Raw genomic sequence first — 115,343 nt, 5'->3', positions numbered from 1 at the left:
TGAAAGACACCACGGAATTATCTTCTGCGCTATTCAAACGCAAAAAGATTTCATCAATCTTTTGCAAACGCATTTTATGAATGGTTTCAAACCCTAATATAGGCGCTTTCACATCAAAAATCATAGGCGATTGCATTCCCTTTAAAAAAGCACAAAATCTTCTCCTTAAAGAATAAAGACCGCCTTAAAACCAGCGCTCAATGATTTCTAAATTAAAACTCTGTATTATATCAAACAATTTTGGTAAAATCAATTTTTGCTAGTTTTGGGTATAATCCCAATCATTTAACCATGATGGAAGCTTAACTGAATAATTATAAAATACAATAAGGAGTTAAGAAATGATCAAAATAAAACCACAAATCAAGAAAAACAACCCTAATAAATCTCATTACAGCACTGGGTGGAACATTTTTGGTGCGGTGTGCTTGATTGGAGAAATAGTTTTTACATTATTCGGTAGGAATAAGAAAGATAAGAAAAAATAACTCAATGAGTTATTCAAAAATTTAATTTTATAAGACAGGTGGCATGCGTTTAAAACATTTTAAAACTTTCCTTTTTATCACAATGGCAATTATTGTTATAGGCACCGGTTGCGCGAACAAAAAGAAAAAAAAAGATGAATACAACAAACCGGCAATCTTTTGGTATCAAGGGATTTTGAGAGAAATCCTTTTTGCCAATTTAGAAACAGCGGACAATTACTATTCTTCTTTACAGAGCGAACACATCAATTCCCCCCTTGTCCCGGAAGCGATGCTGGCTTTAGGGCAAGCGCACATGAAAAAGAAAGAGTATGTTTTGGCGTCTTTTTACTTTGATGAATACATCAAGCGCTTTGGGACGAAAGACAATGTGGATTATTTGACTTTTTTGAAACTGCAATCGCATTATTACGCTTTTAAAAACCATTCTAAAGACCAGGAATTTATCTCTAATTCTATTGTGAGTTTGGGCGAATTTATAGAAAAATACCCTAACAGCCGTTACCGCCCCTATGTAGAATACATGCAAATCAAATTCATTTTAGGGCAAAACGAGCTCAATCGCGCGATCGCCAATGTCTATAAAAAACGCCACAAGCCTGAGGGCGTGAAACGCTATTTAGAAAGGATAGATGAGACTTTAGAAAAAGAGACTAAACCCAAACCATCGCACATGCCTTGGTATGTGTTAATTTTTGATTGGTAGGATATTTCAAAACCATACACATTATAACAGAGAGATGAAAAATGACTGAAGATTTTCCTAAAATTCTGCCTTTATTGGTGGAAGAAGACACCTTTTTATACCCCTTTATGATAGCCCCTATTTTTTTGCAAAATAATGCGAGCATCAAGGCGTTAGCTTACGCTAAAAGCAATAAATCGTTAGTTTTCATTGCATGCCAAAAAGACAAATTGAATGACAATGAAGCCCCTTATTATGATGTGGGGGTGATTGGATCGGTTATGCGTGAAGCCAACATGCCTAATGGGCGCGTGAAATTGCTCTTTAATGGCATCGCTAAGGGGCGTATTTTAGAGCCTGCCAAAGAAAACGAGCAAGGTTTTTTAGAAGCTCAAATAATCCCTATTGAATATTTAGAATACGATAAAGAAAACATTCAAGCTATCATAGAAGTGCTAAAAGAAAAAGTGATCACTCTAGCCAATGTCAGCTCGCTCTTTCCTCCGGATTTGATCAAGGCTTTAGAAGACAATGACGATCCTAACCGCATCGCTGATTTAATCGCAGCGGCCTTGCATTTGAAAAAAGATCAGGCGTATTCTCTTTTTGCCAACAACAACACCGAACAGCGCTTGTTGGATTTGATTGATATTGTGATAGAAGAAACTAAAACCCAAAAACTCCAAAAAGAAATCAAGTCCAAAGTCCATCAAAAAATGGAGCAAACCAATAAGGAATATTTCTTAAAAGAGCAGCTCAAACAGATCCAAAAAGAGCTTGGCACAGACAAACAGCGAGATGAAGATTTAAACCAATACTACCAAAAACTAGAAAGCGTCAAGCCTTTTTTAAAAGAAGAAGCGTTTAAGGAGATTAAAAAGCAAATTGACCGGCTGAGCCGAACCCATGCGGACAGCTCTGATAGCGCAACTTTACAAAATTATATTGAAACCATGCTAGATGTGCCTTTTGGGCAATACGGGAAAAAAGCGCTTGACATCAAACATGTGAAAGAGCAACTAGACAAGGATCATTATTCCTTAAAAAGACCTAAAGAGCGTATTGTAGAATACTTTGCCACCATGCAGCTTTTAGAAATGCGCCACAAGAAAAAACAAGAAAAAAAAGACAAAGCTAAAGGCACGATTTTATGCTTTTATGGGCCTCCTGGCGTGGGTAAAACGAGTTTGGCTAATTCCATTGCTAAAGCGATAGAGCGCCCTTTGGTTCGGATCGCTTTAGGGGGATTAGAAGATGTGAATGAATTAAGAGGGCACAGACGCACTTATATAGGCTCAATGCCCGGACGCATTGTCCAAGGGCTTATTGAAGCCAAAAAGATGAATCCGGTCATGGTTTTAGATGAAATTGATAAGGTGGATAGGAGCGTTAGGGGTGATCCAGCGAGCGCTTTATTAGAGATCTTAGACCCTGAGCAAAATATCGCTTTTAGGGATCATTATGCGAATTTTAGCATTGATTTGTCGCAAGTGATTTTTATCGCTACCGCTAATAATATTGACAGGATCCCAGCCCCTTTAAGGGACAGAATGGAATTTATCAGCGTGTCTAGCTACACGCCTAATGAAAAAGAAGAAATCGCTAAAAACTACCTCATCCCCCAAGAATTAGAAAAGCATGCCTTAAAGCCTAGCGAAGTTGAAATTAGCCATGAGTGTTTGAAACTCATTATTGAAAAATACACCAGAGAAGCGGGCGTTAGGGATTTACGAAGACAGATCGCAACGATTATGCGTAAAGTGGCTTTAAAATACCTAGAAGATGGCCCGCATAAAAAAGGGCGAACCAAAAAAGGCGAAGATAAGGAAGATAAAAAAAGCGAAAATGAAGAAAACGAAAAAAAAGGCGAAAACAAAGATTTCTGCATCTCTATCACGCCTAGCAACCTTAAAGAGTATTTAGAACGCATGGTGTTTGAAATTGACCCCATAGATAAAGAAAATAAAATCGGTATTGTCAATGGTTTGGCATGGACTCCAGTAGGCGGTGATGTGCTTAAAATTGAAGCGCTTAAGATTAGAGGCAAGGGGGAATTGAAGCTCACAGGGAGCTTAGGCGATGTGATGAAAGAATCCGCCATTATCGCTTTTTCTGTTGTCAAAGCCTTATTGGATAACGAAACCTTAAAAGCGCCTAAAATCCCTAGCGAAACCCCTAAAGACGCAGAGGGTAAGAAAAAGAAAAAAGAACTGAAAGTTTATAACGCTTATGATTTGCATTTGCATGTCCCTGAAGGGGCTACGCCTAAAGACGGCCCGAGTGCTGGGATCGCTATGGCGAGCGTGATAGCGAGCATTTTATGCGATAGGGCTACAAGAAGCGAAGTGGCAATGACGGGCGAATTGACTTTGAGCGGGGAAGTTTTACCCATAGGAGGGTTGAAAGAAAAATTGATCGCTGCTTTTAAAGCCGGCATTAAAACCGCTCTCATTCCTGTCAAAAATTACGAAAGGGATTTAGATGAAATCCCTACTGAAGTGCGAGAGAATTTAAACATCATTGCGGTGAAAAACATCGCTGAAGTGTTAGAAAAAACTTTGCTTTAAAATTTGACACGAAAGCAGACATTAATGAAAGCAGGCATTATTGGTTTAGGGCTTATGGGGGGCAGTTTAGGGTTGGCTTTGCAAGAATGGGGGCGTTTTAAAAGCGTCATAGGCTATGATCATAACGCTTTGCATGCTAAATTGGCCTTGACTTTGGGGCTTGTAGATGAATGCGTGGAATTTGAAAAGATTTTAGAATGCGATGTGATTTTTTTGGCTATTCCGGTTGAGGGCATCATTGCATGTTTGAAAAAAATGACTCCCGTTAAAAAAAGCGCAACGATTATTGATTTAGGCGGCACTAAAGTGCAAATCATCCACAATATCCCTAAAAGCATTCGTAAGAATTTCATCGCCGCGCACCCCATGTGTGGGACAGAGTTTTATGGCCCTAAAGCGAGCGTTAAGGGGCTGTATGAAAACGCTCTTGTGATATTGTGCGATTTGGAAGATTCAGGGACTGAGCAAGTAGAAATCGCTAAAGAAATCTTTTTAGGCATTAAAGCGCGCTTGATCAAAATGAAATCCAATGAGCATGACACCCATGTGGCTTATATCAGCCATTTACCCCATGTTTTGAGCTACGCTCTAGCCAATAGCGTTTTAAAGCAAAATGACCCAGAGATGATTCTATCTTTAGCGGGTGGGGGTTTTAGGGATATGAGCCGTTTGTCTAAAAGCTCGCCTTTAATGTGGAAAGATATTTTCAAACAAAACCGAGACAATGTCTTAGAAGCGATTAAAAAATGCGAAAAAGAAATCGCGCAAGCTAAGGCTTGGATAGAAAATAACGATTATGAAAGCCTTGCAGAATGGATGGCACAAGCGAACAAACTCCAAGAGTTCATGTAGAATAATTTAAAATTTGTGTATCGTTGTTTTTAGGGTTGCGAGAAACAAAATGGGGTATTTTTGGATTGTCTTTATAGGCTGTTTCCATACAGATAGCATGTGGATAGCATGGATTGATCCAATAAACCAGCAAACAACAATTAACAATTATAAGAGATTATCTTAAGCCCGGATCTTATGAAACGCTTCCAACAAAAACAAATTTTAGCCGTTAGGGATTTGATTTCTTAAACCTTTTTATCAAAAATACCGGTGTTTTTATAGGCATTTTAAGGGCGGTTTTAATACTTCTTAGCGTTGTTAAGATACTTAGGCAATTCATTCAACTCAGCGTTTTTATTGTTCTTAAAAACCACTTGCTTTTCAAGTCGCTCATATTCATTACAATCTCTTCTCATTTTTTGTAAGGGATATTTTTGGTTGTCATTAGGGATGTAAAAACATTCGCTTTTAGCGTTTTCATAGCTATCGGTTAGGCTTATATCATAGTGGTACCAAAATCCGCTAGGGATAGCAATATTTTTAGAGCTAAAAGTCCTATAACCCTGTTTGATGATGGTGAGTTCTTCTACTAAAACTTGATGGTATTTCCTAGCCAAATTACGGCCCTCTTTTTCTACTGATAAAACAGAGTGCCTGTTGGTGTTTTTGGCTTCAGGGGTGATATTAGTCATTCTGTAAGTCCTATTCAAACAACCTCATTTCTTTTAAAATGACCCTTATCGGTTTAATATTTGTTTAGAAACGCTACAAAAACCTTTTTTTTTTTTTGAAAGGGCAAAAACGCCTAATTAATATCAAAATCGCATTAATTTATACTATATTAACGAAAGCTTGCGGTATAGAATTACTTAAATATACATTTCCGCAAGATTTACTGACAAAATCAATCTTATTTCAAGAAGTAAAGGAAAAAACATGAAGAAAAAATTTCTGTCATTAACCTTAGGTTCGCTTTTAGTTTCCGCTTTAAGCGCTGAAGACAACGGCTTTTTTGTAAGTGCGGGCTATCAAATCGGTGAATCCGCTCAAATGGTGAAAAACACTAAAGGGATTCAAGATCTTTCAGATAGCTATGAGAGATTGAACAATCTTTTAACGAATTATAGCGTCCTAAACACTCTCATCAGGCAGTCCTCCGACCCGAACGCTATCAACAACGCAAGGACTAATTTGAATGCGAGCGCGAAGAATTTAATCAATGATAAAAAGAACTCCCCGGCGTATCAGGCGGTGCTTTTAGCGCTCAATGCGGCAGCGGGTTTGTGGCAAGTCATGAGCTATGCGATCAGTCCTTGTGGCCCTGGCAAAGACAGCAGCAAAAATGGGGGCGTTCAAACCTTTGAAAACACACCAACAAATCAATGGGGAGGGACTACCATTACTTGTGGCACTACTAATTATGAACCAGGACCATATAGCATTATATCCACTGAAAATTATGCGAAAATCAATAGAGCTTATCAAATCATCCAAAAGGCTTTTGGAGCAAGTGGGAAAGATATTCCTGCCTTAAGCGACACCAACACCGAACTTAAATTTACAATCAACCAAAATGGGAGCAATAACAATAACAATAATAAAGAAGAAATTGTTACAAAAAATAACGCTCAAGAGCTTTTAAAACAGGCTAGCACTATTTTAACCACTCTTAATGAAGCATGCCCATGGATCAATAATGGTGGTGCAGGTCCTGCAAGCAGTGGTAGTTTATGGGAAGGAATATATTTGAAAGGCGATGGGAGCGCGTGCGGGATTTTTAAAAATGAAATCAGTGCAATTCAAGACATGATCAAAAACGCTGAGATAGCCGTAGAGCAATCCAAAATCGTTACCGCAAACGCGCAAAACCAGCACAACCTGGACACTGGAAAGACATTCAACCCCTATAAAGACGCTAGCTTTTCTCAAAGCATGTTCGCTAACGCTAGAGCGCAAGCAGAGATTTTAAACCGCGCTCAAGCAGTGGTGAAGGACTTTGAAAGAATCCCTGCAGCGTTCGTGAAAGACTCTTTAGGGGTGTGCCATGAAAAGGATGGCAACGGCAACCTCCGTGGCACGCCATCTGGCACGGTTACTTCTAACACTTGGGGAGCCGGCTGTGCGTATGTGGGAGAGACCGTAACGAATCTAAAAAACAGCATCGCTCATTTTGGCGACCAGGCGGAGCGAATCCATAACGCGCAAAACCTCGCCTACACTTTAGCGAATTTCAGCAGTCAGTATAAAAAGCTAGGCGAACATTATGACAGCATCACAGCAGCCATTTCAAGCTTGCCTGAGGCTCAATCTTTACAAAATGTGGTGAGCAAAAAGACTAACCCTAACAGCCCGCAAGGCATACAGGATAACTACTACATTGACTCCAATATCCATTCTCAAGTGCAATCTAGGACTCAAGAATTAGGCAGTAACCCTTTCAGACGCGCCGGGCTAATCGCCGCTTCTACCACCAATAACGGCGCGATGAATGGGATCGGCTTTCAAGTGGGCTATAAGCAATTCTTTGGGAAAAACAAACGATGGGGCGCGAGATACTACGGCTTTGTGGATTACAACCACACCTATAACAAATCCCAATTTTTCAACGCCTCTTCTGATGTTTGGACTTATGGCGTGGGGAGCGATTTGTTAGTGAATTTCATCAACGATAAAGCCACTAAAAACAATAAAATTTCTTTTGGTGCGTTTGGCGGTATCGCAATAGCTGGGACTTCATGGCTTAATTCCCAATTCGTGAATTTGGCGAATGTGAATAATTACTATAAGGCTAAAATCAACACCTCCAACTTCCAATTCTTATTCAATCTGGGCTTAAGGACCAATCTCGCTAGGAATAAGAGAAGAGGCGCTGATCATTCCGCGCAACATGGCATGGAATTAGGCGTGAAGATCCCCACGATCAACACGAATTACTATTCTTTGCTAGGCACTACCTTGCAATACAGAAGGCTTTATAGCGTGTATCTCAACTATGTGTTTGCTTACTAAAAGCTCGCATTAAACCCCTTTTTAAACCCTCTTTTTAGGGGGCTTAATCTTTTTTACTGATCTTTTCATTGGCTTCTCACTCGCTTTTTCATTTTTTCATAAATTAGCGTTTCATCAAAAACACTACCTTAAACCAAGAAAAAGAAATTTCAAGTGGTTTAAAAGAGCGTTTGCCGCTTTTACACTTCCCACTTTTACACTTCCCACTTTTACACTTCATGACATGCCTCTCATTTACCCCATATCCTAACTATGGAGCGTGATACAATTTTGCAACAAACACGCTTTAAAGCTCTTGCAAGCCACCCTAAAAAGTCTTAAAATAAACCATAAAATCCCCATACCTACGATATAATCCTAAGATTGATTGATTTTAAGGGGCGTGTTTGACATCATTATTCCATCTGAAGTTTTTAAAGCCCTTAAGTTGTCTGCAAGCCGGTTTGCTTTATAGCCTTATTTTTGGCGTTTTATACCATTTCCCTTTGTTCGCTTATGTTTATAAAGAAAGCAACCAGGTTAGTTTTATAGCCATGATGGTTGTGGTGCTTTTTTGCGTTAATGGCGCTCTTTTTTTGGCATTAGGCTTGATCTCTGTTTATTTGATGCGCCTGAGCGCGATTGTTTTTAGCTTGCTCAATTCCATCGCTTTTTATTTCATTAGCGCTTATGGGGTGTTTTTAAATAAGAGCATGATGGGTAATGTCTTAAACACCAATACACATGAGCTTTTAGGCTTTTTGAGCGTTAAATTATTCATTGTTATCGTTGTTTTTGGGGTGTTGCCTGGCTATGTCATCTATAAAATCCCCCTTAAAAATTCTTCTAAAAAAGCGCCCTTTTTAGCGATCTTGGCGTTAGTGTTTATCTTTATCTCTGGCGCTTTAATGAACGCTAAAAATTGGCTGTGGTTTGACAAGCATGCGAAATTCATAGGGGGCTTAATTTTGCCTTTCGCTTATAGCGTGAACGCTTTTAGAGTGAGCGCTCTTAAATTTTTCGCCCCCACTATCAAGCCGCTCCCTCTTTTTTCGCCCAATCGTTCTCATTCGTTTGTGGTGCTAGTCATTGGCGAAAGCGCCAGGAAACACAATTACGCCCTTTATGGCTATAAAAAACCCACCACCCCAAAATTAAGCAAGCGTTTAGCCGATAACGAACTCACTCTTTTTAACGCTACTTCTTGCGCCACTTACACGACAGCGAGTTTGGAATGCATTTTAGATTCTTCTTTTAAAAACAGCTTGAACGCTTATGAAAATTTACCGACTTACTTGACTAAAGCCGGTATCAAAGTCTTTTGGTATAGCGCCAATGATGGCGAAAAGAATGTTAAGGTTACAAGCTATCTTAAAAACTATGAATTGATTCAAAAATGCCCCAATTGTGAAGCGATCGCTCCTTATGATGAATCCTTACTCTATAATTTGCCTGACCTTTTAAAAGAACACTCTAATGAAAATGTCTTACTCATCTTACACCTTGCAGGCTCGCATGGCCCCAACTATGACAACAAAGTGCCTTTAAATTTTAGGGTGTTTAAGCCCTATTGCTCAAGCGCTGATTTGTCTTCTTGCTCCAAAGAAAGCCTGATTAACGCCTATAACAACACCATTTTTTACAACGACTATCTGCTAGATAAAATCATTAGCATGCTCAAAAAAGCCAAGCAGCCCGCCTTAATGATCTATTTGAGCGATCATGGCGAAAGTTTGGGCGAAGAAGCGTTCTATTTGCATGGCATTCCTAAAAGCATCGCCCCCAAAGAACAATACGAGATCCCCTTTATTGTTTATGCTAATGAGCCTTTCAAAGAGAAGCATTCCATCATTCAAACCCAAACCCCCATCCATCAAAATGTTATTTTCCATAGCATTTTAGGGGTGTTTTTGGATTTTAAAAACCCTAACGCTGTTTATCGCCCTTCTTTAGACCTGCTTAAACACAAAAAGAAGTAAAATAACACGCATGAAAAGATTCTTATTTAAACAAAAATTTTGTGAAAGCCTGCCTAAAAGCTTTTCTAAAACTTTATTAGCGCTCAGTCTGGGCTTGATTTTATCAGGCATTTTTGCACCCTTCCCTAAAGTCCCTAAACAGCATAGCGTGCCTTTGGTGTTTCATTTCACCGAGCATTACGCGCGCTTTATCCCTACGATTTTATCTGTGGCTATCCCTTTGATTCAAAGAGATGCGATAGGGCTTTTTCAAGTCGCTAACGCTTCTATCGCTACAACTATCCTCACGCACACCACCAAAAGAGCCTTAAACCATGTAACGATCAATGATCAGCGTTTGGGCGAGCGCCCTTATGGGGGTAATTTCAACATGCCAAGCGGGCATTCGTCTATGGTGGGTTTGGCGGTGGTGTTTTTAATGCGCCGTTATTCTTTCAAAAAATACTGGTGGCTCTTGCCCCTAGTTCCTTTAACCATGCTCGCTCGCATTTATTTAGACATGCACACCATCGGTGCGGTGTTGGCCGGGCTTGGTATTGGAATGTTGTGCGTGAGCCTTTTTACAAGCCCCAAAAAGCCTTAATCAAAAGCTTTAATTCCTGTTTTTATAATCTTCATAAGAAAAGTTTTTAAGGATTTTAAACCCTTGTTGATCCAATCTAGCCAAGCTTGGGAGTGGCACGCCATTAAACGAGTTGTTTTTGACAATCGTATAGTGGAGCATGTCTTGAAACACGATTTTATCGCCCCTTTTTAAAGGCGTATCAAAGCTAAAACTCCCCATAAAATCCCCCGCCAAACAAGTAGGGCCGCCTAAAAAGTAAGAAAACGCCCCTTGATTTTCGCCCTTTTCAACCTCAATAAGCTCTTCATCATTTTCTATGGAAACTTTAAGGATGCTAGGGCGATAAGGCATTTCCAAGCAATCAGGCATGTGAGCGCTAAAAGAAGCATCCAAAATCGCAATTTCTTGATCGTTTTTAACGATGTCTATCACGCTTGCGATCAAAAACCCGCATTGCCACCCTATGGCTTCCCCAGGCTCTAAAATCACTTCTATATTATGATAACGCTCTTTAAAATCCTTAATCGTTTGGATGAGCAAATTCACATCATAATCGCTCCTAGTGATGTGATGCCCCCCACCAAAATTCACCCACGCCATATTTTCTAAATAAGGCTTGAAATGCTTTTCCACATGCTCTAAAGTCCGGCACAAAGCGTCAGCGTTTTGCTCGCAATGCGTATGGAAATGCAACCCACTCACCCCCTCTAACCCATGCTCTTTAACCCCCTTTTCAAATCCGCTAGGCGTAATCCCTAACCGGCTCACTTTAGAGCATGGGTTATAAATGGCTGGGGTTACTTCGCTGTAGAGAGGGTTGATTCTCAAACCCATTTTAATGGGGCTTAAGCCCAAGTTTTCTAATTGCTTGTTTTTATCTAAAATCCTGTCTTTATAGGTAGCGTATTGGTAAAAAGAGTTAAAAATAATGCTTGTGGCTAGGGGTAAAATCGCGCTCATTTCAGCCTCTTTGAAAGCCGGGCTATAAACGCAAATTTCCTTCTGGCTCTCTCGCCCCCCAAATTCTTCAAAAGCGAGCTTAGCCTCATAAAGACCGCTCGCGCAACACCCGTTCAATTTTTGCCTTAAAATCCCAAACTCACGCCAAAACGCATACCCCTTTAAAGCGAGCAAGACCTTTGCCCCGCTTTGTTGGCGCACGATCTCTAAAATCTTGGCGTTTTTTTCTAAGCGTTCGCTCTCTAGCACATAGCAAGGGGTGGGGATAGCGCTGTATTTTTTCATGCTGATTCCAAAAATTGCTTAACTACTCGCTGGATGTCTTTGGGGTTAGACTTGGAAATGAAATCATCGGCTTTCAAACTCCTGGCCATGTCTTCATTAGAGCTCCCGCTCATAGAAGAATTGACCACGATAGGGATTTTTGAAGTCAAAGGATTGTTTTTAACCTGCTTGATCACTTCAAAACCGCTCGCCTCTGGCATTTCTAAATCGGTAATGATAAGGCCAATACTGCTCACATCGGTTGTGGGGTTGAATAAATGCTCCAATAAGGTTTTACCATTGATAAAATCTATATGCTTGACGCCTAGCTTGTCTAAAATCGTTTGCATGGTTTTTAAAACGCTTGGGGAGTCATCAGCAAGCAAAACGCATTGGTTAGAACGGATTTTAGAGAGCGTCTCTAAATCGCTGTGTTTTTCATCTTCAATCCAAGGGAACACATCTATAAGCATTTTTTCAATATCCACCACTTGCACCAAGCGCCCGTCAAAATAGCGCGTGCGGCTCACGAGTTTGTTATTCCCAGCAGATCCCCCTAGCCCAGCGCTTTGCTCCATTTCAGTCCATTTCTTGCTCAAAATCCTATCCGCTTCATAGATCCTAACCCCTATGGTCCAGCGAGAAAACTCACAAATCATAACAATATCGTCTTCGCCTTTTTCTTTTTCTATCCTATAAGGGCGTAAATCCTTGTTTTTGTTTTGGCTGTCATAATAAAACCATTTTTTCATATCAATCAAGGGAATGGTGAGCTCTCTTATAATGATTAAACCCTCAACGAGCGAATTGCTTTCGTGGCTGATGATAGTGAGATTGCCATGGTATTTCACCACTTCACGGATCTTAAAGACATTGACCGCATACAAATCCTTGTTTTTACCCAGCCTGAAACACAACAATTGCAACTCGTTATTTTTATGCAAACTCGTAACTTGATCAATGCCCGCTAAACTATCAGCCATGATTTCCCCTTAATTTAGGTTTTGGTATCGTTTTATAATTATATCGTGTTTGTGTTTAATGCTAACGACACTTAAAAACTATCTTTGGGGGTTTTTTAAATCATTTTAAACGATTCAAAACAAACCCGTTTTTAAAACTGCGCACATATAAAATATTATGGCGGTTAGAGCAAAAGATTTGTGGGGCTGTTACAAACCCCGAAATCAATTCCCTAGCGTCAATGACTTTGGGGTTTTCAAGCGATCTTTTACAAGGCTTTAATGAAAACGAAAAAGCGTCAGTAGAATCAGCTTGAACTTCATAATTTTCAAAGGCTTTATTTTTGATACGCATAAGATAGATTTTATGGGCAAAAATGCTCGTGTTTCTGGTATCTGCAAAGGTGCTAACGCCTGAATACAACGAAGTTACTAGCCCTCCAACAAACCCCAAATAATAATTCGCCACCGCTTGCATGCCCACCTTAAAAGTAGCCGATAAAATGGCTCTGGTGATAATGTAGGGCAATTGCTTCCTAAACTCGCTAGAAACCACCGCATCTATTGAGGCTAAAGTGTCAAAGGGTGTTACTTTTTCGCCATCTTTTAAAGTGAAATTTTGATAAAACGCTTCCCCTTTTTCCAGCTTGGGCAAGGCCACACTCACATTATAAACCGAATCGATCATAAAAATAGGCACATCAATTTTAAATTCGCTTTTTTGTGGCTCTTTGCCATCTTCAATGATGATCCAAGTGAAATGGCTTCTATTAGGGTTTTTGAAAAAAACCAAGTCTTTAGCCACGAAAGGGCTTTGACTGATCCCATAGGCTTCATTAAGATAGCCTAACCCCTTATTTTTATCCCCATTTAAAGCGTAAAACAGCCCTGAAAGATACGAAACCGCCGGGTTAAGCAAGCCTTGATAAGCTTCGTATTTGTCTAAATTAGAATAGGTGTTGTTTAAAATCTCGCTCACTTCTACCCTAGAGCGTTCCATATTAATATTGTGCTTTTTGCTAGAATCGATCTCTTTAATGGCTTTTTGAACTTCCTCATAATAAAATTCTTTAGCCCTACGCTGGCGTTCATTCGCGCGGTTGAATTGCACCCTAGCATTCGCACTATCGTTTAAAAGCATGTAGTCTATCGCTTTGTAATAATTGATTAAAACGCTCTCATAAATATTCCCCCCATAAGCGCGCACATTATCATTAATCATGGTAGCGCCCACATAACCAGCCCCTCTTGTAAAAGCGCTTTGCGTTTTATCAAAGCGTTGCTCAGCTTGATCTAATACCCCTAAAGAAGTCTCGTAATCTCTTGCGTATAAAGCGCTCAAGCCGTTTTGCAAATCCCATAAAAGAGCGTTCTTTTTTTTCTTAGTGAATTGTTTGGAATATTCATAAGCTTTTTTAGGACTTTCTTCATAATAGAGCGTGTTAAAATGTTCTAAGTCCATACGATAGCCTATGCAACCTGTTAATGATACTCCTAAAATTACCGACATCAACAGAATGAATATTTTCAATCTAACCCTTTTAATTGGCATTTTTTTGCTTGACTATTTGAGCGTATCATAACATTTTTAATGAAAACATAAGCTTTTTATGGTTAAAATGATCCTTAAGCTCTTATTTAGACCTATGCAATAGGATTTTAGGGTAACGCTTCAGGGTAGGAATACAGCAGAGTCCCCTGATTTCTTGTGTGCCTTAGCCATCTGAATAGGAGTGTTTCAAAATAATATTAACTTTTTAAAACTAGCTCTTCAAAAGTTTCTCACGCCACTCTGTGGGGTAGTCTTTTTGTAACGCTTTCACTTTATTCACATGGCTAGAGTCTGAATTAAAGATTTTCAAATAACGCCCTAAACTTTCCAAGCTCACATCAATCATGTTAGAACTCCCGTTACCCAGATTTTTGACTAAAACCTGCCTGGCATACAAAGGGGTGTTTTCTAAAAAAGAAATTTCAGTTTCGCTCAAAGGCACATTGAAATGGTGTTTCAACTCCCTAGCGTTTTTTTGCGGGTACAAAATAAGAGTCCCCATGTTGCTTAAAAAACTATGGGCGTTTTTAACCCCGCTTAATTGGTAAATATCTTGCAAAGCCAACACCACCACGCCATTAGCTTTTCGTGCTTGCGTGATTAAAGCGTTAATTTTAGTATTCAATAAATCGTTTTCCACATAGGATTTAAACTCGTCTAAAAAAACCAAAAAACCGCTGTCGTTTTTCCTGGATTCTTCTAAGATTTTATAAAACAAATAATAGGCTAAAAGCCCTAAGTCTTTAGGGTTTTGGGTGATGGCATCTAGGTTTATCACATTCAAAAAAGCGTTGGAGTTGAACGCGTCATTCAAAGCGTTAAAAAGGGGGTTATTCAAATACGGCTCTAAACTCAAGCCCAATTGGTTAGATGAGGTTCTTTTAAGCGTTTCTTTAAAATCCAGCAAACTAAAAGCTTTAGGGTATAAGGTTTCATAAAGACTCTTAATTGCGCCCAAAATCGCATTCATGTCTTCTAAGGCTTCTTTATCCCTTGAAGGGGCAAGATCAAACATGCTAAAAAAGAAGGATTGCAAAAATTCTAAATTCTGCAAATTAGGCTCTAAACAAAAGGGGTTGATGCTAAAAGATTTGCCGTCATGGTAATGCCCTTTAAAAAATTTTGTGAAAGAATACAGCCCTTGCATCCTATCAAATGCTAAAAGGCGCATGTTTTGGTATTTCAAAGCGCTCATCATTAAAAAGCTAATCAGCGTGCTTTTACCGCTCCCGGTAGCTCCTATGATTAGAGTATGCCCATTCACTCTGGCGATTTCTTTAGCGTTATTGTGGCTCACTTCTTGGTTATGGAAATTGAATAAAAAGGGGGAATAATCCAAATTTTTAAACACGCTCAAAGGGCTATTCCCCCATGAATTAGCCTTAAAACCTAAATTTTGCCTTTCAAACACCATTAAACACGCTAAGGCTTTAGAGGTTAAAAAACGCAAGCGGTGGTTTAAATGGATGCGTTCAGGGAAAAAGGAAAAATACCCCCCCTTCAAGCCAAAAGTTTCTATAACGCCCACTAAGTTTTCTTTAAATAAAAGCCCTAAGACTAAGCTTGTTTGAGTGTCTAAATCCTCTAAACTAGGGGCTTTGATAAGAATGTTTAGGGCGAATTTTTGCATGGATAGGCGTTTGGTTTTGACCAGTTCTTGGTATTCTAGCAGCTCGTTTTTAACGAGATTGGACATGCTAAATTTGGCCCTTTCTTTTAAAAAACTCAGCGTTTTATTGACGCTCATAGGCTCTATAGAAAAGATAATGTCTAAAGGCGTTTCTTGGTATAAAAGCGCTCCGATCGCTATAGAAGTGATGCGCTCGCTCTCATAAGCTTTAATGCCAATCAAGCGGTTATAGGTTTTTTGATTAAAGCTCTCTTGAATGAAATAATCTTTTTCAAAAGTGATAGAACTAGCGATATAGCTGTCGCTCAAATACCCCCCTACTAGGGGCTTTAAAGGGAGATCAAATCCGTTAATGTATTCCGCATAAAAATTCAAAACCTCTTTGGAGCTTAAGAGTTTGGGGGCGTAGTTTTTGAGCTGGATTTCTAAGCTTTTTAAAGTTTCTTGCAAAAAATGCGCTTTATAAGAGAGGATGTCCTTAAAATTTTCCCTATTGGCATGCATTAAGGATTTTTTCTTATGCTCTAAAACGCCTTGTAAAGAATGCGCGCTTTCTAAAACTAAAAAATACTGATTTTCATACACTTCTTTATTTTCAAATTGATTCAAAATCGCTTGCAAGTATTTAGAATCAGATTGAATGTTTTGTTGGTGATCAATTTTACGCCTTTTAACCACAAGGCGCGCCACGACTTTTTCTAAAGAATCCAACGCCATCTGGCGCTCGGTGAAAAGATCTTGCAATTGCTCTGTGCTTAAATGGGTGTAACTCACCCCCTCTAAACGGAGAATTCCCACTAAGTTTTCGTTTTTAGTGAGCAAGAAATGCTCATCATACAAGCCTAAAATGTTGTTTTCTTCGCTCATAGAATAGCTTTTAGGCAAAACCCCTAAAAAATAGTTTGAAACTTTTTGTTTGACAGCGCTCAAAAGCTTTTCTAACATTCTACGCTCTATAACATTTGGTTTTAGTCTTTATTTTGCTTTTAGCAATAATAATATCTGCAATATCTTCATCAAAAAATTCCAGCACGCTAAAGAGCACTAAAAACCCTAAATACAATAAAAAAGCGCTCAACAAATCAATCCAAGGGAGCAAAATAAAAGGCACAAAAACAGAAATCAAATAAGACTTAGCGTTCAGCCATAAAAATTTTTCTTTAACCGAAATTTCACGCAAATTCTTCACGCTCGCTGACAGGATAATCATTAAAAAATTCCCATGAACCAATTCGCTAAACTCGGGGCTTTAAAGAATAAAAAAATCCCAAACACCACGCCAAGGATCGTGAATAAAATCTCTTTCCACCGGTCTAAATTCCTCCACACATAAATAGCGATCCCTATGAAAATCACCATTAAAATCCCCTTAGCGATGGGGCTTTTGAGCTGGGCTTCTAGGGCGTTAAAAAACCCCTCTAAACCTTCAGCGAACAAACTTGAAACGCACATGCCTACTAAAAAAATGATTTTTAAAAAATGAGCGGACATCAAAACCCTTTTGTTTAATTTTAATTAACCTTATAAGACTTTATTATCTCAAAAAAACCATAAAAACTCCCTAAAAGGGGTCAAAAAGGGTGTGTTTTATCTTTAAAAGGGTAAAAAAGCAAAGCTAAAGAGGTAAAAGCCTTACTATTCTACGATTTGATAGACATAAGAAAGATTAGCGTGTTCTTTGGTTTGTAGGGCGTCTTCTTCTAAGAGGTTTTGAATCTTTTCAAAACTATATTGCAAATGGTTGTAAGCAATAATCACCACCTCATCGCCTTTTTGCAAGAAATGCTCTTGTGCAAAGGGCATATAAGGGGTAGCCCCTATCGCAAAAATCATTTTAGTGGGGAAATTATGGCGCTCTAAAAACGGCCTTAGAGCCTCTAAAGAGTCGCCATCTTGTTGGTAATTGAGCCTATCTTTGATCCAGTCTAAAAGCTTTTGATAAAAAAACTCGTATTTGAGCAGTTTGCTGTTTTCCCCATAAATGTGCCAAACATTATTGTATTTCAAAAAAGACGCAATAGAGAAATTGTTACACACCCCTCCATAAGCAAACCTGTCAATGGGCAACTTCTGCCCTATACCTTTAGAAGCCGGTGAAAAATTCTTTTTTTGGGAGAGTTTTGTGGCTTCTAAATTGCGCACAGAAGCGTCATTAAACGCCATGAAAAAATTAGGCACAAGCTTAGTAACGAAATGTTTTTCATCGTATTTGACATCGCATTCTAAAGCGATTTCTGGCTCTGCTTGCACCCTTAAATCTGGATCGTTAGGCAAAATAATCTTATGGTTATCAATGCAACAACGCCCCAAATAGCAATTTTCATACGGGATATAAAAAGGGAATAACCCCTTAGGAGCGTCCTTTTCTTCGCTTTTCATGTTAATAAAACTATGACTCTCTCCCGCTTGCTCCAAATGCCCTGCAAAATTCCCCACCACACCAAAACCTAAAAACTCTTGCATGCAAACCTCCTAAAAAACAGCCTAACGCTGATTAGAACTTTTCATTATAACATAAAAGAAAATCCCTAAAACTCTCAAAAACTCCCTTTCAAGCGAACAAATACTCTCTAGCACTCTCTTTATCCAAAGGGTAAAGCTCGCGCTTTTCATCCCCTATTTGAATGAGATAAGCCTGCTCTTTTGAAGTCTTAGCATAGCCTAAAGCGATACGGCCGGCCAATTCTTTATCTTCTTTGCTGGCGTTTTTATCCACTAAACTCAAAGGGCCTTTACAGCCTAGTAATTCAATCTTATCCATTAAGGGGTGCTGAATATCTAATTTATGGTTTTCTTCTTCATTCCTTGCCACCACCAAACGAGCGTTATGGGGTAAGACAAAATAACGCCCGTTTTTGACAATCACGCTGTCTTCAAACACCATTTCTCTGTATTCTTTCAAGTTCTTAATCTTATTACTCACTTGAATATCCGTAAGCAAGCACCCCCCACCTGGCTTTTCATAATATTTCAAGCCGTAATCTTTAATCATTTGCAATTGCCTGCTTCGCCCCCTGCCGCTCACATCTAAAAGTTTTTCTCTATCAACCCAGCCCTTTTTTTCCATGAAAGTAGGCTCTAAGAGTTTCGCGCTCATGGGCCTTAAAAGCAATTCGTCTAAAAATTGCGGTTTCTCACCGCTTGCTTGCGTTCTGTCTAAAATGGGATCAAAACGCGCCTCTTCGCCCACTTCTCTGACTAATTTCCTCACCTGATTTAGCGCTTCTTTCCTTTGGGATTTAGGGCGTTGCCCCAACACTTCCCCACTCAAAACAAAATCCGCGTTCAATTCAAGCATTTTATAAAAAGCGTTCCTAAACATATTGGCATGGCAATCAATGCAAGGGTTGAAATATTTCCCATAGCCGTATTTGGGCTTGAACAACACATCGTTAAAAAATTGCTCTCTAATATCGCACACCAAGAGCTTAGCCCCGATTTGTGCGGTGGCGTTTTCAAAATACTCTCTTTTATCTTTATTCCCCCCAAACCCTATATTGAAGTGCAAGGCGCTCACTTCAATGCCTTGATCAATAAGCAATTTCATAGACAACAAACTATCCAACCCCCCACTAAATAAGGCTAAAGCTTTTATTTTTTTCATATGGCGACTAATTCTCCTTGTTTTAATTTCATAATGGCCTGGCGAGCCTTTTTTAAAAAGATCATTTTTTCGCTAAAAGGGAGCGAGCTTTTAGGGATTTCTTTGAGTTGCCGCTCAAAATAGCGCAAAATCAACAAACGCAATTCCTTTTCAAAACCCCCTTTTTTTAAGGGTAAATTCGCATCTAATAATAACGCAACTAATTTAGGGTCGTCCAATTTTTCTTGACACAAAGCGTCAAATTCTTGTTTTTTATGCAAGAATACCCCACTATGGATATAACCCACCGCCAAATCCAACAAGCTTCTGTCTTCTAAAAGATAGCGGATCACTAATTTTTCTAAAAATTCCAAACTGAGCGTGCTAGAAGCATTAACCCACTTTTGAGCGTGATTAGGTTTTTCTGTTTTGGGGTAAAAAGGCTGAAAAGAGGCTGGCTCTCTAATCCCTAAAACATGCAAAGGCGCTTGCAAAAGCGTGGCGATTAGGGGCTTGTATTCGCTTTGTAAAAGCAAGGAAAAGTTTTTTAAAAACCCTAACATTTCTTTAAGGGCCTTATCTTTTTCTAAAGGATCGTCTAAAAGATAGGAATTTGCCATGTGCCTTAAAACAAATTCAATAAAAGCCATGGGGTGCGATAGCCAATTTTTTAAGGTTTCAATCTGGCCATTAGCGATCATATCCGCTGGATCCAGGTTGTTTTCAAATAAAATCACCCCTCCTCTCCTTTGCTCTTTAGCCAGCATCAAGCTCGCTTTATAAGCTGCGTTTCGCCCTGCTTTATCCCCATCATAGCTTAAGAGAATTTCTGGATCGCCTTTTTTAAGCAAGGGCAAATGCGATGGCGTTAAAGCTGTCCCAAGCGTGGCTATGGCGTTTTTAAAACCCGCCTGGTGCAATAAAATCACATCCAAATACCCCTCTGTTACAATGACTTGCTTTTGTTTGTAGATGTGTTCTTTAGCCAAATGATAGCCATAGAGCAAACTGGATTTATCAAAAAGCTTATTTTGGGGCGAATTGATATACTTGGCCGCTTTTTCTTTTAAGGTGCGCCCTCCAAAGCCTACCACTTGAGCGCTAGGGCTATAAATAGGGAACATGATACGATCCAAAAAGCGCAAATAGGTTTTATCCTTTTTATCGCTCTTGCCTAACACGCCTAATTCAATCAGTTTGTCTTTATTCAGGCTTTTATTTTCAATGCCATAATCAATTCTATTTGTGCATAAGCCTAATTTAAACGCTCTTATACTCTCTAGGCTAAGCCCTCTTTTTTGCAAATAATTCAAAAAAAACGGGGCGTTAAAAAGCTCTTCTTGATACAACGAGCTCACCATTTCTAAAAGGTGGTAGTCTTCTTTATGATCGTAATAAACGCCTTTGTCATACTCTAAAGCCACATTGAATCGGTGGGCTAATTTTTCAAGCGCTTCCACAAACGAAAGCTTTTCAAACTCCATCACAAATTTAATGCTATCCCCGCTCGCTCCACACCCAAAGCAATGGTAAAACCCTTTAATTTGATTGACGCTAAAACTCGCGCTCCTTTCTTCATGAAAAGGGCAACAAGCCATGTAACTAGAACCTGATTTCCTCAAATCCACATAAGAGCTAATGACTTCTACAATATCTATCGTTTGCAAAAGGCGATCAATGGAACTTTTAAGAATCATTTTTCATGCTTTCTTCATCTTGCTTTCTTTTTTTAACTCGCTTGAATGAATTATACTCAATTAAAAAATCTTTATTGATAACGCCCCCTTTTCTAATCCTTATATTTTTAAACTAATGAAAATTTATACAAATAGACTTAATAATTCTTATAGTTATATTATTAGCTTTGTTTTTATGGCTTGACTTATCCCTAAAAATGCGCTATAGTTATGTCGCTTAAGAATACTAAGCGCTAATTTTCTATTTTATTTATCAAAACTTAGGAGAACTGAAATGAAATTTCAACCATTAGGAGAAAGGGTCTTAGTAGAAAGACTTGAAGAAGAGAACAAAACCAGTTCAGGCATCATCATCCCTGATAACGCTAAAGAAAAGCCTTTAATGGGCGTAGTCAAAGCGGTTAGCCATAAAATCAGTGAGGGTTGCAAATGCGTTAAAGAAGGCGATGTGATCGCTTTTGGCAAATACAAAGGCGCAGAAATCGTTTTAGATGGCGTTGAATACATGGTGCTAGAACTAGAAGACATTCTAGGTATTGTGGGCTCAGGCTCTTGTTGTCATACAAATAGTCATGACCATAAACATGCTAAAGAGCATGAAGCTTGCTGTCATGATCACAAAAAACACTAAAAACATTATTATTAAGGATACAAAATGGCAAAAGAAATCAAATTTTCAGATAGTGCAAGAAACCTTTTATTTGAAGGCGTGAGACAACTCCATGACGCTGTCAAAGTAACCATGGGGCCAAGAGGCAGGAATGTGTTGATCCAAAAGAGCTATGGCGCTCCAAGCATCACCAAAGACGGCGTGAGCGTGGCTAAAGAGATTGAATTAAGTTGCCCGGTAGCTAACATGGGCGCTCAACTCGTTAAAGAAGTAGCGAGTAAAACCGCTGATGCTGCCGGCGATGGCACGACCACAGCGACCGTGCTTGCTTATAGCATCTTTAAAGAAGGCTTGAGGAATATCACGGCTGGGGCTAACCCTATTGAAGTGAAACGAGGCATGGATAAAGCCGCTGAAGCCATTATTAATGAGCTTAAAAAAGCGAGCAAAAAAGTAGGCGGTAAAGAAGAAATCACCCAAGTAGCGACCATTTCTGCAAACTCCGATCACAATATCGGGAAACTCATCGCTGACGCTATGGAAAAAGTGGGTAAAGACGGCGTGATCACCGTTGAAGAAGCTAAGGGCATTGAAGATGAATTGGATGTCGTAGAGGGCATGCAATTTGATAGAGGCTACCTCTCCCCTTACTTTGTAACCAACGCTGAGAAAATGACCGCTCAATTGGATAACGCTTACATCCTTTTAACGGATAAAAAAATCTCTAGCATGAAAGACATTCTCCCGCTGCTAGAAAAAACCATGAAAGAGGGCAAACCGCTTTTAATCATCGCTGAAGACATTGAGGGCGAAGCTTTAACGACTCTAGTGGTGAATAAATTAAGAGGCGTGTTGAATATCGCAGCGGTTAAAGCTCCAGGCTTTGGGGACAGAAGAAAAGAAATGCTCAAAGACATCGCTGTTTTAACCGGCGGTCAAGTCATTAGCGAAGAATTAGGCTTGAGTCTAGAAAACGCTGAAGTGGAGTTTTTAGGCAAAGCCGGAAGGATTGTGATTGACAAAGACAACACCACGATCGTAGATGGCAAAGGCCATAGCCATGATGTCAAAGACAGAGTCGCGCAAATCAAAACCCAAATTGCAAGCACGACAAGCGATTATGACAAAGAAAAATTGCAAGAAAGATTGGCTAAACTCTCTGGCGGTGTGGCTGTGATTAAAGTGGGCGCTGCGAGTGAAGTGGAAATGAAAGAGAAAAAAGACCGGGTTGATGACGCGTTGAGCGCGACTAAAGCGGCTGTTGAAGAAGGCATTGTGATTGGTGGCGGTGCGGCCCTCATTCGCGCAGCCCAAAAAGTGCATTTGAATTTACACGATGATGAAAAAGTAGGCTATGAAATCATCATGCGCGCCATTAAAGCCCCATTAGCTCAAATCGCTATCAATGCCGGTTATGATGGCGGTGTGGTCGTGAATGAAGTGCAAAAACACGAAGGGCATTTTGGTTTTAACGCTAGCAATGGCAAGTATGTGGATATGTTTAAAGAGGGCATTATTGACCCCTTAAAAGTAGAAAGGATCGCTCTACAAAATGCGGTTTCGGTTTCAAGCCTGCTTTTAACCACAGAAGCCACCGTGCATGAAATCAAAGAAGAAAAAGCAACCCCAGCAATGCCTGATATGGGTGGCATGGGTGGTATGGGAGGCATGGGCGGCATGATGTAAGCCCCCTTGCTTTTGTTCTTTCCTTGATAGAAGCCCTCTTTTTGGGGGCTTTTATTGGACAAAACCGCTCGCTTTTAAAAATGCGCAACAAAAAATCTCTGTTAAGCTTTTATCATTAGCACTCCATTAAAAACAAAATCTAAAAACTCTTTACCATCCAAACAAAAGCACAAAAAACGCAAAAATTCTAAAATTTTCTCCAAATGACAAAAAAAAAAAAACGATTTTATGCTACAATGCTTTTAATACATTCTTACTTAATGTATAAAATCTCAATCACTCAATTTAATTCCAAGGAGAATATTTATGAAAAAAACCCTTTTACTCTCTCTCTCTCTCTCTCTCGCTTCATCGCTTTTAAACGCTGAAGACAACGGCTTTTTTATAAGTGCCGGCTATCAAATCGGTGAAGCCGCTCAAATGGTGAAAAACACCGGCGAATTGAAAAGGCTTTCAGACACTTATGAAAATTTGAGCAATCTTTTAAACAATTTTAACAATCTCAATCAGGCGGTAACGAACGCAAGCAGCCCTTCACAAATCAATGCTGCGATCGATAATTTAAAAGCAAACACGCAGGGTTTGATTGGCGAAAAAGACAATTCCCCGGCGTATCAAGCGGTTTCTTTGGCATTAAACGCCACAGTGGGGCTGTGGAATGTCATCGGCTATGCGATCATGTGCGGGAACGGCAATGGCACAGGGCGTGGGCCTGGCAGCGTGGTTTTTAATGACCAACCAGGGTCGTATTCCACGAACATTACTTGCAACCGGTATGAAGCGACTGGTCCTGGTAAATCCATGTCTATTGATGAATTCAAGAAACTCAATGAAGCCTATCAAATCATCCAACAAGCTTTAAAGACTCAAGAAGGTTTTCCTGTCTTAGACAAAGACGGCACACAAGTGACCGTAAAATACACATATGAATGCAAACAAACAGAAACCATCAACGGCGGTGTGAATAAATTCTGTGGAGCTAACGGCTCTAGTAGCGGTAGTAATGGTAGTAATAGTAATAGCACAACCACAACCACGCAAGACGGCGTAACGATCACCACTACTTATAATAATAACAAGGCCACCGTCAAATTTGACACCACCAATAACGCTCAAAATCTTTTAGCTCAAGCAGCAAATATCATGAATGTCCTTAACACGCAATGCCCTTTAGTGCGATCTAAGCATAATGAAAACGCTCCGGGTAATGGTAGTCCATGGGGTATCAGTACAGGTGGGAATGCGTGCCAAATCTTTAGCGCTGAGTTTAGCGCCGTTACTAGCATGATCAAAAACGCCCAAGAAATCGTAGCGCAAGCTCAAACCCTTAACGCTAAAGAGCAAACCAATCAAAACGCGCCACAAGATTTCAATCCTTACACCTCTGCTGATAGGGCTTTCGCTCAAAACATGCTCAATCACGCGCAAGCGCAAGCCAAGATGCTTGAACTAGTCGATCAAATGAAAAAAGACCTTGGCACTATCCCAAGCCAATTTGTATCAAACTACTTGGCAGCTTGCAGAAATGGGGGTGGAACATTACCTAATCAAGGGGTTACTTCTAACACTTGGGGGGCAGGTTGCGCCTATGTAGAAGAGACGATAACGGCTTTAGATAACAGCCTTGCACATTTTGGCACTCAAGCAGAGCAAATCAAGCAATCTGAGTTGCTTGCACGCACGATACTTGATTTTAGAGGCAGCCTTAGCAATTTAAACAGCACTTATAACAGCATCACCACGACCGCTTCAAACACGCCTAATTCCCCATTCCTTAAAAATTTGATAAGCCAATCCACTAACCCTAATAACCCCGAGGGTTTAAAGACCGTTTACCAACTCAACCAAAGCGCTTATTCGCAATTATTAAGCACCACGCAAGAATTAGGGCATAACCCTTTCAGACGCATTGGATTAATCAGCTCTCAAACCAACAACGGCGCGATGAATGGGATCGGTGTGCAAATAGGGTATAAACAATTTTTTGGTGAAAAGAAACGATGGGGGGCTAGATATTACGGCTTTTTTGATTACAACCATGCTTATATCAAATCCAGCTTTTTCAACTCCGCCTCTGATGTGTTCACTTATGGGGTAGGAACAGATGTCCTCTATAACTTTATCAATGATAAAGCCACCAAAAACAGCAAGATTTCTTTTGGGGTGTTTGGGGGTATCGCAATAGCGGGCACTTCGTGGCTTAATTCTCAATATGTGAATTTAGCGACATTCAATAATTTCTATAGCGCTAAAATGAATGTGGCGAATTTCCAATTCTTATTCAACTTGGGCTTGAGAATGAATCTCGCTAGGAATAAGAAAAAAGCAAGCGATCATGCGGCTCAGCATGGCATGGAATTAGGTGTGAAGATCCCCACGATCAACACCAATTACTATTCTTTGCTAGGCACTCAACTCCAATACCGCAGGCTTTATAGCGTGTATTTGAATTATGTGTTTGCTTACTAAAAGCTCGCATTAAAACTCCTTTTTTTAAACTCTCTTTTTGGGGGGTTTGATCTTTTTCTTTTTGCTGATCCCCACTACTTTCGCTTTTTAATCTTTAAGTTTTTATTTTTGTGTGGGTTTTGATGCAAAATCCTTTTTAGCATTTTTTATATTAGTTAGTGAGAAGTTTGACACTAAGTTAAGCGATAATCTTTTAAAAAAAGCACTTTTTTGGGGTGATTTTAGTTGTGAGTGTAGGGGAGAGAATGGTTTCAAAGCAATTCCTATCCCTTTAAGAAAATACAATAAAACTTAAGAAAATGCGTTTTTACAACAAAATAAGATCTAAAACAATAAAACAAAATACCATTTTTTAAAAATGAAATTTTTTAAACAAAAAAGCATTAAATCCCAATCATATTTGTTAGATCTTGATAGAAACAGAGCTTTTTTAAAACCCCAAAAACAATACTAACCAATGACCAAAACGCATGGCGTCTGTTGTGATCCTTATAGCATTAAATGCAACCAAGTTTTTTTAAACAAAAAGCTGTTATGCCGTTTTAAGAGCGTGTCGTTTCTATGAAAACCGCAATATTTTTCAATTATTCTTGACAAGCGTTAAAAAAAATTGTATCATTATCTTTTTGTGAGACCCGTTAGCTCAGCTGGTAGAGCAATTCCCTTTTAAGGAATGGGCCGTTGGTTCAAATCCAACACGGGTCACCATGAGCATCGTGGCTCCTTCATCTAGTGGTTAGGATACCACCCTTTCACGGTGGTTACAGGGGTTCAAATCCCCTAGGAGTCACCACTCTTTTATACGGGTTTAGTTGAATTTTATCTCAATATTTTGGTCGCTTAGCTCAGTTGGTAGAGCGCTACCCTTACAAGGTAGATGTCATAAGTTCGAGTCTTATAGCGACCACCATGACTAAAGCATGCATTTTTAGGCTATGGAGTTTGGATAGGGAGCGGTAGTTCAGCTGGTTAGAATATCTGCCTGTCACGCAGGGGGTCGCGGGTTCGAGTCCCGTCCGCTCCGCCACCAAGCGCTTTTTAAATCATTTCCTACGCTTTATTTCCAATATAATAGTCAATCGTTAAAAATGACCCTTTCATCTAGTGGCCAAGGATACCACCCTTTCACGGTGGAAACGGAAGTTCAAATCTTCCAAGGGTCGCCACAAAAATCAAACTACACCCATAAATTGTCTAAAAGCCTGGTTTTACCCACACGAGCCGCCACTAAAACCAGCGTGTTAGCTGGCTCTATGGTTTTTAAAGACTCTAGCTTGTGGTTGCAAAACTCCAAATAATCCACTTCCAAGGTTTCTAAAATTTCAAGCCCCAGTTTTTTAAGCTTTTCGCACGCTTTTTCGCCCTTATCTATGGCTTGCTTGATACTTTCTAAAGCTTTTGGAATGGCTAGGGCTTGTTTTCTTTGTGTTGCATTCAAATACACATTCCTAGAGCTTAAAGCCAAATTATCGTCATCGCGCACGATCTCGCATGGCGTTATTTCAATGTCTAAAAGCAGATCTTTGACTAAATGCTCAATGATTAAAAGCTGTTGGGCGTCCTTTTTGCCAAAATACGCCCTAGTGGGATTAACAAGATGAAACATTTTTAACACGACCTGAACAACCCCATCAAAATGCCCCTCACGCATTGCTCCCTCTAAAGATTGGGATAAAAATGTAGGGGCGTAGAGTTTTAAGCGTTGCTCTATTTCATAGGGATACATTTCGCTCGTTTTAGGCACAAACACCGCATTAACGCCCAATCCTTCACACAAAGCCAAATCCTTTTCTAAAGGGCGCGGGTAAGCGTTAAAATCTTCGTTAGGCCCAAATTGCGTGGGATTGACAAAAACACTCACTATCGTGTGGGAATTTTCTTTCAAACTCCTTTCTATCAAGCTTTGATGCCCTTTGTGTAAAGCCCCCATAGTCGGCACAAACCCCACGCTTTCTTTCAAACTTTTACGATATTCTCTTAAAGTAGCAATCGTTTCTAACACTCGCATTTAACAATCCTTTAAAAGCTCTAAAACCACTTCTCTAGGCTCTTTAGCCTGATAAATGGGGCGGCCCACCACGATAAAATCGCTTAAATTTTGTTTAGCCTCTTTAGCGTTTGCTACCCTTTCTTGATCTTCTTTATCATTTTTATTCAGCCTTATGCCAGGGGTTAAAGTCAAAAAGTCCTTACCCAAAGCCTCTTTAATCGCCAAACTTTCAAACACCGAACACACCACCCCATCAATCCCGCTCTCTTTACCCATAGCGCTTAATTTAATCGCTTGAGTTTTTAAAGGAGCGTTATACACGCTCAAAAATTCCTCTTCGCTAAAGCTGGTTAAAGCGCTCACGCCCATGATTAAGGGGCGTTTTTTAAGAGCGTTTAGGCGTTGCATTAAAATGGTTAGCGCGCTTTTAGCGCTGCTTAAATGCACGGTGAGCATATCAACTTCCAATTTCGCGCATTCTAGCGCGGCGTTTGCCATAGTATAAGGAATATCATAGAGCTTCAAATCCAAAAAAATCTTAAAATTCCCATCAATCTTTCTGATTTCATCTAAAAAAACAGCCCTGTCTCTTATAAAAGATCTAAGCCCCACCTTAGCCCATAAATCTAAACCCTTTAATTCTTGCAATAAAGAAAGATTGTCCTCTTTTTTTTCTAAATCCAATGCGACACATAATTGCATGAAAGCCCTTTAAAGTGTAAAATAACGCCATTATAACAAAAAGAAATGGAAGAATTTTAGCTATGATAAGCGTTTTAAAAATAAAACAAATTTTAATCAAATGAAATTTTAAGGGTTAAAGAGTGGAAGCGTTTTTAGGAGCGTTAGAGTTTCAAGAGAATGAATATGAAGAGCTTAAAGAGCTTTATGAGAGCTTAAAAACCAAGCAAAAGCCCCACACTTTGTTCATTTCTTGCGTGGATTCACGAGTCGTGCCTAATCTAATCACAGGCACCAAACCGGGCGAATTGTATGTGATTCGCAACATGGGCAATATAATCCCCCCTAAAACAAGCCATAAAGAGTCCCTTTCTACTATGGCGAGCATTGAATACGCTATTGTGCATGTGGGCGTTCAAAATTTAATTATTTGCGGGCATAGCGATTGTGGGGCTTGCGGGAGCATTCATTTAATTAATGATGGAACCACCAAAGCTAAAACCCCTTACATTGCAAATTGGATACAATTTTTAGAGCCTATTAAAGAAGAATTAAAAAACCACCCGCAATTCAGCAACCATTTTGCCAAGCGTTCATGGCTTACGGAGCGTTTGAATGTGCGCTTGCAACTCAACAACCTCTTAAGCTATGATTTCATTCAAGAAAGAGTAATGAATAACGAACTAAAGATTTTTGGTTGGCACCATATCATAGAAACAGGCAGGATTTATAATTATAATTTTGAAAGCCATTTTTTGAGCCGATTGAAGAAACCATTAAACAAAGGAAAAGTCATGAAAACTTCTAAAACAAAAACCCCTAAATCCGTTTTAATCGCTGGCCCATGCGTCATTGAGAGCTTAGAAAATCTAAGGAGTATCGCTACTAAATTACAACCCCTAGCCAACAACGAGCGGTTGGATTTTTATTTTAAAGCAAGCTTTGATAAGGCGAACCGCACGAGTTTAGAGAGTTACAGAGGGCCTGGTTTAGAAAAAGGCTTAGAAATGTTACAAACCATCAAAGATGAATTTGGCTATAAAATTTTAACCGATGTGCATGAGAGCTATCAAGCAAGCGCAGCGGCCAAAGTGGCGGATATTTTACAAATCCCGGCGTTTTTGTGCCGCCAAACGGATCTGATTGTAGGAGTGAGTCAAACTAACGCCATTATCAATATCAAAAAAGGGCAATTCATGAACCCAAAAGACATGCAATATTCTGTCTTAAAAGCCCTTAAAACGAGAGATAAAAGCATTCAAAGCCCCACTTATGAAACAGCGTTAAAAAATGGTGTGTGGCTGTGTGAAAGAGGGAGCAGCTTTGGGTATGGGAATTTAGTGGTGGATATGCGCTCTTTAAAAATCATGCGAGAGTTTGCCCCTGTGATTTTTGACGCTACTCATAGCGTGCAAATGCCAGGGGGAGCGAACGGGAAAAGTTCAGGAGATAGCTCTTTTGCCCCTATTTTAGCCAGAGCGGCGGCGGCGGTGGGGATTGATGGGTTGTTCGCTGAAACGCATGTTGATCCTAAAAACGCTCTAAGCGATGGGGCGAACATGCTAAAACCTAACGAGCTAGAACATTTAGTGGCTGACATGTTAAAAATCCAAAATTTATTTTAAAGGAATTTCATGCAAATCATAGAAGGGAAATTGCAACTACAAGGGAATGAAAAAGTCGCTATTTTAACATCGCGCTTCAATCATATCATCACAGACAGATTGCAAGAAGGGGCGATTGACTGCTTTAAAAGGCATGGGGGCGATGAGGATCTTTTAGACATCGTGCTGGTGCCTGGGGCTTATGAATTGCCTTTCATTTTAGAGAGGTTGTTAGGGAGTGAAAAATACGATGGCGTGTGCGTTTTAGGAGCGATTATTAGAGGGGGGACTCCGCATTTTGACTATGTGAGCGCGGAAGCGACTAAGGGCATTGCCAACGCGATGCTAAAATACAGCATGCCTGTAAGCTTTGGCGTGCTGACCACAGACAATATTGAGCAAGCGATTGAAAGAGCGGGCAGTAAAGCCGGCAATAAGGGCTTTGAAGCGATGAGCACCCTCATTGAATTATTGAGCTTGTGCCAAACTCTCAAGGGTTAAAATGGCGACACGAACTCAAGCCAGGGGGGCTGTGGTTGAATTGTTGTATGCGTTTGAAAGCGGTAATGAAGAAATTAAAAAAATCGCTTCCAGCATGTTAGAAGAAAAAAAGATTAAAAATAACCAGCTTGCTTTCGCTTTAAGCCTTTTTAATGGCGTGTTGGAAAAAATCAATGAAATTGACGCTCTCATTGAACCGCATTTAAAAGACTGGGATTTCAAACGATTGGGGAGCATGGAAAAGGCGATTTTACGCTTAGGAGCGTATGAAATTGGCTTCACGCCCACGCAAAACCCCATCATCATCAATGAATGCATAGAGCTTGGCAAACTCTATGCTGAGCCTAACACCCCTAAATTTTTAAACGCTATCTTGGATTCTTTGAGCAAAAAGCTCGCTCAAAAACCCTTGAATTGAGGGTGTTTTATATTTAATGATTGTGAAAAATTAAAAAGAGAACATGATTCAAGCAATAACCAAAGAATTGAAGCTTTAAAGCATGAAACCTATAGAGCTTAAGAGCGTTGGGGGTTTGAGTTTAAGCCTTTTTAGAATATTAAGTATAGTTTTAGACAAATGATATTAAAATCAGTAATCACTTTAGAAAAACAGCGATGAAGCGCGAAAAGTCGTTTGCTTTCAATAAGTGATAGAACAATATAAAGGAATAATATGGCATACAAATATGATAGAGACTTGGAATTTTTAAAGCAATTGGAATCTAGTGATTTATTGGATTTGTTTGAGGTGCTTGTTTTTGGTAAAGACGGCGAAAAAAGACACAATGAAAAACTGACAAGCTCAATAGAATACAAAAGGCATGGCGATGATTACGCTAAATACGCAGAAAGAATCGCTGAAGAGTTGCAATACTATGGGAGCAATAGTTTTGCGAGCTTCATTAAAGGCGAAGGAGTCTTATACAAAGAGATCCTATGCGATGTGTGCGATAAATTAAAGGTCAATTACAACAAGAAAACCGAAACGACTTTAATTGAACAAAACATGCTTTCTAAAATCTTAGAAAGAAGTTTGGAAGAAATGGACGATGAAGAAGTGAAAGAAATGTGCGATGAATTGTCCATAAAAAACACGGACAATTTAAACAGACAAGCCTTAAGCGCGGCGACTCTAACGCTGTTTAAAATGGGGGGCTTTAAATCTTATCAATTGGCTGTCATTGTTGCGAATGCGGTCGCAAAAACCATTCTAGGGCGTGGTTTATCGCTTGCGGGCAATCAAGTGCTTACAAGGACTCTGAGCTTTTTAACAGGCCCTGTTGGCTGGATCATTACAGGCGTATGGACAGCGATTGATATTGCAGGGCCGGCTTATAGGGTAACCATACCGGCATGCATTGTGGTTGCCACTTTACGCCTAAAAACACAGCAAGCCAATGAAGATAAGAAGTCGTTGCAAATAGAATCCATTTAAGCTTTTTTTAGGGAAAAAGGTATAGAATGGAGACCTAGATGCGAAAATGCATCTAGTTTTTATTTTAATTTAAGGGAGACAAAATGAGTAACAGTTGCAGCAATCAACACCACAATCAAAAAGGTGATGCCAAAAATCAAAACAACGAAAGTTGTCAAAAAAATAGCCAAAACCAAGCTAATCAATGCAACGCTAACCACGAGCATAAAAACGATAAAAAGTAAGGGTTAGAAGGTTAAAGGAGGGGGTTTTTGTGCCAAAAATCAAAGTAGCGTTTCATTAAATTAACCCTAAAGAAAAATCAATAGTTTCCTACTTTCAAATCAGATTTATCCTATCCAAAATGATAGGCGTATGAAAATATTTTAATCATTATCATCGTTCTCTAAACATATCAATAAAGGCGAAAAATCGTTGTAAATAGATTCCTTTTAAACTTTTCTTTAGGAAAAAGATATACAATGGATAAGCAAAAGTGCATCTGATTTTTATTTTATTTTAAAGGGAGAAAAAATGGGTAAAAGCTATAGTCAAAGAAGCAACGATCAAAAAAGCAACACTAAAAACCCTAACAATCCGGCTTACAAAAAGGCTATGGACAATCGTGCCAACCAGCTTTAATCCTAACAACTCTAGATACAAGGGTAAGTAAAAAGTAAAGAAAAAAGGGGGGGTAAGACCCTTTTATCGTTTGAGAGAATTGACCGTTTGGAGCATGGCATCAGCGGTTTGAATGCTTTTAGAATTGGCTTCATAAGCCCTTTGAGCAGTGATTAGATCCGTCATTTCTTCTACCAATCTCACATTGCTCAATTCCAAAAAGCCTTGCCTTAACTTGCCCAATCCTTGAGAATCCGGGTTGCCCACAATCGCCTCACCGCTAGCGTTGGTGATTGAAAACAAATTATCCCCCATAGAATGAAGCCCTGCCGGATTGACAAAATTAGCCAAAGTGATCTGCCCGATCACATTAGAAGTCGTTTGCAAGCCTTGAGTCACGCTCACCGTGCCATCCACACCGATATTCACTTGCGTGGTGTCTTCAGGTAAAGTGATTTGAGGGATCAAAAGATAGCCTTCGCTCGTTACAAGATTGCCCTGTTCGTCTAGCTTAAAATTCCCGCTTCTTGTATAAGCGGTGGTGCCATCAGGCAACTGGACTTGAAAAAAGCCTTTACCCGTAATGGCGACATCTAAATTATTTTCCGTTTCTTTAGGGCTGCCTTGCGAAAACATTTTAGTGATCGCGCTAGGGCGCACGCCTAAGCCCACTTCCATGCCATCAGGCGATAAAGTTGTGTTGCTTGTGTTGGTGCCAGCGTATTGCATCGCTTGGTAAAACAAGTCGTTAAAATCCGCACGAGATTTTTTAAACCCGGTGGTATTGACATTGGCGATATTATTTGAAGTGGTGTCAATATGCGTTTGTTGGGCGAGCATCCCTGAAGTGGCGCTATAGAGAGAGCGGAGCATGATTTTCCCTTTAAACTAAAACTTAATAGCCTAGAATTATAACCAAGATAAGATTAAATTTGACTAAAATTGAAGCGTTGTTTTAACGCCTTATTTTTTAAGCTCTTGCCTCAAATTATACAGGCAAACCTATTTTATTCAAGGGTAAATCTTTAATACCTCCAATGTAATACTGACAATTCACGCTCTGAATATAATCTAGAGCGTCTTTATATTTGAGTTCTTCAAACCGCTCACTTAAGATGTAAATAAACTCTACCTTACATTCTAAAGACTTAAAAAGCTTTTTGTATTGCTTTAATTTAAAATCACAGGTTTGGAGTTTTTCATCTACTGAACCACCCGTTCCTTGATATTTGATTTCTAAAATAAAAAATGTGTTATTACTAGGCACAAAAATAGCATTATTAGGCAAAAGTTGGCTAGATAGGATTTTTTCCAATCTATACCTTTTTTTTCTAAATACCTAATACAATTCATGTTTTTTAAAAGAATATGCTATAGATTCATCTTTGAAATAAATTTCATAACCCCCTAAAGATCTTTCTTCACACCTATAATCTTTCGTATCTTTTAAACGACTCACTAGATCATTTTCTTCTTCAAATTTAATCCCTGTTTGGGTGTTAGCACCACCCAATCCACCTTTACGCATATCAACTCCTTTGACTAAAATCTCATCAATCTTGGAATGCCCATTGCTCTTGATATTCACACAATAACCATCTTTTTATGATCTCTATTTTAATCCCTACATAAATTTACAGTAAACGGTGCAGAAGAATTACTCAAAAAACTTAAACTTCTTTCGCACCCATTCACTCAACCCCCATTTTTAACAGCGTTCTTGGTGAGATGTTGGCCTTTTCTAAAGGGACAAAGCGTTTTTTTTGATAAGCTTCTAGGCTGGATCGCCCTATCATGGCGGCATTGTCGCTGCAAAATTCTAAAGGGGCTAAAACAAGCTTGCAATCAAACTCATCGCACAAATTCTCAAACGCCTTCCTTAAAGCCAGATTTTGGCTCGCTCCCCCCACAATGCCAAAAATTTTAGGGCGTTTGATTTTAAAATAGCGTTTAGTCTGCTGGATCAAATGCTCAATAGCCGCGCTTTGAAAATGATAGCCAATCTTTTGTTTGATCGCTTCATTCAAGTTGGGGGCGTTTTTTTCAACCTCCAAACGCACCGCATTTTTTAAACCTGAAAAACTAAAAGCCAGATTCGGGCTGTTTTTTAAAGGGACAGGAAACATTAAAGGCTCGTTTTGATGCGCATAATCAAGGGCTAATTTTTCCACTATGGGGCCTCCTGGATAGCCTAAATCAAGCATTTTAGAAACCTTATCAAAACTCTCCCCAAAGCTATCGTCTAAACTCGTGGCAACGATTTTAATGTCTTCATAATCTCTAGCCTCTAAAATCAAAGAATGCCCCCCAGAAACTAAGAGCACGCTTAAAGGCATGCAGGTTTGTTTTTCATTGATAAAGAGCGAATACACATGCCCTCTCAAATGATCTTCTAAAATTAAGGGTAAATTCAAAGACAAGCTCAAGGCTTTTGCCATCATCAAACCTTCTATTAAGGTAACGCTCAAACCTGGCTGATTGGTGATAGCGATGGCTTTAATTTTGGAAAAATCCTTATTCAAACTGATTTTGATGCGTTCTAATAAGAGCGGCAAATTCTCAGCATGCAAGCGCGATGCGAGCTCAGGCACAACGCCCCCATAAGAGCTGTGGTGCTTTTCTTGAGAGATTTTAAAATGAGCGATGAGCTTAGCGTTCTTTATTCTTGTAAGGGCTAAAGAGCTGTCATCGCAAGAACTTTCAATGCTTAAAATCATGTTTTATCTTTGGGTGGTGTTTTTGCTTGAATTGTACTTTGTTGGCTTGGATTTTAAAATCTTTAAGCCAAGTATTTGATCGCATTCACATAGCTTTTGTTGTTCGCTTTGTTTTGATAAGCAATATCAAACGCTGTGCCGTGGTCAGTAGAGGCGCGTAAAATGGGGGCGTTCAAACTCACATTAATGCTTTCATCAAAATAGAGTGCTTTTAAAGGGGCTAGCCCCACATCATGGCTCATGCTCACATAAAAAGGGGTTATTTTGCGCTTATTGGGGGCAAAAGCGCTATCAGCGGGCAAAGGCCCTAAAAAGCATTCAAAGCCCAGTATTTGGTTGCTCTTTTGAATGGCTTTTAAAATCTTTTCATCTTCTTTCCCGAACAAGCCCTCTTCGCCCGCATGAGGGTTAAAACCACACACTTGAACGATTTTAGCTTGAGTGCTTTTTTGAAACGCTAACAAAAACCGAACTAACGCTCCCACTTGAATGAGTTGAGAAACCGCCTCTAAAGGCACATGGTCGCTAAATAGCCCCACAAAGAGTTTAAAACACCCAAGCATCATGATGATTTGATGATCTTTATAGCGTTGTTTTAAAAAATCGGTATGCCCCACAAAAGGGATTTGAGCCTGTTGCCATGCAAGTTTGTTGATAGGCAAAGTGCAAATGCCATCCACTTCTCTATCATCCGCTAACTCGCAAGCCTTTTTAAAACTCTCAAAACTATACGCCCCGCTTTGAGCACTAACTTTGCCTATCGTGCCAGAATTTAATAAGGGTAAGGGGGCATTGATAGCGAGCGTGTTAAGCGTTTTAGTTTCATAAGCGTTATTGAGCAATTGATTGGCCCGCTCTAAAAGTTCGCCATCAATGAGATACAACGGCTCACATAGCACGCTCACTTTCTTATGGCTTTTTAAAATCAATTCTAACCCTACGCCTTGAATGTCCCCACAACTGATCGCAATTTTCTTTTTAGCCATTTTATCGCTTAATGAGTTGCGCCATTTCTAAAATCGCTTTTTCTAATCCCACAAAAACCGCTTTTGAAATCACGCTATGACCGATATTAAGCTCTCTTAAAGAGGGGATTTTTAACAATTCTTTCACATTAGAATAATTCAACCCATGCCCCGCGCACGCCGTGATACCCATAAAAAACGCTTCTTTACTCATTTTTCTTAATTGCAAAAAGGCGTTGTGCAATTCTTCTTTCAATTCTTTAGGGCTTTTGTCTTTGAGCACGCTAATGGCATGGATTTGGTTGTTAGCGTTAGAATATAGAACATTGTGCAAATTCGCATACACCCCGGTGTGGAACTCCACTTGCTTGACTTGATGCTCCTTTGCAAAATGCAGAGCGTCTTTTAAAGGATCAACAAACAAAGACACTTCAACGCCTTTATTGCGATACGCTCTAATCACCTCTCCTAAACCCTTTAATGAGCAATCCAATCCCCCCTCTGTCGTAACCTCATTTCTGTTTTCAGGCACAATTGTAACCTTACTCGGCTTATTTTTCAAAGAGCATAAAAAATCAGTGATTCCAGCATTAATAGAGCATTCAATATTGATAGGCAAAGGGCTTATTTCAAGTAGCCTCAAAACATCTTCATTTTGAATGTGTCGTTTGTCTTCTCTCAAATGAATGGTGATTAAATCCACTTTATGGGTGTTTTTAGCGATGAATAGGGCTTCTAAAATCTCAGGCTCATAAGTTTTTCTTATCTCTCTTAAAGTAACAATGTGATCAATATTCAATCCAAAACGCATGACTATCCTTTATTTTATAATAATGATTTTTGAAATTGTAACATAAAACCCGCCTCTTATACCTATAAGATTTTATCATCAAGCTATCTTTTGCTATAATACCCAAAACAAAATGCCAATTAAATCCAATAAAAAGTGTTATGGGTGCTATTTTTCTAACCAGTCTCTTCATTTGCTCTTTGATTGTTTTGTGGTCTAAAAAATCCACGCTCTTTGTGGATAACGCTAATAAAATACAAGGCTTTCATCATGCAAGAACCCCACGAGCCGGGGGGCTTGGGATCTTTCTTTCTTTTGTGTTAGCTTATCTTTTTGAGTCTTTTGAAACGCCTTTTAAGGGATTTTTTGTTTTTTTGGGGCTATCGCTAGTGTTTTTGAGCGGTTTTTTAGAAGACATTAATCTTTCACTCAGCCCCAAAATACGCCTTATTTTGCAAGCCATAGGGGTCGTTTGCATCATCTCATCAACGCCTTTAGTGGTGAGCGATTTTTCGCCCCTTTTTAGCTTGCCTTATTTTATCGCTTTTTTATTCGCTGTTTTTATGCTAGTGGGTATCAGTAACGCTATCAATATTATTGACGGGTTTAACGGGCTTGCGTCAGGGATTTGCACGATTACGCTTTTAGTCATTCATTATATAGACCCTAGCAATTTGTCTTGCTTACTGGCTTACATGGTGCTTGGGTTTATGGTGTTAAATTTTCCTTTAGGAAAGATTTTTTTAGGCGATGGGGGGGCGTATTTTTTGGGTTTGGTGTGCGGGATTTCCCTTTTGAATTTGAGTTTAGAGCAAAAAATCAGCGTGTTTTTTGGGCTCAATTTAATGCTTTATCCGGTCATAGAGGTGCTTTTTAGTATCCTTAGGCGCAAAATAAAACGCCAGAAAGCCACCATGCCAGATAATTTGCATTTGCACACCCTTTTATTCCAATTCTTGCAACAACGCTCTTTAAATTACCCCAACCCTTTATGCGCGTTTATCCTTATTCTGTGCAACCTGCCTTTTATTTTAACAAGCGTCTTTTTTCGCTTAAACGCTTATGCGCTCATTATCATTAGCCTAGTCTTTATCGCATGCTATTTAATAGGCTATGCTTATTTGAACAGGCGGGTTTGTGCTTTAGAAAAGCGAGCGTTTTAATGAAAAAACTCAAAAGTCTTTTTTTGAGCCTGCTCTTATGGGTATATCCTTTAAGGAGTGAGCCGATCAATGAGGGGGCATACATTTTAGAAGAGATCGGCGATGTGCTTAGGTTTTTGCCTATTTTTGTAGGCACGGTCAGTTTGGCGATGCGCGATTATAGAGGTTTAGGGGAATTAGCGGTTGGCACATTGGTTACTCAAGGAGTGATTTATGGCCTTAAAGGGGCTTTTAGCACCGCTCATAAAGATGGGGCTAGAGTGGAATTTGCTAAACGCCCATGCTGTAATTCTTGGAGAGGCATGCCAAGCGGGCACGCTGGAGGGGTGTTTAGCGCAGCTGGGTTTGTGTATTACCGCTATGGGTGGAAACCGGCTCTTCCTGTGATCGCTCTTGCAATCCTCACTGATGCCAGCAGAGTGGTGGCAGAACAACACACGATCTTGCAAGTTACGATCGGTAGCCTTATCGCATGGGGGTTTGCTTATTTATTCACTTCACGCTACAAACCTAAACAATGGATGCTCTATCCTGAAATCTCTAGCGATTTTAAGGGCAGTAGCCGCTATGGGGTGAGCTTTTCTTATCAATGGTAAAGGGATAAAGTGCTAAAAAAGTTATTACTCATTTTGCTTTTTTTAGGGTTTTTAAGAGCGCAAGGCGAACATTATGAAATCATCGTTGAGCTTTCAAAGGCTTTTTTGAAAGCCAAAGACGCTTTTGTTATGATTGATAAAACCTATAAAACATGTGTTAAAACCGGGCATGATCGCACCCAAATACGCCTTCAAAGCGCTTTTTTAGAGAACTTATCTCAAACAGAACAGCAATTTGATGGTTATTTTGAGAAGGATTTTAAAAGCGTAGAAGTTTTAAAAACCTTGCTTAAAGACATCCGATCGTTAGAAAAAACTTCCAACAAGCTTGCATGCATTACCCCAAAAAACGCTAAAAATTTTGAAATTTTAGAAGGAGCGATAACGCAAATCATAGAATTAGAAAAACAGATGGATAAATTCATCAACGGTGCAAAATAAAGCCAATTTTTGCATGAGGATTTAATTGAATATCCATCGTAAAAAGCTCTCATTCAGTTTGAGCGATAACCTTTTAAAAGCGTTCTTAGAGAATTGAGTTTTGCCATAAACAAAGCTTAAAAACCCCATTAACCAAAGCGTATTAAAGTTGGCTTTGGATATTCGTATTTGATGAGAACCAAATCCCTAATATTTATGCTTTCTTAGGCGTTTCACCACATAATCCCCCACGCTTTGAATGATTTGCACTAAAACAATAATCACGACCACCGCATAAAAAAGCACATCGCCCCTATAACTTTGATAGCCAATCCTAATGGCTAAATCCCCCAAACCCCCAGCTCCTAACGCTCCTGCCATAGCCGAATAGCCTATTAAAGAAATTAAGGTGATGGTGATATTATTCACTAAAGAGGGCAGGCTCTCTAAAAGCATCATTTTAATGACTTCCAAATTAGACGCTCCCAAGCTTAAAGTGGTTTCAATCTTGCCATGCTCTACTTCCATTAAAGAATTTTCAAAAAGCTTTGCGACAAAAGGAATGGCTGAAATGGCTAGCGGGATAATGCTCGCGCTAGAGCCAATGCTTGTGCCAATCAAAAAGCGCGATAAAGGCAAGAGCAAAATAATCAAAATGATAAAAGGGAAAGAGCGAGTCATGTTGATAGAAGTGTCTAAAATTTTATGCAAAAGGGGTTTGTTTAACAAATGCCCTTTTTTACTCACTAACAATAAAACCCCCAAAGGCAAGCCAAAAACAACCGCCAAAAAGCTCGCTACAAACACCATATAAAGCGTTTCTAGCGTGGCTTGAATGAGCATTTGAGAAATCATGTTAATCCTTTAATTTTTCCACTTGTAAGCCTAAAGCGTTTAAATACTCTAAAGCCCTTTGAATCTCTGCAACATTGCCTAAAAACCGCACCACTAAATACCCTATATCTTTAGTCGTAAGCTCTTCAATATTGCCTGAAATGATGCTCACGTCTATTTTAAAACGCCTGATCAAATTAGAAATGATCGGTTCGTCTAAATGCTCCCCTAAAAACACGATGCGATAAATGTCTTGGCTTTTTTGATCCCCATGCTCGTTTTTGATACCAAGCAATTCTTTAGTAACGGCATGTTTAGGGTTAGCAAAAATTTCTTCTACCGAGCCTCTTTCCACAATTTCGCCGCTGCTGATCACACACATTTGATTGCACAATTCTTTAACCACTTCAATCTGGTGCGTGATGAAAACGATACTCAAATTAAGCTTTTTTTGAATGCCGCTTAAAAGCGTTAAAATAGAATGCGTGGTTTTAGAATCCAGCGCGGATGTGGCTTCATCGCAAAGCAACAAATCAGGGCAATTCGCTAAACTCCTAGCGATCGCCACTCGTTGTTTTTGCCCACCGCTGAGCTGTTTAGGGTAAAAATGCATTTTATCTTCTAGCCCCACCAATTCCAACAATTCATGCACCCTGGATTTGATCTTAGTTTTTTCCCATTGGGCGATTTCTAGAGCGAAAGCGACATTTTCAAACACGTTTTTAGCGCTCAATAAATTGAAATGCTGGAAAATCATGCCTATTTTTTGGCGCGCTTTTTGCAATTCTTTAGGCTTTAATTTTAACAGATTGACCCCATTGACTAAAACTTCGCCAGAGCTGGGGCGCTCTAAGCAATTGATTAGGCGAATGAGCGTGGATTTCCCCGCCCCTGAATAGCCTATCACGCCCAAAATATCGCCTTTTTTCAATTCCAAATTCACGCCTTTTAGAGCATGGAATCCGTTTTCATAAATCTTTTCAATGTTTTTTAATTCTACTACCATCGTTTTAACTTTATACCCCAATCACTTGGACATTTGCGCGTTATTTTCCACGCTATTGAGCCATAAAAACACTTGCACCACGCTTTCATACAATTCTTCAGGTATCGCGCAGTCTAATTCCACCTTTAAAAGCGAATCCACCAGCATGGGGTTAGAAAAGAGCGCTATATCGTATTCCTTAGCTTTTTGAATGATCCTTTTAGCCACTTCGCCCACCCCGCTTGCGATCACTTTTGGGGCATGATCTTGCCCCATGTTATAGGCTAGAGCGGCGGCTTTTATGGTTTTATTCATCTAATACCCTAAAGTCAAAGAATCCGCGTCATTCCAAGAGAAATTTTTTTCAAACCCTTTTGTTTTTTTCAAAATAGACGCAACGCTGCGAACCAGCATGTCCGTTTCAATATTCACGCGCCGTTTGAGTTTGTAAGTCTTAAAAAGGGTGTTTTCTAAAGTATAAGGGATAATCGTTAGCCAAAACCCCTTTTCTTCTACCTTGCTTAAAGTCAAACTCACCCCATCAATGGCGATAGAGCCTTGCTCAACGCACAATAGAAGCGTTTCTTTAGAAGCGCTGATGAAAAAATCCACTTGATTGGAATGATGAATGATTTTTTCAATGACCCCAATAGCGTCAATATGCCCTTGCACAAAATGCCCATCCAAACTCGCATCGGCTTTTAGGGCTGGCTCAATATGGACTAAATCCTTGTAATTTTCTAACGCTACGCTGTTTTGGGTTTTTTGGCTCAATTCCACGCTAAAATGCGTTTTTGAACTTTCTATGGCGGTCAAACACGCCCCATTGATCGCAATGCTATCGCCAAGCTTGGGGTTGAGATCGCTCTCTACGCTTAAAATATTGTTTTGGAAACTTTTTACTCTAGCTATTTGATGGATTATGCCGCTGAACATCGTTAATGATTATTTTCCTTATGTTAGAATGCTTAAACATTGTAACATATTAAATAAAACCACAGGATAAAAGCATGTTTATTGATACGCATTGCCATTTGGATCACAAGGATTATGAAAACGATTTAGAAGAAGTGTTAAAAGCAAGCCTAGAAAAAGGCGTTACTCAGTGCGTGATTCCGGGTGCAGACATGAAAGATTTGAAGAGAGCGATAGAAATTAGCGAAAAATTTGAAGGCGTGTTTTTTGCCATCGGCGCTCACCCTTATGATGTGGAAAGCTTTGATGAAAGCCTGTTTGAAAAGTTTGTTGAGCATCAAAAATGCGTGGCGATAGGCGAATGCGGACTGGATTACTACCGCTTGCCTGAATTACATGAAAGAGAAAATTATAAAAACAAACAAAAAGAAATTTTTACCAAACAGATTGAATTTTCTATCCAACACAACAAGCCCTTGATTATCCACATCAGAGAGGCGAGTTTTGATAGTTTGAATATTTTAAAAAGCTATCCTAAGGCTTTTGGGGTGTTGCATTGCTTTAACGCTGATGGCATGCTTTTGGAACTGAGCGATCGTTTTTACTATGGGATAGGAGGGGTTAGCACTTTTAAAAACGCTAAAAGACTGGTAGAGATCCTCCCTAAAATCCCTAAAAACAGGCTTCTTTTAGAAACAGATTCGCCCTATTTGACCCCACACCCTTTTAGAGGCACCAGAAATAGCCCTATGTATATCCCTTTAATCGCTCAAAAAATTGCCGAAATCATCAACATAGAGATTGAAGAGCTCGCTTCTTTAAGCACGCATAACGCCCAAACGCTCTTTAGTTTCCCCTAAAAATGGGGCTGTGTTAGAAAGTATTATTCAAGTTTAGTTATAATCAAGGCTATTTTAAAAGCTGAATAGCTGTAGTTATTAGGATGTGATGCCAAAAAGAATGAAGTGTTTTAGTCAAAAATGGTTGGTTTTTTTTGTTACCCATTGGCTTTTATTGGCTTCTTTAGGCCATGCGAAAATGGCTTTTGAGTCCAATATTGACACCAAAGCACTAGAGGCTTTTGGGGTTAATGCGGGCTTTTTATCCCAAATGCCAAACGCTTTAAAAAAAATGAATAAAGAAGAAGAGTGGAAAAAGTTAGTCAAAAGATTTGATGTGAATTACCAATTCATCCCCATCATTAAAAACATGCTAATAGAAGCGAGCGTGCCGCAAGAATTCTTGTTTTTAGCGATGGCAGAGTCTAAATTTTCATCAAGGGCTTATAGCAGGAAAAAAGCGGTAGGGATTTGGCAATTCATGCCAAGCACGGCTAAAGAATTAAGGCTTAAAGTCAATCATTACATTGATGAAAGAAGAGATCCCATTAAAAGCACTCAAGCGGCTATTACTTACTTGAAACGGCTCTACAAGCAAACCGGGGAGTGGTATTTGGTCGCTATGGCGTATAATTACGGCTTACGCAAGGTTCAAAACGCCATTAAAGCCGCCGGCACTTCGGACATTAAGATTTTGTTAGATGAAGATAAAAAATACCTCCCCAAAGAAACACGAGAGTATATCCGCTCCATTCTAAGCCTGGCGTTAAAATTCAACAGCCTAGACAACCTCAAAGATAAAGAATATCTGCTCAATCGTGGGGCGAGGGTGAGTTTAGTGGGCGTTCCGTTTAAAAGGCACACTTCTTTAATCCAAGTGGCCAAAAATTTAAACTTGAGTTTAGAAACCTTAAAATCTTACAACCACCAATTCCGCTATAACATTCTGCCTTCTAAAGACCCCACCTACACCATTTATATCCCTTATGAAAAACTCGCTCTTTTCAAACAACGCCAGCTCAAACAAAATAAAAACATTCAAGCTAGTCCAAAAAGCCCTTTTATCACCCATGTGGTCTTGCCTAAAGAAACCTTATCTTCTATCGCTAAACGCTATCAAGTCAGCATTTCCAGTATCCAATTAGCCAATAACCTCAAAGATTCTAACATTTTTATCCACCAGCGCTTAATCATCCCCACCAACAAAAAATTACTCGCTACAAGGGAATTTTAATGGGTTTGGCGTTGGAAAGAGTTTGTTTTTTAGGCGTTGTTTTTTTGATTAGCGCTTGTGCGGTTAAAAAAGAGGGGGTAAAGAATTTGTCTTACAAGCATGAAGGCTTGCGCGCTTATGAAAACGCTAAAGACTATGACCCGACAACCAAAAAAGCCACCTATAAACGCAATTTTTTTGAACGCCATTTCAAACGCTACTCCAATTCGCAAGATGGCAACACAAAAGATCAGCCACTAGATAACGGCATGCGCGATTCTAGCGCGATCCAAAGAGCCACCATGCGCCCTTATCAAGTGGGGAACAAGTGGTATTACCCCACTAAAGTGGATTTAGGCGAAAAATTTGATGGCATTGCGAGCTGGTATGGCCCCAATTTCCATGCCAAAAAAACCAGTAATGGGGAAATTTATAACATGTATGCCCACACCGCCGCGCACAAGACTTTACCCATGAACACCGTGGTGAAAGTCATCAATGTTGAAAACAATTTAAGCACCATTGTGCGCATCAACGATAGAGGGCCTTTTGTGAGCGATCGCATCATTGATTTGTCTAATGCGGCCGCTAGGGATATTGACATGGTTAAAAAAGGCACAGCCAGCGTGCGTCTTATTGTTTTGGGTTTTGGTGGGGTTATCTCTAATCAATACGAGCAATCCTTTAACGCTAACTCTTCAAAGATCTTACACAAGGAATTTAAAGTCGGCGAGAGCGAAAAAAGCGTGAGCGGAGGGAAATTTTCTTTGCAAATGGGGGCTTTTAGAAACCAAATAGGCGCTCAAACTTTAGCGGATAAATTGCAAGCAGAAAATCCAAATTACAGCGTTAAGGTCGCTTTTAAAGACGATTTGTATAAAGTTTTAGTTCAAGGGTTTCAAGGCGAAGAAGAGGCTAGGGATTTTATGAAAAAATATAACCAGAATGCGGTTTTAACCAGAGAATGATTAAGTTATTGCTTTTAGATGTGGATGGCACGCTCACAGATGGGTCGTTGTATTTTGATGAAAATTTTCACGAGATGAAGGCTTTTAATGTCAAAGACGGGCTTGGCATGGCGCTATGGCAAAAATTAGGCAAAAAAATCGCTATCATTACAGGAAGAACTTCAATAATGGTCAAAAAACGCATGGAGAGTTTGGGCGTTCAGTTTGTTTTTATGGGTGTTGAAAATAAAGGCGTGGTTGTGGAGCGGCTCAAAAAAGACTTGCAATTAAGTGCACAAGAAACCGCATGCGTAGGCGATGATTATAACGATTTAGGCATGTTTAAGGCATGCGCTTTGAGTTTCGCTCCTTTTGATGCGCACCCCTTGCTTAAAAGCAAAGCCTATAAAGTGTTGCAAAACTCAGGGGGTAAGGGGGCTGTTAGGGAAGCGATTGATTATCTTTTAACATTAGAAGGCTTGCAAGATGAAGCGCTCAAGCTTTACCTCTAATAGCGTTTTAAACTTTTTTGTGGTTTTGTCTTTCATCATGATAGGGTTAGTTTTTTTCTTTTTGCGTTCCCAACCCACTAGCGTGGTCTCTAAAGAAAATATCCCTAAAATTGAATTAGAAAATTTTAAAGCGTTTCAAATCAACGATAAAATCCTTGATCTGTCCATAGAAGGCAAAAAAGCTTTGCAATATGATGATCATGAGATCTTTTTTGATTCTAAGATCAAGCGCTATGATGAAGACACGATAGAAAGCGTTGAATCCCCTAAAGCCAAACGGCAGCAGGATTTGTATTTCTTCCCTAATGGGGTAACTTATAAAAGAAGCGATGATTCTAGTTTTTGGAGTGAAACAGGGATTTATAACCATAAAGAACAAAATTTTAAAGGCAAGGGCCGTTTCATCCTCACTTCAAAGGATAGCAAGGTTGAAGGGCTTGACATTTCTTATTCACATGCTTTAGCCATTATTGAAGCTCAAAGCATTCAAGCTAATTTATTTTTAGATGAAATCAAACAAAGCCAGAAAGAAAAGAAAAAATTCCCCACTTTTAAAGGAGGGTTTTAATGCGTTGGTGGTGTGTTCTTGTGTGTTGTTTGAGCGTTTTAAGTGTGATGAGCGCTCAAAAAACAGATAATAAAGGTTTGAAAAAAGAAAGAGAACTTTTAGAAATTACTGGCAACAAATTTGTAGCGAATGACAAAACCAAAACCGCCGTTATTCAAGGCAATGTGCAGATCAAAAAAGGTAAAGACCGGTTGTTTGCGGATAAGGTGAGCGTGTTTTTAAACGATAAACGAAAGCCAGAGCGCTATGAAGCCACAGGGAACACGCATTTTAACATCTTTACAGAGGATAATCGTGAAATCAGCGGGAGCGCTGACAAGCTCATTTATAACGCGCTGAATGGGGAATACAAATTATTGCAAAATGCGGTGGTTAGAGAAGTGGGGAAATCTAATGTCATCACCGGCGATGAAATCATTTTAAACAAAACTAAGGGTTATGCTGATGTGTTAGGGAGCGCGAAACGGCCCGCTAAGTTTGTGTTTGACATGGAAGATATTAATGAAGAAAATCGTAAGGCTAAATTGAAGAAGAAAGGTGCTAAGGAAAAACCATGATCGCTATTAAAGACGCTCATTTTCTCACTTCTTCTAGCCAACTTTCGCAATGCCCTGCAAGCTTGACTTCTGAAATGGTTATTTTAGGGCGCAGCAATGTCGGTAAAAGCTCGTTTATTAATACCTTGTTAGGAAAAAATCTCGCCAAAAGTTCAGCAACGCCTGGAAAAACCCGTTTAGCGAATTTTTTTTCCACCACTTGGGAAGATAAAGAAAACGCCTTAAGAGCCACTTTTAATGTGATTGATCTGCCCGGGTTTGGCTACGCTAAAGTTTCTAAAAGCTTGAAAAAAGAATGGGAGGGGTTTTTATGGGAATTGTTGAGCGTTAGGGTTTCTATCAAACTTTTTATCCATTTAGTGGATGCGCGCCATTTGAATTTAGAAATTGACAAAAACGCTAAAGAAAATATTCAAGCCCTTTTAAGGCCCGATCAGGCCTACCTTTCTCTTTTTACGAAATTTGACAAGTTGAATAAAAACGAGCAACACCGCCTTTTTTTAAACGCTCCTAAACCTTTTTTAATCAATACCGCCCATTTTAACGCTCTTTCTTCAAAATACCCAACCCTTGAAGTAGTGCGCCAAACCCTTTTGAAATATTTGCTCACTAACCCTTTATAAGCCGCAAAAACCATGCTCTCTTTAAAACAAGATTCCTTTTTTTTCTTATGTTTAGGGATCCTTGGTTTTTATTTTTATAGCCTTTTGAGGGATTTAATGCCTTTTTTACCCCCTATGATTGGGTTTTTATTCTTGTTTTATGCGAAAAAATACGATCATTTTTTACCCAGTTTGAGCATGTTTGGCTGTTTGTTTTGGTTTGAAAGCATGCATTTAAAGACTTTAGGCGTTTTAGCTTTGCTGTTTTTAATCTACCATCAAATCGCCTATAAAAACTCTTTAAAGCTTTTTAATGACGGCTTTTTATTCAAAACTTTGCATGTTTTTTTGGTTTATTACCTTTATTTATCGCGCTTTTTTTCTGTGTCTTTGAGCTTGAAAATACTCGGCTTTCTCGCTCTTTTTGCTTTAATAGAGAGCGCTTTGTGGGGTTTGTATGAAAAATCTTCGCTATAAGCTTTTGCTCTTTGTTTTTATAGGGTTTTGGGGGTTATTGGTTTTAAATTTATTTATTTTAAGCGTTAAAAATCAAGAATACTATGAAAAACTGGCTGAACGAAACATGACTAAAAAGGAATTTCTAGTCCCTACAAGGGGCAATATTACAGACAGAAACCATGAGGTTTTAGCCACTAATGAATTGGTGTTTGGCGTGTTTTTGCCCAGCGGATTGAAACAAAAAGAGCTTTTAGAAAAAATTGAAATCATCCAAAAGTTTTTCCCTAACTTTTCCAAAGAAACGCTTTTAAACAATTACCAAAAGGAAAATTCGCTTTATAACCATAACCTCATTAAAGTGGTTGGCTTCATTCCTTATGCTGCCATGCAACCTCTTTATACCAAACTCATCCAAACTCAAGGCATTTTTGCGCTCCCCTTAGACAAGCGCTACTACCCTAATAACGCTTTAGCTTCGCATGTTTTAGGCTATGTGGGGGTGGCAAGCTTGCAAGATCTAAAAGACGATGAAGAGAATCAATACAGCCAGATTGTGGGTAAAACCGGCGTTGAAAAAGAATACAACAAGCTCTTACAAGGCAAGGTGGGCTATAAAATCATGCGCGTCAATGCGCTCAATCAAGAATTAGCCACCTTAGAAGTAGTGCCACCAAGCACCAACAACCACTTGCAATTGAGTTTAGACAAACGCTTGCAAAAAGAAGCGGACAAGCTCTTTGAAAATAAAAGGGGGGCTATTTTAGTGATGGATGCAGAAAATGGGGAATTGCTCGTTGCAGGAAGTTACCCTGAATACAATTTGAACGATTTTGTGGGCGGGATCAGTCAAGACAAATGGCAAAAACTTCAAGATGATATTTACAACCCCCTACTAAACCGCTTCGCTAACGCCTTGTATCCGCCGGGATCTGTGGTTAAAATGGGAGTGGGGTTAAGCTTTTTGGAAAACCTTCATATCACAGAAAACACCACCATACCCACCCCGCCTTTTATTGAAGTGGGCAAGCGCAAATTCAGAGACTGGAAAAAAACAGGGCATGGCAATTCTAATTTGTATAAAGCCATTAGGGAGTCCGTGGATGTGTATTTTTACAAGTTTGGGCTTGAAATCTCTATAGAAAAACTCTCTAAAACCTTAAGGGAAGTGGGCTTTGGGGAAAAAACGGGCGTTGATTTGCCGAATGAATTTGTGGGGATTGTGCCGGATAACTTGTGGAAACTCAAACGCTTCAATCAAGATTGGCGCGTTGGGGACACGCTCATTACCGCTATTGGGCAAGGCTCTTTTTTGGCTACGCCCTTGCAGGTTCTCGCCTACACGGGACTCATTGCTACGGGCAAACTGGCAACGCCTCATTTCGCTATCAACAGCAAACAACCGCTCAAAGATCCCCTAAATAGCTTTCAAAAAAAGAAGCTCCAAGCCTTGAGAGTGGGCATGTATGAAGTGTGTAACCATAAAGACGGCACCGCTTATCATTCCACAAGGGGTTCTAAGGTTACTTTAGCGTGTAAAACCGGCACCGCGCAAGTCGTGGAAATCGCTCAAAACATCGTCAATCGCATGAAAGAAAAGGATATGGAATATTTCCATCGATCCCATGCGTGGATTACCGCATTTTTACCTTATGAAAAACCCAAATACGCTATCACTATTTTAGTAGAACATGGGGAAGGGGGGTCAAAACTGGGGGGCTTGTTAGTGAAAATGAGTAATAAACTCTATGAGCTTGGCTATCTTAACTAACTGGCTCACACAAGATTTTTATGGGAATAAAACGCCCTTTATCTTAAGATAAAGATGCGTTTTGGCGTTTAAAAAGCCGGGATAATCGCTCCCTTATAGGTATCCAAAATAAATTTCCTAGTCTTTTCACTCTGTAAGGCTTCAATCAGCGCTTTTATGGCTTCATCTTGCGCGTTATCCTCACGAGCGGCTATTAGATTGGCATAAGGCGAGTCCTTGTCTTCTGAAAATAAGGCTCCGGTGAGTTTTGCTTGCAAGGCATAATTCCCTGTTACAATAGCCCCATCCACATCCCCTAAAACTTTAGGCAATAATGCGGCTTCTAAAGGCTTGATTTTGATATTGTAAGGATTTTTGACAATATCAAACTCCGTAGCGTATAGATTGCTTGGGTCTTTGAGAGCGATAATCCCTTGTTTATGCAATAAAATCAATGCTCTGCCTTGATTGGCCGGATCGTTTGGCACGGCAATCACTGATCCTTTTTTAAGGTTTTTAATGTCCGTGATTTTTTGAGAATAAAATCTCAAAGGCTCCACATGGATATTGGCCAAACCGACGAGATGCATTTTTCTGTCCAAATTAAACCGATCCAAATAAGGGCGGTGCTGGAAGTAATTCGCATCTAAAGAGCCGTCATTGAGCGCTAAATTAGGCAACACATAATCCGTAAAAGACACGATCACTAATTTGATCCCTTTCTCTTTCAAATCATCCACGACTGATTGTAAGATTTGCGCATGTGGCACAGGGTTAGCGCCCACTTTAAGCTCACGAGTGATTTTGTGGTTTTCTTTTTTTTCTTTGTGGTGTTTGGCGTCTAAAAGGTTAAACAAACCTAAAGCAATTACCCCTACACTAATAATACGCTTGAATGCATTCATAAAAACCCCTTTATTAACAAAATTAATTCAAAAATGATAAAAAGATAAAACGATACGGAAACTTTAAAACTAAGCGAAGAATCAAAAAGAAAGGATTTGACCAAGAAAAACGGAGTTTCTCTTGGTCAAACGGCGAATTAAACCATTAAAGCTTAATGGAATTTTCTTTAAGATACTCTGCAACGCCTTGGTGAGTCGCTTTCATGCCTTTATCGCCTTTTCTCCAGCCTGCTGGGCACACTTCACCATGTTCTTCAAAGTGTAAGAGAGCGTCTACCATGCGAAGCATCTCGTCTGCATTCCTACCTAATGGCAAGTCATTGATCACTGCATGTCTTACTTTCATGTTTTTGTCAATCAAAAAAGCGCCTCTCAAAGCGATCGCTTCTTCAAACAGCACATCGTAATCTCTAGAAATGCTCTTAGTAATATCAGCCACCATAGGGAAAGACACTTGACCGATACCGCCTTTTTCCACAGGGGTGTTCTTCCATGCGAAATGCACTTGCTCGCTGTCAATAGACACGCCAATCACATTAAAGCCTTTTTCGTGGAAGTCTTTCACTCTTTTGTCAAACGCAATGATTTCTGTAGGGCATACAAAAGTAAAATCTTTTGGCCAAAAGAAAAGAATCGCACCATTTTTGCCTAAATTTTTAGAAAGCTCAAAGTGTTCATCAACTTCATTATTTCCTAAAACGGCAGGTGCTTTAAAATCGGGGGCAAGTTTTGTAACTAACATATACAACTCCTTAAGTATTTTAAAATTTTGTTGGATCAAAATTAAACCTGAATAGATTTAATTTAACTATGCTTTCCACTCAATCAGCGGAAACATGGTGGAGTATATTCTTAAAAAGTTAATGAAAGGATATTTCCTTTTAAATTTTAAGATTTTGTGAAAAATAGTTTCATTTTTACTGCTTGTATTTCCTTAATAGTGTTATAATCGCTCCATAAATCATACAAAAGGAATTGTTATGCTAATCGCTCGCTTTAAAAAAGCTTTAATCTCTTATTCTTTAGGCGCGCTTATTGTTTCATCTTTATTAGGCGTGGCTAACGCTTCTAATCAAGAAGTCAAAGTCAAGGATTATTTCGGGGAGCAAACTATAAAGCTTCCTGTTTCTAAAATAATCTACTTGGGTAGCTTTGCAGAAGTGCCTGCTATGTTCAATACTTGGGATAGGGTTGTAGGCATTTCGGATTACGCTTTTAAATCTGATATTGTTAAAGCCACTCTCAAAGATCCTAAACGCATTAAATCCATGAGCAGCGATCATGTGGCGGCTTTGAATGTGGAATTATTAAAAAAGCTTAGCCCCGATCTTGTTGTAACCTTTGTGGGCAACCCCAAAGCGGTAGAGCATGCGAAAAAATTTGGGATTTCATTCCTTTCTTTCCAAGAAAAAACCATTGCAGAAGTCATGGAAGATATTGACGCTCAAGCTAAAGCCTTAGAAATTGACGCTTCTAAAAAGCTGGCTAAAATGCAAGAAACTTTGGATTTTATCAAAGAGCGTTTGAAAGATGTCAAAAAGAAAAAAGGGGTGGAGCTTTTCCACAAGGCCAATAAGATTAGTGGCCATCAAGCCCTTGATTCAGATATTTTAGAAAAAGGGGGCATAGACAATTTCGGCTTGAAATATGTCAAATTTGGGCGCGCTGATGTTAGCGTGGAAAAAATCGTTAAAGAAAACCCTGAGATTATCTTTATTTGGTGGATAAGCCCACTCACTCCTGAAGATGTGTTAAACAACCCTAAGTTTTCCACTATCAAAGCTATCAAAAACAAGCAAGTTTATAAACTCCCCACAATGGATATTGGCGGGCCTAGAGCCCCACTCATTAGTCTTTTTATCGCTTTAAAAGCCCACCCTGAAGCGTTTAAGGGCGTGGATATTAATGCGATTGTTAAGGACTATTATAAAGTGGTTTTTGATTTGAAGGATGCAGAAATTGAACCCTTTTTATGGCATTGATTTTTAAAAAGGGCTAGTATTTTTTAGCCTTTCGTGTATCGTGCCAGGCTTAAAACAAGCCCTATAGCGATACAATTCGCTAAAAGCGAACTCCCTCCATAGCTCAAAAACGGCACCGCTAGACCTTTAACCGGAAAAATTCCGCCCACCCCAAAGGCGTTGATCACCAAAGAAAAACTGATGAGCAGTGCCACACCCACACAAAATAGCGAATATTTTGGCTCTTTCAAGCGGTTAGCGATCCTAAAAATCAAAACGATCAAAACAGAAAACAGAATAAAACAAACGCATAGCCCCAAAAACCCCCATTCTTCGGCGATCCCAGCTAAGACCATGTCCGTATGCACTTCGCTCAAAAACCCAAGCTTGATCTGCCCAAGCCCAAGCCCTTGCCCAAACAACCCCCCATTATGCATGGCATTGCCTGCATGAAAGACTTGATAGGATTCGGGCAAGTCGCTTATTCTAAGAGCGTTCGCTAATTTATCCGGCAAAAGCGTGAAAAGCGAATTTTGCAAATTAGACCACCACAATTTCACGCGCAAGATCCTATGAGCGCTTGTAACAATCGCTAAAACGCTGATCGCAAGCGCCCCTAAAACAATCAAGCCAAACAAATGCACGCTCCCCCCAGAAAAAACCAATAACACCGCTAAAACCACCCCCAAAAGAACAATCTGCCCGAGATCGTTTTGAAAAACCCCCACCCCAATCGCTAATACCATAAACACCACTGAATAAGGCCCAAAAGTGATCAGCTCTTCTTTAACATTAGCCTTTTCTTTTGCCACAAAGGTGCGAGACAAACTCCACGCAAGAAAAAAAGTAAAACCAATCTTCAAAAACTCCAAGGGTGCGAGCGAGAAAAACCCCAAACGAATCCATCGCTTCGCCCCCCCAGCGCTACTAGAAAGGCTTTCTGGCAAAAAAAACATGCCAATAATGAGTAATAATGGGATAAAAAGAAGAAAAAACCCCAAACGGCCAAACCACACCTTGGGATCAACCCTAGACAACCCCCACATGATAACAATCCCCATGATCGCGCTTACAAGTTGCCGCATGAAAAAATGGAATTCCCCATAATGATACAGCACCACTGTGGTGTAAGTTGAGAGCGAATAACTCATCAATACCCCCAAAAAAATCAATAGCGAAGCGCAAAAAAACAGGCTTTTGTCTGTAGTCATTAGGATTTCCTTATTTTAGTTTTTTAAACAGGCGTTCTCTTAAGGTATTTTAGGGGTATTTTACACTATAATGGCTCTGAATTGTCTTAGTGCTCAAGCTTAAGCTGTTTTGAAATTGATCGCATTCTTTGATGAGAAAGCGATCCGGTTTTGGAATGTTTTTTGCATGCTATAAATTGGTAAGAGTTTAAAAAGGGGTTTTGATGGATTTTTCTAAAGCGTTTGGATTGGTTTATAAAGCGCTAGATTATAGGGCTTTAAGGCAAGATATGATCGCTTCTAACATCGCTAATGTGGATACCCCCTTTTATAGGCCAAAGGATTTGGATTTTGAAAGCGTTTTAGCGAAGAAAAAAGCAGAAATTTTTGAAAACCAATCCAGTAAAGTTTTGCCTTTAGCCCACACTAACCCTAGGCATTTAGACTTTGAAAATAGCGCCAAAGATGGGGCAAGCCTTTTTTTTAGAGATGGGCATTTGGCTAAAAATGATGGCAACAGCGTGGATTTAGACATAGAAACGAGCGAAATGGGCAAGAACTCTACCATGTATTTAGCCTTGAGTTCAGCCTTAAAAAAGTATCGAGGCGTGATCAATTACGCCATTGATTCCAGTAAGAATTTATAGTTGAGGGAAAGCATGTTTTTATCTTCTTTTGATATTAGCGGTTATGGTTTGTCTGCCCAACGCTTAAGGGCTAATTTGATTTCTTCTAATATCGCTAACGCTAACACCACACGCACGAGCGAAGGAGGCCCTTACAGGAGGCAAGAAGCGGTGTTTAAAGCTTTTGATTTCAATGAGATTTTAAACCAAAAAATCGCTCAAAACCATCAAATTACCCCCTATGAGAAGACCCTTTAGATGAAGGCGATGACAACCCCTTAATCCCTATCACAAGCGTGGTGGTGGATAAGATTGTGCGCGATGATAGCGAGCCTTTGATGAAATACGATCCCAGCCACCCTGACGCTAACGCTCAAGGCTATGTGGCTTACCCCAATGTGAATGCGGTGGTTGAAATGGCGGATCTAGTGGAAGCGACTAGAGCCTATCAGGCCAATGTTGCAGCCTTTCAAAGCGCTAAAAACATGGCACAAAATGCGATTGGCATGTTACAAACATGAACGATTTTCAACAATTTATGGTAGTATAAGAAAATTTAGGTAGTATTAGCCAAAGACTAGTAGAATACAAGAAATGAATAAAATATTTAATAGAGTTAAATTTTTAAAAAAGAGCTTAAGGAGGTTCTATGCAAGCCATACACAATGATAAAAGCTTATTGAGTCCTTTCTCTGAGCTTAACACGGACAACAGGACCAAAAGAGAAGAATCAGGAAGCACCTTTAAAGAACAAAAAGGTGGGGAGTTTTCCAAACTCTTAAAACAATCCATCAATGAGCTTAACAACACTCAAGAGCAATCTGATAAAGCCTTAGCCGGCATGGCGACAGGGCAAATCAAAGATTTACACCAAGCCGCTATCGCTATAGGGAAGGCTGAAACAAGCATGAAACTCATGCTTGAAGTGCGCAACAAAGCGATCAGCGCTTATAAAGAGCTTTTAAGAACGCAGATCTAATCTCTTAAAGTGGCGTCTCTTTAAATGATCGCCTGGTCCTTTTTAAAGAGAGGGTTCATTGTTGTTGCACCCAACTTTGACAGATTTTACCATCAAAAATTCATGTTTTCATGCGTTGTGAAAATCCAACGCTACGCCATTTTCAAGTGAGCGTTCATGAATAATAAAAGCATTGATCCCAACTTCAACCCAGAGCAATTTTTAGAAACTCAAAAATACAAGGTCGTATTTACGGCTTTAATCTTTTTGTTGCTTTTTATTGTTTTTTTAATGGTGGCTTTTAAAAAAGCTTTTTTTGCCCAAGCCAACATGCCCACTTTGGTGATGAGCAAACAAGACACTGCAACTAGGGGGACTATCTATAGTCAAGACAACTACAGCCTGGCCACTTCGCAAACCCTTTTCAAACTGGGCTTTGACACAAGGTTTTTAAACCCAGATAAAGAAGATTTTTTCATTGATTTCCTTTCTATTTATAGCAATATCCCTAAAAATTCCTTAAAAGACGCCATCAATACGAAAGGCTATATTATTCTAGCTTATGATCTCACGCCCAACACCGCTGCTAATCTTAGGGACTTGAATAAGAAATTTTTAGCCTTTGGGGTTTTTCAAAATTTCAAAGACTCGCGCGATAAAGTGTGGCAAAAACAAGGGCTAAACATTGAAGTGAGCGGCGTTTCTAGGAATTACCCTTATCAAAATAGCCTAGAGCCAATCATTGGCTATGTGCAAAAACAAGAAGAAGACAAGCTCACTTTAACTACCGGTAAAAAAGGCGTTGAAAAATCTCAAGATCACTTGCTTAAAGCCCAACAAAATGGCATAAGAATAGGCAAAAGAGATGTGAGTTTTAACTTTATCCAAAACCACTCTTATACAGAGGTTGAACGGCTTGATGGCTATGAGGTGTATTTGAGCATTCCTTTAAAACTCCAAAGAGAAATTGAAACCCTATTAGACAAAGCTAAAGACAAACTCAAGGCTGAAGAAATCCTAGTGGGTATCATCAACCCTAAAAGCGGGGAAATTTTATCGCTAGCTTCAAGCAAGCGCTTCAATCCTAATGCGATTAAAACCAGCGATTATGAAAGCTTGAATTTGAGCGTTGCCGAAAAGGTTTTTGAGCCAGGCAGCACGATTAAACCCATTGTTTATTCCTTGCTGTTAGACAAGAATCTAATCAACCCCAAAGAACGCATTGATTTAAACCATGGCTATTACCAATTAGGAAAATACACCATTAAAGACGACTTCATCCCTAATAAAAAAGCCGTTGTTGAAGACATTTTGATCCAATCTAGCAATGTGGGCATGATAAAAATCAGCAAAAATCTCAACCCAGAGGATTTCTATAACGGGCTTTTAGGCTATGGATTTTCTCAAAAAACGGGCATTGATTTATCCCTAGAAGCCACAGGAAAGATCCCTCCTTTGTCCGCTTTCAAGCGTGAAGTGTTAAAGGGTAGCGTCTCTTATGGCTATGGGCTGAATGCGACTTTTTTGCAGCTTTTAAGGGCTTATGCGGTGTTTTCTAATGAAGGCAAATTGACTACCCCCTATTTAGTGCAACGAGAAACCGCCCCTAATGGCGATATTTACATCCCTAGCCCCAAACCCACTTTTCAAGTCATCAATCCAAAAAGCGCTAGAAAAATGAAAGAAACCTTAATTAAAGTGGTGCGTTACGGCACAGGCAAAAACGCTCAATTTGAAGGGCTATACATAGGGGGCAAAACAGGCACGGCTAGGGTTGCTAAAAACGGGAGTTATAGCGTGCAGTCCTACAACAGCTCTTTTTTTGGGTTCGCTGAAGATGAAAAGCAGGTTTTTACTATCGGCGTGGTTATCTTAGGCTCGCACGGCAAGGAAGAATATTACGCTAGCAAGATTGCAGCCCCTATTTTTAAAGAAATCACCGAAATTTTAGTGCGTTACAATTACCTATCGCCCTCTATTGCGATTCAAAATGCGTTGGAGAAAAACCGCTTTAAGATAAAATAAAAGGCTCTTTTTAACCCAAACTCTAAAAAGGAGTCTAAAAGTTGCCGGATCTGCTGTATTAAGGCTAAATTTAGAAGATAGATTAGAAAAAATCTGTTTAAGTTAGATTGATCTTATTTTTAAATCATAACATTTACCCATACCATGACAAGCAAAGCCTAATTGCTTTTTTAAGCTTAAAAATCAAACAATTGTAATATCGCTCATTTATTCATAGGATAAACCTTGCTATCGCATGGTTTCCTTGGGCGCTTATCGTTGTAATTCTCATTAAACAAATCCCTCGTTTTTTCATAATCTTTGGTTATTATTCCTGCCAATGGCAACAAGGTATGCAATAAGTCATCACTCATAAAAGGCTTGTGTAAAGCTTCTTCAAAACTTTTTACCATTTGTGGGTGTTTTTGTTTGAAGGTATCGCTCATATAGATTAAAAATGGGATTTCTACACTGGCATTTGAGCATTCATGGGTGTTAAAAGTGCTTGATTCAAACATGTCATCGCCATGATCGCTTAGATAAATAACGAGACTATCCTTATCTTTAAACAATTCAATCAAAGAATGCAAAACATAATCATTATAATAAACGCTGTTAATATAATCGGTTACAACTTGCTTATCAGTATTGTTTTTTACCCGCAAAGACTTGTTTTTTGAAAAGTAAGAAGTGTTGTTGAGATTAAAGTGGGAAAATTCTTTAGGAAAGCGGTTCTTGTATTCAAAATGGTTGCCGATCAAATGAAAAACAACAAAATTTTTACGCTTTCTACTCTCTCTCTCTCTCGTTATTATAATACCGCTTGAAAAGAGTGGCTAAGTTTTCATCATAGGGCTTATCATTTTCTATATAAGTATCAAAATGCTTAGCTACTTGATAATAGCTATTGCCCCACATGAGTCCATAGCCTTGAGAGGTGATCCAAGCGCTTTTATAATCGCTCAATTTAAGGATATGGGCTAGATTTTTAAATTGATACCATGCCTTTTGGTTGAGATTATCCCTATTGGCGTAAGTTAAAAGCATTGTGAAACTTTTATCCGTATAAAAAGCTGGACTGATCACATTGTCAAATACTAAAAGCGAACCTTTTTCTTTTAAAGCACTCAAATAGGGAGTCGTAGGGGTTTGATAGCCATAAACACCCATAAAATTTCTATTCAAACTCTCGCCAAAAATTAGCACCACATTATCAATATTTCCTGTATTTTTGACTAAGTAATCTTTAGGATAAGAAGCATTTTCTAAAGCTTGACTGGAGTTATTGCTTTCTCTCAAACTGCTGATATTCCTCCAAAAATAATACGCTCCTTTAGCCAAAGCAATGTATTTTATCGTTCCATCAGCATTCAACAACGCTTCATCTTCTTTATATTTTTTGATGGTTTTTATAGTGTGTGGCATCTCTACAATCAAAAATAAAACGCTTAAAATACTAGCTATTTTTAAAGGAACTGGTTTATTAGGAATGAAACTGAATAGTTTTAGAGAACCTATGGCTATTAAAATAAGCCCTATCACAAAATACCAGTGCGGATAAACATAGGCATGGAAGAATTCTAAACTCTCTTTATAATACGTAGTGAATAAAATATTACCCAACTCATTAGACAAAGGCAAATGAAAATAATACGAACCAAAAATATCTATACAGCTAAACACAATCCCTAAAAATAATATAAAACTTTTTAGGCTCTCTGTTATAAACCTGTTCTTAATAAAACTAATCGCATAATAAATAATAAAAAGCCATATAAAACTATACAAAAATGCTTTGAAAATAAAGCCAACGCTCCACTGAAGAGAGAAGCATGTTGAAAGCGCATTAAAAAGAATGAACACAAAAAATTTAGCGTCTAAAACCATCAAACCACCACCACATTAAGACATAAGGAAATTCTAAGCAACTGACCATAAAACAAGACCACAAAAAAACATCTCCCCCCCTTTTTTTCAAATCAATGCACTTCGCTCCAAACTTTTCTTTTCCACGCATAAGCCAAGAACGACAGCACCGCAAAGAAAATCATGATTTTTATCCCTAAGGTGTTCCTTTCATGTTTTTTCCTATCGCCTGCTTTTTCCAAATAGGAGATGACTTGTTTTTGAGCCTGTTCGCTCAACCCCACTCTAGGCATAGCCGTGCCAGGCAAAAGCTTTTGCGGGTCGTTGATGAAAATATTCAAGCCATGTTCGCCTTTAGCTCTAATCATCATGGACAAATCAGGCACATGAGAGCCTAAATAATTGGCTAAATCTTTAGGATCGCTAATGGCCTTATCTTTAGCGTAATCCAGGCTATGACACCTTTGACAGCTTTGCGCGAACACTTCCTTATCGCTCAAATTTTTAGGTAAAATAGAAGTGAGATACGCCACAATATCGCTCAAATCTTTATCGCTAAATTGAGAAAACGCCGGCATAGGATAGGGCCTTTCATCGTTAAATTTATGGCTCAATTTCGCCGTTTTCACGGGGTCTTTGATGAAGTGGGCTAAGAAATTCGCGTTCAAAACCCCCGCCACATGGCTTAAATCTGGTGGCACGACCCCAAAAGAATTGCTCGCGCTAAGGCTGTCCATAGGGGCTGGAATGTTTTGGGATTTAATGCCATGGCAAGCGGTGCAATTTTCGGCTACAAGCTGTTTGCCTTTATTGGCGTCGCCATTTTTTAAATCCATCGGCTCTAAATCCTTGAAAGCAAAATCCGCCGGAGCGACTTTAGGGTGCATCACCGAATGCGCATAAGGCTCAACCCCATAATAAATCACGCCTATCACCACAATAAGGATAATTAGAATCTTAAATTCTTTCATCTAACACCCCCCTTGTTTCTTGCTCTCAGTGATAGTGATAATGGGCAATACCACAAAGAAAAGGGCTAAAAAAGTGATTGAACCCGCTAAGCCAATGTATTTACCAATCCCAAGCGGAGGCAATTTACCATAGATCGTTAAAACAATCATATCAATGATTAAAAGCCAAAACCACACCATAAAAGCTGGCCGTTTGTGCGCAGGAGCGACAACCGGGCTTCTGTCCAAAAAGGGCAGTAAGAAAAAGATCACTTGCGCCACGCCAAAGGCCATTAGCCCTAAATCAGCGCTGAAGAAAAAGCCCCTTAAGACTTCATAGCTCCATAAGAAATACCATTCAGGGTAAATGTGAGGCGGCGTTTTAAGGCTGTTAGCCCTTTCAAAGTTGATAGGATCCATCGCAAAATCATAGTGGTAACACACCAAGTAAAAGAAAAAGACCATAAACGCGCAAACCACAAAAATATCTTTAGACAAGAATACCGGCCAAAAAGGAATGACTTTGGATTCTTTTTTCTTGCCTTCAATGAATTTCTTTTCTTCTGATTCAAAGTCAATCTCTTCGCCTTCTTGGTTATTGACATGCGGGATGCGTAAAGAATAGAAATGCACCCCAATGAGTAAAATGATCGCAATGGGCAGTAAAAACACATGGAGCATGAAAAAACGCGTTAAAGTGGAATCCGCCACAACATAATTGCCCCTAATCCACTCCACCACATCAGCCCCAATGAAAGGAATGCCCCCAAATAAATTCGTGATAACCGCTGCGGCCCAATAGCTCATCTGCCCCCAAGGCAGCATATACCCGCTAAAGGCTTCCGCGCTAAAGACCACAAACAAAATCATCCCGCTAATCCAAATCATCTCACGACCCTTTTTGTAAGAGCCATAATAGATGCCAACAAACATGTGGATATAAATGATGACAAAAATCATGCTCGCTGCTGTGGCGTGCATGTGGCGCCAAAGCCAGCCATAAGCCACTTCTTGCATGATGGTGAAATTCACGCTATCAAACGCCATTTTCGCATCAGGCTTGTAATACATGAGCAAGAAAATCCCTGAGATTACAAGCACGCCAAAAAGGGTCAATAAAATCACCCCCATAGCCCATAAGAAATTGATGTTTTTAGGGATCCAGTATTCTGTCATTAGCACTTTAACAAGCTTGTTAGTGCCAAGACGCATGTCTAGCCATTCGCCTAAATTCTTCGCTTTTTTTATCTCTGCCATTGAACTCTCCTTACGCTTTAGCCATCATTTTCTTGTATTCAGCCCCAGCTTCACCAAAAGTGATCTTAGTGCCTTCAATCTTAAAAGGCGGAATATCAAAAGGGCGTGGAGGGGGAGTGCCGGCAATATTCACGCCATCAGAAGTGAAACGCCCCCCATGGCATGGGCATAAAAAGCCTTTTTCTTCATCTTGATAAGTGGGGATACACCCTAAATGCGTGCAAATTTGAATGGCTGTGGTAAAAACGCTCTCGCCAATTTTAAAATCGCGCTTTTCATTAAAGCCCTCTTTTTTGGAACGCTTGAGGATATAGACCGGTTTCCCACGCCATTCCACGGTGGAAAACTGCCCTTCTTGCATATTCGCCACATCTATGGTCGTAAAACCGGCTGAAACAACGCTTGGAAGCGGATCCCAAGTCTTTTTCATCGCTACTAGACTCGCTATAGCCCCTATAGCTGTAACACTAGCAAGGCTCATTCCTAAAAAATCACGCCTTTGAATATCTGCCATGATTAAAAAACTCCTTAATGATAATTACCTTTTAACGACTAAAGGCATAGCAAATCCCTATTTTACAACAAACTCTCTTAATAATCTTTTTAAAATAACCAAATTAACGCTAAAATCAAACGCTTTTAGTGCCGCTTTAAAGAAATTTGAGCGCGCAAATGTTTTAAAAGGGTTCCTAAAATATCGTTATCGTCTTTGCTTGGGGCTTTTAGGCTTTCTTTCTTTTCATCGCTATAAGTGATGGTGATGTTTTGATTGAAATTAGAAAGTTTAATGATGCCAAGCTGGTTGGCTAGAATTTTAAGCGTAATGATTTGCAAAAACTGAGCGCTCAAATCGTCTGTTTTGCCAAACCTGTCTTCTATTTCTTCATGGATTTGCCCCACCTCATCTGTATTTTCACACAAACTCAAACGGCGGTATAGATCCAACCTCAAACTATCGCTTGCAATGAGTTCAGGGTTTAAAAAAGCGCTCACGCTCAATTGGATTTCCACGCTCTTTTCAAGCCTTTTTTTCCCCCCACTCAATTCATAAATCGCGTCTTCAAGCATGCGCGTATAGAGCGCATAACCGATATTTTTAATATGCCCGCTCTGATCTTGCCCGAGCAAATTCCCACCCCCCCTGATTTCTAAATCATGATAAGCGATACTCTCCCCACTGCCTAAATACGAATTTTTTTCCAAAGCGAGCAAGCGTTTTAGGGCCTGTTCATTCAAACTTTTTTGATCTTCTATGAGGAAATAGCAAAAGCCTTCTTTTTTGCCTCTCCCCACACGCCCTCTTAATTGGTGCAAATCAGCCAGCCCAAAATTTTGCGCGTTATCTATAATGATCGTGTTAGCGTTAGGCAAATGAATCCCTGATTCCACGATAGAAGTGCATAATAAAACCTGATAGCTCCCTTTGGCAAACTCCAGCATGATCTCTTCGCTCTCATGAGCGCTAATTTGGGAATGCAAAATGGCGATTTTGAGTTTAGGGATTAAATCTTCTAGCTTGGTTTTGACTTTTGAAATGCTAGCGATGTGGTTATGGATGTAAAAAATTTGCCCGTTACGGCGCAATTCTCTATGAATGATCTCTTTTAAGAGTTCGTCATTCTTTTCTTTCAAAAAAGTGCGGCTGGGCTTCCTGTCTGTGGGCGGGATTTTTAAAGAGCTGATGCCTTTAATTTGAGAGAGCGCCATGTTTAGAGTGCGCGGAATAGGCGTAGCGGACATGCTTAAAAAATGCACGCTTTTACTCAATTCTTTTAAAGCTTCTTTTTGTTTCACGCCAAATTTATGCTCTTCATCCACCACCACTAATCCCAAATTTTTAAATTTCGCGCCTAAAATCGCATGCGTACCTACAAGCACATCAATCAGCCCTAATTCCACCACCTTTAAAAGCTTGTTTTTTTCGCTCGCATACCTGTCCAAACGAGCCACTTTAACGCCAAAATTTTCAAAACGCACCCTTAAAGTCTCAAAATGCTGGTGCGCCAATAAAGTAGTAGGCACGACTAGAGCGCTTTGAAAGCCGTTCAAAAACGCGCAAAAAATCGCATGCATCGCTACTTCTGTTTTCCCAAAACCCACATCCCCACTCAGTAATCTGTCCATCACTCTCTTAGAGCTTAAATCCTTTGAAATTTCAGCGATGGCTTTTTCTTGATCGCTTGTGTATTCAAACCCCGCATGCGATTTAAAGATCTCCAACTCCGCTAAATGCGTGTCCATCTTTTTACCCAAGATCAAATTGCGTTCAGCCGCTAATTCAATGATCTTGCTTGCAATCTCTAAAAGCTTATTTTTAACTTTAGCTTTCAGTTTGAGAAAACTCCCTTTCCCTAGCCGGTCTTTAGTTGGCACGCTATCACTTTGCGCCACATAGCGAGCGATTAAATGCAGGTTTTCTACCGGTAATAGCAGCTTGTCTTCACCCAAGTAAGCGATTTCTAAAAAATCCCTCTTGCTCCCTAAAACGCTGTGTTGGACTAATTGAGAAAACACGCCCACCCCGTAATCATCATGCACCACCCATTCGCCCGCATTCAATTCATTCAAAGCGAGCTTAGATTTTTGGCGTTTTTTCTTCCTTTCAAAAGAATTGAGCGAAATAAAAATCCCATCAGGGGTTTTAAAATTTAGCACAAAGGGGGCGATGACGCATTCAATATGGCTTTTTTCAAGCGCGCTTATCGCATTGTCTAAAATCGTTTTATTAGGGGCTAGGAGCGTGATTTTACGATTTGAATGCAAAGCTATAAAGCTTTCTAGGGCATGCACATGGATTTCTAAATCTTCATAGCCTTGCGGGTTTTCTAAAACCTTTAAAAATTTGAAATGCTCACCATCCAATTCGTTTAAGCTCGCTAATTCTTGGATTTCTTCTAAAGCTTTAGGGCTTATAACGCTTTTATAGGCATGCAACAAATCGTTTGCTTTTTCCCCTAAAAACCACAAACCAAAACTGGTTAAATCTTTAGAAAAGCTATTTAAGGGGCTTTGCTCTACTTTGGTTTTCAGATCCTTATAAGATTGTTCGTTCAAACTAAAAAGCGTGGGGGGAATTTCAACTTCTAACAAATCTTCTTTGAGGCTCATTTGAGTGGTAGGGTCAAATTCCTTAATGCTCTCACACTCCGTGTCAAAAAAACTCAAGCGATACGCTTTAGAATTGGGTGCATAAATATCCACAATATCCCCCCTAAAGCTCGCTTCGCCTTCCACTTCCACTAAGTCTAAAATTTCATAACCATAATAAAAGAGCTTGTCTTTTAAATCCTTAAGGTTATATTTTTCTAAAAGAGTGATTTTAAAGCTTTCTAAAAGTTCTTTTTTAGGCAAAGGGTGCAATAACGCGCTAATAGGGGCAATAATGATCGCTTCTTGCTTGTTTTCTAAGGCTTGATAAAACTCCCTTAAACCCCCTAAAAGCTGTAAAAATTCTTCAAAAAACGAACGCAAATCATCGTTTTTTTTAGCCCTAAACTCCGGGAAAAGAATGGCTTTGGTATTTGGCTTAAAATAGCTTATGACTTCTTTAGCGAGCTCGGACTCTTTAAAATCCTTACAAGCGAGTATTTGATAATCAAAGCCTTTGTTTAAGGCTCCATAAAGGCTAGATTGGATCATTCCCTATTTATTTTCAATTTTCTTTTCTTGCTCATTGATCAACAACGCCCCCCCTTGAAGGTTTTTAGGGCGCGTTTCCCCAATCAAAATCCCCTTTCTTTCCACCACAAGCTCTTGGCTAGAGATTTTACCATCAAGGCGTCCTAAAGGCATGATTTCTACCACTTCCGCTTCCACCGTGCCAGTAAACTTGCCATTAACCACTAATTTATTAGCGAAAATCTCACCCACTACCGAGCCGGTTTGCCCGATCACCACCGCGCTTTTAGAATGCACCACCCCTTCTAATTCGCCATCTATGTGCAAATGGCAATCCAAATGAAGCTCCCCCTTTATTTTTGTGCCTTGAGCGATGATAGTCGCTGGTCCTGTTTTTGCATTAGCTGATTTATTATTGTTATCAAAGATTGCCATCTGATGCTCCTTTCTTTATTGAAAACTTCTTCAAAATCTTTCATGTTCCATTTGGTGAAACTCATGGGGTTTATGGGCTGATTTAAAAACCGCACTTCATAATGCAAATGCGGCCCTGTACTCATCCCTGTATTGCCACTATACCCAATCAACTGCCCTTTTTTGACAAATTCTCCCGTTTTTACGATGATTTTATTCAAATGGGCGTAGTAGGTTTTAAAACCAAAAGGGTGGAAAACTTTAATCAAATTCCCATACCCCCCATTCCACCCCTTGCTCGCTAACCCCACTACCCCACTCGCGCTCGCATACACAGGCGTGTTAATAGCGGTGCTTAGATCAAGCCCGGTATGGTTGTGCAACACATGCAAAATAGGGTGGATCCTTTTATTGAAGGCGGCTGAAACGCGCCGATAGGATTCTAGCGGGTAGTCATTAGGGATAAGGCGCATGATAAAGCTTTTTTGAAGCCCGGTAATCCCAGCGACATCCAAGCGGCTAGAAAAATTACCCTCTTCTTTTTCTTCAGGCCTATTCACCCCCACCACTTCTTCTAAATCGTTGATGCGCTCCCCTGAAAGTTGCAAATCGTCTAAAAATTCATCCATTTGCAAAGAAAGCTTTTCATTCGTTTCTCTTTTTTTCTCAAATTCCTTATTGATTAAGGCATGCTGCTTATCAATGTTTTTAATCTCTTTATTTAAAACCAGTAGCGAAATGCCTAAAAACAATAAAGATCCCACAACGCTCAAAAGCGCGTACAAGCCAATTTGACGAAATAGTATATGAACATTAATATAACGACTCCCTTTAGAGTCCGTAACCATCACAATCAAACGCCTGTCTAAAAACACTAAAATCCTTACTGGCTTATGAGCGCATCTTTATCCACATGCTCTTGGAGCTGGACAATGTCTTCTAAAACCCAAAACAAATTCTTCCATTCAATAAATTTATTTTCTTCTAAAGCGCTTTGAAAATGATCTAAATCCCATGCTAGAAATTTTTGCGCGTCTAAAATTTTACCCAAAAAGCGCACTTCATAATGCAATTTTTCGCCGCCGCTATTACCGCTCTTCCCGCTATAGCCAATCAACTGCCCTTTTTGGATAAAGCTTTTGGGCTGCACATTGACATGATCTAAATGCGTGTAAATGGAGCTAAAACCAAACGCATGTTCAATGCGCACCAAGTTCCCATACCCCACATTAGAATTGGTTTTCACAAAATCCACAATCCCATCAGCACTCGCATAAACAGGCGTGTTTAAGGGTGCGATAAAATCAATCCCAGATTCAATACCCTTAATTTTTTTAATGGGGTGGTTCCTTTCTTTGGTGGGTTTGATAGCGCTATAAGTTTTCAAGGGCATGCCATTAGGAATGAGCATGAGCGCTAAATGTTTTTGGGCCAGATTCAAATTTTCTAAATCCACTTCATCATAAAGATGCACGCCCCCATTAGCCCCTCTTTTGACTTCAATCAAGGATTCTATCGTGCGAATCTTTTGCCCCACAACAAAGAGCTCTTCTCGCTTGTTTTTAATCTCTTTGGTTAAAGTGTAATTTTTTTGATACAAATCCCTAAAATCCCTTAAAACCGCATTCCTTTCTCCTGTCATCGTATCCATTTTAGCGATTAAAAATTTTAAAAAACCCACGCCAAGCCCCACGATCAACAAAAAAATAACAACAGAAATGATGAGGTTGCGTTTTAAATTTTTAGAAAATTTGAGCTGTTTAGAGCCTGATTCATCAATGATGGTGATCATGAGCTGGTTTTGTGGCATCAATCCCTCTTCTTTGGATAGCGCTTATAAAAAGCGTTGGCTACCAGAAATGAGCCATATACCAAATAATTTTCATTTTCTTTCAAATCTTCAAACAAAGCGTATTCTAACCCTAAAGTTTCTAAAATCCCTTTAAGCTTTTCCAATTTGATAACCCTTTCTTGATGCAATTCTAAAATCAAAACCTTTTTAACCACAGGCTTTAAAATTTCTAGCACTAAAAAAGCGTCCTTATCTTGATAGCAATTATAAATTAAAATGATTTTAGCGTTAAAAATGCGTTTAATCTCTTCTTTTAAGGCTTTGGCGCTATGGGGGTTATGCCCGACATCTATTAAGATATTAGGGCTTAAAAGCTCGCAACGGCCGATTAAATCCAGGGGCTTTAGGTTTTTTAAAACTTCTTGTTCTTTGCATGGCATAAGCGTTTCAAACGCTTTTAGAGCCACTTCTAAATTCATCGCTAAAAAATGGGCTAAATGGTGGCGTTCAATATAATCCATGACTCCTTTTGAAATTTTATTTTGGACTAAAATCAATTTTGCATGTTTTTCTTTGGCGATTTTTTGAGCCGTATTTAAAACCAGTTCTTGTTGGGGAGCGATGATGTTAAGAGAGCTCATCGCTTTTAATTTAGTTTGTGCAATGCTTTCTAAACTATCCCCTAAAAATTCCTTATGATCATAATCAATGGGGGTGAAAATGCTTAGGGTTTTTTCTAAAGCGTTCGTGCTGTCAAACTCCCCCCCAAGCCCTGCTTCCAAAACCAAGTAATCGCAATCTTTAGCGAGCATGACGGCCAGTAAGGTAGCGTATTCAAAATACGAGCAAGCGCTGCTGAAAGCGTGTGATTGCAATTGCTGGTGAGCGTTTTCTAAAACGCTTTCTCCAACAATAGAACCATTCAAAAAAAAGCGCTCCCTAAATTCAAAAACATGAGGGGAGGTGAAATGCAACACCTTAAAGTTTTGATCGGCCAATAAAAGGGTTAAAAACCGCCCCGTGCTGCCCTTACCATTAGTCCCTACCACATGAATGACTTTCGCTTGAATCTCAAAAAAAGCGTTTTTAAAATCTTTATAAATTTGAATGAAGCGGCTAGGATCAAACTTGTGGTATTCCTTAGGCTTTGTTTCTAAAAACGCCTTTAATCCATTTAATCCATTCAAAGGGCTATTTTTCATTATTGAATTTCCCCTCATAAGCGATTTGAGCCACAAATTTAGTCAAAGTTTGTTCCACAGCCTGATTGATAGCATAATAGCGGTTCTGGTAGGTATTAAGGGGGTCTTGCAAATTCACAGCGTAATTATAATACCCGCTATTTTGAAAAGTCTTTTGTGTGCCTCTTTTATTATCGTAGGTGTAATTCACAGACACGGTTGCGCGATAGAAAGTCGTAAAGCCTTCTTTATTTTGCGTGATACTCGTATCGGTTACATTCGTGATTTCTATAATAATGATAGAATCCGCATCCTTTTCACTCGCTAAGCGGCTTTGGAAGCGTTGCACGACTAAACGATTCATCAAATCCTTAAACTCTACAGAGTTTTCAGGGTTAGGCAAATTCACAATGAGTTTCACGTATATGCTATCGCCTAAAGCGTTTTGAGCGTAAGCGGCGATGGGCTTATACCCACAGCCCTTGAACAAAAATAACAAAATAAAAAAAAGTAAAGCCCTCATGCGATAACAAAATTAACAAGCTTATTAGGCACATAAATTTCTTTTTTAACGCTCGCATTTTCTAAATATTTCTCTAATTCTTTTTTAGCCAAAATAATGATTTCTTCTTTATCAGCGTTAATATTGACTTTCAATTCCGCGCGCCTTTTGCCATTAATGGTAAGCCCTAAAGTCATAAAGTCTTCCACTAAAGCGCTTTCATCGATCGCTATAGGCTTGAAATTCTCTCTTTTAAAAAGCCTCTCGCTCAACTCCCATGCCGTGTGCGGGATAATAGGCTCTAAAATTTGCAACAACACAAAATAACCCTCGCATAAAATTTGCTCATTATTTTGCGCGCCCAAAGCGTTTAAAGCCTCCATGCAACCTGCGATCAAAGTGTTAAACGCATAAGCGCTTTCAGCCTTATTAAAAATTTCATGCGATTTTTTTAACGCTTCATAGACTTTTTTACGAGCTAATTTTTCCGCTTCATTCAGGCTGACTTCTTTAAATTCAGGCTTAGAAGTAGTGGGGTTAATAACGCTCGCTTTGTCGTATAAGCGCTTGATGAACCGGTGTGCGCCTTCTAAAGCGTTGTCATTCCACTCTAACTCTTTAGCCGGTGGGGCAGCAAAAAGGATAAAAAGCCTCGCTGCATCGGCCCCGTATTTTTTAAGTATCTCTTTAGGGCTAACGACATTGCCTTTAGATTTGCTCATCTTAGCGCCATCTTTTAAGACCATGCCTTGAGTGATAAGCTGTTTAAAAGGCTCATCTAAATTAAGATAGCCCAAATCCCTTAAAGCCTTAGTGAAAAAGCGCGCGTATAACAAGTGCAAAATCGCATGTTCAATGCCGCCAATGTAAGTATCCACTGGCATGAAATACTTCAAGTAATTTTGATCAAACGCTTGATTTTCACGCTGATTTTTGGGCGTGGTGTAGCGCAAGAAATACCAACTGGATTGGATGAAAGTGTCCATGGTGTCTGTTTCTCTTAAAGCGTTTTGGTGGCATTTAGGGCATTGAGTGAATTTCCAACTCGCATGCTTTTCTAACGGATTGCCCTCCCCATCAACCACAATGTCTTCAGGTAAAGTTACCGGCAATTGGGTTTCAGGCACAATCCCGCAATGTTTGCAATGAATCATAGGAATAGGCGCTCCCCAATACCTTTGACGGCTCACTCCCCAATCTTGCAAGCGGTAGTTGATCACCCTTTTACCAAGGTTTTCTTTTTCAAAATAAGCGATGATTTGCTCTCTGGCCACTGAGCTAGAAAGATCGCTCCACTCCCCACTATTTTTTAAAACCTCTTCTTTGGTGTGGGGCAAATTTTGAGGGCTTTGAGTGATCACTTTAATAGGGATATGATAAAGATTGGCGAATTCAAAATCCCTTTCATCGCAGGCTGGCACGCCCATTAACGCCCCAGAGCCATAATTAGCTAGGGCGAAATTAGCCACCCACACAGGGATTTTTTGCTTTGTTAAAGGGTGGATAGCGTAAATGCCTAAAAACGCCCCTTTTTTCTCTAAAGCTCTTTCTCTTTGAGTCGTGTTTAAAATCGCTTTAATCATCTTTGAATCTTCTTGGCTCACTTGCTTAATGGCATGCTCTACTAAAGGGTGTTCTGGGGCGATGGCAATGTAAGTTACGCCATAAATGGTGTCCGCTCTTGTGGTAAAAACTTCAATTTCTTGAATGCCATTGCAAGCCTTCAAGCACTCATCAGCGATTTTAAAACCAAATTGCAACCCGCTAGATTTCCCTATCCAGTTTTTTTGCATGATTAGGACTTGAGAAGGCCAATGGTTTTCTAAAACCTCTAAGTCTTTGAGCAATTCTTCAGCGTAATTTGTGATCTTCAAATAATATTGATAGAGTTCTTTTTGAATAACTTCTGTATCGCAACGCCAACACCTCCCATCAATGACTTGCTCATTAGCTAAAACGGTTTTATCGTTAGGGCACCAATTGAGCATGGCCTTCTTGCGATAGACTAGCCCCTTTTCCCACAAGTCAATGAAAAATTGCTGTTCAAATTTCGTGTAATCCGGATCTGAAGTGGCAAATTCCCTATTTTTAGAAAAAGAAAACCCTAACGCTTCAAACTCTTTTTGCATGGCTTCAATGTTTTCATAAGTCCAGGTTTTAGGGTGGATACCATGCTTAATGGCCGCATTTTCTGCAGGCATCCCAAAAGAATCAAACCCCATAGGGTGTAACACATTGTAATGGTGCAAACGATAATAACGCGCCAAAGCGTCGCCAATGGTGTAATTGCGCACATGCCCCATGTGGATTTCCCCACTAGGATAAGGCAGCATGCTCAAAATGTATTTTTTAGGGAGGTTAAAATCGTCTTTAGGCTCAAAACTCTTATTTTTCCACCAAAATTCTTGCCATTTTTTTTCTATATTGATAAAATCCATCGTTACCCCTTAATCCGTTTCGCTCGTTACAACGCTTTCAACCAACAAAAAGATAAGACTGAAAGCGTTGCTAATCAACGCCCCAATCATGAGCATGTAAGCGGTAACCAAATTATTTAAAATCTGTAAAAACACAAATGCCGGTATGAGGTGCAACACGGTAGCTAAAGAGCTCGCCAACAGCTCTGAAGCGAAACGCTTACACACCCCAATTTTAAGCGTAACAGAAATAAGGTTTAAAGCTAACGCTACAAACAACACTACCGTGTTAGGCTCATACAAAAACCCTGCAATGGTGGTTAAAGAAATAAGGCTAAACAGCACATGAACGACCCGACCCCAATCCATAGAAACTCCTTAAACTTGACCGCCCTCATACAAACGGCGCATTTTTTCTTTCTCTTGAGCTTTTTTGATTTTTCTAGCCTCATTCTCATAATATTTATCCATATCAAAGCCCAACAATAACGCTACTTTAGGGGCGATGAAAATAGAACTATAAGTCCCTACAATCGTGCCTATTAGCATGGGCAATGAAAAGCCAATAATGATCTTACTCCCAAACACGCACAAAATCAACACCACAAAAAACACGGTTAAAGAAGTTAGAAGCGTGCGCGTGAGCGTGCTAGAAATGGCTTCATTAATGGCTTGAATGGCATCTTTAGTTTTTTGAGAGAGCATCTCTTCTCTGATCCTATCAAAAATAATGATCGTATCATTAATGGAATACCCGATCAAGGTGAGCAAAGCCGCAATCACTTCCAAATTCATATCAATCTTAAAAACAATCACTGAGCTTGCCACTAAAATCACATCATGCACAAGCGCAACGACGCTCGCTAAAGCAAAACGCCATTCATAGCGGAAACTCACATAAACCATGATCGCTATTAACGCTAAAATCAGCGACAAAATGCCCTTTTCTTTCAATTCGCTCCCCACTCTAGGACCAACAGTGTCAAATTTACGGATTTCAAAATCGCCACTGGGTTTTAGAATGTTGGCCACGATAGCGTTCAAATCTTCATTTTCAGCCGTTTCTACAAAAGGGAATTTGATTAAAATTTCTTCTTTAGAGCCAAATTCGCTCACTTGCACGCCTTTAAAGCGAGCTTCTTTTTCAAAAAGATCGCGCACTTCTTTAATGGGGGCGTTTTGAGTGTAACGCACTTGCACCAAACTCCCCCCCGCAAAATCAATCCCTAAAGAAAACCCTTTAAAAAACAAAAGCCCCAACGCTAAAAGCGCTAAGATCGCTGAAACAACCACCCCATAATTGGAATAACGCATGAAGCTTAAGATTCTAGTTTGTTTGAATAATTCCATAAATTCTCCTAAGCTCTTTTATTCACGCCAAACCAAAAATAAAGGCTTTTTGTTTGGGTGAGTTTAGGCAAAAGGGCTTGATAAATCCCTTGCGTGCCTACAATAGCGGTGATAATAGAGGCTAAAATCCCAATGCCTGTGGTTAGGGCAAAGCCTTTAATCGCTCCTGTGCCATAAGCGTATAATAACACTGAAGCGATCAAGGAAGTGATATTAGAATCAAAAATCGCCCGGCTCGCATTGATATAGCCTAAATGGATCGCCTTAGCGATGCCTTCATTCTCTCTTAAGACCTCTCTAATGCGCTCGTTGATAATGATATTAGCATCCACGGCAATCCCCACGGTTAAAACAATCCCCGCCATTCCCGGTAAAGTCAGTGTCGCTCCAAAAATCGCCATGACCGCCACAATCAAAAAAAGATTGACCACTAACGCCATGCAAGCGATCACTCCCGCCATAGAGTAATAAAGCACCATAAAGCCCATCACCAAAATAAAACCCCCAACTAGAGCGATAATGGAAGTTTTAATGCTGTCTTTCCCTAAACTCGGGCCAATAATTCTTTTTTCTAAAACCTGAATGGGAGCACTCATCGCCCCACTCCTTAAAGCGATCGCTAAATCGCTCGCTTGAGCCACGCTAAAATTCCCGCTAATCTGCCCGCTCCCCCCACCAATACGCTCCCTAATCACCGGGGCTGAATAAACCTTATTGTCTAAAACAATCGCCATGCGTTTGCCCACATTCGCGCCTGAGAAATCCCCAAAAATCTTAGCCCCTTGCGCATCTAGCGTGAAGCTCACCACCGGCTGGTTGTTTTGATCATACACCACTTTCGCATCTGTAAGCATTTCGCCATCTAAAATGGGGATCGCTTTGAGTAAGATTTTACCCCCCATTTCCACATCCGATAACAACACACTGCCTAATTTTTGAGCCTCTAAATCCGTCATTTTCATCGCATCTTTGTTGTGTTCTTCATCCACCGCCATCATCTGCAAATGAGCGGACCTTGAAATCAACTCTTTAGCGCGCCGTTCTTCTTCTAAAGTCTTAATACCGGGCAATTGCACCGAAATTTCTTCTTTACCTTGCTGAATGACTACAGGCTCCGCCAAACCAAATTGATCCAAGCGGTTACGAATGATCCCTATCACTTGCAAAATCGTGTTTTTACGCAATTCCTCTTGCTCTAAAGGGGTGAGTTTCACGCTATAAAATTCCGCTTCCTTTTTGATTTCAAACTGGCTATGACCTTGCAATTCCACTAAAAGCGCGTCTAATTTTTTCGCTTCATCTTCATCTAAAAGCTCAAAACTGATCCCTTCCAGGCTGGATTTAATGTCTTTAAGCAAGATATTTTGCTTTTTAGCGTTGTATTCTAAAGCGGACGCCAAGCTTAAATACTTGTTTTTTAAAGCCTCATCGGTTTGCACCCCTAAAAGCATGTTTAACCCCCCCCTTAAATCCAAACCTAAAGTGATTTTAGGGCCTTTAGTCTCTAGCAAAGAAGGCACAGAAAACCCTACCCCTAAAAGAAGCGCGCAAATAAAAACGATTAAGCGAGGGTTAAAAAGTTTCATTAGTTGTTATTTTGTGCCGCTTCTTCGTCTAATTTGAACGCTATATAGTTTTTAGAAAGTTTAGCGGTGGTGTCATCGTTGAGTTTCACGCTAAAAAAATTCGCTTCCGCTTTAAGCACCTCAACGATCAACCCGCCTTGAGTAACAACTTTATCGCCCTTACTCAAGCCCTCTATCATTTCTTTGTGCTTTTTTTGTTGCTGGCGTTGCGGGCGAACAATCAAAAAATAAAAAATAAGTAACAGCACCACAAGGGGTAAAAGCGTCGTTAGAATGTCTTTAATTTGTCCCATTTAATTCCCTTAAAAGATGTTTTAACCTCAAATTATAGCATTTTTAGCTATTTCTTTAAAGCCGCTCTTTGGTTTAATAAAAATAAATACAAAGCCCCTATGATCCCAGAAATCAAAGATCCCAGTAAAATTGCAATTTTTGCCACTTCCATAGCGTCCTTATGCTCGCTTGTGAAAGCCAGATTAGAAATAAACATAGACATGGTAAAGCCAATCCCTGCTAAAAGCCCAGCCCCTAAAATGTGCCACCAGCTGATGCCTTTAGGGCGCGCGGTGATTTTAAGCTTTTCGCTTATAAAAGTGATTAAGAAAATCCCTAAAGGCTTGCCCAAACAAAGCCCTAAAATAACCCCTAAAAGCACCTTATCCACTTCTAAATTGATGCTAGAATCAACGCTCACCCCAGCGTTTGCAAACGCAAATAAGGGCATGATGAAATACCCGCTAATGGGGGCTAAAAAATGCTCCAATCTTTCTAAGGGGCTTTGTAAAGCGCTCGCTTTTTCTTCAATGGAATGCAAGATTTCTTGCTGCTCTTTGGTCAAAAGCGCTCCTGAACTCGTTTCTGCGTATCGCTTGCCCAGCTCTAAAAGCTCTACATTTTTAGAATCTTTAGGGATCTTCACCGGTATCATAAAAGCTAAAATCACTGCAGCAATCGTCGCATGGATACCGCTCTCATGCACGCAAAACCAAAGCAACACCCCTAAAAGCAAGTAAGGGATAAGCGAGCGGGTATTCAAGTGGTTTAATACAGCTAAAATAAGAACCACCCCTAAAGCCCCTAAAAGCCATGCGAATTTTAAATTCGTGGTATAAAAAAGTGCGATCACCACAATAGCCCCCAAGTCATCAGCCACCGCTAGAGTGATTAAAAAAACCTTTAAAGCGGTTGGCACCCTCTTGCCTAAAAGCATGATCACGCCTAAAGCGAACGCAATATCTGTTGCCATAGGGATCCCAAAACCATGCTGAGAAGGCGTGTTAGCGTTAAGAAAAAAATAAATCAATCCTGGGGCTATCATGCCCCCTATAGCCGCAATCACAGGAAAAGAAGCTTTTTTGAAACTGGATAGCTCCCCAAATAATAATTCTCGCTTGATCTCTAATCCTATCATTAAAAAGAATAACGCCATTAAGACATCATCAATCCAGTGATGCAAACTAAAGCCGATGAAAAAATCCCCTATTTGAAACCCAAAAGGGGTGTGCCATAGTGCAAAATAACTTTCTTTTAAAAACGAATTAGCCACCACCATCGCTAAAACAGCGTTTAAAAAAAGGAAAATCCCTCCAAAAGACTCGCTTTTAATAAAGTTTTTAAGCGTTACACTGAGCGCGTTTTCTGTTTTTTTGATATTCATAGACAACCTTAAAATTTTTAATTTCAAACCCATAATTTTTCAAGCAGTCTTTTATGAGCGTAAATAATGCCCGCTTGTATCTTAAAATGGGGGGCTTGAGTTTGCAAAAACGCAGCGTAATGAGAAACTTGCACCTTATGGCTTTGCTGGTAATTTTGAGAGCTTTTATAATCTAAAACATACAAATTTTGCCCCTTATCCCACAATAAAACATCAATCCTAGACACAACCCCTTCAAATAAAAAAGCCACTTCACCCCTTAAAGCCAAATTTTTAAAAAGAGCTTGTATCTTTGCATCGTTTTCAAAAAGCTCTAAACTTTCTTCTAACGCTTGGTAATCCAAACCATAAAAACCATGATGGTAGTTTAAATATTCTAAAACGCTTTTTTTAGGAATGCGATAAGCGTATTGGTATTCTAATCCCTTGTGCAAGGCGATACCAAAATTGATCGCTTCCTGGTCGTTATTCTTTTCATAATCGCTAGGCTCTTCTTCTATCTCTTGGACTTGCTCGCCATAGGCATGGGGTTTGATTAAAACGCTTTTGATCAAAGGCTCTTTTTGAGAAGAAATAACCGGCGCGATTTCTCCCTCTTCTAAAGGCGCAAGATCCAATTTTTCACGCATCCCTTTTTTGTCTTTAGCCACGACAATCAGCCCTAACTCAGCCCTAGTGAATGCGACATAATACACATTGGTTTCTTCATGATCTTTAGCCGCTTCTTCTTTATCTAAAGCCCTAGCGTAATCTTTATCCACCACCTCACGATTTTTCATTCTGTAATAAAGGCGCGTAAGCTCTGTGCCATCATATTCTTCAAGGAATTGATTGGAGTTATTCGTTTTAGGCTTGCCCAAGCGTTCGCACACGATCACATAAGGGAATTGCATGCCTTTAGATTTATGGATAGTCATAATCTGTGCACCTTCTGCTTTGAAGGAAGCGATCTCTTTAGCCTCTAATTTTTCTAAAAATTCATTCGCATCTTCGCACCCAACCGCCAACTCCAAGCAGATTTGCGCGCACTCTGTATAAAGTTCAAACAATTCCATCACTTTCCACACAAAGCCTGCCACGCTCTCTTTTTTAGGGTTAAAACCAGCTAAAGCGATAACATCATCATGCAAGTATCCAGCGAGTTTTAAAACGCTGTGCTTGTAAAAGGGCTTGTAAGGTTCTTCAGCTAGAACGTATTCTAAAGCGTTCTTAATGATTTTAGATTCTACAAATTGAGACAATTTAGCGCTAGATTCCGTGCTTGGGCGAATCGCGCTCAAATTCTCTTGCAAATAATTTTTGATTTCTAAAGCGTCATCATTAGTGGCGCATAAAAGGGTAATGTCTTTAGGCTCAATGCGATGCTCTAAAAGGTTTTTAGCTTCTTGCAAGATTTGTTTTAATAACAATTCTCTTTCATCAGCCACTAAAGAGACTTTAACATAGCCGTCTCTAGCATGATTATTACTGGAAGCTTTAGGGTATTTTTGCTCCAAATAAGCGGTGGGGGAATTTTGATAAGCCTTTTTAAAAATGGTATTCACATAATTAATGATCAAAGGCGAACTGCGGTGGTTGAACTCCAAATTATCGTGGTAAAAATCCTTAGAAACGCTTTCAAATAAGGAGCTAAAACTCCCCCTAAAGCCATAAATGCTCTGTTTGACATCGCCCACAAAAAACACGCTCCTGTGCCATTTAGCTTGCCCTATCCCGGCCTTAATCTCATCAATAAAAGGGGCTAAAATCTTATAATCGTTCAAGCTCGTGTCTTGAAATTCATCAATCAAAATGTGTGCGATCCTGCTGTCCAATCTGAAATAAAAAAACTCCGCTGGCATTTCTTCATAACCATTCAATAAGGCATGGACTTTATCTTTAATCGCATCAAAATCTAGGGATTGGATTTTAGAAGTGGCTTTATCATAAAGCTGGATGAATTTAGGGAATTTTTTAAACAATGCGCTTTCTCTGGCTTCATAATAGCGTTTTAGATCGTTTTCAATCTCTTCGCATTCGCTCTCTAAAGTGGGGATTTCATCTTTGAATTTTTTGAAATAGCGGTATTCGCTCTTTTTTTCAAGCCAGGTTAAAGAGCTGTTTAAAAACTCCCTAAAATCATCGCACTTAATGGCTTTTTTAGCCTCATTTGACGCTGTTTCTACGCTTTGAATTTGTTGGTTTAAGCTTCTTAGTTTTTCTAAAAACCTCTCTTCATCAAATACAGGATCTTTCTTATTGGGATCAAATAAATAGAGCTTGTTTTTTAAAAAACGCAGCCACTCTAAAACAGAATCGCTTGTGTAACTATCATAACTTAAGCATTGGGTGATAAAAACGCTCAACTCCTCAAGCTGTTCATTATTTAAAGCGCTCAAAAAACTCTCATTGAGCTGTTGTTGGTGCGCTTTTGTGTCTTCATTGACTTCAAAATTCGCGCTCAACCCCACAAACCAGCAAAATTTCCTTAAAATGCTTTGGAAAAACGCATCAATGGTGCTGATTCTAATTTCGGCGTTTAAAAAGCGTTGGTAGATTTCTTGAGCCCTATTTTGCACAAAACTAGGGTTTAAGCGGTATTTTTCTTCTAATTCTTTTAGGATATTTTGGGATTTTTCTTTTTCTTTTTCATCTTCAAGGTTTTCTTTTTGCAAAATTTTTAAATAGTCTAAAATGCGCTCTTTCATTTCGGCGGTGGCCTTTTTAGTGAAAGTGAGCGTTAAAATCTCGCTAGGATTAGCCCCCTTAAACAATAGGGCCAAAAACCGCACGCTCAAAGCGAAAGTTTTCCCGCTTCCTGCTGAAGCCTTTAAAGCCATGCATTGTCTTTTGGTATCCATTAGATCTATCCTAAAATTCTATTTTGTCTTTATTATAACCTAAAAGCCTTTTTTGCTTAAGCTAAAAAACCCTAATCTTTTGCTATAATCATAGGGTTTTGTCGTTTTTCTATCATTTTATAGGAATCAAAGGCAAAGACAGCGTCAAATTCACACATGCTAATCCTTGTATTTAGGTGTTCTTAAGAAATTTAAGAATCAAATGAGCATGGAGGAAGAGAACCAAAATAACTTTAAGGAGAATATTCTCATGGTAACCATGAAAGATTTATTAGAATGCGGTGTGCATTTTGGACACCAAACAAGGCGTTGGAACCCTAAAACCAAGAAATTCATTTTTGGCGTTAGGAAAAATATCCATATCATTGATTTGCAAAAAACTTTGCGCTATTTTAGATACACTTATAACATCGTGCGCGATGCGAGCGCTCAAGGCAAGAGCATCATGTTTGTAGGCACTAAAAAACAAGCCAATGAAACTTTGAAAGAATTTGCTGAAAGCATTCAAGTCCCTTATGTCAATTACCGCTGGCTTGGTGGCATGCTGACTAATTTTAGCACCATTAGGAAATCAGTGAGGAAATTAGAAATCATTGAAGAAATGGAAAATAGCGGTCAAATTGATTTATTGACTAAAAAAGAAAAGCTCATGATTTTAAGGAAAAAAGAAAAGCTGGATAAATATCTTGGCGGGGTGCGCCACATGAAAAAAATCCCTGATATGATTTTTGTGATTGATGTGGCTAAAGAAAAAATCGCTGTCGCTGAAGCCAGAAAACTCCATATCCCTATCGTGGCTCCCTTAGACACTAACTGCGATCCTGATTTAGTGGATTATCCCATTCCTGGAAATGACGATGCGATCCGCTCTATTAGGCTATTTTGTAAAGAAATGAGCGAAGCGATTTTAGAGGGGCGAGAACTCATGCAAGAAGAAATCGTCCATGCGGATGAAAATAGCGAAGAAATAGAGTATGTGAGCAATGAAGAAAAAGAAGAAATGCTCGCTGAAATCCAAAAAGAAATCACTCAAGGAGCCGAATAATGTCAGGAATTAGTGCTCAATTAGTCAAAAAATTAAGGGACTTAACCGATGCGGGCATGATGGATTGCAAAAAAGCCCTTGTAGAAGTGGCTGGAGATTTGCAAAAGGCTATTGATTTCTTGCGCGAAAAAGGCTTGAGTAAAGCCGCTAAAAAGGCCGATAGGATCGCTGCTGAGGGCGTGGTCGCTTTAGAAGTAGCACCTGATTTTAAAAGCGCGATGATGGTAGAAATCAATAGCGAAACGGATTTTGTGGCTAAAAATGAGGGCTTTAAGGAATTGGTGAAAAAAACTTTAGAAACGATCAAAGCCCACAATATCCATACCACAGAAGAACTGCTTAAAAGCCCGTTAGACAACAAGCCTTTTGAAGAATATTTGCACTCTCAAATCGCTGTGATTGGTGAAAACATTTTAGTGAGAAAAATCGCTCATTTAAAAGCCCCTAGCTCTCACATCATCAATGGTTATGCGCATTCTAACGCCAGAGTGGGCGTGTTAATCGCCATAAAATACGATAATGAGAAAAACGCTCCAAAAGTGGTGGAACTGGCCCGAAACATCGCTATGCATGCCGCAGCGATGAAACCTCAAGTATTAGACAGCAAAGACTTTAGCCTTGATTTTGTCAAAAAAGAAACTTTAGCCTTGATCGCTGAAATTGAAAAAGACAATGAAGAGGCTAAACGCTTGGGCAAACCTTTAAAAAACATTCCTACTTTTGGGAGTCGCATTGAATTGAGCGATGAAGTTTTAGCCCATCAAAAAAAAGCCTTTGAAGACGAATTAAAAGCACAGGGCAAGCCTGAAAAAATCTGGGATAAAATCGTTCCTGGAAAAATGGAAAGATTTATCGCTGATAACACCCTTATTGATCAACGCCTAACCCTTTTAGGGCAATTCTATGTCATGGACGATAAAAAAACTATCGCTCAAGTGGTTGCTGATTGTTCCAAAGAGTGGGATGATGATTTAACAATCACTGAGTATGTTCGTTTTGAATTGGGCGAAGGCATTGAGAAAAAGGCAGAAAATTTCGCTGAAGAAGTGGCTTTGCAAATGAAATAGGGTTTTTAAAGCGCATTTTTGTGCTTTAAAAACTAACTTTAACCATCAAAAACTAACATGCCTTACAGATTAGAAAAAGACTTCCAAGACTTAATCGCTAGCAACAACAACATTCAAAAAGATATTTGCTCTATTTTAGAAATGGATTATAAGGATTTTAAGCTGTTAAGAGAAGACGCTTGCATTAATGGCATTACGGCAGATTTCACGCTTTTTGAAAGAAATAAAGTTAGAGCCATTATAGAGTGTAAAAGCGGAGCTATTGGGGTGAGCGAGTATGTGCGTGGTATCGGTCAAATTTTTCAATACGAATATTTTTTTGAAAACCATCTAAGCCTTAAAAATTATGGATTTTGCCAAAATTTTAATAGTGTATTGGTTTTTCCTGAAAGCGTGTTAATTAGTGGTATCATCATTTTGTGGCTGTTTTTACTCTTATTTGCTTCTATGCGCACTAATTCTCTCTGTCTTTTTTTTAATTGCTTCTGCCACCTAATGAGTGAGCGTTTTCAAAAATTTTAAGACATTCTGCTCTCTTAAAATGTGGTTGTGCGAAAAGAAGCTTTCAATCTGGTGGTGGTTAGAAAATTCCTTTTTATGCTCATAAGCTTTTCTGATGTAGGGGGCAAACCCAAAAGGGTTTTCTAAATCCTTTAAGGCGTTTTTCAAACTTTCTTCATCTTTATCTAAAGTATCAAAATACTTGAGCAAGACCTCTCTGGTTTCATAACTCAAAATATCTGATCCTTTAAAAAAAGTGATGTCTGCATTAGCGACTCCATACACATAAATCGCATTGGGTTTAGGCAGGTTTGAATTCCACATGGGGCGAGATGTTTGAATATTTTTTTCACCCTTATCGTTTTTAGAAAACTTGATTTCAATCCCCACCACATAATCAAAAATAAAAACCAAAAAATCAGGGTAATTTTGTGAGCCAAAAGGTTGGTATAAAAAATGGCTTGTAAGCTTTGAAAAAGGGTTTTTAAGGGTTTCTTTGTGATTTTTTTCTAAAACTTGCTTTTTGAGTTGGTTAAAAGTGGTTTTGATTTCCTTATTAGGCTTTTCTTCAATATGGCTTAATCCTTCTATTAAATCGCCGTTGATTTCGCTAAAGTGTTTTTTTAACTCATTCCTAAAATTGTTTTCAAACTGCTCCCCTGTGCTAGAACTTGCAAAAAACTTTCTTTTATGGGTAATTTCTTGAAACACTTTTTCAAGCATGCATTTCCTTTAATTTGCAATATTCTTCCACAAAATCATAAGTAGAAAACCCTAAAACTTGCGTGTTTTTATGAGCGAGTTTGTTAAAATCAATTTTATGGATAATCCTTAAAGCTTCTTTAGAGTGGGCTTTAATAAAAAAATATTGTCGGTTTTTAATCAATAAATTTGCATTGGTGATCTTTTCGTTGTAATCATAAAAGCCCTGTCTCACTACTGCAAAATCCCATTGGTATTTTTCTTTGTTGAAATACTTAAGGGTGTGTGGCGTGTTGTTATGAATATAAGTGATGAAGTCATTATGGCGGATTTTTGGGGGAGCAATGATGCGCTCGTCTTTAAGATTTAGGGCGATATTTTTATGCATATAGATTTGAAAAACGCATTTCACATCATAGGGTCGTTCATTAAAAATAAAAGCGTTTTTTTCTAAATCAGCGTTTAAAACCAATTTTGCACGCTTATCAATGTGTTTTTGAATAGAGTAGCGTTTGAATAAATTGGGCAAGATAAACGCTACAATAGGCGCTTCGTTTAAAGATTTGTTTAAAAAATCTAGAGCCAGTTTCCCCCTATGCCCAAAAGGAGGGTTGCCAACAATGACACGCTTTTTGTTAAACTCAATCAATTCCAACAAATAATCTTTTTTTTGAATGCCTTGAGCTTTAGGGGCAATATCAAGGGCGAGACAATCAGCAATCCCTAATCCTTTTAACGCACCAACAAAGCTCCCACTCCCTGCACTTGGCTCTAAAAAATGGAACGCGTTTAAGCCTAGCCCTAGATTTTGATGGATGAGATCTTTTAATAAATCCAAACAAAATCGTGCGATCTTGGGGTGGGTGTAAAAAGCGTCTAAATTTTTTTGTAAGGTAGTATTACTAACCATTTTAGCCCATTTTAATTAAAATCAAACCCGCCCGCTTCGCCTAAACTCATGCTCTCATAAGCCGCATCCACATAGCTGTTGCGAATCTCGCATTTCAAAACCTTCTCGCATTTCAAGCAGCTCGCTACTTGTTTTTCTTCTTGGCATGCTTGCAATTTCAAAAGAGCGTCATTAAAACGCTCTTCATATTCTAATTTTTTAGCGCTATTTTGCATCATTCTCCCTTTAAATATTTTTCTAAAATGTGAGCTTCATGCTGGCTGGTTAAATAGCATTCGCTTTTTTCATGGTAGCTTTCTACGCTTTGATCTAGCAGGCGCTTTTTAACCCCCTTATCAAAATAAAACGCTTCCCCTTTGGCTTTTTCAACCATCAAGGCTAAAGGAAAGATTTCAAAAAGCTTTCGCAATTTCTTTTGCGGGTAGGAAAACATTCCGCCTTTTTTAACCAACACATGATGGACATCAGCCACCATAGATCCTGAGTATCGTAAGCGGTAATTTTCTGCAAAAAACCCTTCTAAAGCCTTTTTTAAGCCTAAAGAAAAATCCTTTTGATTGCCTCCGCTAGCGATGATTTTACCCTTATTTTCTAAAACAATGGTTTCTATAAAATGGAACTTGTTCTGGTAAAACCCGTAACGATAAACTTCTTCTAAAGCCACCACTAATTCTATTTTATGCCCAAAAACCACATAAAGGCTTGCGGCTAAATTTTGCGCCTTATAATCCTTTTCATAAACCCCTATAATCGTGCCCACCAAGAAATTCGCCTCCATCACTGAGCTCCCGTCTAGTGGGTCATAAGCGATCAAATAAGAGCCGTTTTCTTTAGTAACGGGCGTTTCTTTTTCTTCGCTAAAAACGCTTTTCACATTTTCTAAACTCAAAAAATTTTCTTCTAAAAATTTGTCTAGGGCTAAATCCGCTTTAATAGGCGTATCCCCACTGCTGTTTTCTAGCTTGGTGTAACTCCCAGCGTCCGGCTTTTCTAAAATCTCTTGGGCTTTTTTAACCCCTTTTTCTAAAAGACTGATGATTTCTATAACGATGCTTGCATGCTTGCCTTTAAAATGTTTGTAATCCATAAAAACCCTTTTATGATTTGATTAAAGATGCTAATATTTTACTTGAAAACATTGGAAATAGGGAAGTATTTTGAAAGTAGCCCCAAGCCTTTTGAGCGCTGATTTTATGCATTTAGCCAAAGAGATAGAGAGCGTGAGTAACGCTGATTTTTTGCATGTGGATGTGATGGATGGGCATTATGTGCCTAACTTAACCATGGGGCCTGTGGTTTTAGAGAATGTTACCAAAATGAGCAAAGTGCCTTTAGATGTGCATTTAATGGTAGAAAATGCGAGCTTTTTTGTGGGATTGTTCGCCCCTTTAAACCCGCAAATCATCAGCATTCATGCAGAAAATGAAAAGCACCCCCATAGGGTGTTGCAACTCATTAAAAATGCAGGCATCACGCCAGGTGTTGTTCTAAACCCCCACACGCATGAAGAAAGCCTTAAATACTTGCTAGAGAGCGTGGGGCTAGTGCTTTTAATGAGCGTGAATCCGGGCTTTGGCGGGCAGAAGTTTTTAGATTTGGTGCTAGAAAAATGCTTAAAAGTTAAAGAATTGATTAAGCGCTACAACCCTGGCTGTCTTTTAGAAGTGGATGGGGGCGTGAATGATAAAAATATCTTTGAACTCCAACAAGCGGGCGTGGATGTGGTGGTTTCAGGGAGTTATATTTTTAAATCTAAAGATCGTAAGCTGGCTATTGAAGGCTTACAGAATGTCAGACAGCCTCTTGCATAAAGACATTCAAGCCCTAATCGCTCGCTTAAAGCACCAGGATTTAAGCTTGGGCATGCTAGAAAAATCGCTCTCTCGCCTTATTTATGATGAAGTCAATTTGGAATATTTAAAAGCGTGCGGGCTTAATTTCGTAGAAACGAGCGAAAATTTAATCACGCTCAAAAACCTTAAAACCCCCCTTAAAGATGAGGTTTTTTCCTTTATTGATTTAGAGACCACCGGCTCTTGCCCCCTAAAACATGAGATTTTAGAAATCGGAGCCGTGCAAGTGAAGGGGGGGGAAATCATCAATCGTTTTGAAACCCTTGTGAAAGTCAAAAGCGTTCCTGATTATATCGCTGAGCTTACAGGCATCGCTTATGAAGACACCCTAAACGCCCCAAGCGCGCATGAAGCTTTGCAAGAATTGCGGCTTTTTTTAGGCAATAGCGTGTTTGTGGCCCATAACGCTAATTTTGATTACAACTTTTTAGGGCGTTATTTTGTAGAAAAATTGCATTGCCCCTTATTGAATTTAAAGCTTTGCACTTTGGATTTATCCAAACGAGCCATTTTGTCCATGCGTTATTCTTTGAGCTTTTTAAAAGAGCTTTTAGGGTTTGGTATAGAAGTCAGCCATAGAGCCTATGCGGACGCTTTAGCGAGCTATAAACTCTTTGAAATATGCTTATTAAACTTGCCCAGTTACATCAAAACAACAATGGATTTGATTGATTTTTCCAAATGCGCTAACACCCTGATCAAAAGACCCCCAAGAGCCAGACACCAAGAGACTCTAGTGCCATTTCCTCTTTTTGAGAAGACAAAGGGTCTGTTAAATATCATAAAAGCAACCAGTTAAACGAAAGCTGTTTAAGTGGGTTTGATTAGGGGTGAAATTTAGCATATCCATTTGATACTTTTGAATGTTGCCTAGTATTTTGATTTTATCGGTTATTTCACACTCATCATATATCTTTTTGTATTCTTGTATGATATTGACTTCATCGTTGTCTTTGTTATCCATGCTCATAGCTAGATTATAACAAAAATAAAAGATTATGGTATAGTTCGGTATCGTTTGTTTTTTAAAGCAAGGAAGCCCCTTTTTAACTAGGGGCTAATTTGAAGTCTATTTTTTAGCTTGGTTTAGCTTGGCTACTTCTTTCTGTAGCTTTTTAAGGCGATTTTCTAACAATACCACTTTTGCGGTTATGGTGTAAATATCAGCATTGGATTACTGTATGTTTTCGTTGTTTATTTTTACATTATTGTTAATCCTTACTAACGCCTTTGTGATTTCTTTAATCAAGTTAGGATTAAGTGGGTTTATAAGCTTGTTAAAAACCTAACCCTTAAAAGTTCAAAACAAAATAGCTAGAATTTTTGTCTTATTCTATTTTTGGTAGAATAATAATTTTTAACAAGGAATTACACATGAATAATATTTGGTTTCAGTATAAAATTGGCAAGCAACTAGATGAATTAGAAATTGAAGATTCTTTATGTCTTTCTTTATTCAAATCTCTTGAAAATTGTATTAAGTTTAAAAAACTTAGCAATATTGGATTAGAAGAAGCAGAAGTTAAAAGAGACGCTGAAATCTCAAGGTGGCATACAGAGCTTTTAAGAGAAAAAAATCTTAAAGAACAGCGTAGGCAAAAAGAAGAGCAAGAAAAAAAATCTCAAGAGAATTTTCAAAAGTTTTTAGAATTTTGCAAACAACAAAATCGTGTTCTTAAAAAATTTGATAACACCAATTTTTCGTTTGAATGCGATGAGCCGGCTACAAAAAAGCCCTTAGAAAACCCTACAAACAACATTCTTAACTCCAATCATCAAAATACACAGCCACAAAACAATACTAAAATGTTTGATTATTTTTGATAATCCTATGTTTAGGTATTGAAGTGAAAAAAGCATTAATCATAGCTAGCAAAATAACTCTTTGGTTATTGGTGCTTCTAGGTGTTTATGCTTTAGTGATCTTTGTTGCACTTAAAACCTATCATCAAGATAAAGGCTATAGGATTTTAACATTTGGAGTAACTATAATGACAGAAGAAACCTATGAAGCCTATCTTGATACGAATATTAAACAATTGGAAGAGATAAGAAATCAAAAGCTTAACAAAGCATTGGAATTGTGCAAACAATCAGGTCTTGTCCTTAGAGCGTTTGACGGCAAAAATTTTTCATTTAAATGCGATAAAACCAATCGCTCCAATAATCCTAACGAAAAGATAGATCCTTAGAATCTGAATTTTTTCTAAAAGATTGAGAGCAAAAAATTAGAAATTTGAACGCAATTGAAACCTTAATGCCCATGCAAACTACTTTTTTGAAATTAAGGCTATCATTTAGGGTGTCGCATAGCTCTTCCATAACACCTAAAATCTCGTCTCTTAACTTATCATCATCACCATATTCCTCGTCGTCGTCTATGGTATCCTCGTCGGCTCTGACCATGCATGCGTCGTCTTTAGCTTTTTCTTTATCACGGAGGGCATCGTCTCGTTCTTTGTCTCGTTTAACTCTGTCGTCCTCTTCATAAAGCTTATCCTCATTAGGGCTTGCTTTGTCCTTAGCGATTTCTTTGTCAAGCTTTTGCGCTTTTTTGTCATCGTCTTTTTCGTAGCCTTTTTCGTCTCTATCGGCTTCTACTCGAGCGAGGTTTTCTTTGTCTTTTTCAATATCTTTTTTAATCGCTTCGCTCATCGCTTGTTTGTCTTTGTCTAATGTTTCTAATGGTTCACTCATTTGTGTGTCCTTTTAAAAAGCCTTTTCTATATGCTTTTAAAGTTATAGCTTCCATTGACATAGGTTATACAATATCATAAATATAATAGCAAGTTAACATAAAAAATATTTTTATGTTTATTGTTTAAATTATTTTAATAGCAGAAAGAAAGTATAAATATAATATAATAATTAAGTAAAACCTACATCAAGTTTTACTTAAACCAAATTAAAAAATCCATTTCAAGATATCTTAACCCTTTAGTTTAATCCTACCCCACAATATCCAACAAATGCTCTTCATGCCACAATTCAATTTCTTCTTCTTCCAAGCCAAACGCATTAGCCCTTTGGCTGTTTTGATAGCGGTTTTTAGAGCCGTCTTTAGGATCTTTATCGCTAATAGCTTGCATGTTTTCTAACGCCCTTGTTTCTTGGGCTAATTCAAGCTTATTTTGAAAGCTTTGCGCTAAATCCAGCATATCACTCCTCGCACCCTGTTGGATAGCAGAATTTAAAGGAGCGTTTTGGTTGATATAAGTTACATTGCCTAAAGCTGAAACACCCATGCTAACCTCCTTAAGTGTTTAAGTGTCCTTTAGACTAATAGTTCGGTATTTTGAGTAAATGACATTAGCTCCTTTGATGATTTTGACAAATTTTCGTTGCGTGTAGTCAATTTCGTAACTATTAAACACATCTTTTTGCATTTTAATCAACATTTTGGCTAATTCCATAATGATCTCATCTTTGGGCGTATTCTTTTGGCAAAAAACGATCAAATGCGATCCAGGAATATCTCTTACATGCATCCATAAATCATTCGCTCTTGCGTCTTGTAAGAGTTTGACATTCTCTTTTTGGTTTTTCCCTAAACCGATTTTAAAATCCTTATAATACAGCACTTCATACCCGCTCATCGGGCGTTTGGTTTTAGAATTTTTTACCGGCATAAACATTTCTAAAACGCTTTCTTCTTTTGCTCCTTTAACATAATTGATTTGATTTTCTTTAAAGGCGATTTTTTCTTTTAGATTCTCTTCTTCTAAATACAAGAATTGCGATTTTTGTTTCTTTTTTTTGCTGAGAGTGAATTTTTTATTGATAAAAGCGTTTAAGGGCATGCTCTTATCAATTTCAATTATGCATTCTTTATCTTCAAAATCCTTTAAAACCACGCAACTTTCATGCTTATTGATTAAATGCTGGTAAGTGAGCAATAGCAAAGCTTGAGTTTGCAATTCTTTCGCTTCCAATTGTAAATTTTTAGGATCTTCTAGTTTTTCTAATTTTTCTTTCAAGCGTTCTTTTTGCATATTTAATCGCTTGATGATTTGATTTTTTTTGTGTTCTAATTCTTTATGCTGATAGGATAAAAAATCTTTTTCTAAAATGTCTAACAATCCCTTAAAATCCAAATCCCTTTCTTGATGCTCGTATGTATTAGGAGGCAATGCCCCTAAAATATCGTTTTTAGCGACTCTGTCATTAAAACGAAAGGCCTCTATCACGCATTTTTCTTTGTCTAAAATCATGAGATTGGCTTTTTTAGGGATCATTTCCAAACGCAAAATAAAATTTTCACTCTTATAAGCCAAATCTTTAGCGCCTGTGATTTCTAAAATCCGATCGTTATCAATGATGTTTGCTTGTAAGATTTTGGCGTTTTTAGTAAATTTATTCAAACAAAAATCTAACGCTAGGGTGTTTTTTAAAACGCTCTCTGGGGGTTTTTTTGACAAACCGATATAAGGCGTGTTCAAATCTACAACAAAGGCGTGTTTTTCTTTGGAAAAAGTCTCTAATAAAAAACCAGATGCACTCAAGCGTTTGAGGTTAAAATGCGTTTGAGCGTTTAAAAATTCGCTGAATTTCTTTAAAAGAAAAAATTTCATTCTTGCGCCTTTAATTTTTCCTTAGCGAAAGAGATCGCGCTCTCTATATTCTCGCTCCCCCCTATCATGCGCGCGATTTCTAAAACCCTTTCTTCGTTATTAAGGGTTTTGGCGAGACTTTTGTGGTTTTCTTTGAAGACTAAAATATGGTTTTTAGCGAGCGCTGGGATATGGACTTGGTGCGAAATGGCAAAGATTTGGGAATGGCTGCTTAAGGTTTCAAGGGCTTTAGAAACCGCCAAACTCTCTTCACCGCTCAGGTTGGAATCCATTTCATCTAACACCAACACGCCTTTAAAATCCTTTAAAAACTCCATTTCTAAAAGCATGAACGCCAACCTCAAACGGCTGTATTCTCCAGAGCTTAAGGTTTCTAATTGGGAATTTTGTAAATTCAAAACGAGTTTTTGAGCGCCTTTTTCGCTCATGGGGGCTTCTTCTAAAACCAAACTAGGGCTTTTTAGAAGCAGATCTTTCGCTTTAGCGCTTAAAAGAGCGTTAAAACCGGCTAAATACTCTTTTCTAAAGCCGCTTATTTCTTCGCACAATTTCAAGCATTCGGTTTTTAGTTGCTCTGTTTCTTTGTGGTAAGTTTCGCAATGGTTATCAATTTCTTTTAGGTTATGCAATTCGTTTTTAACATGCCCTAATCGTTCTTTAGCATGCGTAATACTCCCATAATCCTTAATGATCCCGCTTAGTGCACCAAGCCTTTCTAGCACTTTTTCAATATCCAAACGCTCGCACTCTTCTAATTTAGCCTGCTCTTTTTCCAATAGAGCACTCGCTTCTAATAAAGCGCTTTTTAAAAACTCAGTGCTATGGCCCACGCTCTCTAAAGCATGCGTGATTTTGTGGGTATTTTCTAGCACCTCTAACGCCAGAGCGATTTTATCGTTCAATTTTTCCTTACTGGAAAGCAATTTTTTTTGCTCTAAAAGGCGTTCGTATTCATCTTCTTTTAAATCCAATCTCTCTAATTTCATTTTTTCAAAATTCAAACGCTCTTCTAAATCCTTTTGGAAACGCTTTTTATCTTCTAAAGATCGCCTTTCTTTTTCTAGCTTTTCTAAACGGATGAATTTTTCTTCAAGCGCGCCTAAAAGGGGGCTAAACGCTTTGTTTTTGTTTTGGATATAGCCATCTAATAAGGAGAGTATTAAAGTATCATTGAGTTCATTCTGGCTGAATCTGTCGTTAGATAGGCGTTTGATCAAACCTTTTAATAACGCTTTGAGCGTGTTTTTAGACAGGCTTGTTTGGTTTAAAAAATAGCGCGTTTTTTCTTTTTTAATCACGCTGATGACTAAGGGTTCATGTTCATCTTCTCTAAAAATGCCGTATTCTTCAGTGTCTAAAAAAGGTGCAATCAATTCCACTTCAATGTTTGAAGCGTTGCTCTCTTTAAGCCCAAACGCCCCTAAAAGGCTCGCAATAAGAACGCTTTTTCCCACCCCACTAGCCCCACTAATCGCGCTCAAGCCGTCTTTAAACTCCAAATCCAGCTTTTCAAAAACAGCGTTTTGACGCACTTTTAAGCGTGTGATTTGAGCGTTATTGAAATCTCGCATGTTTTAGCCTTTTTATCTTTTTTTGCTAGGGCTTTCCCCCCATAAGAGCTTTTCTTTAAGCACTTTAAAATAATCCCTTGAATTTTTTTGTAAGAGCTTGGTGGTCGTGGGGCTTTTTTGAATGTATAGGGGTTGGTTGGCTTTTAAATCATAGGTGGCTTGCCCATCAATGACCACAAGAGCGTCTTCATGAGCACAAAAATTCAAGCAAAATTCCGCTCCTAGCACTAAAGGGCGTTGCGTTAAAGAAAAATCGCACAAGGGCGTTAAAATATAGCTCTGGCTTAAAGCATGCACAATAGGCCCATGAGCGCTCAAATTATAAGCGGTTGAGCCTAGGGGCGTGGCAATGATAAGCCCATCGCCTTTATAGGTGTTAAAGGGCGTATGGCCCACATAAGCTTGGATGTCTAAAACCCCTAAAGCTTTTTTTTTGGCGATCACAATTTCATTGATCGCATAAAAAGAGGTTTTCCCGATACGGCCCTCTAAAGCCAAATGCTCTTCTAATTTGATCTTACCTTGCTTGAGATCTTGTAAGAAACCTTTCAAACCATTCAATTCAACCGCGCTCAAAAACCCTAAATTCCCTATTCTAACCCCAAAACATGGCTTATTGTAAGAATGCGTCATTCTTAAAGCCCCTAAAATCGTGCCATCGCCCCCTAAACATAAAAACGCATAGGCTTTTTCTATCAACCGTTCATCTTTTGCTCCATCAAGGCTATCAATCATAAAGCTTTCAAACCCTTCATCTTCTAAAAGCTTTAAAACCCATTTTTTAGCTCGCTCTAGCTTTTCAAAAAGAGGGTTTTGATAATGGGTGGGCCGCACAAACACGCCGATAGTTTGGTGTGAATCTTTCATGCGTATATTGTAGCTTAAAGCTTGAAACAAAATTTTAAAAAAAAGGGTTTTAGCCGCTTTTTATTAATCTTATGTGAAATCCATAAGGAATTTTATTTTTATTAATGTTTCATTCTTTAATCGTTTTTAATTGTTTTTTGGGTATTCTTTTTAAAAATGTAAGCATTATGTTAAGGAATCATACATGAAGAGATTTTTTTCTAAACCTTTGTTAGCTTTGGTTGTTTCTATGAATGCACTACTAGCTATGGATAGTAATGGCGTTTTTTTAGGGGCGGGTTATTTGCAAGGACAAGCCCAAATGCATGCGGATATTAATTCTCAAAAACAAGCCACTAACGCTACTATCAAGGGCTTTGATGCGCTTTTAGGGTATCAATTTTTCTTTGAAAAACACTTTGGCTTGCGCCTTTATGGGTTTTTTGACTACGCCCATGCCAATTCTATTAAGCTTAAAAACCCCAACTATAACAGCGAAGCGGCGCAAGTAGCGGGTCAAATTCTTGGGAAACAAGAAATCAATCGTTTAACAAACATTGCCGATCCCAAAACCTTTGAGCCAAACATGCTCACTTATGGGGGGGCTATGGATGTGATGGTCAATGTCATCAATAACGGCATCATGAGTTTGGGGGCTTTTGGTGGGGTGCAATTAGCCGGCAATTCATGGCTTATGGCGACTCCGAGCTTTGAGGGTATTTTAGTGGAGCAAGCCCTTGTGAGCAAAAAAGCCACTTCTTTCCAATTTTTATTCAATGTGGGGGCTCGCTTAAGGATCTTAAAGCATTCTAGCATTGAAGCGGGTGTGAAATTCCCCATGCTGAAGAAAAACCCCTATATCACCGCAAAAAATTTGGATATAGGGTTTAGGCGCGTGTATTCATGGTATGTGAATTATGTGTTCACTTTCTAGGGGCGCATCCCTAGAGCTCAAGCACGCTCTCAATGATGCTCATCAAGTCTTTTTCTCTTTTTTCTAAGCTTTTGGGCGTCCATTCTGTGTAATGGTGTGCAATATCTATGGTCATCTTATAGCGAGTCATCACCTTAAAAGTTTCCTTATTGTCTAGCCCAGGTTTCCCCATATAGATTTCTTTTTTCTCTTTGAAATCCAAATTTGAAGCTTGAGAGTTTTTATTGCCCCCCAAAAGCGTGAGATTGGCTAAAGAATGCGTGTAGCGCTCCCTTTCTTCTTCGCTAAAGTCATTCGCCCATTGGCTTGAGAGAGTGGGTTTTTGGGGCAAGATGTGTTCAACATGAAAATCGTTGGTTTGAATGCGTTTAGGTTCAGGATCATCGCTCATGAAATATTCCACTAAAATAAGGTATTCTAATGGGGTTTTATTAAGCCTTTCAAACTGATCGGCAAGTCTTTCTTCCATGTTTTTCCCACTAGTTACCGGATGGAGATAGGTTAAATACCAGCTAAACAATATTTCTGCGGCGTTCTTCTCTCGCTTGTTCTCTTTTCTCTTTGGAAATTTTGACTCATTCTCTGAGCATTTTTGACGCAAGGCATTCCACCGAGACACAAACTCTTCTTGATCCTTTCCTTTAGCGAGTTTTTTTAGCAACTCCACCTTAAAAACATCTATCGCATGCAAGGGCAAACCCCTAGCGTTTAAAACACTAAAAATCCTTAACGCCATACTGATATTGGAGCAAGTGGTTTTGATAAATATGACCTTAAGATACAGCCATCTAATGAAATCGTTAATGTCTGCAATCTTTTTCTTTTCAAGATAGTTTTTTAAACAAACTGCATTTTTCAAGTAGCTGTTCTTACCCTTGCTTGGGTCGTTGCTCTTGCTATCCTCGCCCTTGCTTGCATCAAGATCGTCAAAAAAATCTAAGGCCTCTTGAAAATCTTTTTTAGCATTAGACCCTACTAGATCAAAATACAATCGCTCTCTCTTTTTCTTTTTTCCATCTTCATGCCTATCGCTCCAACTCTCTTGTAAATATTCTTGGATCATAGGGTCTAAACGCTCAGAATAAAGGGTGGCTAAAACTTTTGCAAGCAGAATGAAAGTGCTTAAGCGTTGCTGGCCATCTACAATATCAGTTTTGTTATCTTTGTCTGGTTGGATAAAAACTAACGAACCGCAGAAATAATCGTCCTTTCGATGATCTTCATAGTTCTCAAACAGATCGTTCAAGAGCTCTTTGCATTGCTCCTCGCCCCATTGGTAGGGGCGTTGGTAGATGGGGATTTGGTAATAAGTATCATTTCCTACGACTAAAATCTTTTTCAGGCTTTTCTTGTCAGGCTCCATTTCTGCCATAAAAACCCCTTTGTGCGTTTTGAATGGATTATAACATTAAAAAGTGTTTTTTTTTTTTTGAAATATTTCCACGCATTAAGACGCATGGTTTATCGCCATGCTCTTTTTTAAAGCTTATTTTTAAAGCTCTTTTAAAACCTCTAAAGGCGATTTGAACGCTAGATTGAAAGTTTTAGCGATGCCTTCTTGGGTGATATAGCCGTTATAAGCGCTCAAGCCTCCAAGGGTGTTTGCCACGATTTTAGTGTTGGCTTTTAAAAAGCCCTTCAAGCCATGCTCTAAATAATACAACAAATACGGCACGCTCGCATGGCTATAAGCTACAGAGCTTGTTTTAGCGGCAATCCCTGGCATGTTAGGCACGCCATAATGCAACAAACCCTCTTCCACATACACCGGGTTAGAATGGCTTGTTTGGTGTATGGTTTCTATGCACCCCCCTAAATCGCAAGCCACATCTATCACTACCCCTTGTTTTTGCATGCATTTTAAATGCCTTCTTAAGATCACTTTAGGGGTTTGGCTCGCTGTAACTAGCACCGCTCCCACTAGCCCCACCGCTCCGCTTAAAGCCTGAATGATATTGGCTTCATTCACGCTTAAAACTTCCAAATCATACAAATGGTAATAGGGGTGGTTTTGCAATTTAGCGTAGTCTAATTCTAAAATCGTTACTTTAGCCCCCATTTGGCTCAACACTTTCGCGCTCTCCATGCCAACCACACCGCCCCCAACTACGACGATTTTAGCCCTTTGTGCACCTGATAACCCCCCAAGCATGACCCCCTTACCCATAAAGCCCTTAACATGCTCTAAAGCCAGCAAATAATGCTGGATTAAATGCGCAGCCAACCTCCCAGCCACCACGCTCATAGGCGCTAAAATAGGGTAGTCGTTTTTAGGCCCGGCAATGGTTTCGGTGCAAATGGAAGTGATTTTTTTATCTATAAACATTTCGCACAAGCCTTTTTGATACGCTAGATCCAAATAACTAAACAGCGTGGCTTTTTCTTTCAATAAAGGGTATTCATGCTCTAAAGGCTCTTTGCATTTGACCACCAAATCCTGCCCCCACGCTGTTTTAGTATCCACGATTTTAGCCCCCACGCTCTCATACGCTTCGTTACTATAACCGCTATTAGCGCCGGCTTGATTTTGAACTAAAACCCCCACGCCCTTTTGAACGATTAGCGCCACATCATCAGGCACCAAAGCCACTCGCGATTCTAAATCCATGCTTTCTTTGACTAGCCCAATAGTCATGTTAATCCTTTAAATAGTAGTGTCAATTATGATTATACTCACTCCATTAAACGATTGGGTATCTTTCTTTTAAAAAGCTAAATAGTCTTACTCTTTTACACAATGAAATTAATTTTGTTTGTTATTCATTTACTTATTATTTTATAATTGTTGATTGGGATTTAAAATAGAATTTACTTAACGATTAAAGGATGCGTTCATGAAAGACAACACGACTTTAAGCAGGGACATTGGCTTCAACCAATTAATGATGATCGCTTTAGGGGGGACGATTGGCACTGGGCTTTTTGTGGGCACAGGGGGGAATATCGCTAGTGCAGGCCCTTTAGCTACGCTTTTAGCGTATTTGATTGGAGGGATTATTGTCTATTCTATTGTTTTATCGTTAGGGGAATTAGCGAGCGTGTATCCCACTACAGGGAGTTTTGGGGATTATGCGAGCCGTTTTATTAACCCAAGCACAGGGTATATGGTCTTTTGGATGTATTGGCTGAGCTGGGTTTTAACCGTGGCTGTGGAATACATTGCCATAGGCTTGCTTATGCAACGATGGTTCCCGACTATTCCTGTGTATGTGTGGGTCATCGCATGCATTGCGCTTTTATTTTTATTGAATTTCTTTTCGGTTAAAATTTTTGCCACAGGCGAATTTTTGCTCAGCACCATCAAGGTTTTAGCGGTCTTTGTGTTCATTATGCTTGGGTGCATTGGCATTGTTTATTCGTTTTATTTGCATGGTTTTGAAGGCGTGTTTGCTAATTTCTATTTTAATGGGGAGACTCAAGGGCTAGAAAAAGGCTTTTTCCCTAAAGGCGTGGGGGCGTTCTTTGGGGCGATTTTAGCGGTGATTTTTGCTTACACGGGCACAGAGATTATCGGCGTTGCGGCAGGAGAAACTAAAGACGCGAAAAAAGTCATGCCTAAAGCGATTAAAGCGACTTTATGGCGGATTGTGTTTTTCTTTTTAGGGGCGGTGTTTGTGGTATCGGTGTTTTTGCCCATGACGGATAGCGGTTTGACGCAAAGCCCTTTTGTGAGCGCTTTAGAAAAAATCCCCTTACCCTTTTTGGGCGTGGGTATCCCTTATGCGGCAGATATTATGAATTTTGTCATTGTCACTGCGATTTTATCCACCGCTAATTCTGGGCTATACGCTTCAGGGAGGATGATTTATGGCTTAAGCCAAAAAAAGATGTTTTTCCCCCTTTTTGCTAAACTTAACGCCTCTGGCACGCCCACTTATGCTTTGTATTTATCTTTAGGGGTTACACTTATTGGCATGCTCACCGAAGCGTTTGCACCAGAAAAAATCATGGCAAGCTTGATCAATGTGGTGAGTTTTATGGTGATTATTGTATGGATCAGCATCAGCGTAGCGCAATACCGCTTCAGGAAAGAGTATCTGGCTTTGGGAAAATCTTTAAAAGATCTACCTTATAAAGCCCCTCTTAATCCCTTGATCCAAATTATTGGCATCAGCGGGTGTTTGGTGGGTCTTATAGGGGCGTATATGGATGCAAATGAACGCATTGGAGGGTATCTCACGCTAGTGTTTATGGGGCTTTGCTATGGGGCGTATTATTTGAGTAAAGACAAATGGGGCTATCAGCAAGAAAAAGGAATTTAAAGGAGTTATAAAATGATTTTAGTAGGATTGGAAGCGGAATTAGGAGCGTCAAAAAGAGGCACTGATAAAGGGGTTAGGCGTTTGAGAGAGGCTTTGAGTGCAACGCATGGCGATGTGATTAAAGGCATGCAAACGATCACTCAAGAGCGGTGCGTGCTTTATAAAAAGTTTAGATACGCTAAGAATTTTGAAGATTACTATCTTTTTTGTAAAGAAAATTTGATCCCTTGCATGAAAGAAGTGTTTGAGAAAAAAGAATTTCCTTTGATTTTAAGCTCAGAGCATGCGAACATGTTTGGGATTTTCCAAGCCTTTAGGAGCGTTCATAAGGACAAAAAAATAGGGATTTTGTATTTAGACGCGCATGCGGATATTCATACGGCTTATGACAGCGATTCAAAGCATATCCACGGCATGCCTTTAGGCATGGTTTTAAATCGTGTCCGTAGCGGGTTTAATCGCATGAGCGAGAACGAAGAAAAGGCATGGCAAAAGCTCTGCTCTTTGGGGTTAGAAAAGGGAGCGTTAGAAATTGATCCTAAATGTTTGGTGTATTTTGGGGTAAGAAGCACCGAACAGAGCGAAAGAGATGTGATTAAGGAATTGCAAATCCCTTTATTTAGCGTGGATGCGATAAGAGAAAACATGCAAGAAGTGGTTCAAAAAACCAAAGAATCATTAAAAGCGGTGGATATTATTTATCTCAGTCTGGATTTAGACATTATGGATGGCAAGCTTTTCACTTCTACCGGCGTGCGTGAAAATAACGGGCTGAGTTTTGATGAATTGAAGCAATTATTGGGCTTGCTTTTAGAAAGTTTTAAAGACAGATTAAAAGCCGTTGAGGTAACCGAATACAACCCCACGGTGAGCACCAAACACAATAACGAAGAAGAAAAACAGGTTTTAGAGATTTTGGATCTCATCATCAATAGCTGTAAATTTAAAGATAAGAAGCACTCTTTTATAATGAGTTACTGATCGCTTTCAAACACAACGATAAAAAGTTAAAAAAGGGGCGGTGTTTAGATGAAAAATTAAACCGCTTTTAGCGTCAAAGAATGTTTTGTGCGTTTTGAGAGCGCATATAGGCTCGTTGTGTGTCAAAATGGGGATTTTTCACTAGAGATTGAGTAAAATCAGCAAAATCAAAAAAAAAAAAAAGATTTTCATGGGATTAATGTAAAATTCTTATTAAGTTTTTTTTGTTTTTATTACCTAACACTTGCATTCTTATTAGCGTGATTTTACTTAAAAAATTTAAACCATTTTTTAATCTCAAAACATAAGGAGTTTGCGTTGCATAAAAAAGTTCTGTTGGCTTTAACTGCCAGCTTGATTTGCCAAGAGTCTTTGTTCGCTAAAGATAAAGACTACACTTTAGGCAAGGTTTCTACTACTGGGGAAAAGGATAAATCTGATTATTCTGGGCAGGTCAATTTGGGTTATAGCGGGATCACCGCGCCTAAGAGTTGGCAAGATGAAGAAGTGAAAAAATACACAGGAAGCCGCACGGTGATCTCTAATAAAGCGCTCACCCAACAAGCTAACCAAAGCATTGAAGAAGCTTTACAGAATGTCCCAGGTCTGCAAATTAGGAATGCGACAGGTGTAGGGGCTATGCCTACTATCCAAATCCGTGGCTTTGGGGCTGGGGGTTCAGGGCATAGCGATGCGACGCTGATGTTAGTTAATGGTATTCCTGTTTATATGGCCCCCTACGCTCACATTGAGCTAGACATTTTCCCTGTTACCTTTCAAGCCATTGATCGCATTGATGTGATCAAAGGTGGAGGCAGCGTGCAATATGGGCCTAACACTTATGGGGGTATTGTCAATATCATCACTAAACCTATCCCTAATCAATGGGAAAACCAAGCGGCTGAAAGGATCACTTATTGGGCTAAGGCTAGAAACGCCGGGTTTGCCGCTCCCCCTGATAAAACCGGTGATCCTTCTTTCATCAAGTCTTTAGGCAATAACCTTCTCTATAACACTTATGTGAGAAGCGGAGGGATGATCAATAAGCATGTGGGTATCCAAGCGCAAGCTAACTGGGTTAGAGGACAAGGCTTTAGGGACAATAGCCCCTCTAATATTTCAAACTATTGGCTAGATGGGATCTATGACATCAATGAAAACAACGGGATTAAAGCCTATTACCAATACTACGATTTTGCTATCGCTCAACCGGGATCACTCAGCGAGCAAGATTACAAAATAAACCGCTTCGCTAATTTACGCCCCTTAAACCAAAAAGGCGGGCGCTCACAACGCTTTGGGGCTGTGTATGAAAACCGCTTTGGGGATTTAGACAGAGTGGGCGGGACTTTCAGCTTCACTTACTATGGGCAGTTGATGACTAGGGACTTTCAGGTAAGCTCTAGCTACAATAGCGCTAACATGGTTACTTGTTTTAGCGAAGCGGCATGCAGGGCGGCATGACTTCCGGCAGGGTATAACTTGGCTGTGCCTTATTATGCCACCAACTACAATGGTTGGGCAGAAGTAGAAAACCCTGTGCGCTCCATCAACAACGCTTTTGAGCCTAAAGTGAGTTTGATCGTCAATACCGGGAAAGTCAGGCAAACCTTTATCATGGGCTTGCGTTTCATGACCACCACTTTTTTACAACGCCAATACTTAAACACCAATAAATGCCCCACCAAAACGAGCGGTGAGGGGGCAGGATTCTTGTGTGAGGGCGCTAATGTGATGAGCGGTTGGCAACCCCATATCAAGCATGGCGTTTATAGAAACTGGAATAACTGGCGCAACAATTACACAGCGGTTTATTTGAGCGATCGCATTGAAGCTTGGGATGGACGCTTTTTCATCGTGCCTGGTTTGCGCTACGCTTTTGTGCAATACAACAACGAAAATGCGGCTAACTGGATGCAAATCCCTGAGAAGGATTTAAGAAAAATCAAGCACATGAACAATTGGATGCCCTCAACCAACATTGGCTTTATTCCGGTGCAAGGCGATCACAATGTGCTTACCTACTTCAACTACCAACGCTCTTTTGTCCCGCCTCAATTAGATGTTTTGAGCTATGGAGGAGCGGAGTATTTTACCCAACACTTTGACACTGTGGAAGCAGGAGCACGCTACACCTATAAGGATAAATTTAGCTTCAATGCGGACTACTTTAGGATTTGGGCGCGCGATTTTGCCACCGGGCAGTATTCAGTCTATACAAGCGGCCCTATGAAAGGTAATGTGCGCCCCATTAATGGCTATTCTCAAGGCGTGGAGCTGGAATTGTATTACAGGCCTATTAGAGGGTTGCAATTCCATGCCGCTTTCAACTACATTGACACTCGTGTAACCAGCCATGGCCCTTTAACAGACTTGAATGGGGATGTGCTAAAAGGGACTAGCTATAACAAGCATTTCCCTTTTGTAAGCCCTTTCCAGTTCATTCTTGACGCTCGTTACAATTGGCATAAAACCACCATTGGTATTTCTAGCTATTTTTATAGCCGCGCTTATAGCGGGATTAGCAACAGCGCAGCAGGAGGCTATTATGGGATGCAATATTATAGTGGGGGGAACAACTATGAAAGCGTTCTCAATAGCGGTTATCAATGCGAAGCTTGGTGTATGACCCAACATGAAGGGCTATTGCCTTGGTATTGGGTGTGGAATATCCAAGTGAGCCAAATTTTCTGGGAAAACGGAAGACACAGAGTTACAGGAAGTTTGCAAATCAATAACATCTTCAACATGAAGTATTATTTTACAGGGATTGGCTCTAGCCCTGCAGGCTTACAACCTGCACCTGGAAGATCAGTTACAGCGTATTTGAACTACACTTTCTAAAGGCTTTAAAAAGGAGGGGGATTATTACGCTATGATGAGCCGCTAAAATCAGCCGCTTAGCGGTTTTATTGAAACAATGAAATCTTCATTTAAGAGCGCTCCAAATAAGTTTCTTTGAGGCTAGCCTTAGCCCTTTGCCAATTAGGCAAATACAAACTCAGCAAATCCCTAAAATATTCGTTATGATGGCGCGTTTTTAAATGCAATAATTCATGCACAACCACATATTCAATGCCCTCGCTAGGCGCTTTAGCCAATTCCAAATTAAAAAGCAAGGCGCATTTAGCAATGTTGCAACTCCCCCATATCCGTTTCATTTTTTGGATTTTAAAGCTTTGTATGCTTTCGTTTAAAATCTTTTCATACTGGTTGATGTAGGTTTGTATTTTTTCTCTTAAGACTTGTCTGTAGTAGTTTTCTAACACTTTTAAGCGCTTTTTTAAGCTTGTTTTTTGATGGACATGCAAGATTAAATATTTAGGGCTTTGGAGGACGAATTGTTTTTTTGTGGTGTGTTCAATCTTTAACAAATAGCGTTTCCCAAAAAAATAATGGCTTTCTCTCTCTAGCATTCCTCTTTTGCTTTGTCTGTTTTGGTTTAAAAAATTTTGTTGCTGCTCTTTTATCCAAGGGAGTCTTTTAATCAAAGAAAGCCTGAGGCTCTCATCGTTTAAGGCTAGGGGGCAAGACACACGCACAGAGCCATCAGGCGGGCAAACGCTAATGTGTAAATGCTTAATACCCTTTTTTTCTATAGCGATGTTGGTATCATTTAAAGTCAAACAATAAGCGTTCATTAATGATACTCATCTATGTGTTTGGCTAAATTAAAAATGTTTTCTAACAAACTCTCATCGTTTATGGTTTTTCTTAAAGCGATTTTAAGGTTTTTTCCTTTTTGATGATGCCCCACCCAACCATCTTTTTTATTATCCCTTATGCATGCGTCTATTTCTAGGGCTAAGGCTTCATTTTGATCTAAATTATCATAGAGGGTTTTTAAAGCGTTAGCGTTGATCTTTTTAGGGTAATTTTTATCTTCTTTATGGATAACTTGCTTGGCTAAATTGTGGATTTGTTGCAAGTATTCTAAATAGGTTAATTTCTTTTCTCTAAACTGGTTGATCAAATCGTTTAAAAGCGAAGATAATTTTTCGTAATACTTAGGATCGCTCGCTTCTTTTTCTATAATGCGTTTTCTAGTGTTGTTAGCGATGCTTTCTGCCATAGAGCTTTCATTTTTAAACACTTGAGAAAGCTCCTTATTAAAATCATTAATATCCATTTGGGCTAAAACTTCGCACAGCCCTTGATCTTCTATTTTAATTAGCGTCTTGCTATCTGTGGCTTTAATGTAAGCGTCTAAGATCCTGCGCATGTCTTCGCTATAGCTTTTTAAATCCACGCTATCCCCACTATTTAAGCTAACCGCTTTTTGTAAATGCCTATAAAATTGCGCTTCTTGTTTGATTTGTTGCATTTCTTCTTTAGAATAAACGGGCTTTTCTAGATTGTTGAATTCCACAAACATTCTTAAAAACGCGCCAACAAGCTGATAAAACAACCGCCTTTTTTGAGCGTTTTTTTCTAAATCGCTCCCGCAAAAATAAGCGATATAATCCATTTCATCTTTTGGCTCTTTCACGCTTTCACAAAGCGATCTTAACTGATCTCTAGTCTCTTCTAATTTTTTCTTAATCTTTTGGACTTTGTTGGAGATAAACCCTTGAATGTCTTCTCTTTCATAGTTTTCAAAAGCCCCATTAGTGTAATCGCTGTGCGCTTCTTGCAGGCTATCAAACAAATCGCTATAGTCTATGATGCAGCCAAAATCCTTATCTTCGCCATCCAGTCTATTCACCCTGCACACCGCTTGAAAAAGCCCATGATCTTGCATTTTCTTATCAATGTATAAATAAGTGAGGCTTGGCGCATCAAAACCGGTCAATAGCTTATCCACCACGATCAATAGCTTCATTCTAGCAGGCTCATTAATAAAACGCTTTTTAACTTCTTCTTCAAACTCTTTGGTTTTATTAAGGGCTTTTTTCTCATCTTTTTCATTAAAAAAGTTTTGCAGCATTTTGCAATAAGCGCGGTATTTGTAACTCTCTTCGATCTCATTGCTCCCGCAATCTTTAAGATCAGCAATATTAGGTTCATAGCTTGTGATCACAGCCACCTTATCCTTTAATTCTGTTTCTAAAAAGAGTTCAAAATACCGGCATGCGTTATACACGCTTTCAGCCACCAGCATGGCGTTCCCCTTTCCATTGCTTAATCTTGGGAGTTTTGCCATATCCAATACAATATCTTGCACAATGTGTTCCAATCTGTTTTTAGTGGAAAAAACTTTTTGCAAATTAGCCCATTTCTTTTTAAGCTCTGTTTTAGCCGTATCATTCAAGTTTTGGGTTTTTAATTCAAAATATTCGTCTAGCTTTTCAGGACTACTGACATATTGATCCACGCTCCTGGCTTCATAATTTAAATCTAACACCACTTTATCGCTAACGGCTTCATTAAATTTATAGCAATGGATATAATCCCCAAACACTTCACGGCTTGTCTTTTTATCTTGTTTCAACAAAGGCGTGCCGCTAAAGGCGATAAAAATCGCATTAGGGAGCAGGCTTTTCATGGCGTTGTGCAATTTGCCGCTTTGGGTTCTGTGGCATTCATCCACTAAAACAATCCATTCTTTTAAAACAGGTTGCTTTTTTAAATCTTCTAAGTCGTTGTCATCAAATTTATGCACAAGCGATCCGACCAAAAATTCCTTATTTTCAAACAGCACGCTCAATAAATCCTTCTTGCTGTCGGCGCGATAAATAGCCTCGCCTATTCCTTCAAACACGCCTTGAATTTGAGCGTCCAATTCCCTCCTGTCTGTAACGATTAAGATTCTCGCTTCTTTTCTATTCCTTCTTAGCCATTGAGTAAGCCACACCATAGTAAGGCTCTTACCGCTGCCTTGCGTGTGCCAGATAATCCCCCCTTCTTTTTTGTGGATAAATTCTTGCGTTTTTTTAACCGCAAAATACTGATGGAATCTGGCACATTTCTTTTGCCCCTTATCAAAAATCAAAAAATCATGGATAAATTCTAAAAACCTTTCTTTTTTTAAAAAGCATTCAATCGTCTCAAACAAATTTTTTTGAACGCCCTCTTCTTTCCAAGAAAGGTAGTATTTTTCTTTAGTTTCTATGACGCCATATCTTAGCCCTTGACTTTCATTGCCCGCCATAACCAATTGGATCGTTTTAAAAAAATCTCTAATAAATTCTTTCTTTTGGTTGTCTAAATTTTGCCTGATAGCGCTTTCTACGCTCACGCTGGAATTTTTTAATTCTAGCACCCCTAAAGCGATCCCATTAACATAAAGCACCATATCCGGCCGTTTCGTGTTTGCCCCTTTAACGCTCACTTCTTCAGCCACGCTAAATTCATTCTTAGAAACATCTTTCCAATCAATGAGCCAACTTGTTTGGGTTGGTTCATTCTGGCTTATTCTAGTTTTCACGCCATAAATTAAAAGCTCGTAAAATTTTTGATTCGCTTCGTATAAATCGTTTTTTAAAGCTTTATGGATTTCATGCTCAATTCTTTGCCACCTTTTATCATTGATTTTTTGATTTTTAACTAGCCATACTTTCAAGCTTTCTTTATTAATGTTTTCATTATCGCTCTTTGTTAAATCCCCCAAATACGCATAGCCCATGCTTTTAAAAGTTTCTATGACTTGTTTTTGAACTTCTTTTTCTGTTTTCATCATTATAAACCCTTAAGAACGCTTTCTATCGCTTTATATTATAATCCTAAAAACAAAATAGGGCAGTTAAAAATGGCGATCAAAAAAAGCGAATTGTATAGCTCTTTATGGGCTGGGGCGGATAGTTTAAGGGGCGGAATGGATGCGAGCGAGTATAAAAACTATGTTTTGAACCTGCTTTTTTTAAAATACATCAGCGATAAAGCCAGAAACAATACTTATAGCGAAATAGAAGTGCCCAAAGGGTGTTTTTATGAAGACATTCTCGCTTTAGAGGGCGATAAGGAAATAGGCGACAAGCTCAATAAAATCATCGCAGAAATCGCAGAGCGAAACGGCTTAAAAGGCGTGATTGACAGCGTGGATTTTAACGATAACACTAAGCTTGGAGAGGGTAAAGCGATGGTAGACACCCTTTCTAATTTGGTTAAAATCTTTGCTGATTTGAGTTTGGGCGCGCATGGGGCTTTGGACGATGATTTATTGGGCGATGCTTACGAATATTTAATGCGCCATTTTGCCAGCGAATCCGGTAAATCCAAAGGGCAGTTTTACACCCCTAGCGAAGTTTCGCTTTTATTGTCCCTTTTGCTTGGCATTGATGAAAACACCAAACAGGATAAAAGCATCTATGATCCCACTTGCGGAAGCGGTTCGTTATTGTTAAAAGCTTCTAGCTTGGCCGGTAAAAAAGGCTTAACTATCTATGGTCAAGAAAAAGACATTTCCACAACAGCCCTTTGTAAAATGAATATGATTTTACACAATAGCGCTGGTGCTGATATTGCTAAAGGGGGTTCTAGCACCCTTTCTAACCCCTTTTTTATTAAAAATGGCATGCTGCAAACCTTTGATTATGTCGTGGCTAACCCTCCCTTTAGCTTGAAAAACTGGAATGATGGGCTAAGCATAGACCCTAAAAGCAAGCAAGTCATTAACGATAGTTTCAATCGTTTTGAAGACGGCACGCCCCCTGAAAAAAACGGCGATTTCGCTTTTTTGCTCCATATCATCAAATCTTTAAAAGACACAGGCAAAGGGGCAGTGATTTTACCCCATGGGGTGCTATTTAGAGGGAATGCTGAGGGTGCAATCAGAAAAAATCTTTTAACAAAAGGCTATATTAAAGGCGTGATAGGCCTAGCCCCTAATCTTTTTTATGGCACTTCCATTCCTGCATGCGTGATTGTTTTAGACAAAGAAAACGCACGCGCCAGAAAGGGCGTTTTTTTGATAGATGCGAGCAAGGATTTTAAAAAAGACGGCAATAAAAACCGCTTGAGAGAGCAAGATGTCCAAAAAATGATAGACACTTTTAATGCTTTAAAAGAAATCCCTTATTATTCCAAAATGGTAAGCCTAGAAGAAATTAGCGCTAACGACTATAACTTGAATATCGCGCGCTACATTGCCGCCAAACAAGAATCAGAAAAAGATTTGTTCGCATTAATTAACAGCCACAAGGCTAGTTATTTGCCCAAAAACGAAATAAAAGCCTACGCCCCTTATTTTCAAGTGTTTAAAGAGCTTAAAAACACGCTTTTTAAAAAAAGCGATAAAGAGGGTTATTACGCTTTAAAAACAGAATGCGAAAACATTAAAGATCTAATCACCCAAAGCTCAGAATTCCAAGCTTTCCACGCTTCTGTTTTAAACGCTTTTGACCGATTGAATCTGTTTGAAACTTTTGATCATTTAAAGCCAGGTTTTAACCCAAAAACCCTCATAGAGAGCGTTTGCTCAAAGGTTTTAAAAGAATTTGAAAAGGTAGAAATTTTAGACAAATACGGCGTGTATCAGCTCTTTAAAGATTACTACAATGAAGTTTTACAAGACGATTGGTTCCTGCTTTCATTCAATGATTTTTTGAGCGCTAAAGAATTAAGGAAATTAAACCCCCTAAAAGACAAAAACAAAAAAGCCAACTATTTAGAAGAGCCGGATTTTGTCATTCAAAAAACCTACTATAAAAGCGATCTAATCCCTAAAAACTTGATCAAACAACGCTTTTTTGAAAAAGAAGCAAAAGAATTAGAAGAATTAGAAAACGCCCTTAATGAAAAAGAGGCTGATTTTGAAGAATTTATAGAAGAGCATTCTAGTGAAGAAGGGCTTTTTTATGAATTGAAAATCAATGAAAGCGTTTTGAAAAAAGAGCTAAAAAACGCCACCGATTTAGAAGATAAAGAAATCCTAAAAACCGCTTTAGAATTGCTAGAAGCTAAAAACAAGGCGCTAAAAATGAAAAATAAAGCCCATGAGGAGCTGGAATTAAAAGCGTTCCACCAATATAAAAACCTGAAATTAGGTGAAATTAAAGATCTCATCATCCAAGACAAATGGCTTAAGAGCTTGAAAAACGCCCTAGAAAACAAAATTTTAAAACGCATCAACGCTTTTACTAGCACCCTTAATAAAATCATTTCAAACTACTCTAACAGCTTGTTAGAATTAGACAAAGAAGTCAAAGAGAGCGAATCAAAGGTTTTAGAGCATTTGAAAGATTTGGGGGTTGTAGTTTGACATTAAAAAGTTTGGAGTGCCTTTTGACTAGCGTATCCTTCGCTATGAGACCTCCAAACTAAAAGCGATTATAGCACAGGAAATTTAATGGAACTTGAAAATGAAGTTTTTAATCGTATTTTAAAGCATCTAGCCCTAAAAAACCCCCTTGCTTTCAAAAATAAGGGTTTAGATCAATTAAAAAAATCTATTAGCGTGTTACACTATGACTATCTCATAGGCGCTAGCAAGGAGTTAGGTATTATGTTACAAAAATACCCCAATAAAGAAAATGAAATCAATAACCTTTTTGATTTTTTAATGCATTTTTACAACAAACGGACTAAAACACACCACATGCTTTTTTTATGGATACATTTTTTTGAAACGGCTTTGCGTTCTAAAATGGCGGTTATTTTGGCTCAAAAACACAGCAGCAAGGATATTGACGATTGGTTTTTATCTAAAAAGCTTAGCCATGAGATTGAACACTTAAAAAAAACCCACCATTTAGAAAGCTTAAAAGGATACAATGGCTTTCAAATCTTAAATTTATTCACTCTTGGTGCTTTAAAAACCATTATCAAAATGTATTGGAGCGATTTTAAACCCTTATTTGCAGATTACAAAACATACAACGAGCATGTTTTACCAGCCTATGGCACTTGGGAGCATTTTTTAAAGGCTTTCAGCTTGATACGAAAAGCTAGGAATGACTTATTCCACAACAACCCTTCTAAAATCAAAACAAGTTCGCTAGTTAAAAACATTGAAATCCTGCTATTAAGGCTGGATTTTAACCCTAAAAACGCTTTTGGTAACACCCTAAAATTAGAGCGCGCTATCTTTTTTAAGACCATTCAAAAGAACGCATGGACGCATTAATGCTGCCCTTAAATTGGCAAAAAGTAAGGCTTGGGGATATTGGCAAACCATGCATGTGTAAAAGAGTGATGAAGCATCAAACAACACGATATGGTGAAATTCCATTCTATAAAATAGGCACATTTGGCAACACCGCTGATGCCTTTATTTCAAAAAAGCTATTTTTAGAATACAAAACAAAATATTCTTTTCCAAAAAAAGGCGATATTTTAATTTCTGCTTCCGGAACTATTGGTAGGGCAGTCATTTATGACGGAAAACCCGCTTATTTTCAAGACTCAAATATTGTTTGGATTGACAACGATGAAACATTAGTAAAAAATGATTTTTTATTTTATGCTTATTCTAATGTCAAATGGAATACAGAGCATACAACTATCTTAAGACTTTATAATGATAATTTTAGAAATACTTTAATCCCCCTACCCCCTCTAAACGAACAAATCGCTATCGCTAACATTTTAAGCGGTTTGGATCGCTATCTTTATGCATTAGACGCTCTCATTCTTAAAAAAGAGAGCGTTAAAAAAGCTTTAAGCTTTGAACTATTGAGCCAAAGAAAACGCTTGAAAGGCTTCAATCAAGCTTGGCAAAGAGTAAGGTTTGGGGATATTGCCAACTATTTAACATCAAATTTAAGTGCAGAACAAATCGTGCAACAAGGAAAAATTAAAGTCTATGATGTGAATAATTTCATAGGCTATACAGATACAACTTTCATTAGTGATAAGCCTTATATTTCTATCGTTAAAGATGGAAGTGTGGGCAGAGTAAGGATTTTGCCACCTAAAACAAATATTTTATCTACTATGGGAGCGTTAATTGCTAATCATAAAACAACAACAGAGTTTTTATTTTATTTGTTATCTAATTTTGATTTTAAAAATTTCACAAGCGGTAGCATAATACCGCATATTTATTTCAAAGATTATAAAGAAAAGACTATTTTTTTACCCCCTTTAAACGAACAGAGCGCTATCGCTAACATTTTAAGCGCTTTGGATAATGAGATCATAAGCCTTAAAAACAAAAAACGCCAATTTGAAAACATCAAAAAAGCTTTAAACCACGATTTAATGAGCGCTAAAATCAGGGTTTTAGAAAAATAAACGCCCCAAAAGTCAAGGACAAACCCGCTTTACAAAGCAAACCCCTAAGCTTTTAAGCTTAGGGGAACGCTCTTAGAAAAATCAGCGTTTCACAGAAACGATCACTTTAAGCCCTAAAAAAGCAAACTCAAAGTATAATGATTTCCAAGAGCGTTTGTTATGTGTCTTAGGCATAACATGCTCCTTACAATGTTGGTCTGCCCCATAAAGCCACTTATGGGGCGTGATGAAATCCTACAACAAACCCCCTTAAAACTCCATCTAGTCAAACGCTAAAACAAGGCGTTTTTAAAACATCAAAGAATTAGCGTTATTGAAAAGCGGTATTTTTTAAATCTAGTGCTTCAAACAATCTTCAAACAAATATTGATGCTCGCAAGGCAAAGCGTCAAATAAGGCTTTGGCTAAATCTTGCATTTCTTTTAGGGCTTTATTGCTACTTCTTAAAGTCAATAAATTTTGCAAGCTCCTAGCGTTAATGCTATACGCTAAATGCGTTTTATAGCTCTCCGGCATGGCGTATTTGGCTAAATCGTTTTTAATGTTATGTTCGCTCAATAAAACCCTGAGATTTTCCAAAGCTAAAACGCTCATTGCATCCACTTTTTCATTATCCACAAACACTAAAAACTCTTTGGCTCTTTCTAAATTCGCTTCATTAAGGGGTAAAAAGCTCTCCACTTCTTTCAACTCCCTTAAAGTGTAGCGGCTTGATTTCACGCTTAGGCTCGCTATGCGGTGTCGGCTCAATTCTTGCAACGCTCCCCTGCTCAAACCCTTGATTTCAAAATTGTAATAAAGATGCTCTAAAGTGGAAGAATGCCTAAAAATATTCCCCACCCTGTGGATCAACTCCTTGTCTTTAGAGCCTCCATCATCGCTGTATTCAAAGCTCTGCCAGCAAGTGCGGATCGCTTGGCTTGCAATGTCTAAAGGGGTGTAATGCTTACAAATCACTTCCATTATCTTACTCCTAATATCGCTTTTTATTCCACGGTAACGCTTTTAGCCAAGTTTCTTGGGTGATCCACATCATGATTTAAACGCATAGCGATTTCTAAGGCTAAAAGTTGCATCGCTAAATTCATGCGGAAAAATTCTTCCATGTAGCTTTTACTCTCTTCTAACTGGATAAAATCATCAGCGATCTCTAAAATTTCAGAGCTTAACACGCAAATCGTAGAATCTCTAGCGCTCAATTCTTCAATATTGCTTTTGGTTTTATCAAACAACAAATGTTTAGACAATAAAGCAATGGTAAAAAGGTTGGAATCCACTAGCGCAATAGGCCCATGCTTCATCTCCGCGCTCGCATACCCCTCAGCGTGCAAGTAGCTGATCTCTTTAAGTTTTAACGCTCCTTCTAAAGCGAGCGGGTAAAACACATCGCGCCCGATATAAAAAAAGCCATGCCCATGCAAGTAGCGTTTGGATAAGCGCTTGATCTTTTCATGCAATTTAGGCTCTACTTTCATCGCATTCACGCTATTTAGCATGTTTTTAGCTTGGATTCTTTCTTCTTCTTTAGAGATTGTCCCTAGCTGTTTGCCTATATACACGCTCAAAAGCCATAAAAGCATCACTTGCGAAGAAAACGCCTTAGTGGATGCAACGCTTCTTTCCACCCCCGCTCTAATCAAAAGCGTGTGATCGCTAATGCGGCTCATCATGCTAAAAGGAGCGTTACACAAACTAATGGTTTTAAGCCCTTGGGCTTTGGCTAATTTTAAAGCCTCTAAAGTGTCAGCGGTTTCACCGCTTTGAGAAATCGCTATAAAAAGCTCATTAGGGTTGCTTTTAAAATGAGCGTAGCGGTATTCGCTCGCTAAAATGGCCCTCGCTCTTACTTTGGCTAATCTTTCAAACAAATACACGCTCGCCAAACTCGCATGGTAACTGCTCCCGCAAGAACACAGCGTGATCTCGCTCACATTTTCTAAAAATTTAGGATCGATCTCGCAATACACATTCAAGGCTTCCAAGCGCCCCTCCAAGCACTCTAACAAACTGCTATGCTGCTCATAAATCTCTTTTTCTAAATAATTCCTAAAATCCCCTTTAGAATAATCTTTATCCTCAAAAGCGTAATCTTTCATGTTTTCAATATTTTTTAAATCTTTAAAATTTTCTAAAGAAATCTGCCCCACGCTGTTTTCTTCTAAAATGACAAATTGATCCACTTTAGGGGCTAACACGCTCAAACTTGACGCAAAAAACACCCCTTCTTTGCCCTTACCCACGATTAAAGGCGAAGAAGATTTAGCGTAAAAAAGACTCTCTTTAGCCCTTTTATGGAGCATTAAAACCGCATAACTCCCTTGTAAAAGGTTGATGCTTTTTTCAAAGGCTTTCAATAAATCGCTCTCGCTTTTAAGCGTTTCTTCTAATAAATGCGCAATGACTTCCGTGTCCGTTTGGCTTAAAAACGCATGCCCCTTTTCTTCTAGTTCCTTTTTCAAAACGGCGTAATTTTCAATGATGCCATTATGCACTAAGGCTAAATTTTCTGTAAAATGCGGATGGGCGTTGGTGCTGCTTGGCTTGCCATGCGTGGCCCATCTGGTGTGAGCGATACTCACACCAAAATCCAAAAACTCTTTATTTTTAAGCTCTGATTTAAGGTTTTCTAATTTCCCTTGAGTTTTAAACACTTCCAAACAATCATCGCTCAATACGGCTAAACCAGCGCTGTCATAACCTCTGTATTCTAACTCCTTTAAACCCTCTAAAAGAATGGATTTTTTCTCGCTATCCCCTATATAACCTACAATCCCGCACATTTAAAACACCAATAACCCTTTTTTGATCTTATTTAAAGCGTTAATAAGCTCTTTTAATCGCTCCACTTCTTCGCTTAATTGCGTAAAAAACGCTTCATTCACGCCCTTTGGCATGTCCATGCTCCCTCTTTTAATTTCAATAAAATCCCCCAAACTCAAATTCGCTAATTTTAAAAGCATTTCAATTTCATTTTGCGAGTCTTCAATCTCTGCTAAAATCTTGCGTATTTTTTCAAACATTCAACCGCCTTTAATTTTAGAATGTTCCATGATAGCTAAAGTATTCTTATAAGCTTTTGAGCGTGTCTTCTAAAATTTGTTTAACTTTAAAATGGTTTTCTTTAAATTCCTTATGCGCGTTAAGCCCTGCATGATTACTCACGCAAAAAATCCCTTTAGCCTTTAAAGAAAACGCCCTAGCCACGCTTAAGACGCTAAAAAACTCCATATTTTCTAATAAAACGCCCTTTTGAGCCATTTTTTTAGCAAACATTTCGCTGGTGTGGATATAGTTACTGCTATTGACACACGCCCTTTTAAAAAGAGCTTCCTCTTTGGTTTCTATTTGAATGAAATTATCCAAAGGCGTGTAGCTGTTTAAATGGCTAAAACTCTCTTCAACTTGATAGCCACAAACGCTTTCAAACACGCTTAAAAGCTCAACTTCTGGGCTATAACTCCCCGCACTCCCTATAAAAATAAGGCTTTCTATATCAGGGTTTTTTAGGCACATTCTCGTTAAATTAATCGCGCTCTCTATCAAACCCACACCAATAGGCGTCGCTCCCCTTAAAATTTCATTCCTTCCAGCACAAAGCAACATGAAAATCCTTTTTTTCGCATCCATTAGCTTATTATGAGTAAGCATTATAGACAAACCCTTAAAAGAAACACCTTAATTTTAAGGCTTCATTCACATTTCATTCACATGTTATTCCTTTTTCATTCACAACTTATTCACGCTATAATAACGCCATGGATACCAACAACAATATTGAAAAAGAAATCTTGGCGCTAATCAAACAAAAAGTTAGCCTCACAGAGTATGAAAATTGCTTAAGTCAGCTCAAATACAACGCTAATGCGAGCAAGAGCGATATTGCCTTTTTTTATGCCCCTAACATGCTCTTATGCAGTTGGATTACGGCTAAACACGGCGCGTTGCTTAAAGAAATTTTAAGCCAGAATAAAGTCGGCATGCATTTAGCCCATAGCGTGGATGTGCGTATTGAAGTAGCGCCTAAAATCCAAATTAGCGCTCAAGCTAATATCAATTACAAAGCGGTAAAAACGAGCGTCAAAGACTCTTACACTTTTGAAAATTTTGTCGTAGGCTCATGCAATAACACCGTTTATGAAATCGCTAAAAAAGTCGCCCAAAGCGATACCCCCCCTTATAACCCGGTGCTTTTTTATGGCGGCACAGGGTTAGGCAAAACGCACATTTTAAACGCTATCGGTAACCATGCCCTAGAAAAGCATAAAAAAGTCGTGTTAGTCACTTCAGAAGATTTTTTGACAGACTTCCTGAAGCATTTAGACAACAAAACCATGGATTCTTTTAAAAAAAAATACCGCCATTGCGACTTTTTCTTGTTAGATGACGCTCAATTTTTGCAAGGAAAACCCAAGCTAGAAGAAGAATTTTTCCACACTTTCAACGAATTGCACGCTAACAGCAAACAAATCGTATTGATTTCAGACCGATCGCCTAAAAACATCGCCGGATTAGAAGATCGTTTAAAATCGCGCTTTGAATGGGGGATAACCGCTAAAGTCATGCCCCCTGATTTAGAAACCAAACTTTCCATTGTCAAACAAAAATGCCAGCTCAATAAAATCACTTTGCCTGAAGAAGTGATGGAATACATCGCCCAACACATCAGCGACAATATCCGCCAAATGGAGGGCGCAATCATTAAAATCAGCGTGAATGCGAGCTTAATGAACGCTACCATTGATTTGAACCTCGCTAAAACCGTTTTAGAAGATTTGCAAAAAGATCATGCTGAAGGCTCAAGCTTGGAAAATATCTTGATCGCTGTCGCGCAAAGCCTGAATCTCAAATCCAGTGAAATCAAAGTCTCTTCGCGCCAAAAAAATGTCGCTCTAGCAAGAAAATTAGTCGTGTATTTCGCCAGGCTTTATACCCCTAACCCCACGCTCTCGCTCGCTCAATTTTTGGATTTAAAGGATCATTCTAGCATTTCTAAAATGTATTCTAGCGTTAAAAAAATGCTTGAAGAAGAAAAAAGCCCTTTTATCTTAAGCCTTAGAGAAGAAATCAAAAACCGCCTGAACGAATTGAACGACAAAAAAACCTCTTTCAATTCAAGTGAATGAAAAAAGGCTTATCAAAAAGCGTTTCATTCACTTTTTTTTAAATCCCACAACCCCCCTAAAAACGCACGCCTCTAAAGCTTTTTCATTTTTCATTCCACTCATTCACGCCCCTACTACTGTTACTAATTATTTATTAATCAAAATGTTACCTATCTATAACTTATTGATAGCTTTTACTAAACCTTTTTTTAAGATATAATCCAAAAATCCAAAATAAAAAGGAACAAGCATGAAAAAAACCCTTTGTCTGTCTTTCTTTCTGACTTTCTCTAACCCTCTTCAAGCTCTTGTGATCGAGCTTTTAGAAGAAATCAAAACTTCGCCGCATAAAGGCACTTTTAAGGCTAAAGTCCTTGATTCTAAAGAACCAAGACAAGTTTTAGGCGTTTATAATATCTCCCCACACAAAAAACTCACGCTCACTATCACCCACATATCCACTGCAATTGTCTATCAACCCCTTGATGAAAAACTTTCTTTAGAAACGACCTTAAACCCTAACCGCCCTACTATTCCCAGAAACACCCAAATTGTTTTTTCTTCAAAAGAATTGAAAGAGCCGCACTCGCACCAAATGCCTTCTTTAAACGCGCCCATACAAAAACCACAAAACAAACCCACTTCATCGCAACAATCTCCTCAAAACTTCTCTTACACAGAGTCCAAACTAGGCTTTAAAAACCCTAAAAACAGCCTTTTACAACCTTTAGCCACTCCTAGTAAAATAAGCTCCGCTAATGAAGTTAAAACGCCAACAAATGACACTAAACCCCCTTTAAAGCATTCTTCAGAAGATCAAGAAAACAACCTCTTTATAACACCACCCACCGAAAAAACGCTCCCTAACAACAACGCTGATATTAGTGAAAATAATGAAAGCAATGAGAATAGGGATAATGTGGAAAAACAAGCCATTAGAGATCCTAATGTTAAAGAATTTGCGTGCGGGAAGTGGGTCTATGATGATGAAAATTTACAAGCCTATCGCCCCAGTATTTTAAAACGCATTGATGAAGACAAACAGACTGCGACAGACATTACCCCTTGCGACTACAGCAACGCTGAAAATAAAAGCGGTAAAATCACTACCCCCTATACTAAAATCTCTGTTCATAAAACAGAGCCTTTAGAAGAGCCACAAACCTTTGAAGCTAAAAACAATTTTACCATTCTCCAAGCCAGAAGCTCTACAGAAAAATGCAAAAGAGCCAGAGCCAGAAAAGACGGCACGACTAGGCAATGCTATCTCATAGAAGAGCCTTTAAAACAAGCGTGGGAGAGTGAGTATGAAATCACCACGCAATTAGTGAAAGCCACTTATGAGCGCCCCAAACAAGACGATCAAACAGAGTCGACTTTCTATGAAACCAATGAATTATCTTATTCTTCCACACGAAAGAGTGAAGTCAAGCATAATGAATTGAATTTGAATGAAAAGTTCATGGAATTTGTGGAAGTGTATGAGGGGCATTATTTAAACGATATAGTCAAAGAAAGCAGTGAATACAAAGAATGGGTTAAAAACCATGTGCGCTTTAAAGAAGGGGTGTGCATGGTTTTAGAAATAGAAGAGCAACCACGAGCTAAAAGCACACCCTTGAGTATTGAAAATTCTCGTGTTGTTTGTGTCAA

The 115,343-nt window shown here is 39.0% G+C and carries 106 protein-coding genes, 5 tRNA genes, 1 other RNA gene and 6 pseudogenes (1 of these 118 running past the window's edge); 55 read left to right on the top strand and 63 right to left on the bottom strand.

Going from position 1 to position 115,343, the window contains the following annotated elements:
• On the bottom strand, window positions 1-124 hold the start of the coding sequence (gene fliW, locus P6280_RS00585; protein WP_014533371.1) for a flagellar assembly protein FliW. Its footprint begins 266 nt before the window's first position; 124 of the gene's 390 nt are visible here — the first part of the coding sequence; its start codon is at window positions 122-124; the stop codon falls past the left edge of the window.
• Between the two features lie 407 nt (window positions 125-531).
• Here fliW and P6280_RS00580 point away from each other — a divergent pair, with 407 nt between their 5' ends.
• The 3 genes from P6280_RS00580 to P6280_RS00570 are packed head-to-tail and all read left to right on the top strand — an operon-like array spanning window position 532 to window position 4,592.
• Window positions 532-1,194 carry an outer membrane protein assembly factor BamD gene (locus P6280_RS00580; protein WP_001237316.1) on the top strand — a complete coding sequence of 221 codons (663 nt, stop codon included), beginning with the start codon at window positions 532-534 and terminating at the stop codon, window positions 1,192-1,194.
• A 41-nt stretch (window positions 1,195-1,235) separates the two neighbouring features.
• On the top strand, window positions 1,236-3,740 hold the full coding sequence (lon, locus tag P6280_RS00575) for an endopeptidase La (protein ID WP_283236715.1): 2,505 nt from the start codon (window positions 1,236-1,238) through the stop codon (window positions 3,738-3,740).
• 24 nt (window positions 3,741-3,764) lie between these two features.
• The gene (locus P6280_RS00570; protein ID WP_203296878.1) at window positions 3,765-4,592 is read left to right on the top strand and encodes a prephenate dehydrogenase; all 828 of its coding nucleotides are present in this window, start codon (window positions 3,765-3,767) and stop codon (window positions 4,590-4,592) included.
• Window positions 4,593-4,873: 281 nt separating this feature from the next.
• Here the strand turns inward: P6280_RS00570 and P6280_RS00565 are convergent.
• A pseudogene (locus P6280_RS00565) lies at window positions 4,874-5,284 on the bottom strand (DNA/RNA non-specific endonuclease); the annotation flags it as partial.
• Between the two features lie 226 nt (window positions 5,285-5,510).
• Here P6280_RS00565 and sabA (P6280_RS00560) point away from each other — a divergent pair.
• From sabA (P6280_RS00560) to lpxE, 3 genes are all read left to right on the top strand, one after another.
• Window positions 5,511-7,583 carry a Hop family adhesin SabA/HopD gene (sabA, locus tag P6280_RS00560; RefSeq protein WP_283236714.1) on the top strand — a complete coding sequence of 691 codons (2,073 nt, stop codon included), beginning with the start codon at window positions 5,511-5,513 and terminating at the stop codon, window positions 7,581-7,583.
• Between the two features lie 386 nt (window positions 7,584-7,969).
• Window positions 7,970-9,541: a phosphoethanolamine--lipid A transferase EptA gene (gene eptA / locus P6280_RS00555; RefSeq protein WP_283236713.1), complete on the top strand. Its 1,572-nt coding sequence runs from the start codon at window positions 7,970-7,972 to the stop codon at window positions 9,539-9,541.
• Window positions 9,542-9,590: 49 nt separating this feature from the next.
• Window positions 9,591-10,124 carry a lipid A 1-phosphatase LpxE gene (gene lpxE / locus P6280_RS00550; RefSeq protein ID WP_283237434.1) on the top strand — a complete coding sequence of 178 codons (534 nt, stop codon included), beginning with the start codon at window positions 9,591-9,593 and terminating at the stop codon, window positions 10,122-10,124.
• 9 nt (window positions 10,125-10,133) lie between these two features.
• Here the strand turns inward: lpxE and nspC are convergent, their stop codons facing one another.
• The 3 genes from nspC to P6280_RS00535 all read right to left on the bottom strand — a co-directional run bounded on the left by nspC (window position 10,134) and on the right by P6280_RS00535 (window position 13,754).
• A complete protein-coding gene (gene nspC / locus P6280_RS00545; RefSeq protein ID WP_283236712.1) occupies window positions 10,134-11,351 on the bottom strand; it encodes a carboxynorspermidine decarboxylase in 1,218 nt (405 codons plus the stop codon).
• Entirely contained in the window at window positions 11,348-12,313 is a 966-nt protein-coding gene (gene cheV1 / locus P6280_RS00540) for a chemotaxis protein CheV1 (protein WP_283236711.1), read from the bottom strand. The genes nspC and cheV1 overlap by 4 nt, the downstream gene beginning before the upstream one ends.
• Before the next feature lie 100 nt (window positions 12,314-12,413).
• On the bottom strand, window positions 12,414-13,754 hold the full coding sequence (locus tag P6280_RS00535) for a COG3014 family protein (protein WP_174246881.1): 1,341 nt from the start codon (window positions 13,752-13,754) through the stop codon (window positions 12,414-12,416).
• A gap of 173 nt (window positions 13,755-13,927) precedes the next feature.
• Here P6280_RS00535 and ffs point away from each other — a divergent pair.
• An RNA gene (gene ffs / locus P6280_RS00530) (signal recognition particle sRNA small type) lies at window positions 13,928-14,025 on the top strand.
• Between the two features lie 30 nt (window positions 14,026-14,055).
• On the opposite strand, the gene P6280_RS00525 is transcribed toward ffs, so the two are convergent.
• The 6 genes from P6280_RS00525 to dnaG all read right to left on the bottom strand — a co-directional run bounded on the left by P6280_RS00525 (window position 14,056) and on the right by dnaG (window position 20,754).
• Window positions 14,056-16,419: a VirB4 family type IV secretion/conjugal transfer ATPase gene (locus tag P6280_RS00525; RefSeq protein ID WP_283236710.1), complete on the bottom strand. Its 2,364-nt coding sequence runs from the start codon at window positions 16,417-16,419 to the stop codon at window positions 14,056-14,058.
• 1 nt (window position 16,420) lies between these two features.
• The gene (locus P6280_RS00520) at window positions 16,421-16,684 is read right to left on the bottom strand and encodes a hypothetical protein (RefSeq protein WP_015643366.1); all 264 of its coding nucleotides are present in this window, start codon (window positions 16,682-16,684) and stop codon (window positions 16,421-16,423) included.
• The gene (locus P6280_RS00515; protein WP_001272686.1) at window positions 16,684-16,965 is read right to left on the bottom strand and encodes a TrbC/VirB2 family protein; all 282 of its coding nucleotides are present in this window, start codon (window positions 16,963-16,965) and stop codon (window positions 16,684-16,686) included. The genes P6280_RS00520 and P6280_RS00515 overlap by 1 nt, the downstream gene beginning before the upstream one ends.
• A 144-nt stretch (window positions 16,966-17,109) precedes the next feature.
• The gene (locus P6280_RS00510; RefSeq protein WP_088296904.1) at window positions 17,110-17,937 is read right to left on the bottom strand and encodes a DUF5718 family protein; all 828 of its coding nucleotides are present in this window, start codon (window positions 17,935-17,937) and stop codon (window positions 17,110-17,112) included.
• Window positions 17,938-18,025: 88 nt separating this feature from the next.
• Window positions 18,026-19,078 carry an MnmA/TRMU family protein gene (locus tag P6280_RS00505; RefSeq protein WP_283236709.1) on the bottom strand — a complete coding sequence of 351 codons (1,053 nt, stop codon included), beginning with the start codon at window positions 19,076-19,078 and terminating at the stop codon, window positions 18,026-18,028.
• Window positions 19,075-20,754 (bottom strand): DNA primase, encoded by a 1,680-nt coding sequence (gene dnaG, locus P6280_RS00500; protein ID WP_283236708.1) that lies wholly within the window; start codon window positions 20,752-20,754, stop codon window positions 19,075-19,077. The genes P6280_RS00505 and dnaG overlap by 4 nt, the downstream gene beginning before the upstream one ends.
• A 274-nt stretch (window positions 20,755-21,028) precedes the next feature.
• Between dnaG and groES the strand changes: the two genes are divergently transcribed.
• The 8 genes from groES to P6280_RS00460 all read left to right on the top strand — a co-directional run bounded on the left by groES (window position 21,029) and on the right by P6280_RS00460 (window position 26,685).
• Window positions 21,029-21,385: a co-chaperone GroES gene (groES, locus tag P6280_RS00495; protein WP_000671953.1), complete on the top strand. Its 357-nt coding sequence runs from the start codon at window positions 21,029-21,031 to the stop codon at window positions 21,383-21,385.
• Window positions 21,386-21,409: 24 nt separating this feature from the next.
• Window positions 21,410-23,050, top strand: a complete 1,641-nt coding sequence (gene groL / locus P6280_RS00490; RefSeq protein WP_015427255.1) for a chaperonin GroEL — start codon at window positions 21,410-21,412, stop codon at window positions 23,048-23,050.
• 306 nt (window positions 23,051-23,356) lie between these two features.
• On the top strand, window positions 23,357-25,519 hold the full coding sequence (gene sabA / locus P6280_RS00485; RefSeq protein WP_283236707.1) for a Hop family adhesin SabA/HopD: 2,163 nt from the start codon (window positions 23,357-23,359) through the stop codon (window positions 25,517-25,519).
• Window positions 25,520-26,151: 632 nt separating this feature from the next.
• A tRNA-Lys gene (locus P6280_RS00480) sits at window positions 26,152-26,227 on the top strand.
• A gap of 10 nt (window positions 26,228-26,237) precedes the next feature.
• Window positions 26,238-26,312, top strand: a tRNA-Glu gene (locus P6280_RS00475).
• 41 nt (window positions 26,313-26,353) lie between these two features.
• Window positions 26,354-26,429, top strand: a tRNA-Val gene (locus P6280_RS00470).
• A 40-nt stretch (window positions 26,430-26,469) separates the two neighbouring features.
• A tRNA-Asp gene (locus tag P6280_RS00465) sits at window positions 26,470-26,546 on the top strand.
• A 63-nt stretch (window positions 26,547-26,609) separates the two neighbouring features.
• A tRNA-Glu gene (locus P6280_RS00460) sits at window positions 26,610-26,685 on the top strand.
• A gap of 11 nt (window positions 26,686-26,696) precedes the next feature.
• On the opposite strand, the gene panC is transcribed toward P6280_RS00460, so the two are convergent.
• Together panC and pyrF are read right to left on the bottom strand one after the other, a co-directional pair.
• The gene (panC, locus tag P6280_RS00455) at window positions 26,697-27,527 is read right to left on the bottom strand and encodes a pantoate--beta-alanine ligase (protein ID WP_283236706.1); all 831 of its coding nucleotides are present in this window, start codon (window positions 27,525-27,527) and stop codon (window positions 26,697-26,699) included.
• Complete coding sequence (pyrF, locus tag P6280_RS00450) at window positions 27,528-28,211, bottom strand: orotidine-5'-phosphate decarboxylase (RefSeq protein ID WP_212853300.1); 684 nt, start codon at window positions 28,209-28,211, stop codon at window positions 27,528-27,530.
• Window positions 28,212-28,333: 122 nt separating this feature from the next.
• On the opposite strand from pyrF, the pseudogene P6280_RS00445 reads away from it, so the two are divergent.
• From P6280_RS00445 to P6280_RS00420, 6 genes and pseudogenes are all read left to right on the top strand, one after another.
• Window positions 28,334-28,998, top strand: a pseudogene (locus tag P6280_RS00445) (carbonic anhydrase).
• Entirely contained in the window at window positions 28,985-29,815 is an 831-nt protein-coding gene (gene kdsA, locus P6280_RS00440; RefSeq protein ID WP_024422525.1) for a 3-deoxy-8-phosphooctulonate synthase, read from the top strand. Before P6280_RS00445 ends, kdsA begins: the two are co-directional and overlap by 14 nt.
• Before the next feature lie 9 nt (window positions 29,816-29,824).
• The gene (gene ribH, locus P6280_RS00435; protein WP_001165609.1) at window positions 29,825-30,295 is read left to right on the top strand and encodes a 6,7-dimethyl-8-ribityllumazine synthase; all 471 of its coding nucleotides are present in this window, start codon (window positions 29,825-29,827) and stop codon (window positions 30,293-30,295) included.
• A 1-nt stretch (window position 30,296) separates the two neighbouring features.
• Window positions 30,297-30,713 (top strand): transcription antitermination factor NusB, encoded by a 417-nt coding sequence (gene nusB / locus P6280_RS00430; protein WP_000235739.1) that lies wholly within the window; start codon window positions 30,297-30,299, stop codon window positions 30,711-30,713.
• A 255-nt stretch (window positions 30,714-30,968) separates the two neighbouring features.
• Entirely contained in the window at window positions 30,969-31,730 is a 762-nt protein-coding gene (locus P6280_RS00425; protein WP_000323693.1) for a YaaW family protein, read from the top strand.
• Between the two features lie 83 nt (window positions 31,731-31,813).
• The gene (locus P6280_RS00420; protein ID WP_000071314.1) at window positions 31,814-31,954 is read left to right on the top strand and encodes a hypothetical protein; all 141 of its coding nucleotides are present in this window, start codon (window positions 31,814-31,816) and stop codon (window positions 31,952-31,954) included.
• Between the two features lie 460 nt (window positions 31,955-32,414).
• Here the strand turns inward: P6280_RS00420 and flgG are convergent, their stop codons facing one another.
• The 6 genes from flgG to pdxJ form a co-directional block, all read right to left on the bottom strand.
• Window positions 32,415-33,203 carry a flagellar basal-body rod protein FlgG gene (gene flgG, locus P6280_RS00415; protein ID WP_000946438.1) on the bottom strand — a complete coding sequence of 263 codons (789 nt, stop codon included), beginning with the start codon at window positions 33,201-33,203 and terminating at the stop codon, window positions 32,415-32,417.
• A 115-nt stretch (window positions 33,204-33,318) separates the two neighbouring features.
• Window positions 33,319-33,645: a hypothetical protein gene (locus P6280_RS00410; protein ID WP_014535301.1), complete on the bottom strand. Its 327-nt coding sequence runs from the start codon at window positions 33,643-33,645 to the stop codon at window positions 33,319-33,321.
• 24 nt (window positions 33,646-33,669) lie between these two features.
• Window positions 33,670-33,858, bottom strand: a complete 189-nt coding sequence (locus P6280_RS00405) for a hypothetical protein (RefSeq protein WP_283236705.1) — start codon at window positions 33,856-33,858, stop codon at window positions 33,670-33,672.
• A 163-nt stretch (window positions 33,859-34,021) separates the two neighbouring features.
• Window positions 34,022-35,047 carry a tRNA (adenosine(37)-N6)-threonylcarbamoyltransferase complex transferase subunit TsaD gene (gene tsaD, locus P6280_RS00400; protein ID WP_283236704.1) on the bottom strand — a complete coding sequence of 342 codons (1,026 nt, stop codon included), beginning with the start codon at window positions 35,045-35,047 and terminating at the stop codon, window positions 34,022-34,024.
• A gap of 62 nt (window positions 35,048-35,109) precedes the next feature.
• The gene (gene pdxA, locus P6280_RS00395) at window positions 35,110-36,033 is read right to left on the bottom strand and encodes a 4-hydroxythreonine-4-phosphate dehydrogenase (protein ID WP_283236703.1); all 924 of its coding nucleotides are present in this window, start codon (window positions 36,031-36,033) and stop codon (window positions 35,110-35,112) included.
• Between the two features lies 1 nt (window position 36,034).
• Window positions 36,035-36,823 carry a pyridoxine 5'-phosphate synthase gene (pdxJ, locus tag P6280_RS00390; protein WP_283236702.1) on the bottom strand — a complete coding sequence of 263 codons (789 nt, stop codon included), beginning with the start codon at window positions 36,821-36,823 and terminating at the stop codon, window positions 36,035-36,037.
• Between the two features lie 135 nt (window positions 36,824-36,958).
• Between pdxJ and wecA the strand changes: the two are divergent.
• From wecA to P6280_RS00375, 3 genes and pseudogenes are all read left to right on the top strand, one after another.
• Window positions 36,959-37,965: pseudogene (wecA, locus tag P6280_RS00385) on the top strand (undecaprenylphosphate N-acetylglucosaminyl transferase WecA).
• Entirely contained in the window at window positions 37,965-38,561 is a 597-nt protein-coding gene (gene lpxF / locus P6280_RS00380; protein ID WP_001867273.1) for a lipid A 4'-phosphatase, read from the top strand. The pseudogene wecA and the gene lpxF overlap by 1 nt, the downstream one beginning before the upstream one ends.
• Window positions 38,562-38,570: 9 nt before the next feature.
• Window positions 38,571-39,002 carry a hypothetical protein gene (locus P6280_RS00375; RefSeq protein WP_283236700.1) on the top strand — a complete coding sequence of 144 codons (432 nt, stop codon included), beginning with the start codon at window positions 38,571-38,573 and terminating at the stop codon, window positions 39,000-39,002.
• Between the two features lie 186 nt (window positions 39,003-39,188).
• On the opposite strand, the gene P6280_RS00370 is transcribed toward P6280_RS00375, so the two are convergent.
• Genes P6280_RS00370 through ribE form a run of 4 tightly spaced genes read right to left on the bottom strand, consistent with a single transcriptional unit; the run spans window position 39,189 to window position 41,736 of the window.
• Entirely contained in the window at window positions 39,189-39,836 is a 648-nt protein-coding gene (locus P6280_RS00370; RefSeq protein WP_000625474.1) for a methionine ABC transporter permease, read from the bottom strand.
• 1 nt (window position 39,837) lies between these two features.
• The gene (locus P6280_RS00365; RefSeq protein ID WP_283236699.1) at window positions 39,838-40,821 is read right to left on the bottom strand and encodes a methionine ABC transporter ATP-binding protein; all 984 of its coding nucleotides are present in this window, start codon (window positions 40,819-40,821) and stop codon (window positions 39,838-39,840) included.
• A gap of 21 nt (window positions 40,822-40,842) precedes the next feature.
• Window positions 40,843-41,115, bottom strand: coding sequence for a FlhB-like flagellar biosynthesis protein (locus P6280_RS00360; protein WP_001044047.1), 273 nt, complete (start codon window positions 41,113-41,115; stop codon window positions 40,843-40,845).
• Window positions 41,116-41,736 (bottom strand): riboflavin synthase, encoded by a 621-nt coding sequence (ribE, locus tag P6280_RS00355; protein ID WP_220947528.1) that lies wholly within the window; start codon window positions 41,734-41,736, stop codon window positions 41,116-41,118.
• A 74-nt stretch (window positions 41,737-41,810) separates the two neighbouring features.
• Here ribE and P6280_RS00350 point away from each other — a divergent pair, with 74 nt between their 5' ends.
• The 9 genes from P6280_RS00350 (at window position 41,811) to mrdA (ending at window position 49,180) form a co-directional block, all read left to right on the top strand.
• On the top strand, window positions 41,811-42,575 hold the full coding sequence (locus P6280_RS00350; protein ID WP_283236698.1) for a TatD family hydrolase: 765 nt from the start codon (window positions 41,811-41,813) through the stop codon (window positions 42,573-42,575).
• Window positions 42,576-42,663: 88 nt separating this feature from the next.
• The gene (locus P6280_RS00345; protein ID WP_283236697.1) at window positions 42,664-43,788 is read left to right on the top strand and encodes a lytic transglycosylase domain-containing protein; all 1,125 of its coding nucleotides are present in this window, start codon (window positions 42,664-42,666) and stop codon (window positions 43,786-43,788) included.
• Window positions 43,788-44,735, top strand: a complete 948-nt coding sequence (locus tag P6280_RS00340) for a septal ring lytic transglycosylase RlpA family protein (RefSeq protein WP_283236696.1) — start codon at window positions 43,788-43,790, stop codon at window positions 44,733-44,735. Before P6280_RS00345 ends, P6280_RS00340 begins: the two co-directional genes overlap by 1 nt.
• On the top strand, window positions 44,732-45,226 hold the full coding sequence (locus tag P6280_RS00335; RefSeq protein WP_212859189.1) for a KdsC family phosphatase: 495 nt from the start codon (window positions 44,732-44,734) through the stop codon (window positions 45,224-45,226). Before P6280_RS00340 ends, P6280_RS00335 begins: the two co-directional genes overlap by 4 nt.
• Entirely contained in the window at window positions 45,201-45,794 is a 594-nt protein-coding gene (locus P6280_RS00330) for a hypothetical protein (protein ID WP_000830982.1), read from the top strand. Before P6280_RS00335 ends, P6280_RS00330 begins: the two co-directional genes overlap by 26 nt.
• A complete protein-coding gene (lptA, locus tag P6280_RS00325; protein WP_001267862.1) occupies window positions 45,794-46,351 on the top strand; it encodes a lipopolysaccharide transport periplasmic protein LptA in 558 nt (185 codons plus the stop codon). Before P6280_RS00330 ends, lptA begins: the two co-directional genes overlap by 1 nt.
• A complete protein-coding gene (gene yihA, locus P6280_RS00320; protein ID WP_000560446.1) occupies window positions 46,348-46,974 on the top strand; it encodes a ribosome biogenesis GTP-binding protein YihA/YsxC in 627 nt (208 codons plus the stop codon). Before lptA ends, yihA begins: the two co-directional genes overlap by 4 nt.
• Window positions 46,975-46,986: 12 nt before the next feature.
• Window positions 46,987-47,430, top strand: coding sequence for a hypothetical protein (locus P6280_RS00315; protein WP_283236695.1), 444 nt, complete (start codon window positions 46,987-46,989; stop codon window positions 47,428-47,430).
• Complete coding sequence (gene mrdA / locus P6280_RS00310; protein ID WP_283236694.1) at window positions 47,411-49,180, top strand: penicillin-binding protein 2; 1,770 nt, start codon at window positions 47,411-47,413, stop codon at window positions 49,178-49,180. Before P6280_RS00315 ends, mrdA begins: the two co-directional genes overlap by 20 nt.
• A 68-nt stretch (window positions 49,181-49,248) precedes the next feature.
• On the opposite strand, the gene P6280_RS00305 is transcribed toward mrdA, so the two are convergent.
• Together P6280_RS00305 and P6280_RS00300 are read right to left on the bottom strand one after the other, a co-directional pair.
• Window positions 49,249-50,064 carry a MetQ/NlpA family ABC transporter substrate-binding protein gene (locus P6280_RS00305; RefSeq protein WP_000990972.1) on the bottom strand — a complete coding sequence of 272 codons (816 nt, stop codon included), beginning with the start codon at window positions 50,062-50,064 and terminating at the stop codon, window positions 49,249-49,251.
• Window positions 50,065-50,209: 145 nt separating this feature from the next.
• Window positions 50,210-50,806, bottom strand: coding sequence for a peroxiredoxin (locus P6280_RS00300; RefSeq protein ID WP_000961631.1), 597 nt, complete (start codon window positions 50,804-50,806; stop codon window positions 50,210-50,212).
• A gap of 238 nt (window positions 50,807-51,044) precedes the next feature.
• Between P6280_RS00300 and P6280_RS00295 the strand changes: the two genes are divergently transcribed.
• Window positions 51,045-52,046 (top strand): ABC transporter substrate-binding protein, encoded by a 1,002-nt coding sequence (locus P6280_RS00295; protein WP_180510068.1) that lies wholly within the window; start codon window positions 51,045-51,047, stop codon window positions 52,044-52,046.
• Between the two features lie 23 nt (window positions 52,047-52,069).
• Here P6280_RS00295 and P6280_RS00290 read toward each other — a convergent pair whose 3' ends face one another.
• Complete coding sequence (locus tag P6280_RS00290; RefSeq protein ID WP_283236693.1) at window positions 52,070-53,236, bottom strand: FtsW/RodA/SpoVE family cell cycle protein; 1,167 nt, start codon at window positions 53,234-53,236, stop codon at window positions 52,070-52,072.
• A 203-nt stretch (window positions 53,237-53,439) separates the two neighbouring features.
• Here P6280_RS00290 and flgB point away from each other — a divergent pair, with 203 nt between their 5' ends.
• From flgB to P6280_RS00265, 5 genes and pseudogenes are all read left to right on the top strand, one after another.
• Window positions 53,440-53,862 (top strand): flagellar basal body rod protein FlgB, encoded by a 423-nt coding sequence (flgB, locus tag P6280_RS00285; RefSeq protein WP_000347766.1) that lies wholly within the window; start codon window positions 53,440-53,442, stop codon window positions 53,860-53,862.
• 12 nt (window positions 53,863-53,874) lie between these two features.
• Window positions 53,875-54,362 (top strand): annotated as a pseudogene (flgC, locus tag P6280_RS00280) (flagellar basal body rod protein FlgC).
• 128 nt (window positions 54,363-54,490) lie between these two features.
• Entirely contained in the window at window positions 54,491-54,820 is a 330-nt protein-coding gene (gene fliE / locus P6280_RS00275; protein ID WP_154422419.1) for a flagellar hook-basal body complex protein FliE, read from the top strand.
• A gap of 24 nt (window positions 54,821-54,844) precedes the next feature.
• The gene (locus tag P6280_RS00270) at window positions 54,845-54,970 is read left to right on the top strand and encodes a transcriptional regulator (protein WP_140577219.1); all 126 of its coding nucleotides are present in this window, start codon (window positions 54,845-54,847) and stop codon (window positions 54,968-54,970) included.
• 6 nt (window positions 54,971-54,976) lie between these two features.
• The gene (locus tag P6280_RS00265) at window positions 54,977-56,824 is read left to right on the top strand and encodes a peptidoglycan D,D-transpeptidase FtsI family protein (RefSeq protein WP_283236692.1); all 1,848 of its coding nucleotides are present in this window, start codon (window positions 54,977-54,979) and stop codon (window positions 56,822-56,824) included.
• 203 nt (window positions 56,825-57,027) lie between these two features.
• Here P6280_RS00265 and P6280_RS00260 read toward each other — a convergent pair whose 3' ends face one another.
• The 18 genes from P6280_RS00260 to P6280_RS00175 all read right to left on the bottom strand — a co-directional run bounded on the left by P6280_RS00260 (window position 57,028) and on the right by P6280_RS00175 (window position 78,233).
• Complete coding sequence (locus P6280_RS00260) at window positions 57,028-57,618, bottom strand: sulfatase-like hydrolase/transferase (protein ID WP_349306387.1); 591 nt, start codon at window positions 57,616-57,618, stop codon at window positions 57,028-57,030.
• Window positions 57,593-58,690: a sulfatase-like hydrolase/transferase gene (locus P6280_RS00255; protein ID WP_349306336.1), complete on the bottom strand. Its 1,098-nt coding sequence runs from the start codon at window positions 58,688-58,690 to the stop codon at window positions 57,593-57,595. The genes P6280_RS00260 and P6280_RS00255 overlap by 26 nt, the downstream gene beginning before the upstream one ends.
• A 92-nt stretch (window positions 58,691-58,782) precedes the next feature.
• Entirely contained in the window at window positions 58,783-59,640 is an 858-nt protein-coding gene (locus P6280_RS00250) for a cytochrome c1 (protein WP_283236689.1), read from the bottom strand.
• Complete coding sequence (locus P6280_RS00245; protein WP_283236688.1) at window positions 59,641-60,876, bottom strand: cytochrome b; 1,236 nt, start codon at window positions 60,874-60,876, stop codon at window positions 59,641-59,643.
• A 10-nt stretch (window positions 60,877-60,886) separates the two neighbouring features.
• Complete coding sequence (gene petA / locus P6280_RS00240; RefSeq protein ID WP_000763640.1) at window positions 60,887-61,390, bottom strand: ubiquinol-cytochrome c reductase iron-sulfur subunit; 504 nt, start codon at window positions 61,388-61,390, stop codon at window positions 60,887-60,889.
• 125 nt (window positions 61,391-61,515) lie between these two features.
• Window positions 61,516-64,515: a transcription-repair coupling factor gene (mfd, locus tag P6280_RS00235; protein WP_283236687.1), complete on the bottom strand. Its 3,000-nt coding sequence runs from the start codon at window positions 64,513-64,515 to the stop codon at window positions 61,516-61,518.
• Between the two features lie 3 nt (window positions 64,516-64,518).
• Entirely contained in the window at window positions 64,519-64,929 is a 411-nt protein-coding gene (locus P6280_RS00230) for a bactofilin family protein (RefSeq protein ID WP_014533566.1), read from the bottom strand.
• The gene (gene csd1 / locus P6280_RS00225) at window positions 64,848-65,783 is read right to left on the bottom strand and encodes a peptidoglycan DD-metalloendopeptidase Csd1 (RefSeq protein WP_283236686.1); all 936 of its coding nucleotides are present in this window, start codon (window positions 65,781-65,783) and stop codon (window positions 64,848-64,850) included. Before csd1 ends, P6280_RS00230 begins: the two co-directional genes overlap by 82 nt.
• 8 nt (window positions 65,784-65,791) lie before the next feature.
• Entirely contained in the window at window positions 65,792-66,718 is a 927-nt protein-coding gene (csd2, locus tag P6280_RS00220; protein ID WP_283236685.1) for a M23B family cell shape-determining DD-metalloendopeptidase Csd2, read from the bottom strand.
• Window positions 66,718-67,902, bottom strand: a complete 1,185-nt coding sequence (locus P6280_RS00215) for a Mur ligase family protein (RefSeq protein WP_283236684.1) — start codon at window positions 67,900-67,902, stop codon at window positions 66,718-66,720. The genes csd2 and P6280_RS00215 overlap by 1 nt, the downstream gene beginning before the upstream one ends.
• On the bottom strand, window positions 67,892-68,404 hold the full coding sequence (lptE, locus tag P6280_RS00210; protein ID WP_180408515.1) for an LPS assembly lipoprotein LptE: 513 nt from the start codon (window positions 68,402-68,404) through the stop codon (window positions 67,892-67,894). The genes P6280_RS00215 and lptE overlap by 11 nt, the downstream gene beginning before the upstream one ends.
• Window positions 68,401-70,821, bottom strand: coding sequence for a leucine--tRNA ligase (leuS, locus tag P6280_RS00205; protein WP_283236683.1), 2,421 nt, complete (start codon window positions 70,819-70,821; stop codon window positions 68,401-68,403). Before leuS ends, lptE begins: the two co-directional genes overlap by 4 nt.
• Window positions 70,822-70,830: 9 nt before the next feature.
• On the bottom strand, window positions 70,831-71,169 hold the full coding sequence (locus P6280_RS00200; RefSeq protein ID WP_000383776.1) for a DUF6394 family protein: 339 nt from the start codon (window positions 71,167-71,169) through the stop codon (window positions 70,831-70,833).
• 9 nt (window positions 71,170-71,178) lie between these two features.
• Window positions 71,179-72,150, bottom strand: a complete 972-nt coding sequence (gene secF / locus P6280_RS00195) for a protein translocase subunit SecF (RefSeq protein WP_024948894.1) — start codon at window positions 72,148-72,150, stop codon at window positions 71,179-71,181.
• Window positions 72,151-72,158: 8 nt separating this feature from the next.
• Window positions 72,159-73,736, bottom strand: a complete 1,578-nt coding sequence (secD, locus tag P6280_RS00190) for a protein translocase subunit SecD (protein ID WP_000765421.1) — start codon at window positions 73,734-73,736, stop codon at window positions 72,159-72,161.
• Window positions 73,736-74,029, bottom strand: coding sequence for a preprotein translocase subunit YajC (gene yajC, locus P6280_RS00185; protein ID WP_283236682.1), 294 nt, complete (start codon window positions 74,027-74,029; stop codon window positions 73,736-73,738). The genes secD and yajC overlap by 1 nt, the downstream gene beginning before the upstream one ends.
• Window positions 74,030-74,076: 47 nt before the next feature.
• Window positions 74,077-75,393 carry a sodium/proton antiporter NhaA gene (gene nhaA / locus P6280_RS00180; protein WP_180431328.1) on the bottom strand — a complete coding sequence of 439 codons (1,317 nt, stop codon included), beginning with the start codon at window positions 75,391-75,393 and terminating at the stop codon, window positions 74,077-74,079.
• Window positions 75,394-75,416: 23 nt separating this feature from the next.
• The gene (locus P6280_RS00175; RefSeq protein ID WP_283236681.1) at window positions 75,417-78,233 is read right to left on the bottom strand and encodes a RecB-like helicase; all 2,817 of its coding nucleotides are present in this window, start codon (window positions 78,231-78,233) and stop codon (window positions 75,417-75,419) included.
• Between the two features lie 250 nt (window positions 78,234-78,483).
• On the opposite strand from P6280_RS00175, the gene rpsB reads away from it, so the two are divergent.
• The 3 genes from rpsB to P6280_RS00160 are packed head-to-tail and all read left to right on the top strand — an operon-like array spanning window position 78,484 to window position 80,867.
• A complete protein-coding gene (gene rpsB, locus P6280_RS00170) occupies window positions 78,484-79,278 on the top strand; it encodes a 30S ribosomal protein S2 (protein ID WP_000258279.1) in 795 nt (264 codons plus the stop codon).
• A complete protein-coding gene (gene tsf / locus P6280_RS00165) occupies window positions 79,278-80,345 on the top strand; it encodes a translation elongation factor Ts (protein ID WP_283236680.1) in 1,068 nt (355 codons plus the stop codon). Before rpsB ends, tsf begins: the two co-directional genes overlap by 1 nt.
• 57 nt (window positions 80,346-80,402) lie before the next feature.
• Window positions 80,403-80,867, top strand: a complete 465-nt coding sequence (locus tag P6280_RS00160; protein ID WP_283236679.1) for a hypothetical protein — start codon at window positions 80,403-80,405, stop codon at window positions 80,865-80,867.
• Here P6280_RS00160 and P6280_RS00155 read toward each other — a convergent pair.
• The 4 genes from P6280_RS00155 to P6280_RS00140 are packed head-to-tail and all read right to left on the bottom strand — an operon-like array spanning window position 80,838 to window position 83,545.
• Entirely contained in the window at window positions 80,838-81,569 is a 732-nt protein-coding gene (locus tag P6280_RS00155) for a type II restriction endonuclease (protein WP_283236678.1), read from the bottom strand. The genes P6280_RS00160 and P6280_RS00155 overlap by 30 nt on opposite strands.
• A complete protein-coding gene (locus P6280_RS00150; RefSeq protein WP_283236677.1) occupies window positions 81,562-82,458 on the bottom strand; it encodes an SAM-dependent methyltransferase in 897 nt (298 codons plus the stop codon). Before P6280_RS00150 ends, P6280_RS00155 begins: the two co-directional genes overlap by 8 nt.
• Before the next feature lie 11 nt (window positions 82,459-82,469).
• Entirely contained in the window at window positions 82,470-82,673 is a 204-nt protein-coding gene (locus P6280_RS00145) for a hypothetical protein (RefSeq protein WP_001900028.1), read from the bottom strand.
• On the bottom strand, window positions 82,673-83,545 hold the full coding sequence (locus tag P6280_RS00140; RefSeq protein WP_283236676.1) for a class 1 fructose-bisphosphatase: 873 nt from the start codon (window positions 83,543-83,545) through the stop codon (window positions 82,673-82,675). Before P6280_RS00140 ends, P6280_RS00145 begins: the two co-directional genes overlap by 1 nt.
• A 70-nt stretch (window positions 83,546-83,615) precedes the next feature.
• Here P6280_RS00140 and rpe point away from each other — a divergent pair, with 70 nt between their 5' ends.
• Both rpe and P6280_RS00130 read left to right on the top strand, forming a co-directional pair.
• Window positions 83,616-84,269 (top strand): ribulose-phosphate 3-epimerase, encoded by a 654-nt coding sequence (gene rpe, locus P6280_RS00135; protein ID WP_283236675.1) that lies wholly within the window; start codon window positions 83,616-83,618, stop codon window positions 84,267-84,269.
• Window positions 84,247-85,110 (top strand): 3'-5' exonuclease, encoded by an 864-nt coding sequence (locus P6280_RS00130; RefSeq protein WP_283236674.1) that lies wholly within the window; start codon window positions 84,247-84,249, stop codon window positions 85,108-85,110. Before rpe ends, P6280_RS00130 begins: the two co-directional genes overlap by 23 nt.
• Here the strand turns inward: P6280_RS00130 and P6280_RS00125 are convergent.
• Entirely contained in the window at window positions 85,084-85,281 is a 198-nt protein-coding gene (locus P6280_RS00125) for a hypothetical protein (RefSeq protein ID WP_283236673.1), read from the bottom strand. The genes P6280_RS00130 and P6280_RS00125 overlap by 27 nt on opposite strands.
• Before the next feature lie 404 nt (window positions 85,282-85,685).
• Between P6280_RS00125 and P6280_RS00120 the strand changes: the two are divergent.
• Together P6280_RS00120 and P6280_RS00115 are read left to right on the top strand one after the other, a co-directional pair.
• Window positions 85,686-86,157, top strand: a pseudogene (locus P6280_RS00120) (hypothetical protein).
• 1 nt (window position 86,158) lies between these two features.
• Window positions 86,159-86,503 (top strand): hypothetical protein, encoded by a 345-nt coding sequence (locus P6280_RS00115; RefSeq protein WP_283236672.1) that lies wholly within the window; start codon window positions 86,159-86,161, stop codon window positions 86,501-86,503.
• On the opposite strand, the gene P6280_RS00110 is transcribed toward P6280_RS00115, so the two are convergent.
• The 5 genes from P6280_RS00110 to P6280_RS00090 form a co-directional block, all read right to left on the bottom strand.
• The gene (locus tag P6280_RS00110; RefSeq protein ID WP_283236671.1) at window positions 86,481-87,008 is read right to left on the bottom strand and encodes a prohead core protein; all 528 of its coding nucleotides are present in this window, start codon (window positions 87,006-87,008) and stop codon (window positions 86,481-86,483) included. The genes P6280_RS00115 and P6280_RS00110 overlap by 23 nt on opposite strands.
• 251 nt (window positions 87,009-87,259) lie before the next feature.
• A complete protein-coding gene (locus P6280_RS00105) occupies window positions 87,260-87,556 on the bottom strand; it encodes a hypothetical protein (RefSeq protein ID WP_283236670.1) in 297 nt (98 codons plus the stop codon).
• A gap of 18 nt (window positions 87,557-87,574) precedes the next feature.
• On the bottom strand, window positions 87,575-88,882 hold the full coding sequence (locus P6280_RS00100; protein ID WP_283236669.1) for a putative RqcH family protein: 1,308 nt from the start codon (window positions 88,880-88,882) through the stop codon (window positions 87,575-87,577).
• Complete coding sequence (locus P6280_RS00095) at window positions 88,879-90,453, bottom strand: DNA repair protein RecN (RefSeq protein WP_283236668.1); 1,575 nt, start codon at window positions 90,451-90,453, stop codon at window positions 88,879-88,881. The genes P6280_RS00100 and P6280_RS00095 overlap by 4 nt, the downstream gene beginning before the upstream one ends.
• A gap of 12 nt (window positions 90,454-90,465) precedes the next feature.
• On the bottom strand, window positions 90,466-91,320 hold the full coding sequence (locus P6280_RS00090) for an NAD(+)/NADH kinase (protein ID WP_283236667.1): 855 nt from the start codon (window positions 91,318-91,320) through the stop codon (window positions 90,466-90,468).
• 184 nt (window positions 91,321-91,504) lie between these two features.
• Between P6280_RS00090 and P6280_RS00085 the strand changes: the two genes are divergently transcribed.
• Window positions 91,505-92,233, top strand: a complete 729-nt coding sequence (locus P6280_RS00085) for an outer membrane protein (protein WP_283236666.1) — start codon at window positions 91,505-91,507, stop codon at window positions 92,231-92,233.
• 10 nt (window positions 92,234-92,243) lie between these two features.
• Here the strand turns inward: P6280_RS00085 and P6280_RS00080 are convergent, their stop codons facing one another.
• Both P6280_RS00080 and P6280_RS00075 read right to left on the bottom strand, forming a co-directional pair.
• Entirely contained in the window at window positions 92,244-93,605 is a 1,362-nt protein-coding gene (locus tag P6280_RS00080; RefSeq protein ID WP_283236665.1) for a DUF262 domain-containing protein, read from the bottom strand.
• A gap of 120 nt (window positions 93,606-93,725) precedes the next feature.
• Entirely contained in the window at window positions 93,726-94,868 is a 1,143-nt protein-coding gene (locus tag P6280_RS00075) for an alanine dehydrogenase (RefSeq protein ID WP_283236664.1), read from the bottom strand.
• 199 nt (window positions 94,869-95,067) lie between these two features.
• Here P6280_RS00075 and P6280_RS00070 point away from each other — a divergent pair, with 199 nt between their 5' ends.
• The 3 genes and pseudogenes from P6280_RS00070 (at window position 95,068) to P6280_RS00060 (ending at window position 100,320) form a co-directional block, all read left to right on the top strand.
• Entirely contained in the window at window positions 95,068-96,495 is a 1,428-nt protein-coding gene (locus P6280_RS00070) for an amino acid permease (protein WP_187842062.1), read from the top strand.
• Window positions 96,496-96,507: 12 nt separating this feature from the next.
• Window positions 96,508-97,476: an arginase gene (gene rocF / locus P6280_RS00065; RefSeq protein WP_283236663.1), complete on the top strand. Its 969-nt coding sequence runs from the start codon at window positions 96,508-96,510 to the stop codon at window positions 97,474-97,476.
• A 318-nt stretch (window positions 97,477-97,794) separates the two neighbouring features.
• Window positions 97,795-100,320: pseudogene (locus tag P6280_RS00060) on the top strand (TonB-dependent receptor family protein).
• An 89-nt stretch (window positions 100,321-100,409) separates the two neighbouring features.
• Here P6280_RS00060 and P6280_RS00055 read toward each other — a convergent pair.
• Window positions 100,410-101,117 (bottom strand): YgjP family zinc-dependent metalloprotease, encoded by a 708-nt coding sequence (locus tag P6280_RS00055; RefSeq protein WP_283236662.1) that lies wholly within the window; start codon window positions 101,115-101,117, stop codon window positions 100,410-100,412.
• A complete protein-coding gene (locus P6280_RS00050; protein ID WP_283237433.1) occupies window positions 101,117-104,092 on the bottom strand; it encodes a type I restriction endonuclease subunit R in 2,976 nt (991 codons plus the stop codon). The genes P6280_RS00055 and P6280_RS00050 overlap by 1 nt, the downstream gene beginning before the upstream one ends.
• Before the next feature lie 72 nt (window positions 104,093-104,164).
• On the opposite strand from P6280_RS00050, the gene P6280_RS00045 reads away from it, so the two are divergent.
• From P6280_RS00045 to P6280_RS00035, 3 genes are all read left to right on the top strand, one after another.
• Window positions 104,165-106,615 carry a type I restriction-modification system subunit M gene (locus tag P6280_RS00045; protein WP_283236661.1) on the top strand — a complete coding sequence of 817 codons (2,451 nt, stop codon included), beginning with the start codon at window positions 104,165-104,167 and terminating at the stop codon, window positions 106,613-106,615.
• 87 nt (window positions 106,616-106,702) lie between these two features.
• A complete protein-coding gene (locus P6280_RS00040) occupies window positions 106,703-107,479 on the top strand; it encodes a CAAX protease (RefSeq protein WP_283236660.1) in 777 nt (258 codons plus the stop codon).
• Window positions 107,467-108,588, top strand: a complete 1,122-nt coding sequence (locus tag P6280_RS00035) for a restriction endonuclease subunit S (RefSeq protein WP_283236659.1) — start codon at window positions 107,467-107,469, stop codon at window positions 108,586-108,588. Before P6280_RS00040 ends, P6280_RS00035 begins: the two co-directional genes overlap by 13 nt.
• 81 nt (window positions 108,589-108,669) lie before the next feature.
• Here P6280_RS00035 and aapA3 read toward each other — a convergent pair whose 3' ends face one another.
• From aapA3 to P6280_RS00015, 5 genes are all read right to left on the bottom strand, one after another.
• Window positions 108,670-108,762 (bottom strand): hypothetical protein, encoded by a 93-nt coding sequence (gene aapA3, locus P6280_RS07685; RefSeq protein ID WP_001126949.1) that lies wholly within the window; start codon window positions 108,760-108,762, stop codon window positions 108,670-108,672.
• Window positions 108,763-108,924: 162 nt separating this feature from the next.
• Window positions 108,925-109,551: an FAD-dependent thymidylate synthase gene (gene thyX / locus P6280_RS00030; protein WP_120944344.1), complete on the bottom strand. Its 627-nt coding sequence runs from the start codon at window positions 109,549-109,551 to the stop codon at window positions 108,925-108,927.
• 23 nt (window positions 109,552-109,574) lie between these two features.
• Entirely contained in the window at window positions 109,575-111,368 is a 1,794-nt protein-coding gene (glmS, locus tag P6280_RS00025; RefSeq protein WP_283236658.1) for a glutamine--fructose-6-phosphate transaminase (isomerizing), read from the bottom strand.
• Window positions 111,369-111,608: a DUF2443 domain-containing protein gene (locus tag P6280_RS00020; protein WP_000461845.1), complete on the bottom strand. Its 240-nt coding sequence runs from the start codon at window positions 111,606-111,608 to the stop codon at window positions 111,369-111,371.
• A 46-nt stretch (window positions 111,609-111,654) separates the two neighbouring features.
• Entirely contained in the window at window positions 111,655-112,191 is a 537-nt protein-coding gene (locus P6280_RS00015) for a phosphorylase family protein (protein WP_283237432.1), read from the bottom strand.
• A gap of 152 nt (window positions 112,192-112,343) precedes the next feature.
• Here P6280_RS00015 and dnaA point away from each other — a divergent pair, with 152 nt between their 5' ends.
• Entirely contained in the window at window positions 112,344-113,711 is a 1,368-nt protein-coding gene (gene dnaA / locus P6280_RS00010) for a chromosomal replication initiator protein DnaA (RefSeq protein ID WP_283236657.1), read from the top strand.
• A 229-nt stretch (window positions 113,712-113,940) separates the two neighbouring features.
• Window positions 113,941-115,343: competence protein (locus P6280_RS00005; protein ID WP_283236656.1), on the top strand; the 1,403-nt coding region annotated here is incomplete at its 3' end.

This window comes from Helicobacter sp. 219-2 (genome assembly GCF_030053225.1).
Lineage (GTDB): Bacteria > Campylobacterota > Campylobacteria > Campylobacterales > Helicobacteraceae > Helicobacter > Helicobacter pylori_C.
This window is presented reverse-complemented; position numbering and strand designations above follow the sequence as displayed.

Coding starts and splice junctions, on each gene's coding strand:
- P6280_RS00580 (WP_001237316.1), top strand. CDS start 532: ATGCGTTTAAAACATTTTAAAACTTTCCTTTTTATCACAATGGCAATT.
- lon (WP_283236715.1), top strand. CDS start 1,236: ATGACTGAAGATTTTCCTAAAATTCTGCCTTTATTGGTGGAAGAAGAC.
- P6280_RS00570 (WP_203296878.1), top strand. CDS start 3,765: ATGAAAGCAGGCATTATTGGTTTAGGGCTTATGGGGGGCAGTTTAGGG.
- sabA (WP_283236714.1), top strand. CDS start 5,511: ATGAAGAAAAAATTTCTGTCATTAACCTTAGGTTCGCTTTTAGTTTCC.
- nspC (WP_283236712.1), bottom strand. CDS start 11,351: ATGAAAAAATACAGCGCTATCCCCACCCCTTGCTATGTGCTAGAGAGC.
- cheV1 (WP_283236711.1), bottom strand. CDS start 12,313: ATGGCTGATAGTTTAGCGGGCATTGATCAAGTTACGAGTTTGCATAAA.
- P6280_RS00535 (WP_174246881.1), bottom strand. CDS start 13,754: ATGGACTTAGAACATTTTAACACGCTCTATTATGAAGAAAGTCCTAAA.
- P6280_RS00525 (WP_283236710.1), bottom strand. CDS start 16,419: ATGTTAGAAAAGCTTTTGAGCGCTGTCAAACAAAAAGTTTCAAACTAT.
- P6280_RS00520 (WP_015643366.1), bottom strand. CDS start 16,684: ATGATTATCCTGTCAGCGAGCGTGAAGAATTTGCGTGAAATTTCGGTT.
- P6280_RS00515 (WP_001272686.1), bottom strand. CDS start 16,965: ATGTCCGCTCATTTTTTAAAAATCATTTTTTTAGTAGGCATGTGCGTT.
- P6280_RS00510 (WP_088296904.1), bottom strand. CDS start 17,937: ATGCAAGAGTTTTTAGGTTTTGGTGTGGTGGGGAATTTTGCAGGGCAT.
- P6280_RS00505 (WP_283236709.1), bottom strand. CDS start 19,078: ATGAAAAAAATAAAAGCTTTAGCCTTATTTAGTGGGGGGTTGGATAGT.
- dnaG (WP_283236708.1), bottom strand. CDS start 20,754: ATGATTCTTAAAAGTTCCATTGATCGCCTTTTGCAAACGATAGATATT.
- groES (WP_000671953.1), top strand. CDS start 21,029: ATGAAATTTCAACCATTAGGAGAAAGGGTCTTAGTAGAAAGACTTGAA.
- groL (WP_015427255.1), top strand. CDS start 21,410: ATGGCAAAAGAAATCAAATTTTCAGATAGTGCAAGAAACCTTTTATTT.
- sabA (WP_283236707.1), top strand. CDS start 23,357: ATGAAAAAAACCCTTTTACTCTCTCTCTCTCTCTCTCTCGCTTCATCG.
- panC (WP_283236706.1), bottom strand. CDS start 27,527: ATGCGAGTGTTAGAAACGATTGCTACTTTAAGAGAATATCGTAAAAGT.
- pyrF (WP_212853300.1), bottom strand. CDS start 28,211: ATGCAATTATGTGTCGCATTGGATTTAGAAAAAAAAGAGGACAATCTT.
- kdsA (WP_024422525.1), top strand. CDS start 28,985: ATGAAAACTTCTAAAACAAAAACCCCTAAATCCGTTTTAATCGCTGGC.
- ribH (WP_001165609.1), top strand. CDS start 29,825: ATGCAAATCATAGAAGGGAAATTGCAACTACAAGGGAATGAAAAAGTC.
- nusB (WP_000235739.1), top strand. CDS start 30,297: ATGGCGACACGAACTCAAGCCAGGGGGGCTGTGGTTGAATTGTTGTAT.
- P6280_RS00425 (WP_000323693.1), top strand. CDS start 30,969: ATGGCATACAAATATGATAGAGACTTGGAATTTTTAAAGCAATTGGAA.
- P6280_RS00420 (WP_000071314.1), top strand. CDS start 31,814: ATGAGTAACAGTTGCAGCAATCAACACCACAATCAAAAAGGTGATGCC.
- flgG (WP_000946438.1), bottom strand. CDS start 33,203: ATGCTCCGCTCTCTCTATAGCGCCACTTCAGGGATGCTCGCCCAACAA.
- P6280_RS00405 (WP_283236705.1), bottom strand. CDS start 33,858: ATGCGTAAAGGTGGATTGGGTGGTGCTAACACCCAAACAGGGATTAAA.
- tsaD (WP_283236704.1), bottom strand. CDS start 35,047: ATGATTTTAAGCATTGAAAGTTCTTGCGATGACAGCTCTTTAGCCCTT.
- pdxA (WP_283236703.1), bottom strand. CDS start 36,033: ATGGCTAAAAAGAAAATTGCGATCAGTTGTGGGGACATTCAAGGCGTA.
- pdxJ (WP_283236702.1), bottom strand. CDS start 36,823: ATGCGTTTTGGATTGAATATTGATCACATTGTTACTTTAAGAGAGATA.
- lpxF (WP_001867273.1), top strand. CDS start 37,965: ATGAAAAAACTCAAAAGTCTTTTTTTGAGCCTGCTCTTATGGGTATAT.
- P6280_RS00370 (WP_000625474.1), bottom strand. CDS start 39,836: ATGATTTCTCAAATGCTCATTCAAGCCACGCTAGAAACGCTTTATATG.
- P6280_RS00365 (WP_283236699.1), bottom strand. CDS start 40,821: ATGGTAGTAGAATTAAAAAACATTGAAAAGATTTATGAAAACGGATTC.
- P6280_RS00360 (WP_001044047.1), bottom strand. CDS start 41,115: ATGAATAAAACCATAAAAGCCGCCGCTCTAGCCTATAACATGGGGCAA.
- ribE (WP_220947528.1), bottom strand. CDS start 41,736: ATGTTCAGCGGCATAATCCATCAAATAGCTAGAGTAAAAAGTTTCCAA.
- P6280_RS00350 (WP_283236698.1), top strand. CDS start 41,811: ATGTTTATTGATACGCATTGCCATTTGGATCACAAGGATTATGAAAAC.
- P6280_RS00345 (WP_283236697.1), top strand. CDS start 42,664: ATGCCAAAAAGAATGAAGTGTTTTAGTCAAAAATGGTTGGTTTTTTTT.
- P6280_RS00340 (WP_283236696.1), top strand. CDS start 43,788: ATGGGTTTGGCGTTGGAAAGAGTTTGTTTTTTAGGCGTTGTTTTTTTG.
- P6280_RS00335 (WP_212859189.1), top strand. CDS start 44,732: ATGATTAAGTTATTGCTTTTAGATGTGGATGGCACGCTCACAGATGGG.
- P6280_RS00330 (WP_000830982.1), top strand. CDS start 45,201: ATGAAGCGCTCAAGCTTTACCTCTAATAGCGTTTTAAACTTTTTTGTG.
- lptA (WP_001267862.1), top strand. CDS start 45,794: ATGCGTTGGTGGTGTGTTCTTGTGTGTTGTTTGAGCGTTTTAAGTGTG.
- yihA (WP_000560446.1), top strand. CDS start 46,348: ATGATCGCTATTAAAGACGCTCATTTTCTCACTTCTTCTAGCCAACTT.
- P6280_RS00315 (WP_283236695.1), top strand. CDS start 46,987: ATGCTCTCTTTAAAACAAGATTCCTTTTTTTTCTTATGTTTAGGGATC.
- mrdA (WP_283236694.1), top strand. CDS start 47,411: ATGAAAAATCTTCGCTATAAGCTTTTGCTCTTTGTTTTTATAGGGTTT.
- P6280_RS00305 (WP_000990972.1), bottom strand. CDS start 50,064: ATGAATGCATTCAAGCGTATTATTAGTGTAGGGGTAATTGCTTTAGGT.
- P6280_RS00300 (WP_000961631.1), bottom strand. CDS start 50,806: ATGTTAGTTACAAAACTTGCCCCCGATTTTAAAGCACCTGCCGTTTTA.
- P6280_RS00295 (WP_180510068.1), top strand. CDS start 51,045: ATGCTAATCGCTCGCTTTAAAAAAGCTTTAATCTCTTATTCTTTAGGC.
- P6280_RS00290 (WP_283236693.1), bottom strand. CDS start 53,236: ATGACTACAGACAAAAGCCTGTTTTTTTGCGCTTCGCTATTGATTTTT.
- flgB (WP_000347766.1), top strand. CDS start 53,440: ATGGATTTTTCTAAAGCGTTTGGATTGGTTTATAAAGCGCTAGATTAT.
- fliE (WP_154422419.1), top strand. CDS start 54,491: ATGCAAGCCATACACAATGATAAAAGCTTATTGAGTCCTTTCTCTGAG.
- P6280_RS00270 (WP_140577219.1), top strand. CDS start 54,845: ATGATCGCCTGGTCCTTTTTAAAGAGAGGGTTCATTGTTGTTGCACCC.
- P6280_RS00265 (WP_283236692.1), top strand. CDS start 54,977: ATGAATAATAAAAGCATTGATCCCAACTTCAACCCAGAGCAATTTTTA.
- P6280_RS00255 (WP_349306336.1), bottom strand. CDS start 58,690: ATGGTTTTAGACGCTAAATTTTTTGTGTTCATTCTTTTTAATGCGCTT.
- P6280_RS00250 (WP_283236689.1), bottom strand. CDS start 59,640: ATGAAAGAATTTAAGATTCTAATTATCCTTATTGTGGTGATAGGCGTG.
- P6280_RS00245 (WP_283236688.1), bottom strand. CDS start 60,876: ATGGCAGAGATAAAAAAAGCGAAGAATTTAGGCGAATGGCTAGACATG.
- petA (WP_000763640.1), bottom strand. CDS start 61,390: ATGGCAGATATTCAAAGGCGTGATTTTTTAGGAATGAGCCTTGCTAGT.
- mfd (WP_283236687.1), bottom strand. CDS start 64,515: ATGATCCAATCTAGCCTTTATGGAGCCTTAAACAAAGGCTTTGATTAT.
- P6280_RS00230 (WP_014533566.1), bottom strand. CDS start 64,929: ATGGCAATCTTTGATAACAATAATAAATCAGCTAATGCAAAAACAGGA.
- csd2 (WP_283236685.1), bottom strand. CDS start 66,718: ATGCCACAAAACCAGCTCATGATCACCATCATTGATGAATCAGGCTCT.
- P6280_RS00215 (WP_283236684.1), bottom strand. CDS start 67,902: ATGAAAAATAGCCCTTTGAATGGATTAAATGGATTAAAGGCGTTTTTA.
- lptE (WP_180408515.1), bottom strand. CDS start 68,404: ATGAGGGCTTTACTTTTTTTTATTTTGTTATTTTTGTTCAAGGGCTGT.
- leuS (WP_283236683.1), bottom strand. CDS start 70,821: ATGGATTTTATCAATATAGAAAAAAAATGGCAAGAATTTTGGTGGAAA.
- P6280_RS00200 (WP_000383776.1), bottom strand. CDS start 71,169: ATGGATTGGGGTCGGGTCGTTCATGTGCTGTTTAGCCTTATTTCTTTA.
- secF (WP_024948894.1), bottom strand. CDS start 72,150: ATGGAATTATTCAAACAAACTAGAATCTTAAGCTTCATGCGTTATTCC.
- secD (WP_000765421.1), bottom strand. CDS start 73,736: ATGAAACTTTTTAACCCTCGCTTAATCGTTTTTATTTGCGCGCTTCTT.
- yajC (WP_283236682.1), bottom strand. CDS start 74,029: ATGGGACAAATTAAAGACATTCTAACGACGCTTTTACCCCTTGTGGTG.
- nhaA (WP_180431328.1), bottom strand. CDS start 75,393: ATGAATATCAAAAAAACAGAAAACGCGCTCAGTGTAACGCTTAAAAAC.
- P6280_RS00175 (WP_283236681.1), bottom strand. CDS start 78,233: ATGGATACCAAAAGACAATGCATGGCTTTAAAGGCTTCAGCAGGAAGC.
- rpsB (WP_000258279.1), top strand. CDS start 78,484: ATGGTAACCATGAAAGATTTATTAGAATGCGGTGTGCATTTTGGACAC.
- tsf (WP_283236680.1), top strand. CDS start 79,278: ATGTCAGGAATTAGTGCTCAATTAGTCAAAAAATTAAGGGACTTAACC.
- P6280_RS00160 (WP_283236679.1), top strand. CDS start 80,403: ATGCCTTACAGATTAGAAAAAGACTTCCAAGACTTAATCGCTAGCAAC.
- P6280_RS00155 (WP_283236678.1), bottom strand. CDS start 81,569: ATGCTTGAAAAAGTGTTTCAAGAAATTACCCATAAAAGAAAGTTTTTT.
- P6280_RS00150 (WP_283236677.1), bottom strand. CDS start 82,458: ATGGTTAGTAATACTACCTTACAAAAAAATTTAGACGCTTTTTACACC.
- P6280_RS00145 (WP_001900028.1), bottom strand. CDS start 82,673: ATGCAAAATAGCGCTAAAAAATTAGAATATGAAGAGCGTTTTAATGAC.
- P6280_RS00140 (WP_283236676.1), bottom strand. CDS start 83,545: ATGGATTACAAACATTTTAAAGGCAAGCATGCAAGCATCGTTATAGAA.
- P6280_RS00130 (WP_283236674.1), top strand. CDS start 84,247: ATGTCAGACAGCCTCTTGCATAAAGACATTCAAGCCCTAATCGCTCGC.
- P6280_RS00125 (WP_283236673.1), bottom strand. CDS start 85,281: ATGAGCATGGATAACAAAGACAACGATGAAGTCAATATCATACAAGAA.
- P6280_RS00110 (WP_283236671.1), bottom strand. CDS start 87,008: ATGAGTGAACCATTAGAAACATTAGACAAAGACAAACAAGCGATGAGC.
- P6280_RS00105 (WP_283236670.1), bottom strand. CDS start 87,556: ATGGGTGTTTCAGCTTTAGGCAATGTAACTTATATCAACCAAAACGCT.
- P6280_RS00100 (WP_283236669.1), bottom strand. CDS start 88,882: ATGAAATTTTTTCTTTTAAAGAAATTCAGCGAATTTTTAAACGCTCAA.
- P6280_RS00095 (WP_283236668.1), bottom strand. CDS start 90,453: ATGCGAGATTTCAATAACGCTCAAATCACACGCTTAAAAGTGCGTCAA.
- P6280_RS00090 (WP_283236667.1), bottom strand. CDS start 91,320: ATGAAAGATTCACACCAAACTATCGGCGTGTTTGTGCGGCCCACCCAT.
- P6280_RS00085 (WP_283236666.1), top strand. CDS start 91,505: ATGAAGAGATTTTTTTCTAAACCTTTGTTAGCTTTGGTTGTTTCTATG.
- P6280_RS00080 (WP_283236665.1), bottom strand. CDS start 93,605: ATGGCAGAAATGGAGCCTGACAAGAAAAGCCTGAAAAAGATTTTAGTC.
- P6280_RS00075 (WP_283236664.1), bottom strand. CDS start 94,868: ATGACTATTGGGCTAGTCAAAGAAAGCATGGATTTAGAATCGCGAGTG.
- P6280_RS00070 (WP_187842062.1), top strand. CDS start 95,068: ATGAAAGACAACACGACTTTAAGCAGGGACATTGGCTTCAACCAATTA.
- rocF (WP_283236663.1), top strand. CDS start 96,508: ATGATTTTAGTAGGATTGGAAGCGGAATTAGGAGCGTCAAAAAGAGGC.
- P6280_RS00055 (WP_283236662.1), bottom strand. CDS start 101,117: ATGAACGCTTATTGTTTGACTTTAAATGATACCAACATCGCTATAGAA.
- P6280_RS00050 (WP_283237433.1), bottom strand. CDS start 104,092: ATGAAAACAGAAAAAGAAGTTCAAAAACAAGTCATAGAAACTTTTAAA.
- P6280_RS00045 (WP_283236661.1), top strand. CDS start 104,165: ATGGCGATCAAAAAAAGCGAATTGTATAGCTCTTTATGGGCTGGGGCG.
- P6280_RS00040 (WP_283236660.1), top strand. CDS start 106,703: ATGGAACTTGAAAATGAAGTTTTTAATCGTATTTTAAAGCATCTAGCC.
- P6280_RS00035 (WP_283236659.1), top strand. CDS start 107,467: ATGGACGCATTAATGCTGCCCTTAAATTGGCAAAAAGTAAGGCTTGGG.
- aapA3 (WP_001126949.1), bottom strand. CDS start 108,762: ATGCCTAAGACACATAACAAACGCTCTTGGAAATCATTATACTTTGAG.
- thyX (WP_120944344.1), bottom strand. CDS start 109,551: ATGGAAGTGATTTGTAAGCATTACACCCCTTTAGACATTGCAAGCCAA.
- glmS (WP_283236658.1), bottom strand. CDS start 111,368: ATGTGCGGGATTGTAGGTTATATAGGGGATAGCGAGAAAAAATCCATT.
- P6280_RS00020 (WP_000461845.1), bottom strand. CDS start 111,608: ATGTTTGAAAAAATACGCAAGATTTTAGCAGAGATTGAAGACTCGCAA.
- P6280_RS00015 (WP_283237432.1), bottom strand. CDS start 112,191: ATGTTGCTTTGTGCTGGAAGGAATGAAATTTTAAGGGGAGCGACGCCT.
- dnaA (WP_283236657.1), top strand. CDS start 112,344: ATGGATACCAACAACAATATTGAAAAAGAAATCTTGGCGCTAATCAAA.